This is a genomic window from Brevibacterium antiquum CNRZ 918 (assembly GCF_900169145.1).
GTDB classification, from domain to species: domain Bacteria; phylum Actinomycetota; class Actinomycetes; order Actinomycetales; family Brevibacteriaceae; genus Brevibacterium; species Brevibacterium koreense.
Map to the genome: position 1 here is coordinate 1 of NZ_FXZD01000011.1, position 82078 is coordinate 82078.

Sequence of the window (82078 nt, forward strand, 5' to 3'; positions counted from 1 at the left end):
CAGACCACAGCCGAGTCCGTCATTGCCCAGTACAAGCAAGTCGCTGAGAGTCTGCGGGCGTCGTTTCCCGCCATCGCCGACATGCTCGATGCTGCGCTACCGGACTTGACGGCGTTCGCGTCTATGCCGCGGGAGCATTGGCAGAAGATCTGGTCGAATAACCCGATCGAGCGGTTGAACCGGGAGATCAAACGCCGTGCTGATGTCGTTCAGATCTTTCCGAACCGGGAGTCGGTGACTCGGTTGATCGGGGCCGTGTTGCAGGAACAGCACGAGGAATGGCAGTACGGTGAGCGACGCTATTTGTCGGAGATCTCGATGCGCAAACTCGTGACGGTGTTGCATGGGCAGACCGAGGTCGACCCGGTCGGGGTGGTGATGCCGCTGACCGCGTGATTCGTAGCCCGACCCCGCTGCTTAATACCAAGTTAAAGGAACTACCGAAGAACACCACGAAAAGGGACTTGACCATGGGTGCTCACGTCGAGTGCTTGGTTGGGCGATGGATTCCAGGCAGGATTCCGACCTCGTCGAGCGGGCGTTGAGGATGGCTCATACGCTGCGCGAAATGGTTCCAGGTGACGTCATTTTTCATGCCGACAAAGGAGCGCAGTACACGTCGGCGCAGTTGCATCAGGCGTCTATCGAGCTGGGGCTCAAGCAGTCTGTTGGGCGGACTGGAGTGTGTTGGGATAACGCGATGTCGGAGTCGTTCTGGTCGTCATTGAAGACTGAGTTCTTCGAGCGGCGAGTCTGGCAGACTCGGGCTGAGGTGATGCGGGAAGTCGCTCGGTGGATCGAGGTGGTCTATAACCGGCGGAGGTTGCACTCGGCGTTGGGGATGGTTCCGCCGGTGGAGTTTGAGGAGAAGTTCCGGGCTGGCCAGAGTGCTGGTCCGGTTCAGGAGGAAGCGTCTACGCAGGCTGCGTGACGTGGTTCACGTGTCCACGACTTGCGGGGAAGCTCACGCGGTTGAGTCGGTGGCGTTTAGTCTTACCCGACGATGCTGGGATTGGGCAGACCCCGGCCAGTGCTGCGAACGCGGCTTCTGAACGTAGCCGATCAGGGTTGTCCCCGGCGGTGATCAACAGTTGCGCGATGGTATCTCGGCCGCAGCCGAAGACCCTCATCAGGTCGGGGCGTGGTCGTCTAGTAGTCGCTGCAGGTGCCCAGCCAAGTCCTCTATCTGCCCGGTCAGTGCTTGCCAGCGCCTGGCCAGCAGCCGCAGGCTGTAGGCCGTGGCTTCGGCGGCGGTGACCGGTGTCGGTGTGGGTCGCGATGCCGCCAGTGCTGCAATCAGTTTGGGGGTCGACATGCCCTTGTAACGCGTACGTAGATCCTCTGGGGCTGTGATCAGCATCCCCTTAATCTGATTGATCGTCGCAGTCCGGGCCTGTAGCGCCGAGGACCTTGAGGTCCGTAGTACTCGTAGCGACTCCACCAGCCCGTCCCCACCCTTGGGCGCCGCGCTGACTCGGCCACCCAGCACAGCTTCAGCGGCGGAATAAGCATCGAAGGGATCGCTCTTGCCGTGGAGTCGCCGGTCGAACCGGTTAGGTCGATTCACCTCGAACACTGTGATGCCTGCCTCCCGCACAACTCGGGTGACCGCGGCTCCATAGGAGCCGGTGCATTCGATGCCCACGCTGACCAATCCAGGCCAGGAACCCAAGAACCGCAATGCTGCCTGGTATCCAGTCACGGTAGTCGGTATTTGGGCATCAGCCAGCCGGCGTCCGGCTTGGTCGATCACCGCGAGGTGATGTGTGTCCGCGTGCGTGTCGATCCCGCCGTAGACCTTAACCTGCTCATCGTTCATCATGGGAACTGCGCCTCTTCTTTTCGAGTTCTCGGGTGCGCAGCTCAGCCGGCGTCAGTCAGTTCACTATCGGGGACACGCCAGACTCCTATCAGGACATGACGGCCTGCTGGGCTGCACTTATTACAGTGAGCCGAGCCAGTCGACACGTCGTAAACAGGACAACCCCCAGACAGCGGGGTGTCAGAAGAGCCATGAGTCAGACCCGACCACAAGACCATCATCGATCCGTTTGGTAGAGACCGCCACATCCTTCGAGAAGTCAGACTAACTAGTCCACAAAATCTATAGTGAAGAGCCGTTTTTTCATGTGGAACTCATGCTTGAGACTGGTTACGTTAGGTGCAAAGGTGAAAATTGCACAGCGTACGCGGAGTGCCAGCATTGTTTCTCGTCGCGTTGTCGATGTATTGAATTTTAATCAATACGCGCGCCACAGATTGCAATGCGGTGGGCAATCTATAGCCCTCCTATGTCACTCTGTTGATTCGGCGTTTGTGCTCGTGTCATGGAAGCCGACGAGATCCGATTCTCGGTGGGCAATCAGATCCGAAATTGCTGCAGTGAACAGTTTCGTTGAGGTGCCCCTGCTGCCTTCCCCGAAGTAGAAGGTGCGCAGAAGCTGCCGAGCATCCGCTTTTTCATCTTTGTTCAAAGCTCGTTCGAACATGTCGAAAGCGTGCTTGACCGTCGTCGAATCGATGACCGGGGTTGCTCGGCTGATCGGAGCTTCCTCGTTCAGAATCGATTCGTCGTTTCGCCGATCGGTGAGAACGAGAGGTTTTTGCGGGCACAGATAGAGGAAGTCGAGCCCGACACTCGAGACATCTGTGATGAGCATATCGACGGCATCGAACATTGCAAGGATGTCGCCCTGCATCAGGACCTGATGCGGTTCAGCTGCTACGTCGATGCGTTGATTCGCCTCCTCGAGCAAATCGAGAATGCGAGTGTTGGCCGCCTGCATCTGAGTGTCTTTCGACGACTCGACGCGGGGATGTGGTTTGTAGATCACCCGTGTGTTCGGCAGCGCAAGTGCGGATTCGATGATCTGAGGTCCGTAGACATCAACCGATGTGTAGTTGTTGGAGTCGTTCTCGCCCTCCCAAGTGGGCGCGTACATGATCGTTCGGGCTGAAGTGGGTTCGAGCTCCAACGGTCGAATGATGTCGAGCTGAGGCCGTCCTACCTTGATCAGTGCTCTTTCGTCAAAGTCCAAGAGCGCTTTCCGGTGCCGTTCGATGGCGGCATCGCCGGCTACGAAGACTTTGTCGTACGACTTCGCCTGATTCGAAACCATGCTCAGTTTGTCGGATTCTCCATGATTGACATGAACATGCACCATCGGCGCATATCCGAGCGACTGGAAATTCGTCATCCCGTTATTGACATAGAGGGCAAGCTTGAAACTGTTCGCATGGTAAAAGGTATGCAGGGGATCGAACTTGCGTTTGAGTACAAGCGGAAGGTGTGTGACTTCGATGGCTTCAAGCAATGCCGAGGGCTTGCGGAGAACGATCGCCACCTTGTGGTGCCGATCAAGTTCTTCGAGGACAGGTATCCACTGTTCCAACTGGTAGAACTTGGACCGAGTGTCTCCGAAATAGACGACGACTTCTGCTTTGACGTAACTTCCGTCGTACTCTGCTTCGAGTCGGTCCCAGCGCTCTGATCCGCGTATCCACCTGCTGGTGTTCTTCCACGCAGACGATCTCACGGCTGCCAGAGCCGTGTTGCGAATCAGGTTCTTCAAGGTGGGCCTTTCGATGATGGTCATTCGGTGAGCAGCTGCTCCAGGCAGTCGGTATCACTTGTCATTCTATCCGGACATGACTGAACGGAGCGTGAGCGATGGGCGCAGGGTTTAGCGTCATGGTCAAGTTTTACAGGCGGTGCCGCCGAAGTCTTAACCTAGACCTCGAAGGAGCTTTTGCATGGGAAATACGACTCCAGAAAATGAGCGACCTCATCATCGGGGAGGGGCTCCACATCATCCATCGGTGCGTCATTGAGGCACATCGTTGACCGGTCCCTCAGCCGCAGTGTGTCTCGCATGATCCACCGATGGCTCTGATCTCGGATGTTGATGTACCGGTAGCTGATCGAAGTCGCCACGGCTTTCCCGACGATCTGCGCGTAATAATGATGCAGCTGATCGGAGACGATGTCATTGTGATGCCGGAAGCGGCTCGACCATGTGCGTTCGAAAGCATCGTGGAATCTGTCTTCCATTTCGAACTGGACGCTTTTGAGCATGGGATACGGTGTGTGCTTGATCGCCCGTGTCACAGTGACTCCGAATTCGGATTCGAGCAGACTACGGATATTCCGGGTCAGATTGAAGTGCGGACCGTCTTCGGCTGTGGGTGCGCCGAAAGGGCGGTGATTCCTCGACGGAAAGACTTTGGCCAGCCCGGTGGGCAGGAAGAAGTCCTGAGGGCGAACCGGCTTTCCCAGCATCACATCGTCATTGAGGTAGACGTAGTGCTCGCTGAGGTCGGGGATGTGATGGAGTCGCGAGATGATCGAATTGCTATTGAACGTCGGCAGGTGGTCGGCAGCGTCGTAGATATCGCTGTGGCTGATCATCCGAAGCTTTGGATGATCCAGATTGAGCCATGATGGAACCTGTCCGGACGTGACGATGTAGATGCGACGGAACCAGGGGGCGAAGTACTCCACCGAACGCAGGGAGTATTTCAGCTCGTCTTTGGATTCGAAGCGGGCCTCATGATTCGCTTCGGGATGGTATTCGCTGCCAGACAGGTGAGCCTCGAGTCTGCGTTTGGACTCGATCCACTCGGGGTCTGCGCCATCGACCCAGGTGTAGACGGCGTCGATCGGGAACGTGATGTCTTCAAGCATGGTTCGGTTGAGCACTGAAGGGACACGGCACGATCTCCCTGCCTCGGTGCTTGCCGATTGGAGTGTGAACTCGTCTTCGGACATCAACTTCGCCGCCCGGTTCTCCGTGGGCGCCTCGATGATCACTCGCGACTCCGTGGCGGTCTTCGTCCAGAACTCGATCGTGCATCCGTACCGAAATCCGAACGCCCAGTTGGTGTCCCTGACCTTCTTCGGAGATACAACGGTGATGATTCGGACGTCAGGATCTTCGCAGAGGCCTTTCACTTCTGCGAGGGCGACCGCAGTCGACTGTTGTGACTTGACGTAGGCGGGAGTCGAAGCGCTGGGGAACATCAGAGCCGACGCGACCAGAGCCTTCGACTCGTCTCGGACGCCGATGCGATATCCGTGACCGGAATAGTCCTCGACCAGCCACCACTCGATGTCTCGTGCGTCGAAAGCGTCGGCAACGAAGTCGAAATTCTTCTGCGCAGCCTGCGGCGGCGACATCGTGTCGACGAGTTCGTGGAGGAGGTCTCCATGTCGACCGATCTCCTCGGTGAGAGCGAACCCGTTCTTCTCCGACCGCCGCCTCTGCATTTGGCCTCGGCGTCGGTTCACTGTCCTGAGGGCCTTGAGACCCGACCGACGCAGTCTGAGATATCTCTGCTCTCCCGATGCTCTGATGATCACCGGTTTGGCCAGGCCCACGAGGGTTGCGCCCAGTCCGTTTCGCATAGTGTCCTACTTTCTTCCGAATTGCATCAGACCACGTCGACCGCAGTCCGGTCTCGGCTTCCGGTGCCGGCCAGCTGAGAGCTGCGATCAGGCGAAGGCAGTTCGAAGCTCGAGGGAACAGGGAATCGGTCATCGAAGAAGCTCCGCACTGCCGTCTCGATCGAGGCTTGCTTCTCCTGCGGAATATACGTCTCATTGAGGCAGCAGACATCGAGATCGGTTCGCCGGGCAATCCTTCCGAGCTGTAGTTCCAAATCCTCCCGAGACAGATCTACGAACTGGTACCCGATGTCGCCCTCGACGGACTTGCCCCGCGCATACGCATCGAAATGATGCAGCGATGAGGGGATGGAGAAATCGATGGGGGAGCGGAACGGAGAGGCCGCCACCTGAGCGAACAGGGCAGGCTCCTCTCGCTCCATGGCCTCGAGGACGGGTCGCAGCTGCGCGTGCGGCGTGTGCTTGAACCGATGCGTCACGGTTCGTCCGTACTTGTCGAGCAGATAGTCGCGTCCTTGCTTCGCCGCCGAGATGATCGGCAGATCACGTGGCGACCATCCGTCAATGTCCAACGGAACGACCGAGGGAAAGTGCTTCGCCAAACCGCTGCCGGTGTAGAAGAGTTCCGGATCGGAGGGGCGAAGGAAGAAGCAGTCGTCATTGAGGTACAGATACCGATCACTCAGGCCCGCGATGTGATGGAGCTGGGACTCGATCGCGTGAGAGTTGAAGACCGGCAGGACGGTGGGGTCGGTGAAGATGTCACGGTGGTCGACAACCGTGAGCTGCGGGTGACTGACGTTCAGCCACGGAGGAACCTGGTCGTCGGTGACGATGAAGATGTGCCGTGCCCACGACGCGTAGTATTCCAGCGACCGCAGTGAATATTTCAGCTCGTCCCTGTTGGTGAACCGTGAATCAGCCAGCGCGCTGGGCTCGGTGAAGTTGAGGTCGACCTGTCCGCGTGCGTTTCGCATCCTGCGCAGCCATGCGGGATCCGCACCGTCCACCCAGGTATAGACGATGTCGACCGGCTCATGCAGCACCTTCAGGTGCGGAGCGGGCAGGCGCAGCAGCGAGCCATTGGTGAGCGCATGCTGCCAGACGGCGGGTTCGATGTAGTCGAGCGACAGATCATGCCCGGTGAGTTTGCGACGCAGAGTGCCGGGAAGATGGACCGCACCATCCGCGCGCGGGACGTCTGGTTCGAGCCTGTCCCAGAACTCAACGGTCACTGCTTCTCTCGGAGTGCTCAGCTCTCTGCCGTTGAACGCGACGCAGTGACGCAGGCACCGGGCGGCGGCGATCCTGCTCGGGTCCTTCTCCCCCTGCCCGGGGCTGACCGAGACTCCAGCAGAGTCGAGCAGCTTCAGGCTCCATGACTCCTCGGCATTCGGGGCGAGTAGTCCACGAGCGATCGCAGACAGCGCCGCCTCGGTCTGAGCGGCGGGAACGACGACGAATGGGGTGAAGGCACTTGGCTCCGGCAGCTCGACGAAGTCGACCTCGAACTGCTCCAAGGCGCGGCGCACATCTGCCAAGCTGGACGCCTGTGCAGAACGGGCGTCGTAGACATCATTGATGCGGTGCGCGGGTCGAATAGGGCGGGTGTTGATCGATCGCTGCCAGGCAAGTTCGCCGTGGCGCAGTTTCGAAATCCGGAGCTTGAGCTTCGGTGTCAGTCGCCTCGCAATTGCAGAGCGTGCTGCTTTCGGTGAGAGCCACAAGGTGACTTCCTCCTCAAAGTGCGGACAAACCAGCAATTGCAACGCTGCAGTCGTGGTCCTGTTGCCTCGGAGTCTATCCTCGGCGAGGGCAGATGATCGCCGCAACGCACCGAAGTTCATCAATAGCTGTGCCCGCGAACCGCGCATCGATCCGGAATGACGCACTGTTGCGAAAAACTACTCAAAACCCAAGTAACTCTTGCCAAAATCGCAACTCCTGTGGATACTGAGGAAGTGGGCGAGGCGAGCGAAGGTGCAGACAGCAGTCAATTGTCCCTGGCCAACCGCGTCCGCGACGCGATCCGGGCCGCTGGGATCAACCACAGCGAAGTCGCCCGCAATATCGGTATCGAACCGAGCAAACTCTCAAAATCACTGGCCGGAACACGGAAGTTCCGCGTCGAGGAGATCTCCTCCATCGCGGCCCTGACAAACGTCACCACGGACTGGCTCACGACCGGACGGTCGGTGGGGCCGCCTCGGCGCCGGGTTGTTTCGCACTTTCTGCCCCAACCGACGGACGATCCCGCAGCAGCCGGCATCCGATCGGATCTCCTGGGGGATATCGGATCCCTGCCGGATCCGGCCGATCGCCCAGCGTCGGCCTGGATGTCGAAAGGCACCCGTAACCGACAGAAGATCATCGCCGCCGCGTGGGAGCTCTACGCCGACCGCGGCATCGACAACGTCCGCACTGAAGACGTCGCGAACGCGTGCGGGCTCAGCGCCTCGGCGATCAACTACCACTTCCGGACGAAGACCCAGCTGCTTCAGGCCGCCCTGCGGCACTCTCTCGACATCATCGCCGGCGCCCGTGACCTCCACGATCCTGCGGATCCCGTCGCTGCCCTGCGCCACTTCGCCCGCATCTACGCCGGCGTCGACGACAAGGTCCGCCGTGTGTGGTCGATCTGGATCCAGAGCTGGGCTCGTGCTGCCGCCGACGAGCACACCCGCCTCAACCTCACCGCCGTCTACACCGAATGGCTGGACATGATCACCGGGGTCATCCTCGCCGGCCAACGCCGGGGAACGATCCGCATGGGCAACACCGTGCTCATGGTCAAGTCCCTGTCCATCTTCATCGACGGCCTGGGCGTGGCCCGCAGCACCCGCCAGATGGCGGTGACCGACGACGAAGCGCTGCGCATGCTCGAGGACTACCTCGTCGCCCACATCCTCACCCCCGTAGGAACCTGACGTGAGCCCACCCGTTGAGACAGTCCGCCGCGAAGACCTGGAGCCGCAGGAAGAGGAAGAATGAGAACACCGAACCGAAGACAAGCGCTGGGCGCAGGGCTGTCGGTGAGCGCGATCGTAGGCCTCAGCGCCTGCGGCACGGCCACCGGAGCCTCGCTCGACGCCGGCAAGCCCGTCAAGGGCGGGACCTTGCGCGCGGGCGTCACGGGAGGCAACGCCGCTGACACCGTCGACGCCCACATCCCGGTCAACAGCGGCGACATCGCCCGCACCGTCAACCTCTACAACTGCCTGCTCTCCCGCACCGACGACTACAAGATCCAACCGGAGCTCGCCGAGTCCTTCGAACCCAACGGTGATGCCACCGTGTGGACGGCGACCATCCGCGAAGGCGCGAAGTTCTCCGACGGTCGAGACATCACTCCCGATGATGTGGTCTTCAGCTTCGAGAGGATCAACGACCCCGACGACCCGAAGGCGGCAGCGGCAAGCTTCACGATGCTCGACAAGGTCGTGGCCACCGGCAAACGCACCGTCGAATTCCGCCTCTCCGAGCCCAACGGCCTCCTCAACGACTCTGTCTCCGAATACACGACGGGAATCGTGCCAAGCGATTACGACCCGAAGAACCCCGTGTGCTCGGGACCGTTCAAGCTCAAATCCCATGACCCGGGCCAGTCGACGGTGATGGAACGCAACGACTACTACTGGCGCAAGGACGGAGGGTTCCTCGATGAGGCCGCCATCCTCAACTTCAACGACTCCGATGCCCTCATCAACGCCCTGCTCTCCAGCCAGGTCGACGCAATCGCCCAGATCCCGCTGGCCCTGGTCGAGGTCATCGGCGCCGACGAGCGCATGAACATCCTCAACTCGAAGACCGGTATGTGGCTGCCGTTCACAATGCGCGTCGACCGGCCGCCCTTCGACGACGTCAGGGTCCGCCAGGCCTTCCGTCTCGTCGTCGACCGCGATCAGATGATCGAACAGGTCCTCTCCGGCTTCGGCACCGTGGGCAACGACATGTTCGGGCCCCTGAGTGAGAACTTTCCCGACTTCCCACAGCGCAAGCAGGACATCCCGAAGGCCAAGAAACTCCTCGCCGAGGCGGGCTACCCCGATGGCCTCGAGGTCGAACTCGTCACCGCCCCCATCCAATCCGGTGTCGTCGAAGCCGCCCAGGTCTTCGCCCAACAAGCCGCCGAGGCAGGCATCCGGGTCAAGATCCGCAAGGTCGACGCGACGACGTTCTTCGGCGACGAATACCTGTCGTGGGACTTCGCCCAGGACTTCTGGTACACCCGCGACTTCCTGCCGCAGTGCGTGTCGTGTTCGATGGACGAGTCCCCGTTCAACGAGACCCATTGGGACGACGCTGACTTCACGAAGATCGTCCAGAAGGCCCGCGGCATTCCCGACAGCGCCGATCGCAAGAACCTCGAGCACGAAGCTCAGAAGGTCCTCTACGACGAAGGCGGCTATATCATCTGGGGCTACGCCAACCAGGTCGACGCCTATCAGAAATACGTCGGAGGCCTCGTACCCAACGCCACCGGCCGCCCGCTGAGCGGCTGGCGTCTCGATCGCGTATGGATCGGAAAGGTCTGACATGTTTGCAAAAGTCATCGGACGCAGGCTGATTCTCTCCGCCTTCATCCTCCTCGCGGTCTCACTCATCGTCTTCGGCGCCACCCTGCTGCTGCCCGGCGACGCCGCCCGTGCGATCCTGGGCCAGCAGGCCACCCCGGAGCGCATCGCAGCCCTGAACGAACAGCTGGGTCTCAACCAGCCCGCCTGGCAACGCTACTTCTCCTGGCTGGGCGGCCTCTTCGTCGGCGACTTCGGCACCTCGACAGCCAGCGGCGGTTCCGTCGCGGAGCTTCTCGGCGACCGAGTCGGAAACTCGTTCATCCTCATGGCCGCAGCCGCTATCATCTCGGTGCCTTTGGGCATCGGCTTGGGCGTCTACCAGGCACTGCACCGCGGCGGCCGACGTGACCAGGCCATGACGGGCCTCAGCCTCGTCTTCGCAGCCATGCCCGAGTTCGTCATCGGCATCGGCCTCATCGCGATCTTCGCGACCTCGGTCTTCCAGATCCTGCCGGCCGTGACCCTGGCTCCGCCGGGCGAACCAGTGTGGGGCCGACCCGAGCAGCTCATCCTGCCCACCCTGACCCTCATCCTCGTCGTCACCCCCTACATTGTGCGGATGATGCGCGCGACGATGATCGAAGTCCTCGACTCCGGTTTCGTGGAGATGGCCAGGCTCAAGGGCGTTCCCGAGACGCGTGTCATCATGCGCCATGCAGTGCCTCATGCGCTGGGACCAGTCGCCCAGGTCGTAGCCATCCAGTTGGCGTGGCTGGCCGGCGGCGTGGTCGTCGTCGAGTTCCTGTTCCGCTATCCGGGGCTGGGCCAAGCACTCATCGACGCGGTGACCTACCGCGACGTGCAGGTCGTGCAGGCGATCTCCATGCTCGTCGCCGCTGTCTACGTTGTGGTTAACCTGGCTGCTGACATCGTCGGCATCCTCACCAACCCGAAGCTGAGGAGTGCAGCATGAGCACGAACACGAATAGCCTCGACGACCTCAAATCCGCCGCCGTCGACGGTGGTGAGGTGCCCAAGGAATCACAGACCACCTACACCCCGTTCTTCAAGCGCGTGCTGGCACAGAAACAGGGCAAGATCGGTCTGGTCCTGACCATCATCGTTCTCCTCCTGGCCTTCTGCGGACCACTGCTGCTGCCGTGGGCGACCGGCAACACGGCGACCGAATTCGTTGCCAAGCCCTTCAGCCCACATGGGCTCTTCGGATCAGACAACCTCGGCCGCGATGTGCTCTCCCGGTTCTTCGCCGGTGGACTCACCCTCATCGTGTACTCGGTGCTCGCCACGGCCCTGGGCATGATTCTGGGCGCGATCATCGGGATGCTCGCCGCCTATGTGGGCGGGACCTTCGACGCCATCGTCATGCGTCTCAACGACGTCATCCTCGCCGTCCCACAGCTGGTGTTCGCGCTGCTGGCCATCACAGTACTGGGACCACAAGGGTGGGTTCTGGTGACCGTCATCGGCGTCACCCACGCCCCACGCATCGCCCGAGTCGCACGCTCGGCAACCCTGGGCGTCATCACCGAGGACTACATCCTCGCCGCGGAGATGTATGCGATGCCGCGGTGGAAGGTGCTCCTGCGAGAGCTGCTGCCCAACATCACCGGCCCGCTGAGCGTTGAGGCCGGGCTGCGCCTGACCTACTCGATCGGCTACATCGCGTCCCTGTCATTCCTGGGACTGGGCCTGCAGCCGCCCGCGGCTGACTGGGGTCTGATGATCAACGAGAACCGGATCGCGCTGAGCATCCAACCCTGGGGTGTGCTGCTGCCGGTGATCGCCATCGCGCTGCTGACCATCGGCACCAACCTGCTCGCGGACTCCTTCGCCAGGGCCACCGCATCGACTTCAGTGGAGGCATGATGACCACCGAGACAACCACCGTCCGCCATGATGATGCGAACCTGCCCAACGAGAAGATCGTCCTGCGCGTGACCGATCTGAAGATCGCGACGAACGCCGGCGACGAGATCCTCCATGGAGTGAACTTCGCACTCAGTCGCGGCGAGATCCTCGGCCTCGTGGGGGAGTCGGGATCGGGTAAGACCACGGCAGGCCTGGCCTGCATGGGCCACTTCCGAGAGGGCCTGAAATTCGCCTCCGGCTCCGTGAGCCTGTGGCCGCGTGGAGATGACACGGCCGTCGAGGTGGTCGAACTCGACGAGGTGGCCGTGCGGTCCCTGCGTGGATCGCGCATCGCCTATATCCCGCAGGACCCTGCACTCTCGCTCAATCCTGCGATGCGAGTGGGGGAGCAGATCCGTGAGGTCCTCGACATCCACAAGTTCGGATCCTCTGAAGCCGAACGCTCCGAGCGGGTGGCGGCGGTGCTCGTCGATGTCGGACTGTCCGGTGACAAGGCCTATCAGAAGCGGTGGCCGCATCAGCTCTCCGGCGGTCAGCAGCAGCGCATCGGCATCGCCATGGCCTTTGCCATGTACCCCGATGTGCTCATCCTCGACGAACCCACGACCGGTCTCGACGTGTCCACGCAGGCAGTCGTCCTCGATACGATTCGGCAGATGACTGTGGCGAACAATGTCGCCGGTCTCTACATCACCCACGACCTTGCGGTGATCAAGGACATCTCCGACCGGGTGGCAGTGATGCTGCGCGGTGACCTCGTCGAAGAGGGCCCGGTGGAGTCCGTGCTCCAGGACCCGCAGCACGAGTACACGAAGATGCTCATGTCCGCAGTGCCGGACCTTGCCGGTCGCAAGACCATCGGCGAAGGTGCGGCAGCGGAACCGGAGCCCGAATCCAAGGCCACGCACATTCTGGTCTCGGACAAGGAGCCGAAGTCTGAGGACTCGAGCGAAGCTGCGCAGGCGCTGGGGTCTGCGGATTCCGCGGGCGGTGCAGCCGCCTCGGCGAGTGCACCGTTGCTGCAGGTCACGGATGTGGCACTGGCCTACGGGAAGGCGCAGATCCTCGACGGGATCAACCTCACGCTGGAACCTGGCGATTGCACGCTGCTGTTGGGGGAATCAGGGTCGGGCAAGACGACTCTGTCCCGCTGTGTCGCCGGGCTCAACGATGACTACTCCGGTTCCGTGCGGCTGCGCGGTCAGGAGCTGGCGAAGTCGACGCGGAAGCGGACGAACGAGCAGCGGGTCGGCATTCAGTACGTGTTCCAGTCCCCGTTCTCTTCCCTTAACCCGCGCCGGTCGATCGGTCAATCGCTGACCGTTCCCCTGGAGATGAGCGGTGAGGGCACTGCCGCGAGCCGGAAGGCGAAGGTCGAAGAAGCCTTGGACTCTGTGCGTCTGGGGCGCAGCTTCTATCACCGTCGGCCAGGTGACCTGTCCGGTGGTGAGCGGCAGAGAGCCGCGATCGCCAGAGCATTGGTCAACCAGCCCTCGGTGCTGGTCTGCGATGAGATCACCTCAGCGCTCGACGTCAGCGTGCAGGCCTCGATCATCGGGCTGCTGCGCACGTTGCGCAAGGAACACCAGCTGGCGATGCTGTTCGTCACGCACAACATTGCGCTCTCGCGCCATATCGCGGACAACCTCGCTGTGCTCAACAAGGGCACAATCGTCGACTACGGGCCGACTGCCCAGGTTCTGGAGGCCCCGAAGCACGAGTACACGCGCACGATGATCGCGGACGTGCCGAAGTTCTGAAGTCGGCTCGTTCGTTCTCGGCGGGCGTCGGACCGGCTCAAGAGCAACTCGGCGTTGCCTGACTGGCGCCCTGGCACCCAGGCACACTGAAGTCTATGTCAAGTTTTCATTGACAAATGAAAAAGTGTCAACGTAACCTTGACGCATGACTTCATTCAATTTCTACGCAATCACCGAAGACCGTCCCTCAGCTCGTTGGAAGGAACTGTTCGACACCGTTTGGCCGGGCTACCGCGCGTGGTATGTGCGCGACGGTGATTGGGCCCGTCCGGACCTTGCGACCGCGGAGGGCAAGCTGTGCCACTACATGCCCGAGCTCGTCCCCACCTGGCGGCGGCTGGTCGAACTCGCTGATGGCGATGAGACTGCCGCCAGAATGCTCACCCTGTGGAACCCACCCAAGTTTCTGCCTGGTTGTTCCCAGGTTGCTCTGCGCTCGCCGGAGCCGGCGCTTCTGCGCAACTACGACTATGGGCTCGAACTGTTCGAACAGGTCCACAGTTCAACCCGCTACGGCTCGCGCCGGGTGATCGGGACCTCGGACTGTCTCTGGGGACTGCTCGACGGGATGAATGAGGACGGTTTGGCCGTCTCACTGGCCTTCGGCGGGCGTCCGGGCGACGGCGACGGATTCGCCGCTCCCTTGGTCGTGCGCTTCCTCCTCGAAGTCGCAGGTGACGTGCCCGAAGCACTCCGCCGGCTCGAAGGCATACCGGTTTCGATGTACTACAACCTCACCCTGCTCGACACCAAGGGGAATGCTGTGACGGCCTACGTCGGTCCCGGGATGGCCCCGGAAGTCACCCAGGATCCAGTCGCGACGAACCATCGAGGGCACAGTCCGGAATATCCCGAGCACGCACGTCGCTTCCGCAGCGTCGAGCGCAAGAATATACTCACCGAGGCAGTAGAGGACGGGTGCGACGTCGAGGAGATGGCCGACGCGATGCTCGGTCCGGGAGTCTTCAGCAGCGACTACGACAACGCATTCGGAACCCTGTACACTGCCGTGTATCGGCCCCTGCGCGGCGAGGTCGAATACCGCTGGCACTCCCGAAGCTGGACCCGCAGCCTCACCTCTACAGAGGAGATGATCATCGTGGCACTCGACGAAGGCACCCCGGACCCCATCGGCGTGAGCAGGCCCGAAGGCTCGGCCTCCGACGCAGATGGCACGGGGTCCGACCCGATCGAAGCCGTCGCCGGCACCGTGGCGGAACTCAGCGCCACCGCAAGCCAGGCGATCCACGATCTTGCCCACTCGCACGACCCGGCCGCATTCTCGGCGCTCATCGGACTCTCCACCGAGGTCGGAGAGGCACTCGGCACAAGCGCACGGATACTCGCCGAGCACAATTCCTGGGCACGAGTGGCCGAGATCGCCGATGTCAGCCGGCAGGCTGCCTGGCAGCGTTGGCGCTGAAGCACGCCCAGGCTCTATGAGTTCCCGGCAGGCGAGGCCAAACCGTCGGTGCGGTCTGTTCCTCGCCTGCCGAGCTCGGTCAGATCAGCTGTTGCTTGAGTAGACCGTACGCGAACCGGCCGAACTGCCTTGGCTGCGGCGGCGATTGCGAGTCTCGGCGCTCGTGCCCCGTCCGTCGGATCCGCGTCGGCTGCCACTGCTGACGCGAGTGCCTTCGCTGCGGCGGTTGCCTCCAGCGCCTGCACCTGAACGGCCGCCTCGGCCGTTCGCAGATGGGCGTCCCTCTTGGCCGTTCCCGGCCGAGCGACCGCCCGGAGCGCTCCTGGCGGTGCGGCTGCCTGATTGGCCGGACCGGGTCTTCTCTCCGCCGCGGCTGTTGTCTCCACTGCGGCTGCTTTCACCACCGCGTCGGTTCTCTCCGCCGCGGCCTCCCCGGCGTCCTCCGCTGCGTCGCCCGGCAGATGAGCGTTTCTGTCCCTGTGCCGGCTCTGTCGTTTCTTTGGGCTGCGGGGCCACGTAGTCAGCGATCTCGCCGACAAGTTCGGCCACTGCGGGGGAATCGGCCGTGACCTTCTGCGGAGTCACCTTGATGGCGGCCTTGCGCAGCAGCACCCTCGTGTCCTTGCTCTCGCTCGGCAGCATGATCGTCACCACGTCGCCGGAGCTGCCGGCGCGTGCTGTGCGGCCCGAGCGGTGCAGGTAGGCCTTGTGCTCGGTGGGCGGATCCACGTGGACCACGAGTTCGACGGAGTCGACGTGCACTCCTCGGGCGGCGACGTCTGTGGCGACGAGCACGCGCACGTTCCCTTCGCTGAATGCTGCGAGGTTGCGATCTCGTGCCCCCTGGGACAGGTTGCCGTGAAGATCCACGGCGGGAATGCCCTGAGCGGTGAGCTGCCGGGCGAATTTCTTCGCTCGGTGCTTGGTGCGGGTGAAGAGGATGCGGCGCCCGGTGCCGGAGGCCAGTCGCTGGATGAGATCGTTCTTGTCCTCATCGGCAGCCTCGAAGACGTGGTGCGTCATGGCCGAGACGTGGGAATTGGGATCGTCCACGGAGTGGTGGACCTCGTTGTGGAGGAACCGGCGCACCAGTTTGTCCACGCCGTTGTCCAAGGTGGCGGAGAAGAACATCCGCTGGCCGTTTTCCGGAGTCCGTGCCAGGATGCGGGTGACACCGGGCAGGAAACCCAGGTCGGCCATGTGGTCGGCCTCGTCGAGGACTGTGACTTCGATGTTGTCCAGGGAGACCAGGCCCTGCTGGAGCAGGTCCTCTAGCCGTCCCGGGCAGGCGACGACGATGTCGACGCCTGCATTGAGGGCGATCTCCTGGCGCTTCTGCTTCACTCCGCCGAAGATGGTTGTGGTCGACATTCCGTAGGCCTGGGCCAGCGGTTCGACCACGTTGGTGATCTGAGTTGCGAGTTCACGTGTGGGTGCCAGGATGAGGCCCCGTGGTAGGCGGCCCTTCTTCCGGCCGGCAGATTCGGACTCTGACAGACGCGTCACCATAGGAATGGCGAAGGCGAGTGTTTTGCCGGAGCCGGTCTTGCCTCTGCCCAGCACGTCCCGGCCGGAAAGTGTGTCCGGAAGAGTGTCCTGCTGGATGGGGAAGGCCTCGGTCTTGCCCTCCGCACGAAGGCGATCGGTCAAAGCAGAGGGAACACCGAGCTCGGTGAAGGTGACGGGAGCGGCATCTGTCTTGTCCGCGACGGCATTCCTCGGCTCGGGGCTCGTGGCCTTCGGCGTGGATGGTCGTCTCTGCCTCGTGGAGGAGGAGACGTGATTGGTGCTGGAGTCATGTGGGGGAGTAATGGAATAGCCCTTCGACATGCCGGAGAACTCATCGATGCCACCAAATGGTGACGGGAGCCGCTTCCGGTCAAGGTGTGGGAACGCCGTTTGGCGCTCTCGATCGCCGAGAGGAAACGGCTTCAGAATCATGCGCCGGAAATCATTCACGGCTGCTGAGACGAGGCGTACTGTCGACGCAGGGAACCCGAGGACGGGTTCGCAGGTATTACCAGCATACATGCCTCAGAGGTGCCGGTTCGACGTCGGCGGTTTGTCGCAGGCGTGTGGGGGCGGAAACGGTCCGAAGTCCGCGCCCTCCCGGGCCCGCAGCTGGGAAAACCTATGTGAGGCATCCAGCCGTGCCGCCCGACGGCAGACGATCCTCGTAGCGCAGCTCGCTTTTGCGTCCATTGTCACTAAGCCTCTGTTGCGCGGCCCCTGTCACAACGCACCTGTTGCGGCGTTGCCTTCGATACGGTTCGCCAGCATGAACGTGACGATGACGAGGAATGTCGCGATGACGTTGATGACCGCAGGCACGACCGTTGGCGTACTTCGGAGTTCGGCACGTAAAGTCGGTCATCGTGGGTGCGGCACTCATAGATGGACAACACGTCACAACTTCGAAGCCCTCGCCAACACGCTGCTGCGCGCTATCCAGCTGTGACGCGGTGTTCTTACCCGTCACCGCCGTCAGGATCCCGTAAAGCAAGTACATTATCCAGGGCGAAGATTTCGCCTCGGTTCGTTCCGACCAAGAGCAGGTGTTCCCAATTATTGTCAGCGACCTTGGTGCGACGTGGCAGACGCTCGTCGTTGTTGCGATTTCTACGGTCGGTATCTATCTAGCGCTGATCTTATTCTCTAGGATCGCCGGTCTGCGGTCCTTCTCACAGATGACGAACTTCGACATGGCCGCAACTGTGGCCATCGGCTCCATGCTGGCCACCACAGCGCTGAGCAGCAGCACTCCCCTCCTGGTTGGAGTCGTCGGTCTAGCAGTCCTGTTCGCCATCCAATGGGTGACGGCAACGGTACGACGTTATCGCGGGCCAAGACGGCTCGTGGACAATAGCCCACTGGTACTGATGAGCGGAAGCGAAGTGCTATCGGAACATCTGACAATTGCTCAGATGACGCGCAGTGACCTACGGTCGAAACTTCGACTAGCTGGCGTGACCCGTTATGACCAAGTCGGAGCGGTGATCCTGGAGGTGACGGGTGACGTGTCGGTGCTCGTGAAAGCCCCCGAGGATCCGCCGATGGAACCGGATCTGTTCGTCAGCGTCAGAGGGCGAGATCTACTGTTCTCCGACGATCACTTTGCTTCAAAGGACAGCTGAACGCGGGAGAAGAATACGCACAGTTCACCGGGAATTGATGGCTCTTCTTACTCCAGGTGGGTACACCTCGATGTTTTTCGACAAGGCCCGGACCCGAACTTCTGTGATCAGAGTTCAGCCCCTCTGAGTTGGTGCAGTTGCACGAACCCATCGAACATTCGCAGTTGAAATCAATGGAGTATGACCAAGTTACTGCTCGGCGTATCGAATCTGGGCCCCTGGTCGAACAGTGTGGCCGGCGAATGCGCAGGGGGCGGCCGGCCAGGATGGGTTACCGTTGCGGCTGCAGTCGTTCGGCGGCGAAAGCTGCCGTGGTTGTCAGCACATCCGTGGCGTCGTCGAGGATGCGGGCGAAATGGAGGAACGAATGCAGCACATGTGGGTATTCTTCGAAGACCGTGTCGTTACCTGCACGTCTCAGCCTCACCGCCAATGCACGGCTGTCATCACGGAGCGGATCGAGACCTGCCGCAGCGACGAAGACCGGCGGCAGGCCCGCGAGGTCAGCGCCGAGATGGTCATAGGCGGGCGACCTGGCGTCTCCGGTCGATGCGAAATAGTCGGACATGATGCTGCCGAGGTCGTCGGCGCCCATGCCGTCCCAGCTTCCGCCGAACATCCTCCGACTAGCCGAATCGGTGAGCCCATGACCTCCGTAGAACGACATCAGGGCCTTCACTGCTGAGAAGCTTTCGGGCAACGCCCCGATTCGCTCCGGGGCGTCGCGGAGCAGAACGGCAGCGGACACCGTGAGCATTGCCCCCGCGGAGTCCCCAGCGATCGCAAGGCGAGAACCGTCTATGCCGTACTCCTTGCCGCGGCGAACAAGACAGTCGACGACGCCTGCGCTTTCGTGCAGCGCCTGGGGGAACTTCGCCTCGGGGGAAAGGGAATAGTCGACGCCGATGACGGCTGCTCCGCTGGTATGGGCGAGGACGCGCATGATTCGGTCGTGGGTGTCGAGGTCGCCAACAGTGAATCCGCCACCGTGGAGGAACACGATGCCAGGCAGGCCAGCCTCGGCGTTGGGATGGTGGAGCCGAACGGACACGTCGACTCCGGCAGTGGAGATGGTGTCATCGACGGTGCGGGCCATCGTCGGCCCGCCCTCGTTCCAGTAGGAGCGTTCGGCACGGTACTCCGCACGGGTCTCTTCCAGGTGGCCTGGAGTGTCGGACTGGCTCGCGATTGATTGCGCGGCATCTTCGCCGGCCTGTCGGCAGAATTCGACACGCGCGGCTTGGACTGCGAGCACATCTTTCATCTGGGCAGACATCGCATCGACGATGTCATCAGGGATCGTGGCGATGAGGGCCGCAGCGAGGTCATCGTCGGAAGGAAGGTGAGGAATGATGGGCTGCTTTCATCGGCGGATACTCGCAGTTCAAACCTACCGTCGTACCAAGTTCATAGGTGGCTACGCTCATCGGATGGTCAAGGAATCTTGCTGACCGGTCTCGTTCTTGGCCCGGTTTTCAATGGATTGCGAACAGCTTGGTCCGACTACCAGGCAGCTGGCACGAACAGCCGTGCTCGGCATTCTGTCAAATGCTTCTATGGTTATGATTCAGACTCCAGAGCTCAAGCATGAGGGTGACGAGGTTGTCGTGAGAGCCCGCCTGTCCGAAATCACCCCGTCGGGGACACTCCGGTATCGCCTCCCGGCGACCTACTCCTACGCCGATCAGTATCCGTGGGGGAGCCATCCCTTGTTTGACCCGCTGTGGTCGACAGAGTATTTGAAAGTCGTCCACGATGGCGCAGAAGCCACGCGCGTGGAAAAGACGCAGAGGATCTCCGACAATCCATCAGCCCAACAGCATTTGCGAATCTGCTTTCAGAAAAAGGGCGATTACAACTGCGGGCAGTGCAGCAAGTGCATCCGCACCAAGATTGCTTTGGAACTATCCGGTGTGCTGAATAAGTTCGAGATGCTCGACAACACCATTGACCTGGAACGTCTTGACGCACTTGGAATCAAATCCCAAAGTGACCTCGTATTTGCGACTGAGAACCTGAACTTTGCCCGGGAGCAGGCAGAACTGATCTGAACGCACGGGATCAGTGGCTAGCATAGTCACCATGACCGTCCACATGCGCAGACACGAGTATGACCATGAGGTTCCGTGGTCCCTGCCGATCGTGGTTCGGCGGTCGAAGACGAACATCGCCCGCCACATCGACGTCGTCGAAGCCACCGCCCGAGCCGTAGTCACCTTCCTCGACGACCCCCGGACGCAACCGGAGGGCCAGTGGTACGAAGCGGTCGAGTACTGGCGCGACGGCGCCATCCGCAAGGTCGTTCGCCGCGGAGACGGTCAGAAGCTCGAGGATGCACGGGCCCTTGGCTGCGTGTCGGTGACCTTCGGAGGCACAGAAGAATTCGGTCCGGCGGAGGCGCTCGTGTTCCCACCCGGGCCTGTCGAACCCCTGCCGAAGGAGCTGAAGAAGCTGCAGGTGGGCGGTACCGAGTTCCCCGATGAGGGCGGCACGTCGGTCACCGCCGATCAGGCCATTGTGACGATCGAGCTCTCACCGCTGGTGATGCTGACGACGGGGAAGGCTGCGGCACAGTGCGGTCACGGCGCACAACTGGCCTACGAGCAGATGCCCGCCGAGATTCGCCAACGGTGGCGCGAAGCAGGATTCGATCTGCGCGTGGTCACACCGACGAAGGCGGAGTGGGTGAAGACGAATCGACCCGTGAGCGTCGTAGACGCGGGTTTCACCGAGGTCGACGGTCCCACCGAGACCGTGCGTGCGTGGTGGTGAGTGGAGGCATACCGGCCAGACCGGCACATTGATACTGGTCGGTCGACACCGGTGATGGAGACGATCGACGTCGGTGACGTTCTCCTGTTCGGTGGGCACTGGTAGTTCACCATTCAATATTTATAACGAATCAGCGACATCGACGCTCCTGGTTTGAGTCGCCAATCCACGGTTCGTAAACTAGGGGTGTTGTTCCGGGGTACGAATTCGAGATCTCCTCGGTTCTCGTTCTCTCTCCCGGAAGGCCAGAAGTGTCAGATATTCCACCGCTTCCCTCATATCCTCCTCAGCCTCCTCGCGACCTTCCTCACTATCCGTCAGCACCGGCAGGTCGGCCGCATCGCAAGAAACTGCTGGGAATGCCGAGGTGGGTCACGATCTCTCTCGCGAGCTTCGTAACGGTGCTGTTGGTGGGCGTCGTGGCAGTCATCGGACTCAACATGTATGGAGAACATCGGGCTGCCGTCGAGGCGGCCAGGGACGGCTACCAGTCCAGCTTTGACGATTATGAGTCGGAGCAGGACCGGCTGTCGAAGCGGCTTGCCGACGCCCAGGACACATTGGACACCACTGAAGCAGAGGATGTTGAAGAGGCTTCCCTCGTCGAGGACCTCTCCAGTGAGCATACTGCTGCGCAAGAAGTCCTCGACACATATGCAAGCCGAGGCGACTTCGATGCTGTGGGCAGTTCCGTCGACGAGCTGGATGCTGAGGTCGAGGCCATGGATGGCGCTGCATCTGAGATGAAGGCGGCAGCTGAGATCCTCGACAGTGCTGATCAGGAAGTCCACGACAGCTTCTGGGCAAAGAAGCAGATCGAAGCGGATGAGCGGGCTGCCGAGCAGGAGAAGAAGGCCAAGGAGTCGGCATCGTCCATCTCATATGAGGAGCTGTTTCGTGCGGGAAGTTCTCTGCAGGGCGAGTTCTTCACCTTCGAGGGCGAGATCGTTCAGGACGTCGGCGCCGGAGTGTATCGGGTCAATGTCACCAAGGAGCCCGGTTACACGATGAACTTCTGGGAAGACACCGTTCTTCTCACGATCAGCCCCGCCTCCGATACGAAGCTTCTGGAAGACGACATCATCACGTTTGTTGCGAAGTCTGAAGGCACTGAGACATATGAGTCGATCATGGGCGCAACCATCGAGATCCCGGCACTGTCCGCTGAAGGCGCCGACGTGAGCCTGAGTAGCGACGGGTGAGACTCGGGCGGTCCACCCCTAGGTGCTTTGGTCCCTGACAGGGGCCTCGCTCCCTGGCTGAGCTGCTGATCAATCAGCTGTTTGAAGCGTCTTCGACTTCCTCTTTCTCGTCCTCGTAGAGGGGACGAGTCTTGGTGCCGTTTCCGAACTCGTCGAGGACGATCATGTGCTTGACCATCTCGCCGGCTTCCTCATCCCAGACGTCGATGATGTCGCCTGGATGGGTCCCGGGCTGATAGAAATCGTCGTTGACTCCAGTCATCGGTCTCACCTCCTGTAGTGCTTATGACCGTACGCCACTGTGATGCAAGTCTCAAGGATGCGGGCCGGCGCTCTGCCTGTAGTGCTCCAGTTCCACGGTCAGGTGGGCAGTGCGGTTAGCATTGTGCGAGGTCGCTCGACAGAGGGACACAGTACTGAAGGGATCGTGGTGGACGAGTGACGTTCAGGGGACAACTGGTGTGCATGTTCTTCCCCGGTGGGCTGCTGGTCATCATCGGCGGAGCAATGATCGACTATCTCCACGGTTTCGGCGTTGCTCTGGGCAGCGTCGGATTCCTGCTTCTCATTGCGTGGCCGATCTTCACGATCACCGTCCACATCAGACACGAACGCAGACTCAAGCGGGCCGAGCGGCAGCGGGACTCAGAACCCGTGAGCATCACCCAGGTAGGGGCCCCCGTCGAGGAAGTCACCGTCCACGACCCGCTGCATACCTTCGTCACCACCGTCGAAAATCTGACGTTCCTCATCGGTATTCCAGTGACGATGCTCGGAGGTCTGGGCGTCTTCTGTCTGGTCACCGCGCCCAGCGATCCAGGCAAAGAGACCTTCAAGGTCTTAGCGGGCATCGGGTCGCTGGGCCTTCTCGGCGCATACTTGCTCCTCATCGTGCGGGGGCGAAGTGCCTTCACACTGAAGGTCATAGGAGCCGCTGTGACCGTGTTCGGACTTGCCGGTGCGCTCGCCGTTGGTCTTGTGCTGAAGGAAGACGGGATCACCAGTGTCAGCGATGTCGTCATGGCGGTCGCCAGCGTGGTCATGATCGCAGGCGGACTGTGGTTGGCGTTCACCGGCCGCAATACCTTCAAGCGCGTGGACTGACGTCATCGTGCGGGCCGTTCTGTCATGTCATTCGGTGGTCACTCACACGGTGGCACGTGCTTCGCGTTCCTGTTCGAGCCAAAAGCACAGCTCGGGTTTGCGCACAGCCAAGCCGTTGGGGGCCCACAGCACCAATTTCAAATCGCCGTCCTCGGTCGCGAGCTTTCCGACGCCGAGGCCGGCAGCCGCCTGCCGGTCAGCCTCTTCGGTGGTGATGACCATCTGGATGTACACATTCGAGGCCTGTTTCACCGGATGGATCTCGAGGATCTCCGACCAGGGGACGACCCCGGCCTTGGCGGTCTTCATGGCGATTCCCTCGGGGGAGACTGTCAAGCCGGGAACGCGGGTGAAGAGCCTGCGAACCTGAACGACGCACCCGAGCAGGAAGAAGACGACGGCGACCCAGCCGATGATCGTCCACGCAAGGCTATCGCTGCCTGCCATGAGGAGGCCGATGAACACGAAGACCAGGCAGACGATGATGAGCCCCACTGTCTTGCCGCGGGAGAACAGGAAGGGAACGGACTGCCCCCGGGCGAGGGTTGCTGCCCATGCGTCGACGTCATTTTTCGGTGTGGCCATGCGGAGAGTCTCCTGAATAGTCAGTGGTGCCGGAGAAGGCGAAACACTCCATGATAGCCAAAGGCCACTTGTTATGCCGCGTAGGGTCGGCGATTCTGTAGGCTGGAGGCCATCATGACGGAGAGACTGAAACTTCACAACGACGGTGGACGCACCCGTGACGTCGCCGAGGCGGGTCAACCCGGCGAGGACGAATTCCGTGTCGATATCGAGCGGATCCGATTCTCCCCCTTCTTCTCACGGCTGGCCGCCGTCACCCAGGTCATCCCGCAGGTGGGTTCGGGCACCGTCATCCATAACCGGCTGACGCATTCGCTCAAGGTCTCTGCCGTGGCCCGTTCGATCGCCATCACCTTGAACAACTCCGACGAACGCACCCGTTCACTGCTTGAGGAACTCGGGGGGTGCGATCCGGTCGTGGTCCAGGCTGCCGCCGCAGCCCACGATATGGGCCATCCTCCGTTCGGCCACCTCGGCGAGAAGGAACTCGATCGTGTCTCGCGGTCGGTGCTGCGCCTGCCCGACGGCTTCGAGGGAAATGCGCAGACGTTCCGCATCCTCACTGCTCTGGACAGCTGTGACGCCACGGCGCGGGGGCTCAATCTCACCCGGGCGGTCAAGGCCGCGGTGCTGAAGTACCCGTGGGCGCGCAGCGATTGGACCCAGCATCAGCGACTGAGCTCGGCCGAAATGCCCAGGGGAGTCGGCGACGAGGTGTCGCAGGGGGCGATGAAGTTCTCTGCCTACATGACCGAGACCGCCGAGATGCACGATGCGCTGTCGGTGTTCCCGCGCATGGGCCGGCACCAGCAGACGCTGGAGTGTGCGGTGATGGATGTCGCCGATGACATCGCCTATGCGGTCCATGACCTTGACGACTTCTACCGGTCGAACATTCTTCAGTACACCAGCGTCTCCGCCGAGATGACCCGGTGGCTCAGCGATTGCCGCGAGCTTGCCGGGCTGCACGACACGGAGTTGGACCGTCGCAGGCCGGGCCATGCGCTCGAGTCGATGTGGCGCCACGTTCAGGAGAAGGACCCGTGGATCGCCGACGAAGATGCGTTCCGGCAGTCGGTGCAGCGGGTCAACCGGGATCTTGTCGAGGGTCTGCTGGCCGTGCCCTATGACGGGGGACTGGAGGCGGACCGGGCCGTGACCGCGTTCACCAGGCGGTGGATCGATCGGCTCAAGGCCTCCATCGTCGTCGACTCCGAACCGCATATCCGCAGCGGGCATGTGCGTCTGTCAGACACCGCCTGGCACGACGTGGTGGTGCTGAAGTTCGTCCACTCGAGGTTCGTGCTCGAACGCTCTGACCTCGCCGTCTACCAGCGTGGGCAGACGAGGATCATCGCCTCGCTCGTGGAGGGCTTCCACGAATGGCTGCGAGACCCCGACGAGGCGACCACGATCCCTCGCCGCCTGCTCGATTCGGTCGAGGCCGCCACCGAGGAGTACCAGGAACTCTACGACAGGGATCCGGCCAGCCTCGGTGAAGAGGGAGCCAGTGCCATCGTCCGACTGGGGCGGGCCCGCGCGGTCGTCGACTACATCGCCTCGTTCACCGATGCGCAGGCCATGTCCGTCAACGCACTGATCACTGGGGCCTCGGAAGAACCTTGGGAGGCCGGACGGGGACTGTGACCGTGTGAACAGGCGGACAGTCCCCGACAGGATGGCTGCCCGCTGACTGCTGCCAACGAGACCTTTATGCAGGTTGTGCAAAAGTGCAATAGTCTCGGACCATCCGCAGCAGCAGACTAAGGGGTTGAAGTGTGGGCGTGAAGAAGCGTTTCGCCGTCATCGGCGCGGGAATTATCGGATCCGCCGTGGCTCGAGGGCTGATCCAGAAGCACGACGGTGCAGACGTGACTTTGTATGAGAAGGAGGACCGGCCCGCAGCGCATCAGACCGGCCACAATTCTGGGGTCGTTCATGCAGGTCTCTACTATGAGCCCGGAAGTCTCAAAGCACTGCTCTGCCGCCGTGGTGTCTCTTTGCTGCTTGACTTCGCGCGCGAACACGATGTCGCGTTCGAAGAGTGTGGAAAGGTCGTCGTCGCGACCAATGATGTCGAAGTGGAGCGGCTAGACGGGATCCATGCTCGCGCACGAGCGAACGGTGTCCCCGATGTCGAACTTCTGGACCGCGACGGACTGCTCGAGGTGGAGCCGAATGCCGAAGGCGTGGCAGCACTGCACTCACCACACACCGGAATCATCGACTACCAGGGCCTGACCGAAGCCCTCGTCGCAGACTTCCGCCGCGGCGGTGGCCGGGTCCGATTCTCCACAGAGGTGAAGAGGATCGAGGCGCGCAGTGGGAGCGCCGGCAGCACTGCGATCGTCCATTCGAATTTCGACTCTCAGGAATACGACCAGGTCATCACCTGCGCCGGACTGCAAGCGGACCGACTGGCCGCACGCTCAGGCGAGGGCAGGAACCCAAGTGTCGTGCCGTTCTTCGGCCAATACTTCATCCTCGAGCCGAGCTTCAGCGACGTCGTCAACGGCCTCATCTACCCCGTCCCAGATCCGAAATACCCCTTCCTCGGCGTCCACGTGACTCGCCGCATCGATGGCGGCCTGATGATCGGCCCCAATGCTTTCCTGTCCTTCTCCAGGGAAGGATACAAGGGACTTGGTCTCAACGTGCCCGACTCCCTCGCCGTCGCGACTGACCCGGGATTCTGGAAATTCGCAGCCGGCAACATGGCAACGGCCGCCCGCGAGATAGGCGGTGTGTTCTCGATCGAAAAATTCGTCGCCGAAGCCGCTCGCTACGTGCCCGCACTCGACGGAGCCGGCGGGCACCGAGCCACCCGCGGAATCCGGGCTCAGGCGATGAACCGGGATGGAACCCTGGTCGATGACTTCGTCATCGATCGCGCGGGAGCCACGATGTTCGTCCGGAATGCGCCCTCGCCCGGGGCCACCTCGGCGCTGGCGATCGCGGAGTACCTCGTCGATTTCTTCGCGGCCGAGTAGACGGCGTGCAGCGAGGGGGCCGGGTCAGACAGTGTGCATCGGGAACCGCTGGATTGTTGCAGCGGCGGCGACTTTGGAGAGCTCACCCATGACCGCTTTACCCGCGTCGGACTCGGCTGCGAACGTCGCCACCTACGCCGAGGTCATCGAGTGTCATCATGTCCAACTGATGGTCCGGCTGCACACGGAAGATCTCGCTGCACAGTTCGAGTTCGACCGGTTGGCAGGGCCGCTGTTGTCTGCGCCGTCCTCGGCGTCATTCCTTCGTAGAACTCAAATCGAGCAGGGATGGGTCCTGCTCCAAAGCATCGTTCAGGGCCCGAATTCCGTAGCCCAGTGGAACGCTCATTACCGCTGTGAAGTCTTCATCTGCCTCGATCATGTTCTGCAGATCCATCCAGACCGAATCGCGGGTGTACTGAGTCTCGCTGCGAGCAACCTGTCTCCGAGCGCGATCGACCGACTCCGCAGTGCCCGTGAGGAGTGTGACCCCGAAGAATTCGGGCTTCGCCCCGCGCTCCAACCATCGGCCGAATCCGAGGAGATGGGACGAGGCGATCATGTCCTCGGTGACACCGGTTTCCTCCTCCAGCTCTCTGTTCGCGCCATTGAGAACAAAAGCCGCGAGATCGTCACTTTGATCACGCATCTCGAGGCTTCCTGAGCCTGACGGTGCCTTCAATCCCTGACTGGAATGGTTGCGAGAGCTCTGGTCGACGATCAGGACCTGTCGGTCTGCGCTGATTGCGAGCGTCGAGACTCCGACGATGTTGGCAAGTTCGCTGCTGGCCAGGGGGATGAGCCTGCGGTCGGTGTCGTAGAGGTACTTCCGGCGCAGGTCCCAGACTTCTGCGCCTAGATGCGGCTGCCATCTCATCAGCTCATTGGAACAGAGGTGGTCAAAGAAGCAGGCCTCCTGAAAGGGAATGATCCGACTTCCGTCCAGGCGGCAGTCGCCGGCCATGCGAACACAGGGGCCGTTGAAATGCCATTTGCCGCCACTGGTCCGTCTGAGAACATAGGGAGCAATTTCCTCCAACTCTTCGGGAAGGCGGTATCGGGAGCGGATTCCGACACACCAATCGGACTGTGTTCGAAGATCGTCGTTGAGTTTTCTGTCGAAGAGGATCGTCCCTCGTGACGACTGATAGCAGTCCGGCAGGTCATCATCATGTGGCAGCTTCCTGCCGAATACGGGATTGCGTTCGACCAGTTCGAAGGACCGGTATCGACGGTTGAGGCTCGAGCCTTCCCAGTAGAGTGAGATGATGCCGATGATCACCCCCAGCAAGCTGATCGCGAAGATCAGGTAGCGGGGAAGCCAGGAGATCATCGGCAGAGTGCCGGCCACCAGACCAAGGATGGCCACCATGAACGAACGGTGCGCGCGCCCCTGCCACACGAACTGATCTCGTAGGCTGACTATGATGGTCTTCATGTTGCGGGCACCGTTCCTCCAGGCTGCAAGTCGACGTCGGATTCGCGGTCGCTGCACCGCGCGTCGTAGTATTTAGTGGTTGAGCGATTGTATCCGAAGGAGCAGGCTGTGAAGTTGGTCGTCACCGGTGGTGCGGGATACATCGGATCAGTAGTCACCTCCCAGCTTGTGGTCGCCGGGCACGACGTCACCGTCATCGACGATCTCTCAACCGGGCACCGTGACGCCGTCCCCGAAGCTGCAGACTTCGTCGAGATGCGGATTCACGACTGTCGGGAAGTCCTGATCGAAGGGCGGTTCGACGGTCTGCTCCATTTTGCAGCGAAGTCGCTTGTTGGTGAATCTGTCGAAAAGCCCGAACTGTATTGGGAGAACAACGTCGTCGGAAGCTTCGCACTGCTCGAGGCTATGCGCATGGCACAGATCCCCACGATCGTCTTCTCGTCGACTGCGGCGACCTATGGTCAGCCGGATGATTCTCCTATCACCGAGGTCACTCCCACGAGCCCGATGAACGCCTACGGGTCCTCGAAGCTGGCCGTCGACCTCATGCTGAGTTCGTACTGCAGGGCATACGGAATCAGCGCGACGTCGCTGCGCTACTTCAACGTTGGCGGTGCGCGTGGAAGATTCGGTGAGAGGCATAACCCCGAAACGCATCTGATTCCAAACCTCCTGAAGGTCGCTGCAGGTGAGACGGAATCCGGCAAGATCTTCGGCACCGATTACGACACGACCGACGGTACGGCGTTGCGCGACTATCTCCACGTCGTCGATCTCGGCAGAGCCCATCTCCTGGCATTGGAGCACTCCGAAGCCGGCAGTCACCGCATCATCAATCTCGGGTCCGGTACTGGGTATACGGTCTGGCAGGTGCTCGAGGCGTGCCGAGCCGTCACTGGTCACCCGATTCCCGCCGAGGAGTGCCCGCGCCGCGCCGGGGACCCCACGTCCCTCGTCGCTTCGAATGAGAGAGCGCGAGAACAGCTGGGCTGGATGCCGGAAATCGGCCTTGAACAGATCGTGACCGATGCGTGGAACTTCTATCGTTCCTGAGGTGAAGACTTCGGCCCCAGGCGTCGACACCCAATGGGAGTGGTTCTCAGCGAGCCGCAGGGTGACGAGAGTTTAGCGACACTGCACCTTAGTGACTCTGGCCGCGCACTCGGCGAACGAATGCGCGGAGCTTTCTTAGACGGCGTTGTTGCGGTCGGCGGAACTGGGTGCTCATTGCGCAGATTCATAGCTCCCGATTGGTCACAAACCGGCTGGGAAGCGGCATGATGGCACTATGACCATAGATCTCGATATTGCGCTCAACGCCGAGCTCGATCCCATCGTCGATGTCGCCGCTGGACTGGGCTTGGCACAAGAGGACATCGTCCCCTACGGATGGTCCAAGGCCAAGGTCCCCATCGACGTTCTCGACAAAGCAGCCGAATCCAACACCGACGGCAAACTCATCCTCGTCACCGCCATGAGCCCAACACCGGCGGGCGAGGGCAAGACCACGACGAGCATCGGACTGGCCGATGGGCTCAACGAACTCGCACGCTCGAAACCGGAAGTCGGCAAGGCCATCCTCGCCCTGCGTGAGCCCAGCATGGGTCCGGTCTTCGGGATGAAGGGCGGAGCAGCCGGCGGCGGATACGCCCAGGTGGTGCCGATGGAGGACATCAACCTCCACTTCACCGGCGACTTCGCGGCCATCGCCGCGGCGAACAACCTGGCCGTGACCATGCTCGACAACCACATCCACCACGGCAACGAACTCGACGTCGACGTCAGGCGCATCCACATCCGCCGCGTCGTCGACCTCAATGATCGGGAACTGCGCGGAGTCGTGGTCGGACTCGGTGGAATCAACGGGGGAGTGCCCCGCGAGGATGCCTTCGACATCGTCGTCGCCAGCGAGGTGATGGCGGTCTTCTGCCTGTCCACCTCGTTGACCGACCTCAAGGAGCGCCTGGGTCGAATCGTCCTCGCCCACAGCCGAACACGTGAACCCATCACGGTCTCCGACATCGGTGCTGCCGGGGCAATGACCGCACTGTTGCGCAATGCGCTCTCGCCCAACCTGGTCCAGAGCCTCGAGCATTCGCCGGCGTTCATCCACGGCGGTCCCTTCGCCAACATCGCTCACGGCTGCAACAGCCTGCTGGCGACGAGGGCGGCGATGACTTTGGGCGACTGGACCGTGACCGAGGCCGGCTTCGGTGCCGACCTGGGTGCCGAGAAATTCCTCGACATCAAGTGCCGCACCGCAGGTATCTGGCCCTCGGCCGTGGTCGTCGTGGCCACCTTGCGTGCGCTGAAGTACCACGGTGGTGTCGAGGTCAAGGACGTGCAGACGCCTAACACCGAGGCGGTCCTCGGCGGTATGGTCAACCTCGAGCACCACTGCGGCAATCTGCTCAATATCTATGGGCTGACCCCGGTCGTGTGCTTCAACCGGTTCCCCACAGACACCGACGAGGAGATGGCCGCTGCGATCAGCCATCTGCGCTCGAAGGGCATCTCAGCCGTCGAGTCGACCCACTGGGCCGATGGCGGCAAGGGCGCGTTGGCACTGGCCGCCGCGGTCGTCGAAGCTGCCGGAGGTGCGGGAAATGCAGGTGCGGCTGTCGATGACGGTTCGTTCTTCGTCGGAGGCGTTGCATCCGGCGACGCCGAGGCCCCCGCGGCGGGTTCCTCGGCACCAGGACCACAGGGGCAGTACAGCTACGAATTGGACCGGCCGCTGGAGGAGAAGATCCGCACGATCGCACAGCGAATCTACGGTGCCGCCGACGTCGACCTGCCGACCAAGGTCAAACGTAAGCTCAAGCAGTTCACGGACGAAGGCTATGGCGATGCGCCGATCTGCATCGCCAAGACCCAGTACTCACTGAGCACCGATGCCAGCCTGCGGGGAGCACCGAAGGATCACATCATCGCGGTCAAAGACGTGCGGCTCTCTGCCGGTGCCGGCTTCGTGGTCGTCATCGCCGGTGACATCATGACAATGCCCGGACTGCCCAAGGTGCCTTCGGCGCTGACAATCGACGTCACCGAGGACGGCAACATCACCGGACTGTTCTGAGCCTGCGACCGGGACTGAGCGTTCGACGTTGACGGCGGGCAACCTCGGCAATGGGCACCTGCTTCACTGGCGGGGTTTGTTCAGCCAGGGTCGCAGCAATCGGGTGCTCGCCGGCAGGAAGATGTAGGTCATCAGGGGTGTGAGGATGCAGATGTTGAGCAGGACGGCCAGCACTGTCGGCCAGCTCTCCAGCTGCGGCATGAGGAGGAGCGTCGAGAGCAGACTCAGTGGGAAGAACGGCAGGAAGATGCTCACCGCCTGCTTCCACCGCGGAGGCACGACCGTTTCGGGGATCGTCAGACTCTCCTCACCCTGCGGTTCGAACCAGCCCTCGATGCCCGTCCGATGTTCGACCCGGGTGGTCTCGACGAGTTCGGATGCGCTCTCGATCCACCACCGCCTGTCCTCGGACTCGTCCCAGGAGCGCAGCGATTTCGCATCGGCGAACCGATAGAGCACGTGCCATTCGTCCGAATCGGGTGATGTTCTCACCCACCCGGATCCCAGATACCCGTCGCGCTCGCGGGCCAGTTCCTGTCCCGCCTGCACCCACGCATTGAACCGGCGGTGGTGCTCGGGCAGGACGGTGCGAGAGATCGACACGGTGATCGGAGAGTGCTGAGGCATAGGTGCGATCCTAACGAATCCCACGACCGTCTATGTGCTGGGGGCGGGTGTGGTCTCGAGAGCCTCGGGCAGTCCGCCTGCGTCACTCGGCGCCGGTCACCCGCGCGAAGACGCGGTCGAGTGATGCCGCCAGCGCATCACGATTGTCCTCATCCAGCCACTCGCGGTGGAGCATCTCGTTGAGTCCGCCTGGAGTTTCGTGGCCGGCGACCAGGGCGGAGAACGAGGCGTCGGTGGTTGTCAGGGTGTTGCCCAGCCCGGCGAACTGTCCGCGGACGATGCGCTCGGCGTCGTTCCGGTCCCATCCCTGTCCCACGAGCCAATCGGCGATCGTCTGGAGATAGACATAGTAGGCCGACATCGTCGCGGTCGTGGCCGAGAGGGTGCTGAAGAGCTCCTCGGTCTCTGCGACCACGCTCCCGCCGAGGGTATTGAAGAAGTCTTCGACCTCGGCGTGAGCGGGGAAGACCGCGGTGACGCCGCGGCGCTCGCGCACTGGCGGCAGCGGGATGATCCGAACGATGGTCGGGTTCTGGGGCAGGAGTGGGGACAGCGTCTGAGTTGAGACTCCCGCAATCGCGCTGATCACCGTGCGATCAGAGGGAATGTCGAGTTCGGCGAGCACAGCCTCGGTCTGCTGGGGCAGGACGGAGAGGATGATGTGCTCACTGCGATCAATGACGTCCTGATTGCTCTCACAGACCTCCACTCTGTCGAAGTCACTCGCCAGCTGGGCCGAGCGTTCAGCATTGCGCGGAGAGAGGAGGAAGTCCGGGTGGTCGGCACCGGCACACGATCCTTCCACAATCGCCGAGGCGATCTCTCCGACTCCGATGATTCCGATTGTTCTGCTCATGCTGCGCTCCCAACGACACTGATGCGTTCGCGAATGAGGGAAATCCCCCTTTCAGCATTGTGCCATCGGAACTCGGAATAGCGAGGGAATCGGAACGTCGTGGCCTCACCGCCTCAGAAAGCTCAACAGCGGCACCCATGAATGTGGGCCCGCGTGCGATTCTGACTCAGAAATCGCACGCGGGTCCACATTGACGGGCTTCAGGAGCGTGAAACGCTCACCCGGAACTCAGAAGCTAGGCAGCACCGATCCGTCTGACCACTTGTCTTCGATGAACTTCTTCACCTCGGGGGAGTGGAGCAGCTCGTCGAGCTTCTTGATGTTCTCATCGTCCTTGTTCGCGGTGCGCGCGGCGAGGAAGTTGCCGTAGGGGTTGTCCTTGGCGTCCTCGAGGACGATTCCGTCCTTGGCAGGGCTGAGTCCGGCTTCCAGAGCGTTGTTGCCGTTGATGACCGAGGCGTCGACGTCATCGAGGGTGCGAGCCAGCTGTGCGGCATCGGCCTCGACGAACTCGACGTCCTTCGGGTTGTCCTCGACGTCGGAGAGCTTCGCATCGACCGCGTCGACGCCATCTTTGAGGGTGATGACCTTGGCCTCTTCGAGCATCTTCAGCGCACGACCCTGGTTGGCAGGATCGTTGTTGATGCCGACCTTTGCGCCCTTGGGCAGGTCGTCTACGTCCTTGATGGACTTCGAGAACAGTGCGAAGGGTTCGAGGTTGATCGGGTCGAACGCGGTGAGTTCGTAGCCTTGGCCCTCGACCTCTGAGTCGAGGTAGGGCTTGTGCTGGAAGTAGTTGGCGTCGATGTCACCGTCGGACAGGGCCTTGTTCGGCAGGGTGTAATCCGTGTACTCGGTGACTTCGAGATCGAGACCGGCATCCTCAGCGAGATTCTCGTCGACGAAGCGCAGGACATCGCCCTGGGGCACCGGTGTGGCGCCGATCGTGAGCTTGGTGATGCCGCCGTCCTCCTCGCCCACGGAATCGGTGTCGCCGCCGACGAGGCCGCAGCCTGTGAGCAGCAGGGTCGCGCTCGCGGCGAGGGCGGTGAGCTTGATCTTCATGGTTCTCCTTGTGTGATGTGTGTCGTTGGTGTGACGAGAATTTCGATGCGGTGAGTCTTCATCGATGAGGCCGTGTGCTGTCGGGCCGGCCTCAGCGGTGGTCGACGACGCGAGCGAGCCGGTCGCCGATGAACTGGATGAGCGCGACGATGATGACGAGGACGATGATGCACGCGAGCATCGTGTCTGCCTGATACCGCTGGTAGCCGTACGAGATCGCCAGCGCTCCCAGACCGCCGCCGCCCACGGCGCCTGCCATGGCCGTGTAGGACACCAAGGTCACCGAGGTCACCGTTGCGGCCCCGATGAGCCCGGGCTTCGCTTCGGGGACGAATACCTGCCGGATCACCTGACCGTTCGAGGCGCCCATCATCAGGGCAGCTTCGACCTTGCCTTCGGAGACCTCACGCAGCGAGTTCTCGACGAGGCGGGCGTAGAAGGGGATCGCACCGATGGTCAGTGAGACCACGGTCGCCTGCCAGCCCAGGGCCGAACCGACCACGAAGCGGGCGAAGGGGATGAGGGCGATGATGAGGATGATGAACGGGATCGAGCGCGTGATGTCGACGATGAGCGAGAGCATCCGGTGGAGCGTGGGTCGAGCCTTGAGTCCGCCCTTCGATGTGGTGAACAGCCAGATCCCCAGGGGCAGCCCGATGAGGACGGCCAGGCCGGTTGACCACAGGGTCATCAGCAGGGTCTCGATGGTGGCGGGCAGCATCTGCTGCGTGATCGCCGGGTTGTCGAACCATGTGGGATCGTTCATCAGGCTGCCTCCTCCGCGTAGATTCCGTCCGCGTCCAGCGCGGCGATGAGCTCCTGCGACTGGGCCGGCCCTGCGACCGTGAAGCGGATCCGACCGACCTGCCTGCCCTCGATGGTTTCGACGGCACCGGCGAGGATCGCCTCGGCGCCGACCCCAACCGACTGTGCACTGGTCAGGACCTTGGGCAGGCTGGTACCGGCCAGCGATACCTCGACGAGGGCGGTGTCCGCCTCGTCCAAAGTGATGGGTGGAAGGGGGACGAGATCCTTGGACAGGTCCGATCCGGGCTCGGAGATGACCTCGGCGAGGGTGCCTGTCTTGGCCACCCGACCATCGGCCAACAGGGTCACCGAATCGCAGATCTCGCGGATGACGGACATCTCGTGGGTGATGATGAGGACGGTGATGCCCAGGCGATCGCGCAGGGAGCGGATGAGGCCCAGGATCTGGTCCGTGGTGGTGGCATCCAGCGCCGAGGTGGGCTCATCACACAGCAGCACCTTGGGTTCGGCGGCCAGTGCCCGGGCAATGCCCACGCGCTGCTTTTGTCCCCCGGAGAGCTGGGCGGGATAGTTGTCGACACGGTCGCCGAGGCCGACGATCTCGAGCAGCTCGCGAGCCTTCGCCAGGCGTTCCGTCTTGGAGACCCCGGCGATCTGCAGGGGATGGGCGACATTGTGCAAAGCGGTGCGCGAATCGAGCAGATTCACGTGCTGGAAGACCATGCCGATGCTGCGACGGGCCTGGCGCAGACCGGAGCCGGACTGATCGGTGAGGTCGACGCCGTCGATGGCGACCGTGCCCGACGTCGGCGAATCGAGTCCGGTCAGGCAGCGGATGAGTGTGGACTTGCCGGCGCCGGAGCGGCCGACGATGCCGTGGATCTCTCCGGCGGGGACCGACAGGTCGATCTCTTCCAGAGCGACGGTGCCTGAGAACACCTTCCGCAGACTGCGCAGTTCGATCACAAGCGCCTCCTCGTGTGGGTGGGATGGGGACGGACGGCATGAGACCACAGAGCAGCAAGCCGACGATTCAGCATCCCAATATGGCGGCGCCTGACTTTATGCGGGTGTCATAAAGGGACGCACAACTGGGCGTTCGTGACCAAGGACACGAGGGTTCGCTGCGAACGTCATCTACCTCGTTGCGGAAGCGGTGCTCGAGTCGTCCGTCGAGTTGAGGAAGTTTTGGGCCGATTCTCGTGTCCTGAAGCGGACCGAAGTTTCCGCAACTCGGAGCTGCCGACGAACGCACCACCTCGTTGAAAAGGTGACGAACGGGCGAACTCTGTCAGAAGCCGTGGGGTCGGAGCATCGCAGTTCGCATTCTCGCCACTTCGTTGTCACGTCGCACCCGTATCACTGAGTAGCTAAGGTCCTGACCATTCGTGATTTCGGCCCGGTGGTCGGGCGAGAACGACGATGGGAACACCGCATGTTCGAGGACACCATTCGGATCGCTGCGATCGTTCCCTGCCACAACGAGGAGATCACGGTGGCGACGGTGGTCGGCGACCTCAAGGCGGCCGTCCCCCTGCTGGCCGTGGTCCTCCTCATCATCACCCGCTTCGTCCCGAAGACGTGGCCGCTCTGGATCCCGGCCCTGGGGCTGCTCGTGTATGCGTTCGGGCTGCGGAAGAACGCCATCTTCGCCATCGTCCCGATCGCGGTCTATATCGGATACTTGTTGGTCAAACGGCTGCGCAGCAGTCGACGCTTCTCCACGATCGCGGGACGGTTCGGCACGCGGGTGGGCGCTCGGTTCGCCGCTCGGCAAGCGATTGCGACGGCTATGGCCTCTCTGCTCGTTCTCGTCGTCCTGGGTGCGGGCCTCAAAGCCACGGATGCGGCCATCGAATCGCAGGAGGACGTGGCGGCCACCGGTCAGATCTCGCAGATCTTCCTCGACGACGTCATGTTCTCCGTGCCCAACGGCGCTCTCCAGGCCTCGGATGCCCCGGCCGAGCTCAAGGACAAGATCAGCACAGCTCGCGACAAATGCCTGGAGAAAGGCGAGATCTGGGACGCCTACTGGAACTGCTACGGCAAGGGCGCGACTGGGGAGCCGTTCTCGCCGATGGCCCAGCAGGAGGCGCTGAAGGACCTGTGGCTGAGCGAGGTGATCACCCATCCGCTCCGCTATGCAGAGTACCGGGCGGCAGTGTTCTCCTTCTACTTCTTCACCTCGGCCGTGGAGTACTGGCCGGCTGGTTGGCACCATGCCGCTGCACGGGTCGGCTTCGAGCAGGGCAATGACAAGGCCGACTACATCGTCAAGCCCTATGTTGAGGACTTCGCGCTCGACACGTTCCCGATGCTCTTCAAACCGTGGTTCTGGACCCTTCTGGCAGGTGTCCTTCTGGCCTTCGGATACCGCGCGCGACATCGCGACACGAGCGCTGCTGAACGGACGGCGACTGCGAGAACCTTCTGGCCCGAGATCACGATGCTGGCCACCTCGGCGCTGTTCTATGTGTTCGGATACTTACCCATCGTCCCGTCGAACCATTTCCGGTACACGTTCTGGCCAGCGCTCGCCGTCACCACCGCACTGCTGTTCGTCCTGGCAATGCGGCACACCCAGCGAGCCCCGACAGCCATGGATGTTTCGGAGCCGGGGCCCTGAGAGACCTCGTGATCGCCGGGCACGCCGCGTTCGGGGGCATTCAGCGAGTCCGAAACCTGGCCGATTAGACTCGATGCCTGTAATGGAAGAGTCATTGTCGGCCCGGTTGCGGCGCCTCGCGGCGGAAGCGTTCAAATTCCTCACTGTCGGTGGTCTGGGATACATCGTCGACGTGGGGCTTTCCAACGTCCTCGCCTACGGCTTGGGCTCGATCCCTCCGCTGCTCGAGGGCAGTCCGATCAAAGCCAAGATCGTCTCCACCATCATCGCCATGGTCGTTGTGTGGATCGGCAATAAGCTCTGGACCTACGGGGATCGGACGACCGGCTCGAATCTGCGCGGCATCTCGCTCTTCATCGCCGTCAACATGGCCGGAATGATCATCACCGTCATCCCGCTGGGTGTGACCTGGTACCTGCTCGACATGCGTGACCAGCTGACCTACAACATCTCGACGAACATCATCGGCGTCGGACTGGCGATGTTCTTCCGCTTCTACGCCTACCGGACGTGGGTATTCAAGGAAGCATCACCGGCCGCCGAGGTCGTTGTCGAGATGGACGAGCCCCGCAGGGTTCCCGACGACCGGAACTGAAAAAGGCAGCCGGCGGGCCAGCCTCATTTACCTCGCGTAGCGCAGTTTTCGGTAGGCGCGAACGACCGGAGCCGGGGCCATGGTGCGCAGCTCGGCGCGGATGAGCAGACGCTTCTGCTTCCACACGGCGCTGCGCCGGTTCGGCAGCTGACCTGCCCTGGCACGTGTGGCCAGGAGCTCCAGATGGTGACGAAGTCTGCCGTCGTCGGAGTGGAAGTAATTCTCGGCCAGCCACGCCGAGGTGGGAAATCCGATGGTCCCGGCCGTCACCTCGGCGAGGCTGCCGGTGGCACCGGAATCGGCGAAGGCCTCATTGAGCAGGTTCCTGTCGAAGCCGAAGTCCGAGATCAGCAGGGTGGGGATGCCGCGGTCGAAGGCCTCCAACGCCGCCGTCGATGACACAGTCACCAGCGCGGCACCGGGCACGAGGAAGTCGTCCAGTGGACCATAGCCGAGCTCGATACGCTCAGTACCAGGAACACCCAGATCACGCAGGCCTTTGCGGATATCGACGTACGAGTGCTGTTCGTGATGCGTTTCGTGCTCACCGGGCCGCGAACGCATCTTGATGACCGCGTTCGAGTCTGCGTGACGTGAGGCGAACTCGGCGAGCGCGGCCACGATTGCTTCTCGATCACCGAGCGCCTCGGGCACCTTGGCCTGCGGAGCGAACACAAGTGTTCGGGGGACTTCGGTCTGCATAGGCTTGGATGCTTCACCAGCGTCGGGCTGGGATGCACTCGCAGGAGTGACAAGCTGGGGGATCCACGTCGAGCGCAGCATGGGCAGGCGGGTCAGGTAGATCTCACAGGGCACCTGCGTGAGTGCACTGACCTCGGTGTACTGGGCCACCTCGGCGAAGGAATGGGTGATGAACGCATCCATCAGGCGGCGATAGTTCATGCCCTTCTTGCTGGCGGGCAGCCCCATTCCGGGTAGGCCGGAGACCAGGGCTGGGCGGTGATCGAGCAGGTGCGCGGTGAGGAAGAGCTGGGCGACGATCGGCCCGGTGGCGGCCCCGAGCACAATGTCGGCGTGATGGTCGGTGATGATGTGGGCCAGGTCGGTGCGGGTGACAACGGGGATGGTGCGGCCGGCCCAGGCGGTGCCGGCGATAGCGTGGGTGATCTGCTCTGCGGTGGGCAGAATCGGGCTGTCGATGAGGTAGACGTGGGCTTCGACGCCGGGCAGGGAACTCAGCAGCTGGGTCGCCCATTTGAGGTAGGACTCGGAGTCGGAGACGGAGACGATCCGGATCGGCTCGACCGAATGTGCATCAGGTATCGACATCTGCCTTGACCGATTGGGTATTGAGGGACTTACGCAGACTATCGGCTGAGGCGCCGGTCCACCATTCGGCCGGAATCTTGGTGACGGCGATCGTCACGTCCGGGTTCAGTGTTGCCAAGGAGATCGCCGCGGTGCTGGGCAGGCTGCGGATGGTGGAATTCGGCGGCAGATTGACCAGGCGCAGTTCGATCGGCAGGCCGACGTGTTTGATGCGCACACGCTCGTCACGGCTGAGCTCGGCGAGGAACTCGTCGGTCTCTCGGCGGTGCGGGTAATAGGTGATCGGACCGTCGGCCATGAGTTCCTCGAGCCAGGTGCGGTAGGAGTCTGCGTGGATGAGCCCGTCGGCGACGAGGGCCGAGCCGATGACCGGGTTGTCTCTTGGGTGGCTGCCGCCGGTGGGCAGGGTCTGCAGGTGTTCGAACTTATGGCGGGTGATCTCCGCGCCTGTTTTGAGGAAGGCCTTGCGCATGGTCTTCGACACCGGCAATGCGGTGTGCCAGCGCAGCCTCCCTGCCGGTGCCAGCCCACGCAGACGGTCTGCGACGTGTGCGGACATGACCGCACGTGAAGCCTTGAGCTTCTGCCGCGGACGCACGAGGGGTCCGCGCTTGGCCGTGAGGATCTCGATGGTCGAATAGGTGGCCAGACCGTCGTCGAGGATGACGACGTCTGGCATGCGACGCTCCAGGTAGGCCAGTGCGAGTGCCTTGTGGACCTGCCCGGAGCAGGCATCGCCGATGTAGATGCGATCGAAGTTCTGTTTGCGCAGGACTCCGGGCTTGGCCCCGACGCGTTCGAGAGAGATGTTCTTGGGCAGCCAGGCGGAGTCGAAGGCGTCGAGGAACGACGTCATGCCCTTCGCATTGGCACGCGCCCGTATCAGCAGGTCTTCAGCAGGTTCGTGGGCTTCGAGTGCGGAGAGGAACTGCAGGGGCGACTCGACGAAGGCGATCGAGGTGAGTTGAGTCTTCTTGGCCATCATTGCTTTCGGCCACCTCCAAATCGTGAGCTCAGTGTTGATTTCATCTTCGGGACGAGTTTCGGGGCGTCGATGGAGATTCCGTAGGTCTTCAGGGTGTGCTGAGCGTGCTTCGCCTGCGTGCGCAGACGTCGCTTGGCTGAGCTGAGCCCCTTGCGATGCGATGGAATCTCCAGGCGTCCGGGCAGATCCAGCTTCGTCAGACGCTTGCGTTTGAAGTACTTCATGTCCTGACCGCCGACGGCGGATTCGAGGAACTCGCTCGCGTTGCCCCGCAAGTGGGAGGCCGTCTCGGACTGCATGCAGTAGGTGACGGCGTCGATGAGGGGTCCCAGGTCCTTCGTGCCGGTGGGCTTTGTGCGGGCGGGCTTTGTGGCGGCCTCCGCGTTCACGGGGGTGGCCGCTGGCGGCCCAGGTGCCACCTCGGCGAGTTCGCCGGGCAGGACATATCCGCCCGTGTGCAGGGCATCGACGATGGTCAGCGGGATCCGGTTGCTGTTCTGGTACGGTGCTAGGACCTGCAGCATCATCGAGGTGCCGATCGCGGCCGTGGCGGTCCCGAACAGGGCACGAGCGGTCGCGAGCCCGGTGGAATAGCAGGACACGACGAGGCGTGGTCGGGTGGTGGCGATGACGATCTCGGCCAGCAGCGGCACATCGGCGAGCACGAATTCCAGTCCCAGTTCCAGGCTGCGCTGACGCAATGGTTCGATCGTCGTCCGCGCCGAGGTGGGGTGTGGTTTGAAGATGACAGCCGACAGTCCGCGAGCCTTGACCTCATCGATCATCTGCAGGTGCAGATCCAGCTCCTCCTCGGCAGTGATGAGGTCGATCTGGGCGAGGTACTGGCCCAGGACCATTCCAGCCTCGGGGATCGGATCGCAGAGTTCGGCCGCCGCCAACTCCGGGGCCACCTCGGCGGCCATATCCTCGATGACCGACTTCAGGTCCGCGGCCGGCAGGGTGACCCGGTCGGGGGAGTGTTCGGCTAGCTGACGTGGGGTGATGCCCGGCAGGAGGTCGGTGTAGTAGATCGCCTGCAGGCGCTGGTACTGCGGCAGGGACAGCGGATTGCGGATCGGGCCGTAGCTCATCAGCCCATCGGAGTGCACCGCAATTTTCGCGGTGGTGAAGATCTGGGTGAGCACACCGGCCGGATGACCGGGCAGGGACTCGACGATGAGATCGATGGGCTCGTTCTCCGCGATCGCCCATTCCGAGCGCAGCGATCTCGCCATGATGGGGGCACGTTCGCCGGAGATCCCGAAGGTCTTCGGGTGGTTAGGCCAGATGGTGGCATTCCAGTCGACGATGAGATCGAAGCAGGTCAGCAGGCTGGCCGATCCGGGCATGTCATCCGCGGCGGGAGTCAGCTCTGGAGCGAAGGAGTTGTTGGCGATGACGAGGATCCGGCGCATCTCGGTGCCACCGAGGTGTCCGGCGCGGATCAGGGCGACGATGTTCGCGAGCTGGTACTGGGTGGAGACCTGGATGATCTGGGTCATCAGCGTGCCCTCCTGACGATCGACTCGATCACGGGCAGCCGGTGCTCCCCGAAGTTGTGCAGGGCAGCGTCGATGATGTCGTCATCGACGCCCTTGAGCGTGTTCACCGCTCCCAGGTTGAGCTGCGACCTGACCTGGTGGTTCATTGAGGCGCCGCGGTTGTGGATCTGGAAGTAGAGGATGGAGAGGAAGTTGCGCACGGCCTTCTGCTCGAAGCGGCGAAACTCCGGGTTGGCCTCGAGCATGGCGAACACGGACCTGAACGCGGGGATGAAGTCGAGCTGGCGTTCGTCGAAGATCGCCGTCAACGAGGTGGCGCTGCCCTTGCGATAGCAGAGGCCAGCGGTGTCGACGACGGCGAAGCTGTCGGTCTCAAGGTGGTGGCGCCACGTCCAGGGACGATCCTCACAAGTGCGCAGTTCCGGGTTGAACTCGAGCAGGCCACGCTGAGCCATGGACCGGGAGTAGATGCCGGTCCAGCACTCGGGGAAGTCGACCATGGTCGAGGCGTCGTGGGGGAGGATGTAGTCGCGGGGGTTGAGCGCCGTGTTGTGGGTGAAGCAGGGGGCGTTGCGCAGTTTGCGGTTGAAGCCGTTGACGATGAGGTAGTTGGTCTTGACGAAGTCCACGCCCAGACCGGTGATCGAGTCCGTCAGGGACCGCAGATGGCCAGGCGCGTACCAGTCGTCACCGTCGAGGTAGGTGATCGTGTCACCGGTGGCAGCTTCCAGCGCGGTGTTGCGTGCCGTGGAGACGCCGCGCGATTCCGCGTTGTGGATGGTCACCAGGTTGAGCCGGTCGGCGAATTCGGCAATGACTCCCGCCGTGTCATCGGTGGACCCGTCGTTGACGACGATGACTTCCAGTTCGTCACGTCCGAAGCGCTGGTTGACCAGGCTCTTCAGGCTCCCGCCGATCGTTTCCGCGGCGTTCTTCGCGGCGATGATGACACTGACGACTGGCGCTGTCATTGGGTCCTTTCGCAGGGGTGCTCAGGTCTCGTGGAGCTCGTGGCGTGCGCTGGTGCGTGCACGCGTTCTCCTGGTGGGACGGGCGGTGTTGTTTGCATTCGATTGATCTTAGAATTCCTAAGCGAACGGTGGGTTGCGCCGAGGTTGACGCCTCGGACAGGTGAAGTTCACCAAGTGTTTGCCCATCGCCCATAGCCTTGTGCAATGCCGCACCTGAAGCTGTTCCACTTCGACATCCCGACCTGGGGAAACTACGGCGACAAGGCGCTGTTCCCCGTGGTCAGGGACGTCTTCCGAGTGATGGGTTCTGGTGGCTCGACCGCTTCGGCTCGGTCGGGCGGTGAGGTCGATTTCACATCGGCGGCGGCCCTGCGGCGCGAAGTGGATTTGGCCCTCGTCGAGCGGATAAATTCATCGGCAGATGCTGTTGTCGTCGGCGGAGGCGGGCTGTTCCTGCAGGACACGAACCCGAATCGGCTGTCGGGATGGCAGTGGAAGATCTCCGCCGAAGCGCTCGCCGCCATCGAAGTCCCGCTTATCATCTATGCGCTCGGGGACAACCGGTTCCCCGGCCAGCCCGAGTTCGACGAGCTGATGCACACCCATGTCAGCCAGGTCCTCGACCAGTCTGTGTTCTTCGGCCTGCGCAACACCGGCAGCATTGAGACGATGACGTCATTCCTCGGTGTCGACGGGGGAGACGTCGAGCGATCACGAGCATCCGCGAACTCGCAGGCGGCGCCGCCTCTGCAGTCGCAGCCGGGGACGATCTCGCGGTCAGGACCAATCCGATTCCAGCCGTGCCCGACGACCATCGCGGGCCTGCTCTACGAGCCCTTGATCGGCCGTCGCCCCGATCCGAGTCAGAAGGTCCTGGCGATCCAGATGCTCGTTCACCCACGTCAGCAGGCCGCCGGCTTTGACGCCGAGGTGATTCACCGGGCAACGATCGATGCCGCCCGAATGCTCTTGGCTGGCGGATGGACTATCCTCAGCGTTCCCTTCCACCCCGATGGCGCCGAGGTGTCGCGGCAGTTGGTCGCTGAGGTGCCCGAGGTCAAAGAGATCGGGTTGTATGGCTCCGACATCGGGTTCTTCGCCGGTCTCGATCTGTTCGTCTCCATTCCCTATGTGCTGGGTGGTCGCGGGCATGCGCAGATGATCCCCTTCGGCGTCGGCTCGATTCCGATCTCCCTGGATCTGCACGCCAAGCTGGGCTACTTCGCCGAGGACATCGGACATCCCGAATTCATCGTGCCTGTTGGGCCTGAGGGTATGGCGGCGGACAATACGGGCGACGGTCCTGGCATCACCGCGGATGTGGTTCAGCGAGCCCACGCTCTTGCCCAGCGGATCGTCGACACGATCGAGCAGGCCTATGCGCGCGGAAATGACCTGCAGGACGACCTCGCAGCTACCTGGCAGAAACTTTTCGACATCACGGCGGACAACCACGCCGACATACGCGATGCGCTGCGGCCTTCGTCGGGCACGGGGAATTCCGGTGCGGGCACTGAGCGGTTGGTTGCAGTCGTCCGGAGGCTCCCAGCAGAAGTTGTTCCCCGAGCCGACCTAGTTCCTCAAACCGACCTAGTTCCTCGAACCCAGGCCGATATCCGAGCCGAGGAATTCCACCTCGCGGCAGTGTCCGAGGCCGAGGAATTCAGCGCCGCTCACATGCGAGATCGCACGAAGCTGCGCCGTGAGCACAAGCAGCAACTCGAGAGCGCCAACGCACAGCGCAAGGACCGCGAAGCGGAACGGGAGAGCCTCCGTGCGGAGTTGAAGCAGAAGGAGACTCAGCTCGAGTGGCAGTCCGCAGAGCTTGACGTGCAGACCACGGAACTCGACGCTCAGACTGCGGAGAAGAATCGGCACGCCGTCGATGCCGCCGGCCTGCGGAAGCAGCTCGACGAATCCGATGCCCAGCTCAGGTCGGTCAACGACCGTACAGCCACCGCCGAAGCGAAGGTCCTATTCGACAAGACGGCGCATGGGCTGGCGTGGAGGGTACGGAGGATCAAGCGCAAACTCGGGCGCTGACCTACGGCACGATCATCTCGGAACGGCCCCACCACCTCGGCGAGGGAACACGGCAACGGCCCCACCACCTCGGCGAGGTGATGGGACCGTTGTCAGACGATCAGGCCAGAACACGATCAGGCCAGACCAAGAGCGGGTCAGACGCTGACCTTGCGCAGCGAATCGATCTTGGATTCCTCGCCCGGCATGACGCGTTTGTCGCCGTCGCCGAAGGCAGTTTCGAGAACGCGCACGCCTTTGGTGAGCGAGGTGAACTCGCGCGGTTCCATCGATGCGGACTGGTCGGAGCCCCACATCGAGGAGTCCAGGGTGATGTGGCGTTCAATGGTCACGGCGCCCAGTGCTGCGGCGGCGAAGGAGATCTCGAGGCCCAGCTCGTGGCCGGAGTAGCCCACGGGCACGCCGTAGCGCTCACGCATGGCCGGGATCGCCTTGAGGTTGACCTCTTCGGGAGGCAGCGGGTAGGTCGAGGTGGCGTGCATGAGGACCAGTTTTTCGCGGTCGAAGACCTCGACGGCGGCATCCAGCGTGGCCCAGTCGGACATGCCCGAGGAGCACAGGACGGGCTTGCCGGTCGCGGCGATGGCACGGAGGAGTTCGAAGTCCGTCAGCGAGGCCGAGGCGACCTTGTAGGTCAGCGCATCGAACTCGTTTTCGAGGAAGTCCACGGAGTCAGTGTCCCAGGGGGAGGCGAACCACTGCAGACCGACTTCCTTGGCGTAGCGGTCGATCTCGGCATATTCGTCCTTGCCGAATTCGACGCGCCACTTGTAGTCGAGGTAGGTCATCTCGCCCCATGGGGTCGAGCGCATCTTGGACTTCTGGTGTTCGGGCACAGCCACATCGGGGTTGCGCTTCTGGAACTTCACAGCCTGGGCACCGGCGGTGACGGCGACATCCATGAGCTGCTTCGCGATCTCGACGTCGCCGTTGTGGTTGATGCCGATTTCGCCGATCATGTACACGGGCTGATTCGGGCCGACGAGGTGGTTGCCGATGGCCACAGGGGCGAGTTGATCAGTCATGAAACCTGCTTTCGATTGGTACGCAAACCTTCTGCGTGATTCGTGAGCAACGGCTGTTGCTGCTGGATGGATGGTCGGTAAGTGGGTGTCTGGTGTGCGTCTGCTGCGGCTGGTGCGTCTTCGTTGTGGCCAGCGGAGCCGAACGGATCGGAGCCCAGCACCGATGCCAGTGCTCGCGTCGGCAGCTGCTGCGTTGCCCGGTTCGACACGGGGATGAGGTCGCAGACTTCGCGGACCGCTCCCTTTCCTCCGGGCCGATCGAGGACGACTCGAGCCGCTGCGAGCACCTTGGGATGGGCGTCGGCGACCGCGATGGGCCAGCCGACGACGTCGAAGGCTTCGAGGTCGTTGATGTCGTTTCCGACGTAGGCCACTCGGGCTGGGTCAAGGCCCTGGTCATCGATCCATGACCGCAGGACCTGGGATTTATTGTCGATGCCCTGAGTGACGTCCACATGAAGTTTCTCCGCCCTGCGGGTGACAACTGGGTTGCGTTCCTTCGACAGGATCATGACAGGCAGCCCTGATCTCACCAGGCGTGAGACTCCCATGCCGTCGCCGCGGTGGATCCGGACCTGTTCGTTGCCGTCCTCGTCGACGTAGGCGCCGTCGTCGGTGTGGACTCCGTCGAAGTCGGTGACGAGGGCGTCGACGTCGATGACCTGCGCGGTTTCCTGTGTGGAGGCGATCGCGCGGACCAGTGACAGGTCGGACATGTCGTCGATTTCGCGGGCGTGCTCGGGTGGGACCTCTTCGATTGCGATGCGACCGAAGAAACGGTGTTGATGTTCGAGGAGACCGTCGGTGCGCATGACGTAGAACGCGCCGGTCTCGTTGTAGTGCTTGGCCCGGTCCTGGCGGCGGGGCCGGAAGCTGGCTTCGTGACCAACGGCCACTGCCGTTGCGCCATCATCGAGGCGCCACAGGAACGAATGGTCCTCGACGGCGGAGAACACGACATCGGCATCACCGTCACGGACGGCGGTGACCGCGTTGTCGATCGAGGCCGAGTCGATGAACGGTGAGGTGCACTGCATGAACACGGTGGTGTCGAATTCCTCGCCGAGGCTGGCCAGCGTGTAGATCAGCGCCGACTCACTGCTCGCGGTGTCACCGGCGATGTCAGCGGGACGGTGGGACACCTCGGCGCCGGATCGGATCGCCTCAGCCGCGATGCCCTCGTGGTCGGTCGAGACGACAACGCGGTCGATGCTCGGGGTCGACCTGGCCGCGTTGATCGCGCGTGCCAGAAGAGAGATGCCGGCGACCTTCTGCAGGTTCTTCAGCGGAATTCCCTTGGAGCCGCCCCGGGCGGGAATGATGGCCACGGCCCGATGCGGCCGTGCTGCGCTCTCGGAGGGGGCCGTGGCCACCTGGTCAGTGGGCGTCGCGGCCACGTGATCGGTGGGCGCTGGGGGAGTCAGAATCGATTGGTCATTCACAATGATTCGACGCTAACGACGGCATGTGGCCTTGAAGTGAACGAGCAATGTCGCCGAGGCGACGGCTTCGTGGCGGGTGTATGTCGAGGTGCCGTGGGGCGGGGGTGGTCACCCGTGATGGAGCTGAATGGTCAGTGTCAGGTGAGGTCGGTGTGCCTGTGGGTGGTCAGCGCCAGGTGACGTTCCACATGCGGTTGTTCCACGCCTCGAAGGGAATGACTTCGCCTGTATAAATCGGCCAGAAGTAGGCGAAGGCCATGATCGCGGCCACGAGGATGAGGCCCACGGACATCCGACGGCCGAACAGGGACCAGGGGATTCGAGTGCCGCGACCGGCGAATATTGGGCCACGGGAGTTGGGGACTCGGCCCCAGATGAGTGTGAGGCAGTAGGTGAATGCGAGGACGACGAAGGGCACCATGACGATCGTGTAGAAGGTGAAGATGGTGCGTTCCTGGTACGCGAACCACGGCAGCCAGGTGGCGGCGAGTCCGGCCAGGATGACTCCGGCGCGGACGTCGCGGCGGATGATCCAGGCGACCAGTGCGACGAGGATGGCGATGGGTGCCAGTCCCCAGATCACGGGATTGCCGACCGATGTGATCGCTGAGGAGCAGTGCTCCACGGCACAGCCCATGCTTCCCTGATCAGGGGATTCGTAGTAGAACGAGGTCGGCCGCCACTGGAGAATCCAACCCCACGGGTTCGACATGTAGGGGTGTTCCGAATCGAGGCCGACATGGAACGAATACGCCGTGTAGTGATAGTGGGCCAGAGACGGCAGCCACAGCAGCCAGTCGGGCAGTGCGCTCCACCAGCCTGCGTTGTCGAAGGCCCACTGCCGGTCCCAAGCATCGGCGGAACGGATCCACCCAGTCCAGGTGACGAGGTAGGTCAGTAGGGCCACCGGCACCAACTTGATGAACGCAGGAATGCTGTCGCGGATGAGTATGCCGAGCCAGGGGTGGACGATGCCTGCACGGTGGCGCGAATGCACGTCCCAGGCGACGACGAGGATCCCGAATGCGGCGACGGCATAGAGCCCCGACCACTTCACGCCCATTGCCAGCCCCAGGCTGATGCCTGCGGCGATGAGCCAGGGACGCACGCCGAGGCGGGGCCCGAAGTTGACCAGGTCCTTGCTTCGCGATGGGCGACGATCGCGAACTCGTTCTGGTGCTCGGAGTGCGGGCGCGGCAGCTGCTGGCTCAGCGGTCGAGGCGGCGACCGCCTCGGTGGGAGGAGTGGTTGTGGGCGGTGGGGCCTTCGCCCACTTCTCCAGTCGCTTCGTCACGAACTCCCGGTCCAGGACGATGAAGGCGAAGGCGAGGAGGACGAAGGCCATGAGGACGATGTCGAGCAGACTCGTGCGTGAATGCACGAAGTGCTCACCGTCGATCGAGAGCAGACCGGCTGCGACGCAGGCGAAGAACGCGGAGCGGAAGAGCTTCCACGCGACGAAGCCCATGAGGAAGATCGTCAGCGTTCCCACGATCGCCACAGAGAACCGCCAGCCGAAGGAGTCGTCGGCGCCGAAGAGGTGGACGCCGGCGCCGATGATCCATTTGCCCAACGGCGGGTGGACGACATATTCGGGGGTCGACTCGATGACGCTCGGGTCACCGGCGTTGAAGGAGTCGTCGGCGTTCTCCGGCCAGGAGCGTTCGTAGCCGAACTTGAAGACCGAGTAGGCGTCCTTGACGTAATAGGTTTCGTCGAAGATCAAGCGGTGGGGGAAGTCCAAGTTGAAGAGTCGGAGGACACCGCCGATCGCCGTGATGAGCAGCAGGGCCGGCCACATCCAGACCGGTGCGCGAGTCGCCCACATTCCGGTGGTGAAGGAGCGCCTCCGGATGCCAGCGGCATTGGCGCGGATCGATTCGCGCCGGTGAGCGCGACGTTCCCGAGCGATGAGTTTGGTGGGTGCGGGCCTCGTGGGGGAGGGCTGGTCGGTTCGGGAGTGTGTGGGGTCGGTCGACTCATCCATGGGGTCGGTGGACCGCCTCGGCGCCTGGGGATCTTCGGGTTGAGTCATTATCGTCAAGTTTAAGGTCGAATGAGACGCTTGTTCCCATCTGATCCTCAGGGTGAGTCGTTCACGTGCAGCGGGAGATCGGGTCGGGGTGGGACGTCGGCGTATTGTCCTTGGGGCCGTCGGGACGACTAAGGTAGTCCTCAACAGGCAGCAAACGAATGAAACGGTGATGAGCGTGTCCTATAACCCGAACTATCGCCCGAGCGATCCACCGCAGGTCGGATCCCAGCAGTTCAACAATGGATACGGCGGGTCACAGCCTCAGCCGGGATACGGCTCGGGCCAGTATCAGGACCAAGGCCAGTATTCGAATCCGAACCAGTATCAGCAGACCCAGTCCGGCCCCGTGGTCTATAGTCAGCCGGACGCGTACAGCCAGCCGGACGCCTATGGCTACAGTCAGCCGGGCGCCTACAGCCAGCCTGTGACCTACGGTGCACCGACGATGACGGTGCGGCCAGCAGTGAACTCCCTGTCGGGCTGGGCGATGTGGATGGGCATCATCGGGCTCGCCGGTGGCTTGGTCTGCAGCCTCCTCTCATTGGTCCCCATTGTCGGCATACTGTTCTCAATCGTGGCGATGTTTCTATGGATCGCTCCGATCCTCGCGGTTATCTTCGGCCACGTGTCACGCGGCCAGATCAGAAAGACCGGTGAAGACGGCCGAGGCCAGGCGACCGCCGGGTTGGTCATGGGCTACATCGGCATCGGCATTGCTTTGCTGATGATCGTCATCTTCATCGGCGTTCTGGGACTCGGATTCCTCGCTGCGGGGATGAGCTACTGAGGGATCGTCTCCTGCAGGACGGGCTTGTGAGGGCCCATTTTCTGCCCTGACGCCTGTGGTGTCCTGACACCGGTGGTGCAGGATTGCAACAGGTTTGCCTTTTTCGGAGCTGGGCGGCTCGGTAGCGTTGGTGTCAGACGCAACGGGGAACATCCCTTCAGCAGGGATCATCCCACGAGCAGCCACAGCAACAGGAGCGAACCATTCATGCACACACGGCAACTTCCCGCTAGCAGCGGGTACGGAGCATCGGACCGTTCGCCGTATGGTGGGGCGGCGAGCAACGGTGGATTCCCGAACAACGCGGCATACGTTGCCAATCCTGGTTGGGCAGGCCCCGTGGCCTATGTTTATCAGCCGATCGCTGCGACCAACACTGTGGCGATTATCGGAATGGTGCTCGCACTTGCCGGGGCGCTGTCCTCGTTCATTCCAGCGGGAATTGCCGGGATCGTGATGGGCCATATCGCACGCAAGCAGATTCGCCAGCGTGGAGAGCGTGGGGACGCAATGGCGCTGACAGCCCTTTGGGTCGGCTACCTCAGCGCCGGGTTCTGGGCGTTGTTCTGGATTGTTTACATCCTGTTGGTGGTGCTCGCAGTCGGGTTGGGAGTCGCCGAAGGTTCAGTCAGCTGACTGAGGACCATTTGGCGGCGTTGCCGCCTCAGATCGCGCAACTGAGACTGAGCTGCAACAACCCAGCCTTTTATCACGATGAACGACTCGGTACCGTTGTAGGCATACGCAAGGAGATCTCACCATGAGCAGTCAGAACAACTGGAACAATCCAGACATGTATTACCAGCAGCCGCAGTCGGGCCCCGCGACTGGCAGTGGCTACAATACTGCGAATGCCAGCTACGGCGCCGCGAGCTATAACTCCAACGCCGCATATGGCGCCAACGCTCAATACGCTGGTGGGGGACCGGGGTACGGCTACCAGCCGCTGCCACCCACGAACACCTTGGCGATTATCGCTCTCGTTGCTTCGATCTTCGGGGTGATCAGTTCCTTCTTCCTTGCTGGCATCGCTGGCATCGTGATGGGCCATATGGCCCGCAACCGGATTCGGCAGTCGGGAGAGCGCGGAGACGGAATGGCCGTCGCCGCACTGTGGGTCGGCTACATCGGCACCGCGCTGTGGGTTCTGTTCTGGGTCGGCTATGTCGGCGTCATGGTTCTCATATTCGGAGTCGCCATGGTCGGTGCGGGGTCGGCCGGTTGATGTCCGGAAGCCCGGATGCCGACGGCAACTATGACCACGTGGTCGAAGACGCGGCCTCATTCCCGGTTGCGGAGGACGATTTCGACGTTGTGCAGGACAACCCTGGCGCTGCGGAGGGTGACATCGATTCGGCAGCTTCCGACCCTGCGTCGACCCCAGCCGGCGGCAAGCTCATCCTGGTAGGGACTCCGATCGGCAACCTCGGCGATGCGAGTGAGCGCATGCAGCATGCCATCGCCGCGGCCGATGTCATCGCCGCTGAGGACACTCGCCGCTTCCTGTCGTTGACGCAGCGCCTGGAACTGACACACACCAAACGGGTCATCAGCGTCTTCGACCACAACGAACAGTCTCGGGCGCCCGAGCTCGTCGAACTCATCCGCTCCGGTCAGACGGTTGTCCTCCTCAGCGATGCGGGAATGCCGGCGGTTTCGGACCCCGGTTATCGGGTTGTCAAGGCTTGCGCTGAGGCAGGCCTACCGATCACCTCCACACCCGGACCGTCAGCCGTGCTCATGGCACTAGCGGTCTCCGGGCTGCCCAGCGACAGATTCAGCTTCGAAGGTTTCCTGCCGCGAAAGTCCGGGGCACGCAAGACCCTCCTGGAAGAGTTGCGAGCCGAGAAGCGGACCATGGTGTTCTTCGAAAGTCCCCACCGCATCGCGGCCACCATGGACGACTTCCTCGCCGTGATCGGACCCGACCGGCCCATGGCCATCAGCCGCGAACTCACAAAGACATATGAGGAGACGCTGCGAGGGACTGTGTCCTCGTTGCGCGACCGTGCTGCTGACGGTCTGCGAGGGGAGTTGACCCTCGTGCTCGCCGGAGGAACCGCGGTCGAGACTGCCCCGGAGGATCACCTCGACGCCGTCGGTGAACTCGTGGAGTCTGGAGTGCGTGCCAAAGACGCTGCCGGCCAGATCGCGAAGCAGTTCGGGCTGTCCAAACGTGAGGTCTACGAGGCCTGGTTGCACCGGGTGTGAGGGCAGAGCGCGCCGCCGAGTTGAGCGTATGAGGGTGTGGACAGTTTGGGGACCGATCGAAGTCTCAGGGCTCCCCTTTGAAGCGGGGCTCTGAAACTTCGATCGGTCCCCTTCTCCTTGTGTCCCTCTGTGTTTCGGCGCAGTCCGCTAGACGCTGCTTACTGGGGCCGCGCGAGATCTGCACAGAGGAGCACCGGCGCTGCACGCAGTGAGCTTGGTTCACTTGTCTGAAGCTGAGGCCCACTTGGTCACGGTTGGCTGTGGGTTCTGCGCAGACTCACGCGTAATGCGCTTGGGGACAGACCTGCGTGATCCACAAGTGCCTCTTGCTCGCTGGCAGTCAGTGCTCTTGGCCCTTCACCGTGTGGGCATGTACAACATCGTCTACTTCCAGGACCTCAGGGCAGCCGGTGCGGCCACCCCGGAAATCAGAAGCGCATTGGGCTGCTGCCTGTTGAAGCTTGATCGCGGTGTCTATTCGGTCATACGCAGGTGCCAGGTCTCATCGCACCGGCGATTCACCAGATTCGCGCTCGACGAGGCGTGGATGGATTATCACGAGGCCGGACGTCACAGAGAGCGTTCCCAACAGAGGAAGTACCGGGAACATCTCGATCGGCTTCGGATTCTCCACTATCCCCACTATCGGCCTGATGACGTGGTGTGGGGAGTATCGGCGGCGAGGCTTCACAAATTGGGGACCTTCGACGTGCCGACTCAGCCGGTCAACGTCGCCCATCCTGTGTCCAGCTGCCGCACCGGTTCGCTGATCAGACGGCGCATATCGGTGCGCACCGAGGATGTCAGCGAAGTCGCCGGAATCAGGGTCACTACGCCCGCGAAGACCGCGCTGGCACTGAAGACAGCGCTGGGGCCGGCAGCCGCCTTCGCCGCGATGGAGCAAGTGCTGCGCTGGTCGTTGCTCGGCACGGATGAAGAGGCAATCTTCAAGACCGGCTATCCGCCCCAGGTCATGTCGCTGGTACACGGTGCGGTCGACGGGCTCTTCGGCCCGCCGATAGCCCGAATGTCCCGGGGAAAGAAGAGCGCGCGGACGCTTGCTGCACTGATCACTCCGCTCTCGGAAAGCTATGCCGAGAGCCGAGCGTCCTTCAATCTGCACCTGCTGGGTCTGCACGATTTCGTTCAGCAGGTCGACGTCAAAGAGGGCCATCGGACCTTGACGCGGCTGGATCTTCTTTTCGAAGACGGTGGTGTTGCCCTGTACGTCGACGGAACTCAGAAGTATGTGGATGGAGGATTCAACGTCATGAACAAGGAGAGCTGGCAGCACAATCGGCTGCTGTCGATGGGATACAAGGTGATCCGGTTCAAGTTCAAGGAAGTCATGAATGTGGCGACGTTCTCCCGGAAGCTGTTCGACCAGGCGCCTGAACTCAAGGCGCGGTGCCGGAAGAAGCTGGTGCTGTGAAGCATGCCCAGCCCGCGGTGGGCAGAAATCAGCAGCCGCACCGGGCCGGCGCGGAGGGGCCAGCGTGGAGGGGACAGCACGCGCTGCATGATGCGTCACGATGCGTTGGGGACCGATCGAAGTTTCAGGGCCCACATTCAAAGTTGGGCTATAGAACGTAGACAGGGCTACTTCCACACGAGGCTATTTCCGCACCCGCACCTGCGCCCACACCCACACTCCGCCGCACGGGGCTTTGCACGTCGGCGGCGCGGCGTCCCTTAGACTGTGGAACCTATGGGTTACTACTTGACGACAGCTATCGCTTACCCCAATGGGGCCATCCACATCGGGCACGCATATGAGTACATTGCCGCCGATACGATCGCGCGGTTCAAGCGCCTCGACAATCATGAGGTGTTCTTTGCAACCGGCACCGACGAGCATGGTCTCAAGATGCTGCAGGCGGCGAACAAGCTGGGCATCACGCCCAAGCAGCTTGCCGACGACAACGCGAAGAACTTCCGCGACACCCAGCTGGCGCTCGGCTCGACGTTCGACCGCTTCATCCGCACCACCGACGAAGACCACTACGAGGCGTCGAAGGCGATCTGGCGCAAGCTCGAAGAGGCTGGCGACATCTACCTCGACACCTACGCCGGCTGGTACTCGGTCCGTGATGAGGCCTTCTACATGCAGGACGAGACCGAAGTCGTCGACGGTGTTCGCCTGTCGGCGGAGACTCGCACCGAGGTGACCTGGACGGAGGAGGAGTCCTACTTCTTCCGTCTCTCGAAGTACCAGGACAAGCTGCTCGAACTGTATAAGACTCACCCTGAATTCCTCGGCCCCGATTCGCGTCGCAACGAGGTCGCCTCCTTCGTCGCCTCGGGTCTGAAGGACCTCTCGGTTTCGCGCACCACCTTCGACTGGGGTGTGCCGGTGCCCGGCAATGAGAAACACGTCATGTATGTGTGGATCGACGCTCTGACGAACTACCTCACCGCAGCCGGATACCCCGATGATCAGGAGCGCCTCAACAAGTGGTGGCCCGCCGACGTCCACATCATCGGCAAGGACATCATCCGCTTCCACAGCGTCTACTGGCCCGCGTTCCTGATGAGCGCCGGCATCGAGCTGCCGGGGCGCGTCCACGCCCATGGCTTCCTCTTCAACGCCGGTGAGAAGATGTCGAAGTCCGTCGGCAACGTCGTCGATCCCATCGACCTCGTCGAGGCATTCGGCCTCGATACTCTGCGTTTCTTCCTCTTCCGCGAGTTCTCCTATGGCAATGACGGGTCCTACACGAAGGACTCGATCATCACCCGCAAGAACTCCGACCTCGCCAACGAGTACGGCAACCTCGCCCAGCGCTCGCTGTCGATGATCGCGAAGAACTGCGAGGCACAGGTTCCCCGTCCCGGTGAACTCACCGAGGACGACGAAGCCCTCCTGGCCCTGGCCCGCGCGGTCCCCGACACCGCTCGTCGCCACGTCGACACCCAGGCCCTCCACCTCTACGTCGAGGCCTGCTGGAAGGTTCTGACCGAGGCCAACCGCTACTTCTCCGCCCAGGAACCCTGGAAGCTGAAGAAGACCGATACCGACCGCATGGCCACCGTACTGTGGGTCACGATCGAGGTCGTGCGCATCATCTCGATCCTCATCCAGCCCGTCATGCCCGAATCCGCGGGCAAGATCCTCGACTCTCTCGGCGTGCCCGAGGGCGTCGGTGAAGCCGGTGCGAAGGTGCTGCCGACGGCGACTGACAGTGGCGCCGGCGCCGAGGCGATGGCTCCCGTGACCGTGAGCGCCGGAGTCGGCGTCGCCGCAGGTGCGGCTTCCGCCGCTGCGGGAATCTCACCGATGGCAGCGGAATCGGCCGAAAGCGGTGTCAATGCCGCCGAGGTGGATCCTCGTTCATTCGCCGCGATCGATTTTCCGTTGGAGCCAGGCATCCCGCTGCCGAAGCCGGTCCCGGTGTTCCCCAAGTTCGTGGAGGAGACCGAATAATGGCTTCTCGCGCCGCCGGAACCTATCCTCCGGTGCCTGAGCCGCTTGCCCATCCGGTTGTCGACACCCACACGCATCTCGATATCTGCACGGGTGTGCGACTGCCGTTGGGTGCCGGCGAGCCCGAGCCTGAGGTGAGACCTGACGCGGATGAGGAGTTCCCGAGCCTCGACTACTTCCTCGACACCGCCCAGTCGGCCGGGGTGCAGCGCATCGTGCAGATCGGCTGCGACCTGCCGGCAGCACGGTGGACGACCCAGCTGGTCAGACAACAGTCAGAACAGGGCCGCTCCTGGATGCTCGGCGGTGCGGCACTGCATCCGAACGAAGCACCGAGGTTGGCCCAACGCGGCATGCTCGACGATGCGCTCACGGAGATCGAGTCGCTCGTGGCTTCCAATGACCGCATGCGCGTGGTGGGGGAGACCGGACTCGACTACTTCCGCACAGGTGAAGAGGGCGTCGCCGAACAGCAGCGGTCCTTCCGGGCTCATATCGAGATCGCCAAACGCACCGGCAAGGCCCTGCAGATCCACGACCGTGAAGCTCACGCGGACGTGCTGCGCATCCTCCGGGAGGAGGGCGCCCCCGAGGTCACGATCTTCCACTGCTATTCCGGGGACGAGGCGATGGCCCGCGAGTGCGCAGATCACGGGTACTACATGTCCTTCGCCGGCAACCTCACGTTCAAGAACGCGGATGAACTCCGACGTGCGGCGGCAGCGGCTCCACTGGATCGGCTGCTGACCGAGACCGACGCTCCGTTCCTCACTCCGCACCCGCACCGCGGCAAGCCGGGCGGTCCCTATCTGACCGCGATCACGGCACGCATGCTCGCCGAAGTGCGTGGGATGAACGAAGAGGACCTCTGCGCCGCTGTGTGGAAGAACGCGGAGACCGCGCTCGGAAGCTGGGACTGAAAGACCGCCGAAGCTGGGCCTGAACGACCGCCTTCGCGAGGGTGCGGATGACGCACGATCAGCGGCCTCGGCGGGCAAATGTCACGACTGTGACGAAGCCCGGAAACATAGGGAAGTCCTGGTCAGAGCGCCAACTCTGGCAGCCTAGCTGTTACATGTTCGTGATATTTTGCGAACCGTGTAACGAATCGGTTACAGTAGACGAGTTGATGACCTCTGCCCCAGGGATATTTTTGTGATTGATTTTCTCAAGAACCGCAAAGTGCAAATTGCTGCACAGGCGGTTGTGATTACCGGACTCGTGGGTGGCACGGGTGCCGTGGTTACCATGAACAAGCCCGTGACCCTTGATGTCAACGGACAGTCCGAAGAAGTTCGGACCTTCGGCGGTACCGTGGGGGATGTCCTCGACAGCCGCGACCTCGACATCGAGAAGCGCGACCAGATCAAGCCAGGCGTAGACAAGAAGATCTCGCGGGATATGACGATCACCGTCAATACCGCGAAGGAGCTTTCACTGTCCGTTGATGGCAAGAAGAGCGATGAGTGGACCAACGCGAACACCGTCGGTCAGGCACTGGCCGACCTCGGTGTGGACGCGAAGGGCGCCGACCTCAGCACTGAGCCGAATCAGAAGCTCAAAGAAGAAGGCAACGACATCGATGTGACGACCGCCAAGGATCTCACCATCGTTGCCGATGGCAAGGATCACAAGGTCTCGGCCGCAGCGGGCACCGCTAAGGAAGCCCTCGGCGAGACCAAGCTGAAACTCGATAAGGACGACTTCCTCTCCGTCCCCCTCAGCTCGAAGGTCTCTGATGGCCAGGTCCTCACCGTGAACCGTGTGAAGAACGACATGGTCACGGAGAAGGAGGCCATCAAGGCCAAGGTCGAGAAGAAGAAGTCTGACTCCCTGTACCAGGGTGAGACCAAGGTCGAAGCTGAGGGCAAGGACGGTCAGAAAGAGATCTCGTACAAGGTTAAGACCGTCAACGGCGAACAGGTGAAGAAGGAGAAGAAGGACGAGAAGGTCCTCTCCGAGCCCAAGGCCAAGGTCATCATCGAGGGCACCAAGACTAAGGAAGCTCCCGCGAAGGACCCAGGCGGCTCTGACAACGGAACCGGCGGCTCTGATGGCAAGAGCACCGGCGGCTCCGACAAAGGTGACAAGTCCACAGGCGGCGGCTCTGACAAGGGTTCGGGCGGCTCCGGCTCTGATGATAAGTCCACCGGCGGCGGCTCCGGCTCCAGCGGTGGCGACATGAGCACCCAGGAAATCAAGAACATGCTCGGTGGACCGGGATCCAAGTGGTACCAGGTCGCTAAGTGCGAGTCGAACTTCAACCCGCGCGCAGTGAACCAGTCGAACCGCGCTCACTTCGGTCTCTTCCAGTTCAAGATCGCCACGTGGCAGTCCATGGGTGGCAGCGGCAATCCGATAGATGCCAGCCCGCAGGAGCAGTTTGACCGTGCCAAGAAGCTGAAGGCTGCCGCCGGCTGGGGACAGTGGGCCTGTGCCTGATAGAAACAGACATATGAGCTGACCTGATCAGCTGAACGTGCGGACCCGGGGAGCACCCCAGGTCCGCACTTGTATTCACTCGGGCGAGGGGCAGGTCCCAACGGTTTGCAGGCTGTGTGGGCGCGGAGTGCAGTCCCCGGCGTGACCGCTCGCGGACCCCTCTGCAGCCATGCCGGAGTCGATCTTCCTGGGGTTTCGCCCAGAGCGTGGACAATCCTTGGCACTCGAGTTGACCGAGTGCTAAGAGCGTTCTAAAGTCGAATTAGCACTAGCACTCATTGAGTGCCAGTTTTATGAGACGGTCGATCCGCTCGGCACCCGCGACGACGAGGGGATCATGGCATACGCCGCCGTCTGACTCAAAGAAGAATTGAACCCAGCGAAGGGAGAGGGCCCGATATGTCGGTATCCATCAAGCCACTCGAAGATCGGATTGTCATCCGTCAGGTCGAAGCAGAGCAGACTACCGCCAGTGGTCTGGTCATCCCCGAAACCGCCAAGGAGAAGCCTCAGGAAGGCGAAGTTGTCGCAGTGGGCCCAGGCCGCGTTGCTGACAACGGAAACCGCGTCCCAGTCGACGTGGCCATCGGCGACAAGGTCATCTACTCCAAGTTCGGCGGCACCGAAGTCAAGTACGCAGGAGAAGAGTTCCTCGTGCTCTCGGCTCGTGACGTGCTCGCCGTCATCGGCTGAATCCCCTGACCAACTACTTCACAGACAGGAGGACGAATGCCTAAGAATCTGGAATTCAGCGACGAGGCCCGTCGTGCACTCGAAAAGGGTGTGAACATCCTCGCGGACACCGTCAAGGTGACGCTGGGACCCAAGGGTCGCAACGTTGTTCTCGACAAGAAGTGGGGCGCACCCACGATCACCAACGATGGTGTGACCATCGCTCGTGAGGTCGAGGTCGACGACCCATACGAAAACCTTGGCGCTCAGCTCGCCAAGGAAGTTGCCACCAAGACCAACGACATCGCCGGTGACGGAACCACCACCGCGACGGTCCTGGCCCAGGCCTTCGTCAACGAAGGTCTGCGCAACGTTGCCGCCGGCGCCGCACCAGGTGCCCTCAAGCGCGGAATCGAAGCTGCTGTCGAGACTGTCTCCACCGAACTCGGAACCATCGCTCGCGATGTCGCCGACTCCTCGGAGATCGCACACGTCGCCGGTCTGTCCGCTCAGTCAGAAGAGATCGGCAAGCTCATTGCCGATGCCTTCGACAAGGTGGGCAAGGACGGCGTCATCACGATCGACGAATCCCAGGCCGCTTCTGTGGAACTCGAAATCACCGAGGGAATGCAGTTCGACAAGGGATACCTCTCGCCGCACTTCGTCACCGATGCTGACCGCCAGGAAGCTGTGCTCTCCGACGCGCTCATCCTCATCAACCAGGGCAAGATCTCCAACATCCAGGAGCTCCTCCCTGTGCTGGAGAAGGTGCAGCAGGCCGGAAAGCCACTGTTCATTGTGGCCGAGGACATCGAAGGCGAAGCTCTGTCGACGCTGGTCGTCAACAAGCTGCGCGGCATCGTCAACGTTGCCGCCGTCAAGGCACCCGGATTCGGAGACCGCCGCAAGGCGATCCTCGAGGACCTCGCCGTCCTCACCGGCGGCCAGGTCGTAACCCCCGATATGGGCATGAAGCTCGACCAGGTCACTCTGGAAGAGCTCGGCAACGCCCGCACCATCACCGTCACGAAGGACAACACCACCATCATTGATGGTGCTGGCTCCGACGAGGACGTCAACGGTCGTGTCGCCCAGATCCGCAGCGAAGTCGAGAACACCGACTCCGATTGGGACCGCGAGAAGCTGCAGGAGCGCTTGGCTAAGCTCTCCGGTGGTGTCGCAGTCATCAAGGTCGGCGCCGCCACCGAGGTGGAGCTCAAGGAACGCAAGCACCGCGTCGAAGACGCAGTGTCGGCTACCCGTGCAGCCATCGAAGAGGGCGTCGTGGCAGGCGGTGGATCAGCACTGATCCACGCAGCCAAGGTTCTGGCCGGAAACGACCTGAGCCTGACCGGCGATGCGGCCACAGGTGCCGACATCGTCAAGCGCGGCGTCGTCCAGCCATTGCGCTGGATCGCCGAAAACGCGGGCCAGGACGGCTACGTCGTCGTGTCCAAGGTTGAGGACCTCGAGTCCGGCCAGGGATACAACGCAGCCACCAATTCCTACGGCGACCTCATCGCCGCCGGAATCATCGACCCGGTCAAGGTCACCCGCTCGGCACTGCGCAACGCCGCTTCGATCGCCGCACTGGTTCTCACCACTGAGACACTGGTCGTGGAGAAGAAGGAAGAAGAAGAGGACTGATTCCTCATCTGATTCGCATCGGCGCGCTGTGACTGCGCTGATCTGATACTCGTGTGGCCCGGAACATCACGTTCCGGGCCACACGTGTCTCTCGCCTCATCAGAGTGAAGTGTTCACGCAGTGTGGTGCCGAGCTGCGCCGGGAGAGGTGGTCATCCCTCGCCGAGGCGGTTCTCAGACCGGCGCCACCGTTCCGTTGCTGCCATTGACCGTCACCCTCTGTCCCGAGGTGAATCGACTGGTGGCGTCGCGGACGGCCATGACCGCCGGCAGGCCGAGCTCACGGGCCGTGACCGCGCCGTGGGAGAGTGCGCCGCCGCTTTCCGTGATGACGCCGCTGGCCTGGTAGAACAGGGCCGTCCAGGCAGGATTCGTGGTCCGGGCGACGAGGATGGCTCCGTCGGGGAAGGACGAGAAGTCCTCGGGGCTGTGGACGACGAAGACCTCGCCCTCGACCTCGCCGGGGCTTCCGGCGGTTCCCTTGATGAAGTCACCATCGGCTTCCTCGCCGGCGTCAGGAGTGCGGCCGTGCTCCCACTCGGGCGTGCGCACGACAGCCGCCTGGTACCCGGCCTTGTTCTGCTCAGCGATCGCAGTCAGGACTGACAGCGCCTCGGCGGGGGAGTGCTGCCCGTTGGCAGCGCGGATCGCTTCGTCGAGGGGCTCATAGTTGATGAAGTAGACATCCATCGGGTCCGTAGGAACGCCCTGGTCGACGAGTCGCTGGCCCAGCTCCCGCAGAGCACGGCGCATCGGCAGCGTCAGTCGTGTGGTCTGATAGTGCTCCAGATCATCCAGCGCCGTGTACGCCCGGGCCAGGCGGATGACCTCTTGGACCAGATAGCGCAGCTTCTCGGGAGCCGCGTTGACCACGGCCAGCTCGGTCTCGGCCTGCACGACCTTGCGCTCTAGGTCGGAATCGACCGAGGCGTTCTCGGCCCGGTCCGCCAACAGCCGGATCTGATCGAGGACGATGTGCGGTGCTTCGACCCACGTCGGGTGGTAGGCGTCGAAGTCGAGTTCGCGGTGACCGTGCTTGGCCAGGAACGACTCGAAGTCCCGAGCGAAATCGGGAAAACCGCTAAGCACCTCCACTCCGTCGTGACCTGTGCGGGCCCGCAGCGCGGACAGCAGCTCAGGATGCTTGCGCACACTGCGTGAGAGTTCCCAGAGTTCGGCGTTGACCTGGGAGGTCTTCGTCTCCGTGGACGCCAGCAGCCGTTCGAACACGAGCTGTGCCGCCTCCTTGTCCAGCGCCATTTCGAGCATGTGCGACAGCGCCCCGTAGAGCGTGCGCTGAGTCAGGGAGATCGCGATGTTGGGGCGGAAGTACTCCGTACCCAGGTCGCTGATGGCGATCACGTGTTCCCACACCTCGGCCAGGGTCTTGTCCTGGAGCGGCTCATGCGAGAGTTTGCCGATCCCGATGAGATACGTGTCGAGATCGCGCATCCACTGCACCGGCAGCTCCTGCACCCAGCCGAACTGAGAAGCGATCTCCGGCAACGATTCGGTGATGGTCTCGACGCTGGAGAGCATATTCGTCGGCAGCCTGCCGGCGTAGAGATCGACAGCCGTCTGATTGCCGTAGATATAGAAGTCGCGCATGGCGAACCACTTGTCGCCAAACGGCGGCAGGCCCATGAGATCGAAGCTGTGGTTGAGCGAGGTATGGAAGCCTGCTTCGACGAGATCCCAGGTCAGAGGTGTCACCGGTGTGGGGAACCGCTCGGCGGATTCGTCCCGGGTCCACCGTGGTGCGACCCGAGTGATGGGCCTGGACTGCAGGAGGAAGAGGTCATCACCGCAAAAGGCCCACTCGATGTCCTGGGGGAAACCGAAATGGTCCTCTGCCCGTACTGCGAGTTCGGCAACCGCTCGGGCCTGCTCGGCGTTCAGTGCGGGACGCGTGCGCTGATCCTCGCCGAGGTGGACCTCCCTCGTCCGCGCATCGCCGTGATCGTCGCCGCCGACATTTTCGTCTCCGGAGGGCTCATGCATGATGAGTGCCCTCGGCTTGTCCGCGATCTCGGCCGCGACCTGGGTGCCGTCGGCTCGGGCGATCCGGAATTCGTCGACTGGCTCCTCCCCGCCGACGACGGTCTCCCCGAGGCCAAACGCGGCGTTGATGAGGCCTCGTCCGTGTTGCCGCGCACCGGGTCGACGGAGAACGCGACCCCGGCGGCTTCCTCAGCACCGACTGAGACCATGAGCTGGACGACGACGGCCATCTTCGCGTCGAGTTGGTCGACGCCGAGCTGCTGACGGTACCGAAAAGCGTGCGGATTCCACAGGGAGGCATAGCAGTCGCGCACCGCCTCGGCGATTGCCTCGGTTCCGCGAACACCCAGGTAGGTGTCGTGCTGCCCGGCGAAGGCCGCACCGGGCAGATCCTCCATGGTGCCGGAGGAGCGGACCGCCACCGCCTGGTCGCTCAGTCCAGCGGCCTTGGCCGCCGCCTCGAATTCGGCGAGCCAGGTGCCGGGGATGGCAGCGCTGCGGATGAGGTCGCCGATTGCCTCGGCGGGTCTGTCGCTGCTCATGAGCTCGGTGATCTGAGCCTGCAGAGGGTCGACGAACTGCGTGTAGGCGTCGGCGGTGACGATGAAGCCGCCGGGTACGGGCAGGTCCTGCGCTGACTTCGCGAGGCTGGCGCTCTTGCCTCCGCTGGTGGCCAGTTCGATGGCGAGAGGATCGGTGAAGCCGAGGGTGAGTGTCACGAATGCTCCTAGGGATGTCTCAGGTGGGGCGATCACAGGCGGAAGCGGTTCAGGCCGAGGAGCAGCCAGCCGCAGACAGCGCTGACGGTGCCGATTCCGATGACCAGAGGCCAGAAGAATGCTGCAACGACGAGTACCGGTACCCAGACCATAACCGCTGCGAAGCCGCCGAGGAGTCGGAAGAATGTGACAGTATTGCGACCGTCCGCGCGTGATCCGGCAAAGGCACCTGCCGCGAGGACCGGGGCGAAGAGCCACATGAGGGCGAACCCGATTGCGCGCAGGACCGGGAATCGGCGCGCAGGCACCTCCACCTCCGCGGAGTCCACCCGCGTGGGCGGAGCATCCCGTCCCTGGGCGACCTGCCCCGGCCGCTCGCCTTGGCACACGACCTTCTGCTGGTGGAGGAAAGCGCTCGCGAACGATGCCGGTGCGCTAGCCGAGGAGCGAGCGTCCTCGAGTGCCTCGGCTTGGATCCGTTCGAAGGACTGCTCGTCGGGACAATTGACCGAAACCTCGTCGAGACCAGATCCTATCGCCGAGGCGACCTCCGCCTCCCACGTAGACCGATCCTTGCCATTGCGAGCCGGAATTGTCACAGCGGTTCCGCAGACCACCTCGGCGCGGGAACGGAACCGGTCCGGGGTCGAATAGAACAGGCCCACCGGGATCACCTCGAGGTCGATGCCCTCGTCGATCAGGGTGCAGGCGATGCGTGCTGCACCAGGTTTGTAGGGCTGAGGCCGGTGGCCCCACTCGCTGCTGGCTTCAGGGAAGATCCCGAGGTCACCGCCTCGACGCAGGTGGGCACAGCCGGCTTCGACCGGGCTGGCCACCGAAGCAGGATCAAGGTTGTAGCGCTCAACGTCCTTGGGGCGGACGACGGGGATGCCGGCGATGAAGAGGCGCAGGAACCAGCTGCGCACGAGCTGGATCGAGATGAGGAACTGCGCCTGCGGAAATGCGGCGAGCACCTGATGCCCGTCGATCGCCCCGTTGCGGTGGCTGGAGACGATGAGGCGCGGGCGAGGGCGGAGGACACGGTGGGCAGATCTGTCGCGGCTGGCAGAGCCCTCCCGCAGTGCGTGCCCTGCTTCACCGAGATCGAGGACGGGAATACGGCCGAAGTACAGGGTGCGCATGGCGGCGTTGACGAACCGGTGTCCCCACCCCAGAGAGCCACCAGCTCCCCGGACGTCACCTGGTCGATCAACCTTCGAGGACATCGCGCAGTCGTTCCAGATCCATCCGTACAGCCTCGGTGTCGGGCGCGAATTCCTCCTCGCTGACATGCGGGAGGCGGTAGACGGTGAAGACGACCTCACTGACATCGTCGTTGTGGAGCACACGCAGCGGATTGTGCACGGTGGTGCCGTCGGGGAAGATCACGTCATGGTCGAGGATCCCGAATTCGATGCCCGGCCGGAAACTGACCTCGACCTCTCCCCGCGGTGAGTCGGTGATCCAGCGACCGGCCTCGTTGCAGATGCCCGCGCTGAGGCCGACCGCCCATTGTGGCAGGTTCGCCGGGTTGCCTGCGAAGACCGCGATATCGGAAGGGTCACAACGGATCGTCTGCGAAATGTGCTGTGCGTCGAAGCTCATGGCCCAAGTCCACCACAGGGGCCGCGATTGGGCCAGAGGCAAGCCCGACCGCCCAGTGAGGTCCTCGGCTGGTGACTGTGATCTGACTGGCCCTATCCGGCAGCCACCTCGCCGCGCAGCTTGTGTTTGAGCAGCTTTCCGGACGGATTGCGGGGCAGCTCCTCCGTGATGATGACCTCGCGGGGCAGCTTGTACCTGGCGAGCTTGTCGGAGAGGTAGTCTCGCAGCTCGTCGACGTCGAAAGGCAGAGAGTCCGCGGTGGTGATGACGGCGACGACCTTCTCGCCCCATTCCGTGTCGGGTCTGGCCACGATCGCCACATCGGCGACCCTCTCATGAGCGATGATGGCCTCCTCCACCTCAAGCGAATAGACGTTCTCACCGCCGACGATGATGACGTCCTTGGTGCGGTCGACGATGTAGAGGTACCCATCCTCGTCGAGCCTGGCAATGTCGCCGCTCTTGTACCAATCGCCCTCGAAGGCTGCCCTGGTCGCCTCGGGGTTGTTGAGGTATTCACGCATGCGAGTGTCGCCGGAGAACCAGATCTCTCCGGTCTCTCCCGGACCGGCAGCTGTGCCGTCGGCCTTGACGACGCGCATCGCATTGCCGACCATCGCGGTCCGGCCCACGGATCCGGCCTTGCGCAGCTGATCCTCTGGCCTGAGCATGCAGCCGGTGGGCCCCATTTCGCTCATTCCGAACAGATTGAAGAACTGGTCCGTCCCATAGGCTTCGATGAGCATGGCCGCGGTCGACCGGTCGATCGGAGCCCCACCGTAGTTCCAGCGCCTGATGGTGGAGAAGTCGTAGTCGGAGAATTCGGTGCCGAGCTTCTTGGCGGTCATGATCGGAGCGACGTAGGCGACGGTCGGACCGAAGAAGGTCGTGATCTTCTCTTCGGCGATGATCGTCATCGACTCCACGGGGTGGTACTGGCGTTGGAGGACGATCGTGCCGCCGGTCAGCACGGTGGGCATGAGGCTGATGTTGAGTGGTGCAGAATGCCAGATCGGCATGCAGATGAGATAGCGGTCGTCACTGGCATATCCCATATTCAGGCTGATGAGGGTCGCGACCTGGGAGATATTGCGATGGGAGTGCACACACCCCTTGGGCGAGCTCGTGGTTCCCGAGGTGTAGAGGATCTGAGCGACGTGTTCGTCGGTGAAGTGGCCTGGTTCGCTGAAGTCGTCCGCTTCCGCCTCTTCCAGCTGAGTGTCGAAGCTGCCCGGTGCATCGGATTCGGTCTCCAGCCACGTGATGTCCGGAGCGCCCTTGCGTGCAGTCTCGGCCAGCTGGGAGCTGACGATCCCCAGCTTCGCGCCGGAATGCTCGATCGTGTACCGGACCTCGGGCGCCTGCATCTTGTGATTGACAGGAACGACGGTGGCTCCCAGATACCAGGCGCCGAATGCGGCGAAGACGAACCCCGGGACGTTGAACGTCATGATTCCGACGACGTCTCCGGATGCGATCCCATTCTGCGCCAGCACACTGGCAGCTCTGAGTGCGCGGTCCCGAACCTCGGCGTAGGAGTATCGGTCGTCCCCGTAGACCAAGGCCTCCTTGTCCGGATTGCGTTGAACAGTCGAATCCAGCATAGTGCCGAGCTTCATTGCTTCTCCTTGTGACGGATGTCATAATCAATAACAATTGAACCATGATTCACTTCTTTGGGAAAGAGCAGACGTGGCTTACCGGGAAACATCCAGGACCCGTGCCAAGGCGCAGCACCGGCGCGCCCGGATCGAAGAGGCAACCCGCCATGTCATCGCCCGGGGTGGATTCGCCTCGGCGAGCGTTGCAGCTGTCGCTCGCGAAGCCGAGTGCAGCACCGGGCTCATCTACACCTACTACTCCAACCGTGACGAACTGCTTGGGACCGTATTCGCTCATGCCTCACGACATGAGCTTGCCGTCGTGACGACGGCTATCGAGTCGTCGACGAGCGCGATCGAGATCGTGGACGCACTCCTGGATGTCTTCATCCGACGCGCCGTCGCCGGGCGCACTCTCGCCCATGCACTCCTGTTCGAAGAGGTCCCGGACACCGTGCAGATCGAACGCCGAGCATTCCGGCGCGGATACGTCGCCGCGATCGCGGCGGGGCTCACTGGGCGGTATGCCGTAGACATCCCGGCCGAGGTGGTGGCACGGTCGCTGGTCGGATCCATCGTGGAGAATCTCGTCGATGTTCTCGATCCCGCCAGAGAGCGACCGAGTGCCCCGCAGGTCGAAGCCCTCACCGCCGCACTGTCCACATTCGCGCGTACTGCAATAGGGGAACCGCGCACAGCAAGAGGAGAACAATGAGCACCGAAACATCGACTCAACCGGCACCATTCGCCACGCACACGGTGATCAACCAGGCACCGCCTCGGCGGGATATCAACGAATTCACCCTCAACACCGCACTCCTCGACGCCGTGGACAGGTACGCGCCCCAAGCGTCGAGATCCGAGCTCAGTCGAATCGGGGACCTGGTCGGCAGTGCGGACTTCATCAACGACGCCCGTCTGGCCAATGAGCACGGGCCGAAGCTTGCGACTCACGACGAGTGGGGCAACCGAGTCGACTCGATCGAGTTCCATCCCGCCTACCACCGGATCATCGGCGAAGCACTGCGCAGCGGCGCCCACTCACATGCCTGGACCAATCCGGGCCCGGGCGCGAACCCGGAACGCGCCGCCAGGTTCATGCTCTTCTCCCAGATCGAACCCGGCCACGCCTGCCCGGTGTCGATGACGCATGCCGTCGTGCCGTCCCTGCGTGCCGATGTGAAGCTCGCCGGTTTCTGGATCCCGAAAGCCACCGCAACCGACTACGATCCGCGCCGGATCGACCCGGCGAAGAAGACCGCTGTCACCTTCGGCATGGCGATGACCGAGAAGCAGGGCGGCTCCGACGTGCGGGCGAACACCACCCGCGCGATCCCGTCCGGCGACCACTACCTCATCACCGGTCACAAGTGGTTCTGTTCGGCACCTCAGTCTGATGCGTTCCTCGTTCTCGCACAGCTCGACGAGGGGGTGAGCTGTTTCGTCGTTCCACGCATCCTGCCTGGTGGTCGACTCAACAGTGTGCGGATTCAGCGACTTAAGGACAAGCTTGGCAACAAGTCCAACGCTTCGTCCGAGGTCGAATTCGACTCGACCGTCGGCTGGCTGCTGGGAGGACCGGGCAAGGGAGTGCGGACGATCATCGAGATGGTGTCGCAGACCCGCCTCGACTGCATCCTCGGGTCCACCGCAGGAATGCGTCAGTCGGTGGCGGAAGCCGCGTGGCATGCGCGTGGCCGGGCGGCGTTCGGGTCCACACTCATCGACCAGCCGCTCATGCGCGCGGTCATCGCCGATCTGCAGCTCGAATCCGAGGCCGCGACCTTCACCGCTATGCATCTGGCTGCCGCTCATGACGACGAGGGTGCCGATGCCGCGGACTTTCGGCGTCTGGCCACGGCTGTGGGCAAATACTGGATCTGCAAGCGCGGACCCGGACATGCCTACGAGGCGCTCGAATGCCTGGGCGGCAACGGTTACACGGAGGCCTTCCCACTGGCTCGCCGGTACCGCGAACAGCCTGTCATGGCGGTCTGGGAAGGGTCGGGAAACGTCATCGTCCTCGACGTGCTTCGTGCCCTCGGGCGTGAACCTGCCACGGCGAAGGCGTTCCTCGGCTTCCTCGAGACCGGGCTGGGCCGGCACCCGGACTTCGATGCTGCCTTCGAATCGCTGGCAGGGTCGCTGCAGACTGCGGCCAGAGACCTGGCCGGCGGCGAACCGGATGCACTTGCCGGTCTGTCGGCCAAGGGGCGGGGACTGGTGGAGAGGATGGCGCTGCTCATGCAGGCGGCGATCCTATTGGAGTCCGCCCCTGCGGAGGTGGCCGCAAGTTTTGTGCAGGCACGGCTGGGTCCCGACCGCGGCTGGGAATACGGCGCGCTGCCCGAGGGCGTCGACATCGATTTCCTCGTCGATCGAGCCTGAGTTTCCCAGCGCTGCGTTCTGATATATGTGCCTAATGACACGTCCGATCAAAGCAGTTTTCTGCCTCGGGCAGGGAACCTTCGCACCATAATGGCTGTATGCGCTCCAGACTGATCTCACCCCTTGCCATCATCGGTCTTCTCTGCCTAGGTGGCTGATCTTCCCCGACCGACGAGGCGCAGTCTGACACCTCCGAAGCCTCGGAATCGGCAGCGCAGACCTCGGCTCCGACAGACGACGCTGCCGGCGAATCCTCCGCACCGGAGGACGGCGGCAGTCAGGCTCCGGCGAGCACGGACGCGGCGGACACGACCGCAGAGGGCAAACAGAAGCTGACGGTCACAGTCGATTCGAAGAAGACCACGATCTCACCGACCGACGTGTACTGCTCTGGAGAGCCGGGAAACATCCACCACATCATCGGCAAGACGAACAACCAGCCGCCCCTGGTCAAGGCCGAGAAATCGGACTTCGCGATGGTCAAGACCGGGCACGGGAAACCCTTCAAGGCGAATCAGCCCAAGGGTGTCAGCTACACGGACGACGGTGTGTCCTTCGACGAGACTGCGTTGGGCTCCGCGGTGCTCAACGGAACGATGACCTGCACCCAGTGGGAAGACTGAACCGGCTCCGGCCGCTGTGAACCCGCTAGACTGAACTGATGCCACGCAGTCCGCTGCCTCCGCGCGAGGGAATCTCCGCGAGTTCGCTGCGTGCCCCGGGCGGGCAGGAGACGCATCGCAAAGCCAACCTGGCCGTCCCCGATTCGATCGGACGGTGGCTGAGCGGAGAGTTCCCCACGGCCGCCGAGGCTGAGCTGCGCAGCCTCCTGACCGTCGGTGACATGCGAGACGTGGAGGGAACCCCGGTCGCATGGGACGATTCTGTCATTCCCGGTGGCTTCTATTTCTTCCACCGTCCGGTCCCGGCGGAGGCGCGAATTCCCTTCGAGATCGGCATCGTGTTCGAAGACGATGAGCTGCTCATCGTCGACAAGCCGCACTTCCTCGCCAGTACTCCCAACGGCCGCTTCGTGCGTGAGTGCGTCGTGACTCGGGCACGCATCGACTTCGATCAGCCCGATCTCGTCGCGATCCATCGTCTCGATCGGATCACCGCCGGACTGCTGATCCTGTCGAAGCGGCCCGAAACTCGCGGTCGGTACCAGCGGCTGTTTCAGGAGCGCAAGGTCGCCAAAACCTACCGGGCCCTGGCACCCTTGGCGTCTGCGGACATAGAGCTGCCTCTCATCAGGCAGTCGAGGCTGATCAAGCCGCGCGGTGGCAGACAGGTTCTCGAAGTCGCAGGGGAGCCGAATGCGATCAGCCGGATCCGTCTCCTCCGCGAACTCGCCCCGGCTTCGGCGAGACAGTCCGATGGCCACGGGCGAGAACCGGTGCCAACAGTCGGAGAGTACGAACTCGAACCTATGACCGGCAAGACCCACCAATTGCGGGTGCACATGAACGCGCTGGGGGTGCCGATCCTCGGCGATCCGGTCTATCCCGTCGACCTCTCACCGGACCCCTACGACTTCAGCTCGCCGCTGCAGCTGCTGGCGGCATCGATCGGCTTCGACGATCCGCTGACGGGACTCGAACGTCGCTTCGAGTCGGCACTGTCCCTGGGGGAGACGTATTAGAGCGGCAGCGCCCCTCGGCGCATCAGAAACGCGCCATGGCCGCACGACAACAGTGCCCACGATTCGCGAGGACACGGTAGCCTGGTGATATGAGCCCACACGCACCCGGATGTACCTCAGAGGCGATCGTCGCCCTGGTCCGGTCCCGAATCACGACCGGTGAATACCCTGCCGGCTCCCCGGTCCGGGACGGTGCGCTGGCGAAGGAATTCAACGTCTCGCGCAACACTGCACGTGAATCCCTGAGCCTGCTCCGTCACGCCGGTCTGCTGACCCAGGAGACGAATCGCGGCTTCTTTGTCCGCACCTTCGACCTCGACGAGCTCAAGGACCTCTACCAAGCGCGACGCGTCTTCGAGATCCGCGCCGTCCAGGAATCACAGGATGCCTCCGAGGAGGCAATGGATCGTGTCGAAGCATCCGTTGTTCGCGCCGAGACCGCGCCGAGCAATGAGAGCTGGACCGATGCGCAGGAACATTCCGCGTCCTTCCACCGGGCCATCGTTGGTCTGCTCGGTTCGCCGCTGCTCGACGAGTTCTACGTCAACCTCATGGCCCGCCTCTCAACGACATTCGCCCGTTCGAAAGAGCCCGGCAACTATCACTCTCATTGGGCGAATCCGCACCGCGACATCCTCGAGAAGATGCGCTCGGGAGACCGGCACGGGGCCGAAGGCCTTCTGCGCATCCATCTCGATGACTCGGAAGCCTCGACACTCGACCTGGCGCGCTCGGTCGGCGAAGGCCGCTGACTACGGCGATGACACCTTCGCTGGAAGGCCGCGACCGCCTCGGCGAGCATTCCTGACTGCTGATGTCGGCAGTCTCACAGTGCTCGGTATTTGAAATGCTGGATAAGCGTTGTATGTCTTCGATAGCATTGACCCACCGTACTCATCGCGTCGAAAGGCTGTACCCATGGGGATTCCCGAGCAGGAAACACAGGCCGCAAACGATCCGTTCTCGCTGACGGGGCTCACGTATGACGATGTCCTCCTCCTGCCCGGTGACACCGATGTCATCCCCTCAGAAGCCGCCACCACCACTCGTCTGACCAAAGAGATCGAGCTCAACATCCCCTTGGTCTCGGCCGCCATGGACACCGTGACCGAGTCGCGGATGGCCATCGCCATGGCCCGCATCGGCGGTCTTGGCATCATCCACCGCAACCTGTCGATGAAGGATCAGGCTGCCCAGGTCGACTATGTCAAGCGTTCCGAGTCCGGAATGATCAACGACCCGCTGACGATCACCCCGGAGAAGACCCTCGAGGAGCTCGACGAGATCTGCGGAAAGTACCGGATCTCCGGCCTGCCCGTCGTTGACGAGAACAACGTGCTGTTGGGCATCGTGACCAACCGTGACCTGCGCTTCGTCACCCGCAGTGAGTTCCCGACCCGCACCGTGGCCGACACCATGACCCGGATGCCGCTGATCACCGCCCCGGACGGGGTGTCCCCGGAGGAAGCCTTCGAGCTGCTCGCCGAACACAAGGTCGAAAAGCTGCCTTTGGTCGATGAGAACAACGTCATCAAGGGCCTCATCACCGTTAAGGACTTCGTCAAGACCGAGGAATACCCGCTGGCCACGAAGGATGACGAGGGGCGCCTGCGTGTGGGTGCGGCCGTGGGATTCCACGGTGATGCCTATGAGCGCGCGAAGCTCCTCGCCGAGGCGGGCGTCGACGTCCTCGTCGTCGACACCGCCAACGGACACGCTCGCGGCGTGACCGACATGATCAGGGCGATCAAGGCTGACCCGGTATTCGCGAACGTCCAGATCATCGGCGGAAATGTCGCCACGAAGGAGGGTGCACAAGCACTCATCGACGCCGGTGCCGACGCTATCAAGGTCGGTGTGGGGCCAGGTTCGATCTGCACCACCCGTGTGGTGGCAGGCGTTGGTGTCCCGCAGGTCACCGCCATCTACCTTGCCGCTCAGGCAGCCCGTGCGGCCGGTGTGCCGGTCATCGCCGATGGCGGACTTCAGCATTCGGGCGACATTGCCAAGGCCATGGTTGCCGGTGCGGACACCGTGATGCTCGGCTCCCTGTTGGCTGGCTGCAGCGAATCGCCCGGCGAGCTCATCTTCGTCAACGGTAAGCAGTACAAGGCCTATCGTGGCATGGGGTCACTGGGCGCCATGGCTCCACGCCAGGGCAAGTCCTACTCGAAGGACCGCTACTTCCAGGACGATATCGACACCGACACTGACCTCATCCCGGAAGGCATCGAAGGCCGCGTCGCCTACCGGGGGCCACTCAAGCAGGTCGCACACCAGCTCACCGGTGGTCTGCGCCAGTCGATGTTCTACGTCGGCGCCCGCACCATCGACGACCTCAAGGCCAAGGGCAAGTTCGTTCGCCTGACCACTGCGGGCCTCAAGGAGAGCCACCCGCACGACATTCAGATGACCGTCGAAGCCCCGAACTACGTTGTGAAATAGGGGTCGTCAAGGGATCGTTCTCCAGCGGTTCGTCGTGAGCGTGCTCTCACGGTCTCACGATTGCCAACGGCCGTAGCTCCTGCCTCCTGGGCAGGGACTACGGCCGTTTTCTCTGTCTCAGGATGTCAGACGAATCGCCTGGCTGTGACGAATGCCACGTGCGAATCTGCGAGCCGTTTATGCCTGTCGTCAATTGTGGGCTTGGCCGCGCGAGGGTTGACGAGGACGCCCCGGGGTTCCGGTGAAGTTGCTCGTGCAGTCTAAGAACAGTGGCACCACTGACCTTGCTTCTTGCCTAACTTAGGGTAGGTTTCCCTAATGTAGTCCGGCCTTACCGGACCGCGAACAGAAGGAGGCAACCATACCGCTATGACTTCACTGCTCCCTGAAACCGCAGCTCCACCGACCGACGCAGCCCCACTGCCCGACATTCCACTGCGCACCGAGGGCACACCCTGGCTCAAACTCTCCCTGCTCAGCCCCGACGCCACGGTCGCAGACATCACCGCCGTACTCGACCTCGTCCGCGCCACCGGCATCGGAAACCTCGCCGGCCAGCACCTGGAGAGCACGACCCTCGAAGGAGGCGACGCATGAGCACAGCTGACACACACATCCACGACATCGTCGGCGTCGGCATCGGACCCTTCGGCCTGGGACTGGCCGCCCTGTCCGACCCCCTGCCCGACGTCGACGCTGTCTTCGTCGACCAGCGCGAAGAATTCCGCTGGCACCCGGGCATGATGATCGAAGGCGCGACGGTCCAAGTTCCGTTCCTCGCCGACCTCGTGACCATGGCCGACCCCACCTCCCGCTTCTCCTTTCTGCAGTTCCTCAAGGACAGCGGCCGCCTCTACCCCTTCTATATCCGCGAATCCTTCTACCCCCTGCGCGCTGAATTCGATGAGTACTGCCGATGGGTCGCCGCCCAGCTGGACACGCTGCGCTGGAACCGCACAGTAGCCTCGGTGACCAGGAATGATGACGTCTACACCGTGACCGCCGAGGTGGCCGATGGTTCGGGGCAGACGCTGAGGACCGAAACCGACCGCGCGCGCCACCTGGTCCTGGGTGTGGGTACCGAACCGGTCCTGCCCGAAGCCCTGCAGAACCTTGAGACCGCGCAGAACCTGGAGACCGTGCAGAACCTGGAGGTAGGGGAGGACACCTCCGTTGCGGGCCCGGTCATCCACACCTCGAAATACCTCGACCACAGAGACGAACTGCTCGAGAGCGGATCGATCACGATCGTCGGCAGCGGGCAGTCCGCAGCCGAGATCTACCGTGATCTCATTGATGAGGCTGAAGCCCGCGACGTCCGACTCGACTGGGTGACGCGCTCACCGCGCTTCTTCCCGATGGAGTACACGAAGCTGACCTTGGAGATGACGTCCCCGGAGTATACGGATCACTTCCGGGCCCTGCCCGATGACCTGCGTGAACAGCTCGGCCGTGAACAGCGAACCCTGTACAAGGGCATCAGCGCAGACCTCGTCGACGACATCCACGACACCCTCTACCGGCTCAGCCGAGGCGGCAGGAAGCTGCGCACCAATCTGCTCGCCGATTCGGAGCTCATCTCCGCGACGCCCGACGGGGGTACCGGCGACTATCGTCTGCGCTTCCGCCACACCGCGCTGGACAAATGCTTTGACCGACGCAGCGGATCGGTCGTCTCTGCCACAGGGTATCGTTCCCAGGTCCCGGACTTCCTCACCCCGCTGGGCGAGGAGGTCCGTCTGGATGCCAAGGACCGCCTCGACGTCAGCCGCCACTACACGGTCAATGACGCAGGCACCATCCACGTCCTCAACGGAGAAGAACACACCCACGGAGTCACCGCACCCGACCTTGGATTCGGGCCCTGGCGGGCATCGGTCGTGCTTTCACATGTGACCGGGCGCGTACCGTACCCGATCGAGAAGACCATCGCGTTCCAGACCTTCGGAGTTCCCGACGACGGGGCATTCGATGAACGGGCTGACCAGTCAGCAGCGGACCTCACACTGGAGAGTCACACCACCGAACCAAGCGATGACGACTGCGAGGCGCACTTCGCATTCGCCGATGCAGACGACAAGGAGATGACACACGTATGACCGCCGAACTCATCACCGACGCACCCTCGAACACGTGGACCGCTGAGGCCGCGAACCGGAGCCTGACCCCGGCGAGTGCCGTGGACATCCGGGCCATGAACCCGGCCCGCGACACTGTTGACATCCACGCGTGGCTGACCCATCCTCGAGCCCACTACTGGCAGATGACCTAACTCGACGAGTCCGGAGTCCGCGACTATCTCGGCGGCATCCACGACTCCGCCGACGAGAACGGCTGGGTGGGCTCGGTCGACGGCATCGACTGCTTCTATGTCGAAACGTATCTGCCCTCAACCCTGATCCCACAGGACGTCGTGGCAACAGGACCCGACGACATCGGAATGCATCTGCTCGTCGCCCCACCCGAGGGCGACCGGGTGCGCGGGCTCACGGATAGGATCATGGCCGAGGTCATCGACTTCTGCCTGCGTCCGACTGACCATAGCGGGCGCGGCGGACACCGAGTCATCGTCGAACCCGACGTGCGGAACACGGGCATCCTTGAGAAGAACCGGGCGGCAGGTTTCAGCCCGGTGGGCGAGGTGACCATCATGATGGGGGAGGAGACGAAGCAGGCCCTGGTCAGCATCTGTGATCGTGAGGACTTCGAAGTCAGCGAGCTGTACGCGCTCGTCGACCGGGACGTACACGTAGGTCAGGCGCACTGGGGACAGGCACATTCGAGCCAAGCTGTTGACGCCCACCCTGGTGTCGGCCGAGCACACCCTGACGGCACCACCCCCGCCGCCTATGCCCACCTCAATCGTGACACTTTCGCGGTCGCTCAACGCCACCTCGTGGCCAAGGCCCTGTCCGAATTCGCCCACGAACGCCTCATCGCCCCGGTCCGCGCCACCTGCCCGGATGCCGGGCCCGATGACTGGGAGCTGCGGATCGACGACACCGGATCGAAGAACGCCGACAGCTCGCCGGACGCTGAGGCGCTCACATACACGTTCACCGCCCGAGTCCTGCCGCTCGAGCACTGGGTCATCGACGAAGCCAGCATCGCCCGCCACCGAAACGGCATTCGGCTCGAACTCGACGCTCAAGAACTCGTCGTTGAACTCCAGGATGCCCTCGGCATCCCGGAGAACCTGATGTCGACCTACCTCGAGGAGATCGCCTCGACCCTGGCCAGCAGCGCCTTCAAACTCGTCGAGGCGGTCAAGGGCTACCGCCCGGACTCTGCAGATCTCCTCAATGCGGGCCTCCAGGCCACCGAGGCGGCCATGACCGAAGGCCATCCCGGGTTCATCGCGAACAACGGACGCATCGGATTCTCCCTGTCCGACTACCGGAAGTGGGCCCCTGAGAACGGGTGCACCACCCGAATCGAGTGGGTGGCAGCGACCCGCGAGCACAGCCACCTCTCGGTCGGCGTCGGACTCGACGAAGCTGCACACGTCGACTGGGCACTGAGCGCCGAGGAGCGCGAACTCTTCGACACGCGGATTCGATCAGCCGGGCGCAAACCGGAGGACTTCCACCTGCTCCCTGTCCACCCCTGGCAAGCCGATCACCGACTCGCGATCACTTTCGCAGCCGATATCGCCCGCGGCGATCTGCTGCCACTGGGGTCAGGGCTTGACGAGTTTCAGCCGCAGCAGTCACTGCGCACCTTCTTCAACCAAACACGGGCCGATGCTCCCTATGTGAAGGTCGCGCTCGCCGTGCAGAACATGGGATTCCTGCGCGGGCTGTCACCGAAGTACATGCGCGATACACCGGCCATCAACGATTGGATCGCTGCGCTCATCGGCACGGATCCCACATTCGCTGACCTCGGATTCCGGGTCCTGCGGGAACGCACCGCGCTTGGCTACACCGGAGATGTCTACCACCGGACGCAGGAGACGAACCCGCACCGGAAGATGCTTGCAGCACTGTGGCGAGAGAACCCGCTGACAGGGCTCGAGCCCTGTCAGAAAGTCGTCACCATGGCGGCCTTGCTGCACCGTGACCACAGGGGAATCGCCTACGTCAGCGAACTCATCCGCGCCTCGGGTCATTCGCCTCAGGATTGGGTGCGGGCCTACCTGCGGGCCTACCTGCATCCGCTCGTTCACGCACTGTTGGCCCATGACCTGGTGTTCATGCCGCACGGTGAGAACCTCATCCTCATCCTGGACAACCACGTCGTGACCGGTGCCTTCATGAAGGACATCGGCGAGGAGGTCGCGGTTCTGGGTCACCGGGAGCTGCCGGGCGACGTCGAACGAATCCGGGCGCTGGTCCCGGGGGAGGAGAAGGCCCTGTCCGTGTTCACGGACATGTTCGACGGAGTGCTGCGCCACCTCGGCGGGATCCTCGATTCCGATGGTGTGCTGGGTGCGCAGACGTTCTGGGCATTGGTCGCCGAGGTGCTCGATCGTTACGAGGCCGAGCATCCGGAACTCGCCCGCGGGCTCGCCGGGGATGTGGACCTGAGAGCCGAACGTTTCGCCCATTCCTGCCTCAACCGACTGCAGCTGCGCAACACCATGCAGATGGTCGACATCGGCAACCAAGCCGAATCCCTGCTCTACGCGGGAACGATGAGGAACCCTGTGGCACGGTGATCTGAAAGAACACCACGCTCGCCGAGGTGTGGATTGGGGGCCAGCCTCGTCGCTCTTCCGCGAGAGATCAGTGATGATCGGGATCGAATGCCGACCGGTCGCGCCTCCAGGTGTGTCCTCTCAGGCACCAACGGTTAGTATCAATCCAACGGTTGCCGATATGGGGCTGCGCAACGGTGCGAGGAATTCCCGACTCTAAGGTGTGGTCATGGCGAAGCAGAACGATCGGCCGACTCTGGCCACGGTCGCTTCGCGTGCAGGAGTCAGCATCAAGACCGCTTCCCGGGTCCTCAACGGTGAAAAACATGTGGCCGCGAGCACCGCCGAAAAGGTCGAAGAAGCCGCCGCTGAGCTTGGATTCCGCCTCAATTCCACGGCCAGGCGCCTGCGGGCCGGTGGCAGTTCACCCTACATCGGTGTAGTCATGAGCGACGGTGATGACCCATTCCAGACTCATCTCTTCACCCTGCTGGAGTCCGAGCTGAGCACGGTCGGACTGCGCCCAGTCGTGACGGTCACCGCCGACGACCCCGACCGTGAACGTGGCTTCCTCGACGAGTGCCTGGCCAATGACATGACCGGAATCTGCGTCATCAGATCACACCCGGACGCCGCACGGTTCTACACCGCTGCTGCATCTGCTGACGTGCAGATCGTGTCCTTCGACCCGTCGACTACAGGACCCGGGGTCGACCTCATCGCCGGTGACGAGGAGCTCGCCGGCCGCCTGGCCGCCACCCAGCTTCTCAAGCACGGACACATCAGCCTCGGCGTCATCGGCGATCATTCGACCAGCCCTATCACCACCGCCCGGCTCGCTGGAATCCAATCGGCCTTCGCCGGACGAACAGACGTCGGGTGGCGTGCCTACATGAGGGAAGACGCTCACGATCTGGCCAGCGCGAAGAACGTCGTCGCCGCCTGGCTGGGTTCGCGCAGTGCCCCCAGCGGACTCATCACCTTGTCCGCGACTCTGACGCAGGGAGCCATCGACGCCTGTCGTCGTCTCGATGAGTGGCCGGCCCTGGTGGGCATCGACGACTTCCCCACCGCGGAGCTCTTAGATGTGACCATCATCGATCGTGACGTGAGTTCCATGGCCGCCGAGGCGGTCCGGCGTCTGCAGGAACCGCCCAGCTCCGGACCGCGTCGACATCAGATTCCCGTGTACGTGATCGCTCGCGGCAGCGGCGAAGAGGCCCCGGACAAGTGACTCGGTCCGGGAATGCCCCAGACAGAATTTTTCGACGAAACTGTTGACACCGAACCTCAATCGGCGAATTATATTGAACAGCCTGACAACGTTGTCAGAAAGATTGAAAGGTTCACAATGAGGCACAACCTGCAGTCCCGCAATAAGAAATCCCGGAAGAAGTTCGCGCTCCTCGGCGCCTCGGTTGCCATCGGCGCCCTCGCGCTCAGCGGCTGCGGGAGCCAGAAGGGCCAAGGCAATGAGGAAGCCGACAGCGGCTCGGGCGGAGACGGTGAAGTCACCATCGCCCTGCTGCTCCCGGAATCCAAGACCACCCGCTATGAGTCCCTCGACAAGCCGAACTTCGAGAAGTACGTCGCGGAAGCCAACCCCGATGCGACGGTCAAATACAGCAACGCCAACCAGGACGCCACCCAGCAGCAACAGCAGTTCGAAGCAGCAGTGACCGAAGGTGTCGACGCCATCGTGCTCGACCCGGTCGACGCCTCAGCTGTCGCCTCCTCGCTGTCGAAAGCTCAGGCCAAGAAGATTCCGGTCATCGCCTACGACCGCTTCTTCAAGGGCGCGGACTACTACACCTCCTTCGACAACAAGAAGATCGGCAACCTCCAGGGCCAGGCCGTTCTCGACGGTCTCAAGGCTGAGGACACGGACCCGAAGTCGGGAGCAGTCTGGATGGTCAACGGTGATCCGAAGGACCCGAACGCCGCCGACTTCAAGGCCGGAGCCGAAGAGACGCTCAAGGACGCCGGTGTCGACATCGCCGAAAGCCATGACACTCTCGATTGGAACCCGGATGATGCCCGCAAATGGGTCGAAGGTCAGCTGCAGAGCGCAGAGAAGGACCCGATCGCCATCTACGCGGCCAACGACGGCACCGCCGGCGGTGTCCTCGCAGCCACGAAGAAGGCCAAGGTCAAAACCGTCGTCACCGGCCAGGACGCCGAAGTCGACGGTCTGCAGAACATCCTCAGGGGCGACCAGTACGCCACGATCTACAAATCGATCCCACCCCAGGCTGAGTTCGCCGCGAAGGCAGCTGTCGCACTGGCCGGCGGCGAGAAGCCGGAGGGCTCAACGACCTACAAGGACACCCCGACGGACTTCGTCGAAGCCAAGGTCGTCACCAAAGACACGGTCAAAGACATCGTGGGTGATCAGATAAAGGCCGAAGACATCTGCACCGGCGAAGTGAAGAAGCTCTGCGACGACGCCGGCGTCAAGTAGGGATCGGTCAGTAGGAACACATGAACTCTCAAACCAATGATCCGGCACCCGCGAGTCAGCGGGTGCCGGAGACCGGAGCAGAACCGGTACTCCAACTGCGTGGGATCAACAAACGATTCGGCGCGGTCCAGGCACTGACCGACATCAACCTGAACATCGGTCGCGGTGAAGTCGTCGGCCTCGTCGGTGACAACGGCGCCGGTAAGTCCACCCTGGTCAAGGTCATCGCCGGTGTCCACGGTGCTGACGAGGGCGAAATCCTGTTGTCGGGTCGATCCCAGAAGTTCGGCTCACCCAAGGATGCGCAGAAGGCAGGTGTCGCCACGGTATTCCAGGACCTCTCGCTGTGTGAGAACCTCGATGTCGTGGCCAACCTGTTCCTCGGACATGAGAAGACGCGGCGTGGTGTTCTCGACGAGGTCAGCATGGAGGCTCAGTCTTGGGAGCTGCTGCACAGTCTGTCGGCGAAGATTCCGAGCGTGAGAGTCCCGATCGCGGCTCTCTCCGGCGGTCAGCGGCAGACGGTTGCGATCGCCAGGTCCCTCCTCGGCGAACCTTCCATTGTGATGTTGGACGAGCCGACGGCGGCACTGGGTGTTGCTCAGACGGCCGAGGTGCTCAACCTCATCGAACGACTGCGCGAACGCGACCTCGGAGTGCTGTTGGTCAGCCACAACATGGCCGATGTCCAAGCTGTCTGCGATCGGGTCCACGTTCTGCGGTTGGGCAAGGACGCGGGAGACTTCCCCGGTGACGAACGCACGGATGTGCTCGTCGCCGCGATCACGGGAGCCAACGACAACGTCGTGACTCAGAGAGCAACCCGGAGAGGGGATCGCCGATGAGCCGCAACTCGTTCATCACCGACGAACGCCTATCAAGTGAAGGCTTCATCGCCACCTTCGTGCGGAGGGTCAAGGAAGGCCAACTGGGCTCGTTCCCTGTCATTCTCGCGCTCGTCGTCATCATCATCGTCTTCCAGACGGCGAACAGCAATTTCATCTCCCCGGCCAACTTGGTCAACCTGTCCTCGACGGTCGCCTACCTCGCGATTCTCGCGTTGGGCATCAACCTCATCCTGCTGCTCGGCGAGATCGACTTGTCCCTGGCTCAATTGGGCGGTTTGGCGGCTTCGCTGCTGGGTGTGCTCGTGGTCAGGCAAGGAGTGCCGCCCCTGGTGGCGCTGGTCATCATGCTGATCCTCGGCCTCGTCGTCGGCGCGATTCAGGGATGGTTCTTCGCGGTGGTCGGCATCCCGGCCTTCGTCGTGACCCTCGCGGGCCTTTTGGCCTATACCGGTCTGACGCTGACGACCCTGGGTACGCAGAAGAACCTGTCGATGGCTGACTCGTTCGCCTTCGACTTCGCGAGTTTCTACTTCCCTGCCGTGTGGGCCTACGTGTTCGGAGCGGTCGCGGTCATCGGCTTTGCTGCCGGGATCATCTACTCGAAGCTGCGCCGTCACGGTGCGGGACTCGACAGTCCGAGCTGGACCTCGGTGACCGTGCGCATCGCAATCTTGGCAGTTGTCGTGTTCGGCTTCCTCATCCTGGTCAACCAGGACTTCGGTCTGGCGATGCCGTTCTTCCTCATGATGGTCATCGCCATCGGAATCGACTTGGTGCTGCGCAAGACCAAGTACGGGCGCTCGATCTACGCCGTCGGCGGCAAGGTCGAAGCGGCCAGGCGAGCCGGCATCCGGGTCACCTGGGTGCGGATCAGCGTGTTCATGGCCGCCGGTGTTCTGGCAGCCCTGTTCGGCTTCATCAAAACCGGTGTGACGACCAACGCCGGATCGACGCTGGTGAGCACGCAGGACCTGCTCAATGCCATCGCCGCCGCGGTCATCGGCGGCACCTCGCTGTTCGGCGGCCGTGGCACCGCCTGGGCAGCCGTCCTCGGTGCTCTGGTCGTCGGCGCCATCAACAACGGTCTCTACCTCATCGGCTTCAACTCCGATGCGCAGCAGATCATCACCGCGCTCGTCCTGCTCACCGCCGTAGTCATTGACGCCCTGAGCCGCCGCGGCCAGCGCTACGTCGGGCGTGGCTGAGGAGGTCACACCCGCATCGAGCGGACCACTTAGCGTTGACCGGCCACAGTACAAAGTGGCCCGTCGGCGCTAAATGGTCCGCTCCCCTCTCTGTCAGGCTGGTTGTGAGTCACTCAGTCTGACACTGAGAGGAACACTAACCATGACCATCACTACTGGATACAGCGTGGCAGAGATCCGGTCTTTCCTGGTTCAGTACGACCAGATCCCC

69 protein-coding genes and 3 pseudogenes are annotated in these 82078 nt (G+C 62.7%); 45 read left to right on the forward strand and 27 right to left on the reverse strand.

Annotated elements, in window-relative coordinates; translation table 11 throughout:
- Nucleotides 1–396, forward strand: a 396-nt coding sequence (locus tag BANT918_RS14025; RefSeq protein ID WP_208618120.1) for a transposase, incomplete at its 5' end; no start/stop codon positions are given.
- Between the two features lie 76 nt (nucleotides 397–472).
- A pseudogene (locus BANT918_RS14030) lies at nucleotides 473–931 on the forward strand (integrase core domain-containing protein); the annotation flags it as partial.
- Here the strand turns inward: BANT918_RS14030 and BANT918_RS17800 are convergent.
- The 5 genes from BANT918_RS17800 to BANT918_RS14050 form a co-directional block, all read right to left on the reverse strand.
- Nucleotides 915–1130: an IS110 family transposase gene (locus tag BANT918_RS17800; protein WP_233430505.1), complete on the reverse strand. Its 216-nt coding sequence runs from the start codon at nucleotides 1128–1130 to the stop codon at nucleotides 915–917. The pseudogene BANT918_RS14030 and the gene BANT918_RS17800 sit on opposite strands and share 17 nt — an antisense overlap.
- On the reverse strand, nucleotides 1130–1822 hold the full coding sequence (locus BANT918_RS14035; protein WP_233430506.1) for an IS110 family transposase: 693 nt from the start codon (nucleotides 1820–1822) through the stop codon (nucleotides 1130–1132). The genes BANT918_RS17800 and BANT918_RS14035 overlap by 1 nt, the downstream gene beginning before the upstream one ends.
- A gap of 472 nt (nucleotides 1823–2294) precedes the next feature.
- Entirely contained in the window at nucleotides 2295–3596 is a 1302-nt protein-coding gene (locus BANT918_RS14040) for a CDP-glycerol glycerophosphotransferase family protein (RefSeq protein ID WP_233430508.1), read from the reverse strand.
- 134 nt (nucleotides 3597–3730) lie between these two features.
- Nucleotides 3731–5404, reverse strand: coding sequence for a stealth family protein (locus BANT918_RS14045; protein ID WP_233430509.1), 1674 nt, complete (start codon nucleotides 5402–5404; stop codon nucleotides 3731–3733).
- A 26-nt stretch (nucleotides 5405–5430) separates the two neighbouring features.
- Nucleotides 5431–7131 (reverse strand): stealth family protein, encoded by a 1701-nt coding sequence (locus BANT918_RS14050; RefSeq protein WP_167389483.1) that lies wholly within the window; start codon nucleotides 7129–7131, stop codon nucleotides 5431–5433.
- A gap of 219 nt (nucleotides 7132–7350) precedes the next feature.
- On the opposite strand from BANT918_RS14050, the gene BANT918_RS14055 reads away from it, so the two are divergent.
- The 6 genes from BANT918_RS14055 (at nucleotide 7351) to BANT918_RS14080 (ending at nucleotide 14994) form a co-directional block, all read left to right on the forward strand.
- Nucleotides 7351–8331 carry a TetR family transcriptional regulator gene (locus tag BANT918_RS14055; protein WP_233430510.1) on the forward strand — a complete coding sequence of 327 codons (981 nt, stop codon included), beginning with the start codon at nucleotides 7351–7353 and terminating at the stop codon, nucleotides 8329–8331.
- A gap of 60 nt (nucleotides 8332–8391) precedes the next feature.
- A complete protein-coding gene (locus BANT918_RS14060) occupies nucleotides 8392–9939 on the forward strand; it encodes an ABC transporter substrate-binding protein (RefSeq protein ID WP_101620851.1) in 1548 nt (515 codons plus the stop codon).
- Between the two features lies 1 nt (nucleotide 9940).
- On the forward strand, nucleotides 9941–10894 hold the full coding sequence (locus BANT918_RS14065) for an ABC transporter permease (RefSeq protein ID WP_101598752.1): 954 nt from the start codon (nucleotides 9941–9943) through the stop codon (nucleotides 10892–10894).
- Nucleotides 10891–11808, forward strand: a complete 918-nt coding sequence (locus BANT918_RS14070; RefSeq protein ID WP_205677275.1) for an ABC transporter permease — start codon at nucleotides 10891–10893, stop codon at nucleotides 11806–11808. Before BANT918_RS14065 ends, BANT918_RS14070 begins: the two co-directional genes overlap by 4 nt.
- On the forward strand, nucleotides 11808–13571 hold the full coding sequence (locus BANT918_RS14075; RefSeq protein WP_208618121.1) for an ABC transporter ATP-binding protein: 1764 nt from the start codon (nucleotides 11808–11810) through the stop codon (nucleotides 13569–13571). Before BANT918_RS14070 ends, BANT918_RS14075 begins: the two co-directional genes overlap by 1 nt.
- A 145-nt stretch (nucleotides 13572–13716) precedes the next feature.
- Entirely contained in the window at nucleotides 13717–14994 is a 1278-nt protein-coding gene (locus BANT918_RS14080; protein ID WP_101620852.1) for a C45 family autoproteolytic acyltransferase/hydolase, read from the forward strand.
- Nucleotides 14995–15078: 84 nt separating this feature from the next.
- Here BANT918_RS14080 and BANT918_RS14085 read toward each other — a convergent pair whose 3' ends face one another.
- Nucleotides 15079–16935 carry a DEAD/DEAH box helicase gene (locus BANT918_RS14085; RefSeq protein WP_233430511.1) on the reverse strand — a complete coding sequence of 619 codons (1857 nt, stop codon included), beginning with the start codon at nucleotides 16933–16935 and terminating at the stop codon, nucleotides 15079–15081.
- Between the two features lie 614 nt (nucleotides 16936–17549).
- Between BANT918_RS14085 and BANT918_RS14090 the strand changes: the two genes are divergently transcribed.
- On the forward strand, nucleotides 17550–18128 hold the full coding sequence (locus BANT918_RS14090; RefSeq protein WP_208618122.1) for a DUF421 domain-containing protein: 579 nt from the start codon (nucleotides 17550–17552) through the stop codon (nucleotides 18126–18128).
- Between the two features lie 271 nt (nucleotides 18129–18399).
- Here the strand turns inward: BANT918_RS14090 and BANT918_RS14095 are convergent, their stop codons facing one another.
- Nucleotides 18400–19404, reverse strand: a complete 1005-nt coding sequence (locus tag BANT918_RS14095) for an alpha/beta hydrolase fold domain-containing protein (RefSeq protein ID WP_101620853.1) — start codon at nucleotides 19402–19404, stop codon at nucleotides 18400–18402.
- 280 nt (nucleotides 19405–19684) lie between these two features.
- Between BANT918_RS14095 and BANT918_RS14100 the strand changes: the two genes are divergently transcribed.
- From BANT918_RS14100 to BANT918_RS14110, 3 genes are all read left to right on the forward strand, one after another.
- The gene (locus BANT918_RS14100; RefSeq protein WP_145996992.1) at nucleotides 19685–20179 is read left to right on the forward strand and encodes a hypothetical protein; all 495 of its coding nucleotides are present in this window, start codon (nucleotides 19685–19687) and stop codon (nucleotides 20177–20179) included.
- 31 nt (nucleotides 20180–20210) lie between these two features.
- Nucleotides 20211–20900, forward strand: coding sequence for a peptidyl-tRNA hydrolase (locus BANT918_RS14105; RefSeq protein ID WP_101620855.1), 690 nt, complete (start codon nucleotides 20211–20213; stop codon nucleotides 20898–20900).
- Between the two features lie 359 nt (nucleotides 20901–21259).
- Complete coding sequence (locus BANT918_RS14110; protein WP_101620856.1) at nucleotides 21260–22102, forward strand: hypothetical protein; 843 nt, start codon at nucleotides 21260–21262, stop codon at nucleotides 22100–22102.
- A 73-nt stretch (nucleotides 22103–22175) separates the two neighbouring features.
- Here the strand turns inward: BANT918_RS14110 and BANT918_RS14115 are convergent, their stop codons facing one another.
- Entirely contained in the window at nucleotides 22176–22364 is a 189-nt protein-coding gene (locus tag BANT918_RS14115) for a hypothetical protein (protein ID WP_101620857.1), read from the reverse strand.
- Nucleotides 22365–22540: 176 nt separating this feature from the next.
- Between BANT918_RS14115 and BANT918_RS14120 the strand changes: the two genes are divergently transcribed.
- Complete coding sequence (locus BANT918_RS14120; RefSeq protein WP_145996993.1) at nucleotides 22541–23206, forward strand: hypothetical protein; 666 nt, start codon at nucleotides 22541–22543, stop codon at nucleotides 23204–23206.
- 42 nt (nucleotides 23207–23248) lie between these two features.
- Here the strand turns inward: BANT918_RS14120 and BANT918_RS14125 are convergent, their stop codons facing one another.
- Nucleotides 23249–23791, reverse strand: a complete 543-nt coding sequence (locus tag BANT918_RS14125; protein WP_101620859.1) for an STM3941 family protein — start codon at nucleotides 23789–23791, stop codon at nucleotides 23249–23251.
- Nucleotides 23792–23905: 114 nt separating this feature from the next.
- Here BANT918_RS14125 and BANT918_RS14130 point away from each other — a divergent pair, with 114 nt between their 5' ends.
- Nucleotides 23906–25438 carry a deoxyguanosinetriphosphate triphosphohydrolase family protein gene (locus tag BANT918_RS14130; RefSeq protein ID WP_101620860.1) on the forward strand — a complete coding sequence of 511 codons (1533 nt, stop codon included), beginning with the start codon at nucleotides 23906–23908 and terminating at the stop codon, nucleotides 25436–25438.
- 137 nt (nucleotides 25439–25575) lie between these two features.
- Nucleotides 25576–26781, forward strand: coding sequence for an L-2-hydroxyglutarate oxidase (gene lhgO / locus BANT918_RS14135; RefSeq protein WP_366632961.1), 1206 nt, complete (start codon nucleotides 25576–25578; stop codon nucleotides 26779–26781).
- Between the two features lie 256 nt (nucleotides 26782–27037).
- Here lhgO and BANT918_RS14140 read toward each other — a convergent pair whose 3' ends face one another.
- Nucleotides 27038–28219 (reverse strand): hypothetical protein, encoded by a 1182-nt coding sequence (locus BANT918_RS14140; RefSeq protein WP_101620862.1) that lies wholly within the window; start codon nucleotides 28217–28219, stop codon nucleotides 27038–27040.
- A 108-nt stretch (nucleotides 28220–28327) separates the two neighbouring features.
- On the opposite strand from BANT918_RS14140, the gene galE reads away from it, so the two are divergent.
- Nucleotides 28328–29275, forward strand: coding sequence for a UDP-glucose 4-epimerase GalE (galE, locus tag BANT918_RS14145; protein WP_101620863.1), 948 nt, complete (start codon nucleotides 28328–28330; stop codon nucleotides 29273–29275).
- A gap of 235 nt (nucleotides 29276–29510) precedes the next feature.
- Nucleotides 29511–31301, forward strand: a complete 1791-nt coding sequence (locus BANT918_RS14150; protein ID WP_101620864.1) for a formate--tetrahydrofolate ligase — start codon at nucleotides 29511–29513, stop codon at nucleotides 31299–31301.
- A gap of 63 nt (nucleotides 31302–31364) precedes the next feature.
- Here the strand turns inward: BANT918_RS14150 and BANT918_RS14155 are convergent, their stop codons facing one another.
- The 5 genes from BANT918_RS14155 to BANT918_RS14175 all read right to left on the reverse strand — a co-directional run bounded on the left by BANT918_RS14155 (nucleotide 31365) and on the right by BANT918_RS14175 (nucleotide 35583).
- Nucleotides 31365–31928, reverse strand: a complete 564-nt coding sequence (locus tag BANT918_RS14155) for an antibiotic biosynthesis monooxygenase (protein ID WP_069600737.1) — start codon at nucleotides 31926–31928, stop codon at nucleotides 31365–31367.
- Nucleotides 31929–32010: 82 nt separating this feature from the next.
- Nucleotides 32011–32784 carry an NAD(P)-binding domain-containing protein gene (locus BANT918_RS14160; RefSeq protein ID WP_069600736.1) on the reverse strand — a complete coding sequence of 258 codons (774 nt, stop codon included), beginning with the start codon at nucleotides 32782–32784 and terminating at the stop codon, nucleotides 32011–32013.
- Between the two features lie 228 nt (nucleotides 32785–33012).
- Nucleotides 33013–33849, reverse strand: coding sequence for a MetQ/NlpA family ABC transporter substrate-binding protein (locus tag BANT918_RS14165; RefSeq protein ID WP_101620865.1), 837 nt, complete (start codon nucleotides 33847–33849; stop codon nucleotides 33013–33015).
- A gap of 91 nt (nucleotides 33850–33940) precedes the next feature.
- Nucleotides 33941–34615, reverse strand: a complete 675-nt coding sequence (locus BANT918_RS14170) for a methionine ABC transporter permease (protein ID WP_101620866.1) — start codon at nucleotides 34613–34615, stop codon at nucleotides 33941–33943.
- Nucleotides 34615–35583: a methionine ABC transporter ATP-binding protein gene (locus tag BANT918_RS14175; protein ID WP_101620867.1), complete on the reverse strand. Its 969-nt coding sequence runs from the start codon at nucleotides 35581–35583 to the stop codon at nucleotides 34615–34617. Before BANT918_RS14175 ends, BANT918_RS14170 begins: the two co-directional genes overlap by 1 nt.
- A 469-nt stretch (nucleotides 35584–36052) precedes the next feature.
- Between BANT918_RS14175 and BANT918_RS14180 the strand changes: the two genes are divergently transcribed.
- Nucleotides 36053–37243, forward strand: a complete 1191-nt coding sequence (locus BANT918_RS14180) for a hypothetical protein (protein WP_101620868.1) — start codon at nucleotides 36053–36055, stop codon at nucleotides 37241–37243.
- Between the two features lie 82 nt (nucleotides 37244–37325).
- The gene (locus BANT918_RS14185; RefSeq protein ID WP_101620869.1) at nucleotides 37326–37838 is read left to right on the forward strand and encodes a GtrA family protein; all 513 of its coding nucleotides are present in this window, start codon (nucleotides 37326–37328) and stop codon (nucleotides 37836–37838) included.
- Between the two features lie 27 nt (nucleotides 37839–37865).
- Here the strand turns inward: BANT918_RS14185 and BANT918_RS17565 are convergent, their stop codons facing one another.
- From BANT918_RS17565 to BANT918_RS14205, 4 genes are read right to left on the reverse strand one after another with little or no spacing between them, the layout of a single operon-like run.
- A complete protein-coding gene (locus BANT918_RS17565) occupies nucleotides 37866–39128 on the reverse strand; it encodes a DUF6716 putative glycosyltransferase (protein WP_233429422.1) in 1263 nt (420 codons plus the stop codon).
- Nucleotides 39115–40113 (reverse strand): hypothetical protein, encoded by a 999-nt coding sequence (locus BANT918_RS14195; RefSeq protein ID WP_233430512.1) that lies wholly within the window; start codon nucleotides 40111–40113, stop codon nucleotides 39115–39117. The genes BANT918_RS17565 and BANT918_RS14195 overlap by 14 nt, the downstream gene beginning before the upstream one ends.
- Nucleotides 40110–41615, reverse strand: a complete 1506-nt coding sequence (locus BANT918_RS14200; protein ID WP_101620871.1) for a polysialyltransferase family glycosyltransferase — start codon at nucleotides 41613–41615, stop codon at nucleotides 40110–40112. The genes BANT918_RS14195 and BANT918_RS14200 overlap by 4 nt, the downstream gene beginning before the upstream one ends.
- Nucleotides 41615–42586, reverse strand: a complete 972-nt coding sequence (locus BANT918_RS14205) for a glycosyltransferase family 2 protein (RefSeq protein ID WP_101620872.1) — start codon at nucleotides 42584–42586, stop codon at nucleotides 41615–41617. The genes BANT918_RS14200 and BANT918_RS14205 overlap by 1 nt, the downstream gene beginning before the upstream one ends.
- Nucleotides 42587–42790: 204 nt before the next feature.
- On the opposite strand from BANT918_RS14205, the gene BANT918_RS14210 reads away from it, so the two are divergent.
- Nucleotides 42791–44629, forward strand: a complete 1839-nt coding sequence (locus BANT918_RS14210) for a hypothetical protein (protein WP_101620873.1) — start codon at nucleotides 42791–42793, stop codon at nucleotides 44627–44629.
- A 137-nt stretch (nucleotides 44630–44766) separates the two neighbouring features.
- Here the strand turns inward: BANT918_RS14210 and BANT918_RS14215 are convergent, their stop codons facing one another.
- The 3 genes from BANT918_RS14215 to BANT918_RS14225 form a co-directional block, all read right to left on the reverse strand.
- The gene (locus BANT918_RS14215) at nucleotides 44767–45654 is read right to left on the reverse strand and encodes an N-acetylneuraminate synthase family protein (protein WP_101620874.1); all 888 of its coding nucleotides are present in this window, start codon (nucleotides 45652–45654) and stop codon (nucleotides 44767–44769) included.
- On the reverse strand, nucleotides 45651–47096 hold the full coding sequence (locus BANT918_RS14220) for an acylneuraminate cytidylyltransferase (protein WP_101620875.1): 1446 nt from the start codon (nucleotides 47094–47096) through the stop codon (nucleotides 45651–45653). The genes BANT918_RS14215 and BANT918_RS14220 overlap by 4 nt, the downstream gene beginning before the upstream one ends.
- Before the next feature lie 166 nt (nucleotides 47097–47262).
- Nucleotides 47263–49131, reverse strand: coding sequence for a dolichyl-phosphate-mannose--protein mannosyltransferase (locus BANT918_RS14225; RefSeq protein WP_233430513.1), 1869 nt, complete (start codon nucleotides 49129–49131; stop codon nucleotides 47263–47265).
- Nucleotides 49132–49300: 169 nt separating this feature from the next.
- Here BANT918_RS14225 and BANT918_RS14230 point away from each other — a divergent pair, with 169 nt between their 5' ends.
- From BANT918_RS14230 to groL, 10 genes are all read left to right on the forward strand, one after another.
- The gene (locus tag BANT918_RS14230; protein ID WP_233430514.1) at nucleotides 49301–49918 is read left to right on the forward strand and encodes a DUF4190 domain-containing protein; all 618 of its coding nucleotides are present in this window, start codon (nucleotides 49301–49303) and stop codon (nucleotides 49916–49918) included.
- A gap of 207 nt (nucleotides 49919–50125) precedes the next feature.
- Nucleotides 50126–50554, forward strand: a complete 429-nt coding sequence (locus BANT918_RS14235; RefSeq protein ID WP_101620877.1) for a DUF4190 domain-containing protein — start codon at nucleotides 50126–50128, stop codon at nucleotides 50552–50554.
- Between the two features lie 124 nt (nucleotides 50555–50678).
- On the forward strand, nucleotides 50679–51143 hold the full coding sequence (locus BANT918_RS14240) for a DUF4190 domain-containing protein (RefSeq protein ID WP_101620878.1): 465 nt from the start codon (nucleotides 50679–50681) through the stop codon (nucleotides 51141–51143).
- On the forward strand, nucleotides 51143–52129 hold the full coding sequence (gene rsmI / locus BANT918_RS14245; protein WP_101620879.1) for a 16S rRNA (cytidine(1402)-2'-O)-methyltransferase: 987 nt from the start codon (nucleotides 51143–51145) through the stop codon (nucleotides 52127–52129). The genes BANT918_RS14240 and rsmI overlap by 1 nt, the downstream gene beginning before the upstream one ends.
- A 370-nt stretch (nucleotides 52130–52499) precedes the next feature.
- Entirely contained in the window at nucleotides 52500–53561 is a 1062-nt protein-coding gene (locus tag BANT918_RS14250) for a hypothetical protein (protein WP_101620880.1), read from the forward strand.
- 276 nt (nucleotides 53562–53837) lie between these two features.
- A complete protein-coding gene (metG, locus tag BANT918_RS14255) occupies nucleotides 53838–55553 on the forward strand; it encodes a methionine--tRNA ligase (RefSeq protein ID WP_101620881.1) in 1716 nt (571 codons plus the stop codon).
- A complete protein-coding gene (locus BANT918_RS14260) occupies nucleotides 55553–56473 on the forward strand; it encodes a TatD family hydrolase (protein ID WP_101620882.1) in 921 nt (306 codons plus the stop codon). Before metG ends, BANT918_RS14260 begins: the two co-directional genes overlap by 1 nt.
- Before the next feature lie 328 nt (nucleotides 56474–56801).
- Nucleotides 56802–57995, forward strand: a complete 1194-nt coding sequence (locus tag BANT918_RS14265; RefSeq protein WP_233430516.1) for a resuscitation-promoting factor — start codon at nucleotides 56802–56804, stop codon at nucleotides 57993–57995.
- 399 nt (nucleotides 57996–58394) lie between these two features.
- Nucleotides 58395–58688: a co-chaperone GroES gene (groES, locus tag BANT918_RS14270; RefSeq protein ID WP_009883265.1), complete on the forward strand. Its 294-nt coding sequence runs from the start codon at nucleotides 58395–58397 to the stop codon at nucleotides 58686–58688.
- Between the two features lie 36 nt (nucleotides 58689–58724).
- Nucleotides 58725–60314: a chaperonin GroEL gene (gene groL / locus BANT918_RS14275; RefSeq protein ID WP_101620884.1), complete on the forward strand. Its 1590-nt coding sequence runs from the start codon at nucleotides 58725–58727 to the stop codon at nucleotides 60312–60314.
- 173 nt (nucleotides 60315–60487) lie between these two features.
- Here groL and BANT918_RS14280 read toward each other — a convergent pair whose 3' ends face one another.
- The 5 genes and pseudogenes from BANT918_RS14280 to BANT918_RS14295 all read right to left on the reverse strand — a co-directional run bounded on the left by BANT918_RS14280 (nucleotide 60488) and on the right by BANT918_RS14295 (nucleotide 66257).
- Nucleotides 60488–61957: a PEP-utilizing enzyme gene (locus tag BANT918_RS14280; RefSeq protein WP_418904421.1), complete on the reverse strand. Its 1470-nt coding sequence runs from the start codon at nucleotides 61955–61957 to the stop codon at nucleotides 60488–60490.
- 174 nt (nucleotides 61958–62131) lie between these two features.
- Nucleotides 62132–63069 (reverse strand): annotated as a pseudogene (locus tag BANT918_RS18150) (PEP/pyruvate-binding domain-containing protein); the annotation flags it as partial.
- Entirely contained in the window at nucleotides 63066–64259 is a 1194-nt protein-coding gene (locus BANT918_RS14285; RefSeq protein ID WP_101620885.1) for a hypothetical protein, read from the reverse strand. The pseudogene BANT918_RS18150 and the gene BANT918_RS14285, both read right to left, overlap by 4 nt.
- Nucleotides 64243–64638 (reverse strand): polyketide cyclase, encoded by a 396-nt coding sequence (locus BANT918_RS14290; protein ID WP_101620886.1) that lies wholly within the window; start codon nucleotides 64636–64638, stop codon nucleotides 64243–64245. Before BANT918_RS14290 ends, BANT918_RS14285 begins: the two co-directional genes overlap by 17 nt.
- A 92-nt stretch (nucleotides 64639–64730) precedes the next feature.
- On the reverse strand, nucleotides 64731–66257 hold the full coding sequence (locus BANT918_RS14295) for a class I adenylate-forming enzyme family protein (protein WP_101620887.1): 1527 nt from the start codon (nucleotides 66255–66257) through the stop codon (nucleotides 64731–64733).
- Between the two features lie 73 nt (nucleotides 66258–66330).
- On the opposite strand from BANT918_RS14295, the gene BANT918_RS14300 reads away from it, so the two are divergent.
- From BANT918_RS14300 to BANT918_RS14360, 15 genes and pseudogenes are all read left to right on the forward strand, one after another.
- Nucleotides 66331–66954, forward strand: a complete 624-nt coding sequence (locus BANT918_RS14300) for a TetR family transcriptional regulator (protein WP_167389484.1) — start codon at nucleotides 66331–66333, stop codon at nucleotides 66952–66954.
- On the forward strand, nucleotides 66951–68627 hold the full coding sequence (locus BANT918_RS14305; RefSeq protein ID WP_101620889.1) for an acyl-CoA dehydrogenase family protein: 1677 nt from the start codon (nucleotides 66951–66953) through the stop codon (nucleotides 68625–68627). The genes BANT918_RS14300 and BANT918_RS14305 overlap by 4 nt, the downstream gene beginning before the upstream one ends.
- A gap of 380 nt (nucleotides 68628–69007) precedes the next feature.
- Entirely contained in the window at nucleotides 69008–69250 is a 243-nt protein-coding gene (locus tag BANT918_RS14310; RefSeq protein WP_101620890.1) for a hypothetical protein, read from the forward strand.
- Nucleotides 69251–69288: 38 nt separating this feature from the next.
- Nucleotides 69289–70269 carry a pseudouridine synthase gene (locus BANT918_RS14315; RefSeq protein WP_101620891.1) on the forward strand — a complete coding sequence of 327 codons (981 nt, stop codon included), beginning with the start codon at nucleotides 69289–69291 and terminating at the stop codon, nucleotides 70267–70269.
- 89 nt (nucleotides 70270–70358) lie between these two features.
- Nucleotides 70359–71021, forward strand: coding sequence for a GntR family transcriptional regulator (locus BANT918_RS14320; RefSeq protein WP_101620892.1), 663 nt, complete (start codon nucleotides 70359–70361; stop codon nucleotides 71019–71021).
- A gap of 166 nt (nucleotides 71022–71187) precedes the next feature.
- Nucleotides 71188–72714 (forward strand): IMP dehydrogenase, encoded by a 1527-nt coding sequence (gene guaB, locus BANT918_RS14325; RefSeq protein WP_101620893.1) that lies wholly within the window; start codon nucleotides 71188–71190, stop codon nucleotides 72712–72714.
- A 369-nt stretch (nucleotides 72715–73083) separates the two neighbouring features.
- Nucleotides 73084–73311: a hypothetical protein gene (locus BANT918_RS14330; RefSeq protein ID WP_101620894.1), complete on the forward strand. Its 228-nt coding sequence runs from the start codon at nucleotides 73084–73086 to the stop codon at nucleotides 73309–73311.
- The gene (locus BANT918_RS14335) at nucleotides 73308–74813 is read left to right on the forward strand and encodes a lysine N(6)-hydroxylase/L-ornithine N(5)-oxygenase family protein (RefSeq protein ID WP_101620895.1); all 1506 of its coding nucleotides are present in this window, start codon (nucleotides 73308–73310) and stop codon (nucleotides 74811–74813) included. Before BANT918_RS14330 ends, BANT918_RS14335 begins: the two co-directional genes overlap by 4 nt.
- On the forward strand, nucleotides 74810–74986 hold the full coding sequence (locus BANT918_RS17810; protein ID WP_233429417.1) for a hypothetical protein: 177 nt from the start codon (nucleotides 74810–74812) through the stop codon (nucleotides 74984–74986). The genes BANT918_RS14335 and BANT918_RS17810 overlap by 4 nt, the downstream gene beginning before the upstream one ends.
- Nucleotides 74987–75013: 27 nt before the next feature.
- Nucleotides 75014–75349 (forward strand): annotated as a pseudogene (locus BANT918_RS18155) (GNAT family N-acetyltransferase); the annotation flags it as partial.
- A gap of 18 nt (nucleotides 75350–75367) precedes the next feature.
- Nucleotides 75368–77374 (forward strand): IucA/IucC family protein, encoded by a 2007-nt coding sequence (locus BANT918_RS18160; RefSeq protein ID WP_418904422.1) that lies wholly within the window; start codon nucleotides 75368–75370, stop codon nucleotides 77372–77374.
- A gap of 208 nt (nucleotides 77375–77582) precedes the next feature.
- The gene (locus BANT918_RS14345; protein ID WP_101620896.1) at nucleotides 77583–78587 is read left to right on the forward strand and encodes a LacI family DNA-binding transcriptional regulator; all 1005 of its coding nucleotides are present in this window, start codon (nucleotides 77583–77585) and stop codon (nucleotides 78585–78587) included.
- Between the two features lie 117 nt (nucleotides 78588–78704).
- Nucleotides 78705–79814, forward strand: a complete 1110-nt coding sequence (locus BANT918_RS14350; protein WP_101620897.1) for a substrate-binding domain-containing protein — start codon at nucleotides 78705–78707, stop codon at nucleotides 79812–79814.
- Between the two features lie 20 nt (nucleotides 79815–79834).
- On the forward strand, nucleotides 79835–80659 hold the full coding sequence (locus BANT918_RS14355; protein ID WP_101620898.1) for an ATP-binding cassette domain-containing protein: 825 nt from the start codon (nucleotides 79835–79837) through the stop codon (nucleotides 80657–80659).
- Nucleotides 80656–81867, forward strand: coding sequence for a sugar ABC transporter permease (locus tag BANT918_RS14360; RefSeq protein ID WP_101620899.1), 1212 nt, complete (start codon nucleotides 80656–80658; stop codon nucleotides 81865–81867). The genes BANT918_RS14355 and BANT918_RS14360 overlap by 4 nt, the downstream gene beginning before the upstream one ends.
- Nucleotides 81868–82078: the final 211 nt, after the last annotated feature.

What these genes read in the sequence shown, in the direction of transcription:
- BANT918_RS14195 (WP_233430512.1), bottom strand. Translation starts at nt 40,113, where the DNA reads ATGATGGCCAAGAAGACTCAACTCACCTCGATCGCCTTCGTCGAGTCG.
- BANT918_RS14330 (WP_101620894.1), top strand. Translation starts at nt 73,084, where the DNA reads ATGACTTCACTGCTCCCTGAAACCGCAGCTCCACCGACCGACGCAGCC.
- BANT918_RS14345 (WP_101620896.1), top strand. Translation starts at nt 77,583, where the DNA reads ATGGCGAAGCAGAACGATCGGCCGACTCTGGCCACGGTCGCTTCGCGT.
- BANT918_RS14150 (WP_101620864.1), top strand. Translation starts at nt 29,511, where the DNA reads ATGACCATAGATCTCGATATTGCGCTCAACGCCGAGCTCGATCCCATC.
- BANT918_RS14285 (WP_101620885.1), bottom strand. Translation starts at nt 64,259, where the DNA reads ATGTCCTCGAAGGTTGATCGACCAGGTGACGTCCGGGGAGCTGGTGGC.
- BANT918_RS17800 (WP_233430505.1), bottom strand. Translation starts at nt 1,130, where the DNA reads ATGAGGGTCTTCGGCTGCGGCCGAGATACCATCGCGCAACTGTTGATC.
- BANT918_RS14350 (WP_101620897.1), top strand. Translation starts at nt 78,705, where the DNA reads ATGAGGCACAACCTGCAGTCCCGCAATAAGAAATCCCGGAAGAAGTTC.
- BANT918_RS14230 (WP_233430514.1), top strand. Translation starts at nt 49,301, where the DNA reads ATGAGCGTGTCCTATAACCCGAACTATCGCCCGAGCGATCCACCGCAG.
- BANT918_RS14155 (WP_069600737.1), bottom strand. Translation starts at nt 31,928, where the DNA reads ATGCCTCAGCACTCTCCGATCACCGTGTCGATCTCTCGCACCGTCCTG.
- metG (WP_101620881.1), top strand. Translation starts at nt 53,838, where the DNA reads ATGGGTTACTACTTGACGACAGCTATCGCTTACCCCAATGGGGCCATC.
- BANT918_RS14295 (WP_101620887.1), bottom strand. Translation starts at nt 66,257, where the DNA reads ATGAAGCTCGGCACTATGCTGGATTCGACTGTTCAACGCAATCCGGAC.
- BANT918_RS14200 (WP_101620871.1), bottom strand. Translation starts at nt 41,615, where the DNA reads ATGACCCAGATCATCCAGGTCTCCACCCAGTACCAGCTCGCGAACATC.
- BANT918_RS14065 (WP_101598752.1), top strand. Translation starts at nt 9,941, where the DNA reads ATGTTTGCAAAAGTCATCGGACGCAGGCTGATTCTCTCCGCCTTCATC.
- BANT918_RS14160 (WP_069600736.1), bottom strand. Translation starts at nt 32,784, where the DNA reads ATGAGCAGAACAATCGGAATCATCGGAGTCGGAGAGATCGCCTCGGCG.
- BANT918_RS14140 (WP_101620862.1), bottom strand. Translation starts at nt 28,219, where the DNA reads ATGAAGACCATCATAGTCAGCCTACGAGATCAGTTCGTGTGGCAGGGG.
- BANT918_RS14235 (WP_101620877.1), top strand. Translation starts at nt 50,126, where the DNA reads ATGCACACACGGCAACTTCCCGCTAGCAGCGGGTACGGAGCATCGGAC.
- BANT918_RS14130 (WP_101620860.1), top strand. Translation starts at nt 23,906, where the DNA reads ATGACGGAGAGACTGAAACTTCACAACGACGGTGGACGCACCCGTGAC.
- BANT918_RS14305 (WP_101620889.1), top strand. Translation starts at nt 66,951, where the DNA reads ATGAGCACCGAAACATCGACTCAACCGGCACCATTCGCCACGCACACG.
- BANT918_RS14185 (WP_101620869.1), top strand. Translation starts at nt 37,326, where the DNA reads ATGGAAGAGTCATTGTCGGCCCGGTTGCGGCGCCTCGCGGCGGAAGCG.
- BANT918_RS14355 (WP_101620898.1), top strand. Translation starts at nt 79,835, where the DNA reads ATGAACTCTCAAACCAATGATCCGGCACCCGCGAGTCAGCGGGTGCCG.
- BANT918_RS14105 (WP_101620855.1), top strand. Translation starts at nt 20,211, where the DNA reads ATGACCGTCCACATGCGCAGACACGAGTATGACCATGAGGTTCCGTGG.
- BANT918_RS14265 (WP_233430516.1), top strand. Translation starts at nt 56,802, where the DNA reads ATGAACAAGCCCGTGACCCTTGATGTCAACGGACAGTCCGAAGAAGTT.
- groES (WP_009883265.1), top strand. Translation starts at nt 58,395, where the DNA reads ATGTCGGTATCCATCAAGCCACTCGAAGATCGGATTGTCATCCGTCAG.
- BANT918_RS14115 (WP_101620857.1), bottom strand. Translation starts at nt 22,364, where the DNA reads ATGACTGGAGTCAACGACGATTTCTATCAGCCCGGGACCCATCCAGGC.
- BANT918_RS18160 (WP_418904422.1), top strand. Translation starts at nt 75,368, where the DNA reads ATGGGGGAGGAGACGAAGCAGGCCCTGGTCAGCATCTGTGATCGTGAG.
- BANT918_RS14060 (WP_101620851.1), top strand. Translation starts at nt 8,392, where the DNA reads ATGAGAACACCGAACCGAAGACAAGCGCTGGGCGCAGGGCTGTCGGTG.
- BANT918_RS14240 (WP_101620878.1), top strand. Translation starts at nt 50,679, where the DNA reads ATGAGCAGTCAGAACAACTGGAACAATCCAGACATGTATTACCAGCAG.
- BANT918_RS14045 (WP_233430509.1), bottom strand. Translation starts at nt 5,404, where the DNA reads ATGCGAAACGGACTGGGCGCAACCCTCGTGGGCCTGGCCAAACCGGTG.
- BANT918_RS14320 (WP_101620892.1), top strand. Translation starts at nt 70,359, where the DNA reads ATGAGCCCACACGCACCCGGATGTACCTCAGAGGCGATCGTCGCCCTG.
- BANT918_RS14110 (WP_101620856.1), top strand. Translation starts at nt 21,260, where the DNA reads ATGCCGAGGTGGGTCACGATCTCTCTCGCGAGCTTCGTAACGGTGCTG.
- groL (WP_101620884.1), top strand. Translation starts at nt 58,725, where the DNA reads ATGCCTAAGAATCTGGAATTCAGCGACGAGGCCCGTCGTGCACTCGAA.
- BANT918_RS14210 (WP_101620873.1), top strand. Translation starts at nt 42,791, where the DNA reads ATGCCGCACCTGAAGCTGTTCCACTTCGACATCCCGACCTGGGGAAAC.
- BANT918_RS14335 (WP_101620895.1), top strand. Translation starts at nt 73,308, where the DNA reads ATGAGCACAGCTGACACACACATCCACGACATCGTCGGCGTCGGCATC.
- BANT918_RS14070 (WP_205677275.1), top strand. Translation starts at nt 10,891, where the DNA reads ATGAGCACGAACACGAATAGCCTCGACGACCTCAAATCCGCCGCCGTC.
- BANT918_RS14075 (WP_208618121.1), top strand. Translation starts at nt 11,808, where the DNA reads ATGACCACCGAGACAACCACCGTCCGCCATGATGATGCGAACCTGCCC.
- BANT918_RS14040 (WP_233430508.1), bottom strand. Translation starts at nt 3,596, where the DNA reads ATGACCATCATCGAAAGGCCCACCTTGAAGAACCTGATTCGCAACACG.
- BANT918_RS14290 (WP_101620886.1), bottom strand. Translation starts at nt 64,638, where the DNA reads ATGAGCTTCGACGCACAGCACATTTCGCAGACGATCCGTTGTGACCCT.
- BANT918_RS14085 (WP_233430511.1), bottom strand. Translation starts at nt 16,935, where the DNA reads ATGATTCTGAAGCCGTTTCCTCTCGGCGATCGAGAGCGCCAAACGGCG.
- BANT918_RS14165 (WP_101620865.1), bottom strand. Translation starts at nt 33,849, where the DNA reads ATGAAGATCAAGCTCACCGCCCTCGCCGCGAGCGCGACCCTGCTGCTC.
- BANT918_RS14080 (WP_101620852.1), top strand. Translation starts at nt 13,717, where the DNA reads ATGACTTCATTCAATTTCTACGCAATCACCGAAGACCGTCCCTCAGCT.
- BANT918_RS14100 (WP_145996992.1), top strand. Translation starts at nt 19,685, where the DNA reads ATGGTTATGATTCAGACTCCAGAGCTCAAGCATGAGGGTGACGAGGTT.
- BANT918_RS14225 (WP_233430513.1), bottom strand. Translation starts at nt 49,131, where the DNA reads ATGACTCAACCCGAAGATCCCCAGGCGCCGAGGCGGTCCACCGACCCC.
- BANT918_RS14035 (WP_233430506.1), bottom strand. Translation starts at nt 1,822, where the DNA reads ATGATGAACGATGAGCAGGTTAAGGTCTACGGCGGGATCGACACGCAC.
- BANT918_RS14315 (WP_101620891.1), top strand. Translation starts at nt 69,289, where the DNA reads ATGCCACGCAGTCCGCTGCCTCCGCGCGAGGGAATCTCCGCGAGTTCG.
- BANT918_RS14215 (WP_101620874.1), bottom strand. Translation starts at nt 45,654, where the DNA reads ATGACTGATCAACTCGCCCCTGTGGCCATCGGCAACCACCTCGTCGGC.
- BANT918_RS14125 (WP_101620859.1), bottom strand. Translation starts at nt 23,791, where the DNA reads ATGGCCACACCGAAAAATGACGTCGACGCATGGGCAGCAACCCTCGCC.
- BANT918_RS14280 (WP_418904421.1), bottom strand. Translation starts at nt 61,957, where the DNA reads ATGGGCCTGCCGCCGTTTGGCGACAAGTGGTTCGCCATGCGCGACTTC.
- BANT918_RS17810 (WP_233429417.1), top strand. Translation starts at nt 74,810, where the DNA reads ATGACCGCCGAACTCATCACCGACGCACCCTCGAACACGTGGACCGCT.
- BANT918_RS17565 (WP_233429422.1), bottom strand. Translation starts at nt 39,128, where the DNA reads ATGTCGATACCTGATGCACATTCGGTCGAGCCGATCCGGATCGTCTCC.
- rsmI (WP_101620879.1), top strand. Translation starts at nt 51,143, where the DNA reads ATGTCCGGAAGCCCGGATGCCGACGGCAACTATGACCACGTGGTCGAA.
- BANT918_RS14205 (WP_101620872.1), bottom strand. Translation starts at nt 42,586, where the DNA reads ATGACAGCGCCAGTCGTCAGTGTCATCATCGCCGCGAAGAACGCCGCG.
- BANT918_RS14360 (WP_101620899.1), top strand. Translation starts at nt 80,656, where the DNA reads ATGAGCCGCAACTCGTTCATCACCGACGAACGCCTATCAAGTGAAGGC.
- guaB (WP_101620893.1), top strand. Translation starts at nt 71,188, where the DNA reads ATGGGGATTCCCGAGCAGGAAACACAGGCCGCAAACGATCCGTTCTCG.
- BANT918_RS14180 (WP_101620868.1), top strand. Translation starts at nt 36,053, where the DNA reads ATGTTCGAGGACACCATTCGGATCGCTGCGATCGTTCCCTGCCACAAC.
- BANT918_RS14250 (WP_101620880.1), top strand. Translation starts at nt 52,500, where the DNA reads ATGTACAACATCGTCTACTTCCAGGACCTCAGGGCAGCCGGTGCGGCC.
- BANT918_RS14260 (WP_101620882.1), top strand. Translation starts at nt 55,553, where the DNA reads ATGGCTTCTCGCGCCGCCGGAACCTATCCTCCGGTGCCTGAGCCGCTT.
- BANT918_RS14095 (WP_101620853.1), bottom strand. Translation starts at nt 19,404, where the DNA reads ATGTCTGCCCAGATGAAAGATGTGCTCGCAGTCCAAGCCGCGCGTGTC.
- BANT918_RS14170 (WP_101620866.1), bottom strand. Translation starts at nt 34,615, where the DNA reads ATGAACGATCCCACATGGTTCGACAACCCGGCGATCACGCAGCAGATG.